The organism is Parvularcula sp. IMCC14364 (genome assembly GCF_030758415.1).
Classification (GTDB): domain Bacteria; phylum Pseudomonadota; class Alphaproteobacteria; order Caulobacterales; family Parvularculaceae; genus Aquisalinus.
The window spans coordinates 1810001-1925343 of sequence record NZ_CP132334.1 but is presented as its reverse complement, the minus strand read 5'-3'; the positions used below and the strand labels follow the sequence as shown (position 1 = coordinate 1925343).

Below are 115343 nucleotides of genomic sequence, written 5' to 3'. Positions count from 1 at the left end.
AGCAGGGATAAACGGGTCATGGGGTTGCATCTGTTGTTTCAGCAGGGTCTATCAATGTCTTGATATGGGCCTGGCGCCGCAAGCGGTTGATATAATCCGTAAAGGCCTGTTCTTCCTGCCGGCGGCGCCATTCAGCCTCCACCTGACTGCTGACCATATCGAAGGGCAGGGCCGTGCCGCCAGTACGCGCTTGCAGCCAGATATAAATATTGCGCCCCGCATAGGTGAATGGCCCGGCAATCTCGCCTGCTTCCATGGTGCTGACAGCTTCAAGACCGGCCCTGCCTGTGTAATCCGAGAGTTTGCCAAGCGGCAGATCAGGCGGTGGTGAGAAATCTTCGAGCCCTGCTGCGCTCACGGCATCTTCAAATCGGTTGCCTGCCTGCATTAACGCCCGAAACTGCGCCAGTGACTCGGGGGAGGTTGTGCCGGCAATGCGCACAGTGACAAAGTCCGGTGATGAAAAAAGCCCCTGTTCATCCTCATAGAGTTTGCGCAGCGCGTCCTGCGTCGGGTCGATCGGGCCATCAAGAGCAAGTGAGGAGCGGATGACCGCCTGTATAAGTGTCTTGCGTGTCTGGCGGTCCGTGCGCGCCATATCCAGAGCGAGGGCGCGCTGTACGATTAACTCCTCATTGATGAGTATATCGAGGGCTCTGGCTTTATCCTCCGCGGTTAATGGCCGGGCAAGCCCTGCTTGCATGGCCGTGAGAGCCCGCTCATATTCCGTTCGGAGAATAATGTCCTCATTCACGATGGCAACAGCACCGCGCTGACCCGTGGCAGGCGCAATACCAAGGGCTGTCATCAGGGCGACAGCAAGCGCAATCAACGCACCGACCGCATACCAGGTTGCTTCCGGCAGTTGCCGCAGAATTTTCAGGGGCATTGTCAGTGCTCTTTATTCAAGGGAAGGGGCGGTCGTGCCAGATGCAACCTGTGATGTGTAAGTCAGATAAATGGGAGATGACCAGGCGCGCACATCCATCGGTGCCGTGCAGTCCTCATCCCCTGTGCGCCAGTCGCCATAGCAGATATTCGGCTTGATGCAGTTGCCTTCTTCATCCCGCTCACAGCGCAGCGCATCCGCATTGATGGTCGGGCGTGGTTCCTGAATGGCACGGGCATAATAAAGCGCGTCACGCCCACCAGCCGAGAAAGCAGCATCGGTAAAGGTGAACGAGCAGCCGGCCTGATCTGCCGGGCAGTTATGCACCAGAAACGGGTCATCGATGAGGTCTCCCACATCTTCATCAGGTGAGATTTGCGGGCGGATACGGATGATTTCGATTCGCTGAATCAGATTGCGTTCATCAGAAGGATTGTAGCATTCTCCCGAGCAGATGGAGCTGATGCGATCTTCCCCCAGCGCGTCCATGGCATAGTCCGGGCAGCCGGGCTTCTGCTTGAAGGAGCCTGTCGCCTTGACGGTGAACGTGCCAGCTTCTGATGTTTCGACGGTTGCGCCCATCGGGGCGGAAGCGCCATCCGGGTCCACCCTGTCAAACCAGAGCAACATGCGCGGACCCGAGGTTGCATATGTTTCCCGGCGTTGTAATGCATCCCATATCTCGGCGCGGGAGCGGCCTTCGCTGTGCACAGCGGCCAGGCCCCCGGTCTGCCAGAAAGTTGACTGACGTTCGATCTCCGTTAACTGGAAACCGGCAATCGCCTGGAGTTCTTCACGCGTCCGGCGATAAATCTGAGCGTCTCGCGGTGTGTCATCCTGCAGGAAAAGGCTCCTGTATTCCGGTTTGATGACGCCACCTGCTTCCGTATTCATCCGGCGCGCTACTTCCTTGTAGCCCGTGCCAGGGCGTGCGCGGTGGTTGTCTGATGAGGCAATAAAGCCCCAGTTGAAGCGGTTGACCGGCTCCCCCGCATCATCAAAGCGCGAGATAGCGAGGCCATATTGCGCACTTGTTTTGGGGCGATAGTTAAAGGCAGGCAGATAACAGTCTGTACACTGGCCTGACTCAAGCCAGTCCTCAACGCTTTCGCCGCCAATGGCCAGATGATAGGCAATCGCCATATTGGCGGTAGCATCGCGCGCTTCGGCGGCGCGGGCTGAGCAGTCATCTGCGCTGTCACCTTCGGCAAGGCAGCGTTCTTCAATGATTTCGCCGGCACGGACACACGCTGGTGTGTATGTCGGCGTCTTTTCCGGGCAAATGCCTGTCAACCCGTCTTCCGAGGCAATAACGTCAATGTAATCACGATATTCTTCTGAATTGCCGTGCCCGGAGTAAATCTCAAGAAGAGAGAATGCTTCTGGTCGTTGTGCCGGTTCCAGTTGCTTGTCCCAAGTGGTGCCCGGCGGTGTGTAGAAGCCCCAGGTGGAGCCATGCGGAATAATCAGCGGATCAAGTCCCTGGTCTTCAAGTCGTGCAACGAGATCGCCGGGCGTTGCTGCGGCTTCATAACAATCAGCGGGCAGTTCACTTGAGGGCAGGTCAGCATCGCATAAGGGCGTAGCCTGAACATTTTTGATATAGGTATTGAAGTCCCAGTAAACGTCGCGGTTTCCCCAGTCGAGAAGGGAGAGACCTGCGGGCATGCCGAAGGCATTTGTGCGCAATGCATCCATGGCACCGCCAATAGCGGCGATGGGCCGCGCGGACACATTGTCATCATCCAGCCCCTCGAAGATGACATTTTTATGCCCGAAATGCTCCGTTGGTATGGCGCCCACTTGCGTCCATTCAAAGCCGAGGAACGAGACGAGATCAGGATTGTCCTGGTCGAGTGCTTTCGCCTGACACTGGCGCAGGCTCTTTTTGGCTTCAGCCCAGCGCGCAGGCGTCGCGGCCTCTGCGTGATCCGTGATGGCCCAGAAGTCCATCGCTGAGCAGTAGCGTGCAAAATCGCAGGCATCTGCCAGGGGGTGCACCCCCTTGCCATGGTTCAGTGGCAGGGCCCAGAGGAAAGCGTCTGTAGAGTAGGTGGTATGCACATGTAGATCACCAAACAGGATCTGTTTTTCGCTGCTTGCCGGTGCAACCGCCGCGTCTGCCTGTTGGCGGGCAATCACGACAGGCGTCGGTACCGCATCTCCGACGATCGTGCCGGCAGTGCGCTCCTCTCCCAGCTTGCCTGACATGACAGCCCGGTCAAAAAGATGCCAGCCGCCCAGCAGCATGGCCAGTACAATGACAAGCCCGATGATAATACGCATGACCGTTCCCTCCATTATCTCGACGAGAACAGGGTACAGTGTGTTTTTTTTTTGAACAGGGGGAAGGTGAGTCTGTAACCGGGAAATCTGCTACTTATGAGCAGATCACCTCAAAAATGTGGTATTAGCCGACTGATGTTGCGCCGCAACAATCAGCAGGCGGCCCAATCAGGCAATCAGGCGCAAGGCAAATGACAGGGCCAGAAGCAGTGATCCGCTGGTGGCGATCCACGCGCTGAGTGAAGCTGAAGCAGGTCTCTCGCCGAAATATGTCCGTTGTTTACTCATAATTGCAGTCCCTATCTGTGTTATATAGCGACGCGTCCATTGACGTCCCGATACTTCATTCCCCCGAAAACGATCCGCAAGATGGCTGATCGGTGGTATTTTTCGGCACATCATGGCCAGAACAGGATTCCTCTCTGCCTGCCTTGCCATTGTGATAAAGCCTATCCTAGAAACCTTGCTGCGAATTGAATAAAATTACCCCTCAGGATTAAAGGAAATAAACCATGGCAGGCTTGTGGCTGGAAGAATTTGAAGAAGGCATGGTTTTCAACCATGATCTGTCACGTACGGTCACGGAATATGACAACATGCATTTTTCCCTGATGACGATGAATGTGCAGCCATTGCATATTGATGCCGAATTTGCGGCGGGTACAGAATGGGGCAAGCCACTCGTCAACAGCCTGTTCACGCTTGGCCTGATGATCGGCATGACCGTCGGGGATACAACACTGGGCACCACTATCGGCAATCTGGGCATGACGGATGTGGTGTTTCCCAAGCCGGTTTTCCATGGAGACACAATACGTGCACGGACAAAAGTAAAGGGTGTGAGAGCCAGTAAATCCCGGCCGGGACAGGGGATTGTCACGTTCTTTCACGAGGCGATCAATCAGCGCGGAGAGGTGGTGGCAAGTTGTGAGCGTGCCGCCCTGATGCGTGCCAGACCAACTGAGACGGGAAAGGGAGGCGCGGCATGAACTTTACCACACTTCTTTTTGTGCCCGGTGACAGTGAAAAGAAACAGGCAAAATGTGCTGCCGTCGGCGCTGATATCACTATCCTCGACCTTGAAGATTCTGTCGCCCTTGCACGCAAGCAGGAAGCACGACAGATCTCAGCCACAGCACTGCGCGACGTACTGCCGCAGGATATTCAGTGCTTTGTCAGGGTTAATGCGCTCGACACGGAGATGACCCGCGATGACCTTGCGGCCATTCTGCCTGCTGCGCCTGACGGTATCATTCTGCCCAAGTGCAATGGCCCGGAAGATGTGCAGGCGCTGGCCAACATGATGGCCGGGCTGGAAGTGCCGGAACGGGCGGGCAAAACCTCTATTATCGCGATCGTTACCGAGACAGCCCAGGGCGTCCTGTCCCTGGCAAGGGGCGATGCCTGGGCTCATCCGCGCCTTGTGGGCATGATGTGGGGGGCAGAAGACCTGGCGGCGGATATCGGTGCGGCACGCAACTTCGAAAACGGCACTTACACGGAGCCGTTCCGGCTGGCGCGCAATCTCTGCCTGCTGGCAGCGCGTGCCGCGGGTGTTACGCCCATTGACACGGTCTATGCAGACTTCCGCGACCTTGAAGGCCTTAAAGGCCAGACAGAAACTGCCCTGCGGGACGGTTTTGATGCAAAGGCAGCAATACACCCTGCGCAGGTCGATGTGATCGCGCAGGCGTTTCAACCGGATGAGCAGAGTATTGTCTGGGCGCGGGCAGTGGAAGCAGCATTTGCTGATGCCTCTGCGGGCGTGGCAAGTCTGGATGGCAAGATGCTCGACATGCCGCATCTGCGAACAGCGCGAAAAATCCTTTCACGCGCCCCTAAAGGTTAATTTCTGCCGTGAAAGACAGGCCAGAATAGCCTAAATGGTTAACAAACCACTAATTTTGTTGGCATATTTCCCTCAGTGTAGTATGGTAAATGAGATTGACGGTGTGGGTGCATCGTCTTTCGTGGAGGGGGAGACTACGCTGATGAAGACGAGAGTGGTCAATAATGCAACCAGTAAAGCACTATCAGGAGCTTAAAGGCGCTGAAAATACGGACATGCGGGTTTCATTTGAACCCCATAATGCCGATGCGTTTTTCAAGAATAACCCGCCTTGCGTGCATTTGCTCGGCATTCAGTTCGAGATCAGCAGCATCTGTTTGACAGGGTTGACCCTGAAGCTGCCGGAAGGCCTGTCACTGGCACAGGTGCCGGATGCGCAAACACTATCCTTTATCCAGAGCGGTACCTGCTTCTATGAATGTCCGGTTATCCTGCAACCGCTGAAAACCGGCGTGGCAGAAGTTGATGTTCTCTACGATCAGCGCGGCGTGGATATTGAGGTTATTGCCCGCAAGAATGCAGCTGCTCTGGCCCGCCGCAAGGCTGGCGCCAGTCATCCGTCAATCACTCATGCCGTGCCTTCTGATTATCGCGTCTTCTGCACACAGGTGCTCGACTATCTCTCTGACCGGCGCAGTTTTATCGAAAACAACATTGCGCCGCATGAAGATTATTTCACCCTGGAGGAAGCGGATACTGTCGCTTATGGCCTCGAGGAGGCATCCGAAACAGACTGGGCGGAACTGTGTTTTGCCGGAAATGAGCTCGTGTTGCCGCACATGAATGATGATGCGTTGCGCCCGGCACTCAAGACCTTTACGGAAAAGCTGATCACTTATGAGCTCGTCAAAGGCACGAACTGGCATCGCAGTTTCTTCAAGCCCATGGGCTACCCCGGTGATTTCCAGATTATGAACTACATGTATGATCACCAGCCGGAAGGTACGACAACCTACAGCCGCTACCTGCACATGCTGGGCTTGATCTCCGGCCGGCCGATTGTCTCGCGCATGGATTATATCAGCCGCTATCTTGAGGGGCTGAGTGACGGGTCTGACAATGTTTATCACGTGATGAGCATCGGCAGCGGCCCGGCGCGCGAGGTGCAGCGTTTTCTGGAGCGGACAAACGCCAAGGATGAGGGCTACAGCTTCACCCTGGTGGATCAGGAAATAGAGGCCCTGAATTACGGCATCAATGCTGCCTATCGCAGTCTTGCCCCTAGCCGTTCCAATGTTATTGTCAGTGGTATGCATACGTCCTTTACGGAGATGCTCCGTCCCATGAGCACATTCCGGCATTTGCCGAAACAGCACCTGATTTATTCAGCGGGGCTTCTGGACTATCTCAATGCCGGCTTGTGCCGTAAGCTGACCAGCAAGCTCTATGACCATTTACGTCCCGGCGGCACACTGCTTGTGGGCAATGTAAATGATGCCAGTATCGGCACTTACTGGCCCATGGAATACATCCTGGACTGGACATTGTTCTTCCGGAACGAGCAGGAAATGTATGACATGGCAACTGGCTGCAAGGGCGCAGATGTCAGCGTCGAGACAGATGAAAACGGCGCCGTCTACATGCTGAAAGTGACCAAGCCTTACTGATCCGCTCAAGCGGAAACGCGTTGTGGTTCTTCGGGTTCAGACGGCTCTTCGGAGCGGTCTTCCTGGTCCGTGCCGCTCTGTTTCAGGGGCAGGCGTATCTCAACGATTGTACCGGTGTCACCAGTGCGGCGCATATCAAGTTCCCCCTTATGCAGGGCTATGATTTTTTCTGCCAGGGTTACACCCAGACTCAGTTTTTCGCTGACACTGAGGAATTCTTCTGTCATTTCCATGGAATTCCGGATCTGCTCAAGCTGTTCATTGTCAATGCCGGGGCCTTCATCCTCCACATAAAACATGACGTGGCTGTTCGTTTTCTCGACACGGATATTGACCGAGCTGCCTTCAGGTGTTGCCTCGACAGCGTTTTCGATAATCTCAAAAAGAGCGTCTTCAATCAGGGAAGCGTCGGCCTGAACAGAGATGTTGCTGCGCTCATAGGCAATATGTACCTTTTTGTCAGTCGCCTTCTGGCTGACGCCTGACATGGCGCACTCCACCAGCTCGTTGGCTGAAACCCGTTCAGGGGTGAACCGGATGGTGCCAGCCTCCAGCCGACCATGCTTCATCAGGCGCTGTACCAGTCGAAGCAGGTTCTGCCCGGCTGAGTGAATATGCTCACTATACTCCACATATTCAGGGTGCTGTTGTTTGCCGAGTGATTCCTGCTCCAGAATCTGGGCATAGCCGATAATCTGGTGAAGCGGTGTTCTGAACACGTGAGTCAGAATGTTGAGAATGGCACTCTTGCGTTTGAGGGAGCTCTTGGCATCTGCAACCATCTGTTCAAGCTGTTCATGCAACCTGAGACGCTCTTCGTGTTTGATAAATTCATGACGTCGCGACATCTCCAGCAGATAGTTGGAAACACCAGCCAGCATGAATGAACTGAAAATGAAAAACGTGGCTGCAATCCTGCCAACGTCAACCGGCATTTGCCAGGTTGCGAGACAGAAAGCAGTAAAGACAGTCAGTAAAACGAACAATGTGCGCGGGACGGTTAGTCGGATCAGCCCGGTAGATACCATCGCAACGACGATAAGGCCGACATAATAGGGCGGCGTATCAATGTTCCCTTCCATCCAGATCATCAGCGCAATCGACAGGCCGGCAACCAGCATAAGCATCCCGGCCAGTTCTTGAAAATATTGCCGGCCCATTTTTGTCATGGAAAAGCGTATGATCAGGAAAGCACCAAGCGCACAGAAAATCCTGACGGTCAGAATCATGAATGTAGCATTGGTCAGTGTCAGGAGGTCCAGGAAACCATACAGGATATAGACAGCCACAGCAGCATAGAGCATGTACCTGTCTTTCCGGGAGTAGAAGGACAGGGCATACTCGTGATATCTGCGCTCCCTCAGCGGATCGCTGAAGCGCGCCGTGAGTTTGCTGATCTCTTTCGAAGCTGCGGCCATGAACATGCTTAAGTTGCTTTAACCATGTCTAGCGCATACAGATTGCCTTTTTATTAACCGCATCCTTTCTTTGTGCACTGATGTTTTTAAGTTTGATACTTTTCGCTATCTGATGGCCGGTCTGTGGAAGGAATTATTTACCTCTTTATCCTATGGTGACCACTGGTATCTCTTGGGAAATAACATGTTGCTGCAACGTAAGAAGGTCAGCCCGGCACTCAGTGAAGAGGCTCAGCTTCTTTACAAGTCTCTGAAACGCCTGCCGCAGCTTGATTCTTTTCGCAATCCTGTCACTCGTGATATTGCGCGTAAAATCCAGAACGGTGAGTGGGCGGAAACACAGAAACAGCTGGATTTTTCATATGACCTGACGGCCCACCCCATGGGCGGTGTCGATGGTGTTCGTATGCTGACCAAAGGGTTCAAGGCTGACGGACCGATTATCCTGTATCTTCATGCAGGCGGATTTGTTTGCGGGTCACCTGAGTCAAATGCAGGGGCGGTTCTGCCGTTATGTGATATGACCGGTGGCCAGGCCTATGGCGTGCGGTATGCGCTTGCGCCAGAAAATCCGTTCCCGGCAGCATGGAACGATGCAACTGCATATTATAAGGCGCTGTTGCAGGAAATTCCCGACAACAAGCGCATCATTGCCGTAGGTGACTCAGCTGGTGGCAATCTGCTGCTGTCCAGCCTGGTGCGCTGGCGCGATGAAGGTCTTCGCCTGCCTGACAAGGCGGTACTTATTTCTCCGGTACTGGATGGCAGTGCCTCAAGTGATACAATGCTGACCGTCCAGAGGCATGATCCATTGATCCAGAACAAGGGTGGCACCAGTATAAGCAGCCTGTTCCGTCATTATGCGAATGGTCTTGATGTGACGGATCCGAGGGTTTCCCCGATCAATGCTGACCTTTCCGGTCTGCCACCCCTGATGATTCAGGTCGGCTCCAGAGAAGTCCTGCTTGGGGACAGTGCACGTCTATCACAACGCGCCTTGCGCGCTGGCAATGACGTGCGTCTCAGGGTTCTCGATGGCATGTTCCACATGTTCCATCTTTACTGGAACCTGCCAGAGACTAAAGCAGTCTATGAAGACATGAGCAATTTTGCCCTGTACTGATTGACCGCCTAGCAGGCTTCCGCCGCTAATTCTCCAGCAGCGCTGTTCACACCACTTTCCTGTAAGGCGAATAATTCCCGTGCCATGCTGGCATAATGATGGCTGGGCACACGCGGGAAGGCATGATGCAACAGGTGATAATTATGGCCTGCATGGAGAAAAGTTGAAATCGCTTGTGCGGCCCCGGGCAGGATCAGGATATGCATGATCTGCTCCTGCGGTGCATCGGGAGATTGCCGGTGCGGGATCACCGCTACGGCCATGAACACCAGTGAGAAGCTCAAATAGGCCGGGATGAGCCAGAGCAGGAAGACGTTCTGCCAGCCAAAGAAGCTGGCCAGAAGGGTGGCCAGAGCGAGGACCGCAACCCAGAACCCTGCGAAGAACAACAATATATCTGTGCGCCGCTTTTCAATGCCATAGCGCACCATTGCTGCATGATCGTAAAACATGCCGAAAACGAGCTTGAACACAACATGCAGAATGTGCCCGCGCAACACCCAGTAATTGGGGTCTTCCTTCGGATCATTGACATTCTGGTGATGCGCAAGATGCGTGATGCGAAACCCGTGATAGGGGGTGAGCGTTACCAGCCCGATCAGGGAACCAATAGTATGGTTTAGAAACCGATAGCTGCGCTGTCCTTTGAAGACGATCCCGTGGGCCAGCTCGTGCGTGATATTGAAGCAGACGAACCCCAGCCAGGTTTGCAGAACGATGCCAAGGCAGAGTTTCAGCCACAGCGCGTCTGAACTTGCTCCCCAGAAAAAAATACCGGCAAAGGCCAAAAAGGCGGCGCCCCCATTCACCAGGGATGTCCAGTCGATGCCGCCACGTGTCATATAGCGCGCGGCAATCAAGTTTGCCTGCCGTTTCGCGTCACCCTGTTCAAACAGGTTCAGGTCGAGTGTTTTGATACCAAGCATGAATTTGCCTACACGTCTTTCATGATCAGAGTATAAGTGCCCAAATCATTGAAAACAATGAATAAAGGGTTAACGCCGTAGGGTGGCGCAACTATATGTTGTGCGAAAGCCTAAAACGCCCCCTATATGAGCGTTCCGGGAAGGACAGACATTATGCCATTACCAGACAAACCGCAGCTGGGAGACTCACTGCCGTCCGCGCACCCCTCCGATGAGACATTGCGCCTTCTAGCCCTGCGGCGCTCCACCACGGTTAAAACAATGAACGGGCCCGGACCTGATGCAGAGCAGCTGGCGCAGATCATGGAGATCGGTGCCCGTGTGCCCGATCACCGCCGTGTCTGCCCGTATCGCTTCATTGTCTTTGATGGTGAAGCGCGCGCTGAAATTGGTCCGGTATTCAGGGAAGGCTTCCTGCAGGACAATCCGGATGCATCTGAAGAGGCAGCCAATCAGGAGGCGCATCGCTTCATGCGGGCGCCGACGATCGTTGCGGTCGTATTTTCTCCGCAAACAGAACACAGAACCCCTTTATGGGAACAGTCACTGACGGCTGGCGCCGTATGTCAGAATATGCTGATCGCAGCCAGTGCCATGGGTTTTGCTGTTCAGTGGCTCACCGAATGGTATGCCTATAATCGCCATGTCCTCGCGGCGATGGGGCTGGAAACCCACGAGCAAATTGCCGGGTTCCTTTATTTCGGTACTGCCGAGGAAGATCCGAAAGAGCGCCCGCGCGTCGATGCGGCAAGCCTCATCACGCATTGGCAGAAGACGGCATAGCCGTGGCAGGATTTTCTCAGCTGTAACTGCCACAATCTTTTGACAGCCAGTATGGTCGCTCTAGTCTTTGTCGCCAAAGGAGTAAGCTCATGGATTTGTCATTTTCAGAAATAGACGAAGCATTCCGCCAGGAGGTGATCAGTTTTCTCGCTGAAAACTGGCCCGATGAAAAGCGCGGCGGCAAGGTAGACTTCAACAAGGAGACCTATCTCGACTGGCACAGAAAACTACACGGTAAGGGCTGGGCTGCGCCGGCCTGGCCAGAAGAATATGGCGGTACAAGCTGGACTCCGACGCAGCGCTATATTTTCGATCAGGAAATGGCCAAAGCAGAAACGTTCCCGTCGCTGGCATTCAACACGTCCATGGTCGGGCCGGTGATATATACTTTCGGCTCGCCAGAACAGAAAGAGCGGTTCCTGCCACCAACCCTGTCCGCAGATATATGGTGGTGTCAGGGCTATTCCGAGCCGGGGTCGGGATCTGACCTTGCATCCCTGCGCACCAAAGCCGTGCGCGATGGTGATCATTACATCGTCAACGGATCAAAAACCTGGACCACATATGCGCAATATGCGGACTGGATTTTCTGTCTTGTGCGCACTGACCCGGATGTGAAAAAGCAGCAGGGTATTTCCTTTCTGTTGATTGATATGAAGACCCCCGGCGTGACAGTGCGTCCCATCATCACGCTGGGCGGTGACCATGAGGTCAATGAAGTATTTCTGGAGGATGTCAAAGTTCCGGCCGAAAACCTCATCGGCGAGGAAAACATGGGTTGGACCTATGCCAAGTTCCTGCTCATGCATGAACGCTCCAATATTGCTGCTGTGCATCAGTCCAAGCGCTATCTCGACCGCCTGAAAGAGGTTGCGGCCAATGACGAGGTTGCCGGACACGGACCGAAGATGAGCGAAGACCCGGACTTTATCCGTAAGGTCTCCGAGATCGAGATTGATCTGACGGCGCTGGAATTCACAGAATTGCGCTCTCTGGCGAATGAAGAAGCCGGGAAGGGGCCAGGAGCTGAATCCTCTATCCTGAAAATTCGTGGTACGGAACTTCAGCAGCGTATTTCCCATCTGGCGGTCGAGTTGGCGGGCTATTACGCCCTGCCATATCAGCGCAATCTGGGGCATAATGAGCATCCATCGGGACCGGAACATACCGTCCATGCTGCCGCGCATTATTTCAACGGGCGCAAGACCAGCATTTACGGTGGTACCAACGAGATCCAGCGTAACATCATCGCCAAGGCCGTCCTCGGCCTGTAGAAATCAAGACCGTGCTCGGCTTGTAGGAAACAGGGCCGCAATCGGGCTGTCGGCCAGGCGACTGAACAAAGAACAAGGCAATCAGTATATGAATTTTGAATTTACAGAAGAGCAGCAGATGCTGCGCGAGTCTCTCGCCCGCTTTCTGCGTGAAAAATATGATTTCGAAACCCGCCAGAAGATCATCGCTTCCGATGAGGGCTGGAGCCAGGAGGTCTGGGCACAATTTTCCGAGATTGGCCTGATGGCCGCGGCCTTCCCGGAGGAATATGACGGGTTTGGCGGTACGGCAGTAGACTTGTCGGTCATCATGGAAGAATTTGGTCGCGGTCTGGTTGTTGAGCCATACCTGCCCACGGTTGTTCTGGCAGGCGGCACCCTGCTGGAAGTTGGCGGCGCGCATGCCAAGGAGTTGATCCCGCAAATCTCCGCCGGTGAGATTATAATGGGCCTTGCCTATGCAGAGCCGCACAGCCGCTTCGATTTATGCCATGTGGAAACCAAAGCTGAGAAGCAGGGTGGAGACTATGTGCTGACCGGGCGCAAGGCTGTGGTGCTTGCCGCCAATATTGCTGACAAGCTGATTGTGGCAGCGCGGACCAGTGGTGACATCCGGGACGAGGATGGAATCAGCCTCTTTCTTATTGATAAGAACACAGATGGCTTGACCATTGAAGGCTACCCGACCATGGACGGCCTGCAGGCCGGCGATGTCATTCTTGAGAATGTCTGCGTGCCTGCGGCCAACCTGATTGGAGAAGAGGGCAAGGCCTTTCCGGTTATTGAAAAGGTCATCGACAGAGCCATTATCGGTCTTTCTGCTGAGGCGATGGGCGTCTGTCAGAAAATCTGTGATCTGACAGGTGAATATACCCGAAGCCGCGAACAGTTCGGCACACCTATAGCCCAGTTCCAGGTTCTGCAGCATCGCATGGTTGATATGTTCATCTTCAAGGAGGAGATGACGTCGATGGCTTATATGGCTGCCATGAAGGCAGATACTGACGGCCACGATACGCGCATTGCCGCTTCCATGGTCAAGGTGCAGCTTGGCAAGTCGTGCAAGTTCATCGGTGAAAGCGCCGTTCAGTTGCATGGCGGCATGGGCATTACCGAAGAAATGGCTGTCGGGCACTATTTCATGCATGCAACCATGATGGACACATTGTTTGGCAATGGCGATCATCATCAAAAGCGTTATGAGCGACTGACTGGCCTGCGCGCTGCCTGACGCGAGTAATATCAATTACTTAACCTGACTTATGGGTCCCCCTATGGGGTGGCCCTATGATGCTTTCTGTCGATGAATAACAGGAGGCAATATGACCAGCGCGATGCATATCTTTGGCCACAGTCGGCCAGTATCCGGACCACAGGCGACTCAGTCGCTTTGGTGGTTTTTCTCGCTCAGGGTCAGGAATTCTGTTCTCAGAACCGTGGCAGATTCTGCTAAACCCATACGTGATATAGCGCCTGAAGCGCCAGATGCGCTGACCTCGTGCCAGATATGCGCAACGGCCGCGAAGCCTGTCAAAGGGCTGGCCCTTCGCCGGGCAACCGCTTATGTACGGGGCCAAATAACCAACCACGAACAGCCTTCAGGAGCGACAAGATGATCGACCACAAAGTCCATGCTTCCCCGTCAAAAGACGAACTGCCACGCGAGGAACAGCTCGCCTGGAAAATGGCCGAGATGGCCGTTGATCCGGTTGAGGTGGATGCCGAAAGCACGGCCATGATTATCAACCGCATCATCGACAATGCGTCTGTGGCGATTGCCTCTCTCAATCGCGGACCGATCAAGTCTGCCAGGGCGATGGCCAAAACCCATGGCCGCTCAGGTGGTGCGACCCTGTTCGGGGCACCGGCGGACCTGACTGTTCATGCGGAATGGGCGGCTTGGGCGAACGGTACGGCCGTGCGCGAACTTGATTTCCATGATACTTTCCTCGCGGCGGATTATTCTCACCCCGGTGATAACATTCCGCCAATCCTCGCGGTGGCGCAGCAATGCGGGCGCGATGGCCGTGACCTGATCCGTGGCATCGCCACGGGCTATGAAATTCAGGTCAACCTTGTCAAAGGCATCTGCCTGCATGAGCACAAGATTGACCATATCGCCCATATCGGCCCGTCAGCGTCGGCTGGTGTCGGCACCTTGCTGGGCCTCGACAAGGAAGTGATTTATCAGGCGATCCAGCAGGGTCTGCACTGCACCGTCACCACACGTCAGTCCCGCAAAGGCGAGATCAGTACATGGAAGGCTTTTGCCCCTGCTTATGCCGGCAAAACGGCGATTGAAGCAGTAGACCGCTGTATGCGCGGTGAGGGTGCGCCAAGCCCGATCTATGAGGGCGAAGACAGCGTGATTTCCTTTATTCTTAATGGCCGCACAGCGCGCGATCAGGGCAAGTCTCCCTATGAGCCATCCTATATCGTTCCGCTGCCGGGGGGCGGGGAGCCAAAGCGTGCCATTCTCGAAACCTATACCAAGGAACATTCAGCTGAGTACCAGTCACAGGCGCTGATCGACCTTGCCTTCCGTATGGGCAAGGAAATTGAAGGGAAAGGCGGCTTTGATGCGGTCAAATCTATCGTTCTGCATACCTCTCACCATACCCATTATGTGATTGGCACAGGGGCCGGTGACCCACAGAAAATGGACCCGAATGCCTCGCGTGAAACACTGGATCATTCGATCATGTATATTTTTGCCGTGGCCCTGCAGGATGGTGAGTGGCATCACGTTCGCTCTTATGCGCCAGAACGTGCGAAGCGTGAGGATACTGTCCGCCTGTGGCACAAGATTTCCACGATTGAAGATCCGGAATGGACGCGCCGTTACCACAGCCCTGACCCGAATGAAAAAGCCTTTGGTGCCCGCGTTGTTGTCACGATGGAAGACGGCAGTGTTATTGAAGACGAGCTTGGCATCGCCAATGCCCACCCGTTCGGGGCCCGTCCGTTTGGTCGTGAGCAATATATCAACAAGTTCAAGACGCTGACGGACGAAATTCTGGATGCGTCAGAAAGTGATCGCTTTCTGGAACTGGTGCAGAAGCTGCCAGATCTATCAGCAGACGAAGTGCGCGCACTGAACCCGGTCGCGCCAGCAAACTATCTTGTAGAAAATGAACTGAAGGGGATCTTTTAGGCCAACGCCGCAGAGCATGACCGATAAGCCAGACATAAATGCCCCCGAGGGGTTCAGGCCGCATACACGCAAAAGTCGTGTCACGGACCCCTGGGAGCCGTTGTTCTCGCGTGTTCAGAATGATGTCCTGCAAATCGGCCTGCGCCTGGATGATGCCCATTGCAACTCTCGTGGTCTGGTGCATGGCGGTGTGATCGCAGCGCTGGCAGACAATGCCATGGGCTATAGTTATGTCATGGCGATGATGAAAGCTGCAGGCAGCGACAACAAAATCGGCGCGGTCACAATCAGTTTGCAGATTGATTATGCGTCGTCAGCGAAGCTCGGCCAATGGCTCCAGATTGAGCCACGGATTGTGAAAGCGGGCCGGTCCATTGGGTTTGTGGATGCCTTGGTCACAGCAGATGGCGATACCGTTGCGCGGGCGTCAGCCAGTTTCAAATTGCTGGCTTAGGAAAAGGAGAACAAACACATGAATGGACAAGGTCTGGCAATCGGCATTGCCATCGGTGTCATGTTCAGCATGTCATACGGTTTGCTCTTTGATAATTTTGCTCTCGGCATTGCTATGGGTATGGGGATGGGCATTGCACTGTCTCCCGCTTTCAGCATGGCCTTTGACAAGCTGAAGCAGGACGCTGAGGAAAAAGAGGACAATCAGGAAAAAGAGGACAATCAGGAAAAAGAGGAACAGGAGGAGAAGGATAAATGACCCGCATCTTCAAAAATGCTGTATCTGTCGCCCTCCTTCTCGCGGTTTCGTTGACACTGGCGGCATGTAGCCAGCAACAAGCAGAGCCTCAGACGCAAGTAGAGGCAGTTTCCAAAGCCTCGCCAGAGCTGAGCGTGACGAGTGCCGATGGTATTATTGTGCATGGCACAAAATCTTTTGCCGGTCTTGGTCCGGACACGCCGCTTATTCATCTGTTTCATCAGGGGGGCAGTAATGGCCGTGCTGAATATGGTCCGATTGTCCCCTGGTTGAATGAAGCTGGTTTCCGCACGATCGTGTGGGATCAGCGCAAAGGCGGCGACATCCATGGCGGCGAAAATCGCACTGCGGCGGCGCTCAATCAGGATGAAGTCAGCTTCTGTGACGCCTATCCGGACCTGGAAGCGGCGGTGCTGAACACAACTGATCTATCAGAAGGGGCACCGGTTATCATCTGGGGCTCCAGCTATTCGGCGGCTCTGGTCTTCCAGATCGCCGCTGAAAATGCTGGCGCTGTTGATGGCGTCCTTTCTTTTTCGCCGGCGTCGGGCGGCCCGATGGTTGACTGCCGTGCAAGGGATTATGTGGATGCCATAGACGTGCCTGTTTTTGTTCTGCGTCCGGCATCTGAAATGGAGCGCGAAAGTGCGGTTGAGCAACGGGACATCCTCGTTGCCAGCGATGTCTCATTTGAGGTTATAGAAAACGGTGTGCACGGCTCATCCATGCTGGTTGATGAACGCACAGGCGCTGACATGGCGTCGGCAAGAGCGCTGATACTTGCCTGGCTCAACGGCATCGCAAACAAATAAAGGGAGTGAGTGGTGAAGGAAGCGGGATTACCCATAGGGATCGGGGTTGGCATTTCGATTGGCGTCGCGTTGGGCGTTGCGTTGGACAATATCGGTCTTGGCATCGCTCTTGGTGTGGCCATCGGGGCTGGCCTTGGCACGGCACTCAGTCAGGCTGATACGAAAGACGGCGGAGATAAATCCGAGCCAACAGATAAAAAGGACTGAATATGCTCTTTACAAAGAAAACTGCCGCGCAAAAGCGTCTAGATTTTCGTGATATGCTGGATGATGGAAAATTGCACCAGTTTCCCGGCGCGTTTAATCCGCTTTGTGCGCAACTGATTGAGCGAAAGGGATTTGACGGTATTTACATCTCCGGCGCGGTGATGGCAGCAGATCTCTGTCTGCCTGATATCGGGATTGCCAATCAGCAGGAGTTTGTCACGCGCGGCCAGCAGATTGCCCGCGTCACCGACCTGCCTGCTTTTATTGATATAGACACCGGCTTTGGTGAGCCTATGTCTGCGGCACGGACCATCCGTTTGATGGAAGAAGCAGGGCTTGCCGGGTGCCATATCGAAGATCAGGTCATGCCAAAGCGCTGCGGTCACCTTGATGGCAAGGAAATTGTGGATACACAGACCATGGTGCAGCGTGTGCGCGCGGCAGCGGATGCCAAACTGGACGAAAATTTTGTGTTGATTGCGCGCTCTGACGCGCGGGCGGTTGAGGGGCTCGACAAGGCGATCGACCGGATGAAAGCCTATGTTGATGCCGGCGCTGACATGATCTTCCCCGAAGCAATGAAATCCGAGCAGGAGTTTGAAGCTGTTCGTGAAGCGCTGGATGTGCCGATCCTCGCTAATATGACAGAATTCGGTAAAAGCCGTCTGCTGAATAAAAAAGAGCTGGAAGAGCTTGGTTTCAACGTGGTCATTTACCCGGTCACCACATTGCGCCTTGCCATGGGGGAGGCGGATCGTGGTCTTGAGGCAATCCTGCGCGATGGTGACCAGAACGGTATCCTTGACCAGATGCAGCACCGCCGTGATCTGTATGACCTCTTGCGGTATGAGGAATATAATCAGTTCGATCAGGGCCTGTTCAATTTTGAAGTCACTGATACGCCGATGGAGTAGGGTAGTTGGAATAGATCCAAAGGGAGCAGAAGAGCATGTTCATCTCGTCATTGCTGGTAGCCGTAGCGTTGTCGCAGGTCAGCGTACCTGAACAAGACCCGCGTATTGACCGCAGTGAATACACGCAGGAAGAAAGCGCCGCCATCATCGCGGCCTTTAATGAGGCGCGTGGTGAAGACAACGCCTGCCTTTTCGGGTTCGTCAATGACTACAAGCGGGACGTATATAACTATTGCATTGCCAATGACCTTGCTGACGGAGAAAAATTCGGCTGTGAACGGATGATGGGCTATGGCTTGCACGAAGGTGTACTCGAAGCGGGCCTTAAAAAATGTGAAGTTGATCTGCCGGAAAGTGACACAGAGTGACAGGTCGTTTTAGCGAGAATCTGACCCCGCCTTATTATGCGGTCATCTTCGCCAATCAGCGCACTGCGCAGGGGGAATCTGCATATGAGCAGGCAGCAGAGCAACTGGCTGAGATTGCACAGGACATGCCCGGCTATCTGGGCCTTGAAAGCACGCGGGATGATACCGGTTTCGGGATTACTGTTTCCTACTGGGAGACGGAAGAAGCCATCAGAAACTGGAAAATGCACGCTGACCATGCGGCGGCGCAGGAAAGCGGCAAAACCGACTGGTACGCCCATTATGAATTACGTGTAGCAAAAGTTGAAAGGGCCTATTCAGGCCCGCAAGGACGGAACTGAACCCTTTGCACGGCGCTGAGATGCCTGCTCAGGGTAGGGATAAAATTTGAGGCAAGTCCTCATGAAATAAGCCTTTGTCCTGAGCGTTTGCGAAGGACAGGGTTAGAGAAACATAAAGAGGAGAAAAGCGATGAGTGACGATGTAAAATACGGCCTGGCAGGCGTGATGACTGATGACACAGCGGTTTCCAAGGTCATGCCTGAAACGAATTCATTGACCTATCGTGGTTATGCTGTCCAGGATCTGGCGACACAATGCCGGTTTGAGGAAACGGCCTATCTGATCTGGAACAAGGAATTACCGAACCAGAGCCAGCTCGATGAATTCAACGCCAAAGAAAAATCCCTGCGCGGTCTGTCAGATGACCTTATCAGTGTCATGCGGAAGTTTCCCAAGGACGCGCACCCGATGGCAACCTTGCGCACGGCCGTCAGTTTTCTGGGCCTTGAAGATCGCGATATTGAGGATCATGCCACAGAAGATCTCTATGAGCGTGCGATGCTGATGTATGCGAAAATACCGCAGATCGTCGCGACGGATTTCCGTTTGCGCAACGGCAAGGAGCCGATCGCACCCGATTCTTCCCTCGGCTTTTCGGAGAACTTTTTCCATATGTGTTTTGGCGAAGTGCCCGCCGAAGAGACCGTCAAGTGTTTTGATATTTCAATGACGCTGTATGCGGAACATTCCTTCAACGCTTCCACATTCACATCGCGCGTTATTGCCTCGTCCCTGTCCGGCATCTATTCAGCCGTCACCGGCGCCATCGGTTCCCTCAAAGGCCCGCTTCATGGCGGTGCGAACGAGGCTGTCATGTATATGCTTCAGGAAGTTGGAACGGCGGAAAATGCCAGAGCCTGGATGCTGGATGCGCTGGCCACCAAGAAAAAGATCATGGGGTTCGGCCACCGCGTCTATCGCTCTGGTGACAGCCGTGTGCCAACCATGACAGATGCCTACAAGAAAATGGTCGATATTATCGACACGGACGAAGCCAGAAAATACTGGGAAATGTCGCGCATTCTTGACGAGACCATGGTTTCCGAAAAAGGCATCTACCCGAATCTCGATTTCCCGGCGGGTCCGGCCTATTATCTGATGGGCTTTGAAATCCCCATGTTCACGCCTATTTTCGTCATGTCACGGATCACCGGCTGGACGGCGCATATCATGGAGCAGCTTGGCGACAACAAGCTGATTCGCCCATTGTCCAACTACACCGGCGAAGACCAGCGCGATGTTCCGCCAATGAGCGCGCGGTAAATTACTGACTGAATGCCAGCGTACACTGAACAGCCTTGTGCCAGCCCTGTAAAAGCTGCTGGCGCTCGGCATCTGCCATCGTCGGGGTGAAACTTGCATCCTCCTGCCAGACACCAGCAAAATCCTGCAGGGAGCCGTAAAGCCCCGCCTGCAGGCCGGCCAGCGCCGCCGCGCCCAGTGCTGTTGTCTCCATCACTTTCGGGCGTTGCACCGGCAAGGTCAGCACATCCGACAGGAACTGCACCATCCAGTCATTCATGACCATGCCGCCATCGACCTTCACGGATGTCGGCGAGATGCCATCCTGTGCCAGTGCAGTGAAAAGATCCGCTGTCTGATAAGCGACCGACTCAAGCGTCGCACGGATCAGCTCTGCCTTGCCCGTGGACCGCATCAGGCCGAAGATTGCCCCTCTGGCATCGGGGGACCAGTGAGGTGCCCCAAGGCCGGTAAAGGCCGGCACAATGTAAACCCCTTGTGTGCCGCCAATGCCCCGGGCCATACCTTCTGTTTCAGCAGCGTGTTTGATGATCTGCATTTCATCACGCAGCCATTGCACCGCAGCGCCAGCCATGAAAATGGACCCTTCCAGCGCATAGGTCGGCTTGCCCTCAAGGCGATAGGCGATGGTTGATAGCAGCCGGTTTTGCGACAGCAGCATTTCTTCACCCGTCTGCACCAGGACGAAACAGCCTGTGCCATAGGTGCTTTTGGTTTCCCCGGTGGTGAAGCAGCACTGACCAATCGCGGCAGCCTGCTGGTCCCCCGCAATCCCCAGGATCGGGATTTCCCGGCCGAAAACAGCAGGTGCCGTCATGCCGAAATCTGCCGCGCAGTCTTTCACTTCGGGCATCATCGCGCGCGGCACCTTGAACAGCCGCAGCAATTCATCGTCCCATTCATTGGTTTTGATGTTGAACAGGGAGGTGCGGCTGGCATTGGTGGCGTCGGTGGCATGCACCTTGCCATCGGTCAGGTGCCAGAGCAGGAATGAGTCTACGGTGCCAAAGGCGAGCTTGCCGGCATCCGCCTTGGCCCGGGCGCCTTCCACATGATCCAGCAGCCAGGCAATTTTGGTGGCCGAGAAATAAGGGTCGAGCAACAGGCCCGTTTTCTCGCGCACCATATCTTCGACATTATCGGCGCGTAAATCCCGACAGACATTGGCCGTGCGCCGGTCCTGCCAGACAATGGCATTGCCAATAGGCATCCCCGTCGTCCGGTCCCAGACGATTGTTGTCTCCCGCTGGTTGGTAATACCAATCGCCTTCACGGTGCCGCCTTTGGCCTCAGCCATGCTGACAGCTTCGCGTGCCGTTGCGAGCGTTGTTTCCCAGATCGCCTCCGGGTCATGCTCCACCCAGCCTTCCGCCGGATATATTTGCGGAAATTCCTGCTGGCTCACCGCGACAATATCACCTTGCAGGGAGAACACGATTGCGCGGGAGGATGTGGTGCCCTGGTCAATGGCGAGGAGAAGCGGCTGGCTCATGTTCTGGCATTCCCTTGTCTTGTTTGAGGCCAGTGTAAAAGCGCCGGCGGTGTGAGTGCAATCGGGAATAGCGGTCGCGCAAATAGGGGCTGAAAAAACTTATGTGCCCCCACTGCTACGCTCCGTATAGTCTGCGCACTGGCTGGACGCTTCGGGCGGTTCAGCCTATAGCCAGCGCCAGAGAAAAACAGGATTTTCCCATGCATGATATCAAGGCCATTCGCGACAATCCGGCAGCGTTCGATGCTGGCATGGCCCGGCGTAATAATGACACCAAAGCCGCAGACCTTATGAGCCTGTATGAGAACGTGGCGGCGGAAACGCAGGCCATGAATGACCTGCAGCAACAGCGCAACGCGGCCTCAAAGCAAATCGGCGCTGCCATGGGGCGCGACGAAAAGGAAGAAGCCGAGCGCCTGAAGCAGGAAGTGGCATCCCTTAAAGATCAGGTGCAGGCCGCGGAAGAAAACCAGAAGCGGCTTGCCGCCGAGCTGGATGATATTCTGATGACCCTGCCGAATATCCCGGTCGATGATGTGCCGGATGGGGCTGATGAAGAGGATAATGTCGAAGTGCGCACCCATGGCGCGCCGAAAAAAATTACCGGGGCCAAAGAGCATTTCGAGCTGGGGGAAGGGCTGACCTCAAGTCTTGGCCCGCAGATGGACTTTGAAATTGCCGCAAAACTTTCCGGCTCCCGCTTTGTCGTGCTGAAAAAAGACCTTGCCCGGTTGGAGCGGGCACTGGCCAGTTTCATGCTTGATCTGCACACGGGCGAGTTTGGGTATGAGGAAATGGCGCCTCCCGTTCTGGTCCGGCCGGACGCCATGCTTGGCACCGGGCAGTTGCCAAAATTTGAGGAAGATTTGTTCAAAACAATTCAGTCAAAGGCAGCTTCCGACGCCGAGTTAATCGAACTTCACCTTGAAATCCAGGACTTAACAAAAAAGATTCAAGTAATTAATGAGGAGCTCTATACTGTTGGTTATAGTAATGCTTTTGATGAACAGCAGTCATTCGCATGGGCGGAGTCTCTTGAACAAAAAGACCAAATATCAGTTTTAGATTTACTTACAAGTAGCTCGAAAATATTGGAGAGGAAAGTTTTTCTCTATTCGCAAATGCATCAAGACTCAGAATTAAGAAATGATGTTGGGGAAAAGCGGCTGTATCTCACGCCTACTGCCGAAGTTACGCTGACAAACCTTGTGCGCGAGAGCATTCTGTCAGAAGAAGAACTGCCCAAGCGCCTGACGGCCTGGACCCAGTGCTTCCGCTCTGAGGCCGGCTCTGCCGGGCGGGATACAACCGGCATGATCCGTATGCACCAGTTTTCAAAGGTTGAGCTGGTCTCCATCACCACGCCCGAAGCCTCGCAGGATGAGCATGAGCGCATGACGCAATGCGCTGAGGAAGTGCTGAAACGTCTTGGCCTTGCCTATCGCACGGTTGTGCTCTGTACGGGGGATATTGGCTTTGGCGCGCAGAAAACCTACGACATTGAGGTTTGGCTGCCGGGGCAGGAACGCTTCCGCGAGATTTCTTCCTGCTCAAATTGCGGGGACTTCCAGGCCCGCCGCATGAAAGCGCGCTTCCGCCGGGATGGCGAGAAGCAGCCCCGTTTCGTGCACACCCTGAATGGCTCTGGCCTGGCGGTGGGGCGCACAATGGTGGCTGTGCTGGAAAATTATCAGCAGGCCGATGGCTCGATCCTGATCCCGGAGGTGCTGCAGTCCTATATGGGTGGCAAGACGGTGATCGGCGGGGAGGGGTAAGGTCATGCGTATTCTCTGCACCAATGATGACGGCATCCATGCCGACGGGTTGAGCGTTCTTGAAGACATCGCCCGCACCCTGTCAGATGATGTCTGGGTCGTCGCGCCGGAAGAGGACCAGTCCGGCGCTGCCCGGGCGTTGACCTTGCGCGACCCTGTGCGCATCCGTGTGGCGGGGGAAAAAAAATTCGCCGTCGCGGGCACGCCCACAGACTGTGCGCAGATGGGGGCCAGCCACATTCTGCCAAAAGATGGCAAGGCCCCGGACCTGATCCTGTCGGGGGTCAATAATGGCCAGAACATTGCCGAAGATGTGACGCTGTCGGGCACCATTGCGGCTGCCTTTCAGGGGATGCAGATGGGTATTCCGTCTGTTGCGTTGTCGCTGTCGCGGTTTTCGCGAGATAACTGCCGCTGGGACACACCGCGGGCACATGCGCCGGGCATTTTGAAAAAAATAATTGCTGCAGGCTGGCCGGAAGATGTGGTGATGAATCTCAATTTTCCGGACTGCGCACCGGAGGATTGCGGGCCGGTGGAGGTCACCGAGCAGGGGCATCGTGATCAGGTCAATCTGTACGCCGAGGAGCGGATGGACCTGCGTGGCCGCACCTATTACTGGTACGGCTTTCAGGGCAAACTTTCCAATCCACCGGCAGGCACGGACCTCAAGGCAATCTATGAGGGGCGTATTTCCCTGACGCCGCTGCATCTGTCATTAACCCATCAGGATGCCCGCGTTGCCTTGGCTGATATTTTCTCATAGTTTCAAGGGATTGCGGACTTAAACCTTTATTAACCAAGTGTCAGCACTCTCTCAACTGAGGTTAACCGAGTGTGACCCGGAGGATAATAATGCGTGCAAAAATTTTCCTGCTGGCAGGCAGTGTTTCATTTCTGGGCTTGACCGCCTTCGCTGAGGAGCAGGGCGCCCCTGTGGAATTTGCGACAGATCCCGGCAAGGCACATCCCAAATATATCGAACAGGCGCTGGCAACAGGGTCTGACGCGCGCATTGTCGCGGCCAGTGCAGACCAGTCGATTGAGGCCATGATGGCGTCGGAGCCGATTTACGACACAGTCGATCAATCCCAGATCATGCAGGGTCAGACAGCCGATCGCGGTGGTTTTGACTATGGTTATGCCTCCAATGAACTGGATATGGCTGTGCAGACGAGTGTGCAGGCTTCCGGCAGACCAACGCCGCTGGTGCAGGGCAGGCCGGCAAGCGCAACAGCGATGCAGCAAGTGGCCATGCAGGCCCCGGTGACGCAGCGTCCATATCAGAAAGATCCGATTTATCAGGTTGCAGAAAATTCGCAGGGGGCGTCCTCTGCCACGGCAACCGCAGGGTTGAGCCAAGGCTATATTCGCGTGCAGCCGGGTGATACTGTCTATGCGCTGTCGCGCCGCTGTGGCATCAAGGCAAATTCAATCATCGCAGCCAACCAGCTGCCAGCGCCGTATGCGTTGCAGGTTGGTCAAGTTCTGCTGATCCCTGGTCTTGGTCAGCCTGAAATTCAGCAGGCACAATATACGCCGCCGCCTCAACCACAGCCAGCGGCCCCGATACCGCAGCCAGTTTCACAGCCGCGGCAGCAGGCCGCTGCGCAAAGCTATGTCGTGCGGCCGGGGAACACGCTCTATTCGATCTCCCGCGCGTATGGTCTTGATGTGGCAACCGTTGCCATCGCCAACGGCCTGACGCCGCCTTACACCCTTTCTGTCGGGCAGCGCCTGACCATTCCATCTGCGGGCCAACCCACAGCGGCGATGACGCAATCTGCGCCAACGCAGCCGGTCAGTAATGCGAACCGCAACACATATGTTGATCCGCAGGCAGGCAGTTCGTACCGGCGCGAAGCCGCTGCTCCTGTGCCGGATGCGCCAAAATCAGTTTCCTATGCGGTGCCGGAGAAGTCCAACAGTGTTCGTTTCGACTGGCCAATTCAAGGCATGGTCGTGATGGGATATGGCCTCGCACCGGATGGTCGGCGTAATGATGGTATCAATATCGCAGCGCCTGTGGGCACGCCGATCCGCGCGACAGCCGATGGTGAAGTCGTATATCGCGGCTCGGATCTGGAAGGATATGGCAATCTCTTGCTGGTCAAACATGCTGGTGGCTGGGTGAGTGCCTATGCCCACACAGATGCAATGCTTGTGCGTAAAGGCGAAAATGTCCGTAAAGGTCAGGTGATTGCCAAAGTAGGCACAACCGGCACTGTGGACCAGCCACAGTTGCATTTCGAATTAAGGCATGACCTGAAGCCAAAGGATCCGCTTGCCGCCCTGGAGGGCAAGCTGGACACACTGGCACAATAGGTCTGTCAGTAAGCAGAGTTTTGTAGCGTGAAACGGTTGAACTTCAAGGGACCCCTTCGGGTCCCTTTTTTTCAGGCGATGCTGGCGCCAATCCGTGCCGGGTCTTTCATCAGCAGGCGGTGTGCCAGATAGGCCGGGTTCGCATCAATCAGGCCATCAGCAATGAACGGCGCTTCAGAAAAATGGGCGAGGGCAAGGTTGCTCTCAAAAGCGGCGCTCACAGCGGCCCCGATACGGCGTGATGTATCAAACTTGGTAATAATGCAGCGCCGCACACCAATATCCCGGAAGGCATTTGCCCAGTCGATATGCTCGTGCATGTCACCGCTCGCTGGCAGCACCAGCAGTGGTTCTGCCTGAAGAGAGTCCCGGAAGGCTTCCATGGCGATGATATCAGCCGGAGCAAAGGGGCTGACGCCGGGCGTGTCGAGGATGAGAATATCCTCGGGCTTTTCATTGCGCATGATATCAGAGACATCCTGCGGGTCTTCAATCGGCCAGAAGCGCGTATCCAGCGCCTCGGCATAAGTTGTCATCTGGTCGAGCGCCCCTGCGCGGCCAATATCAGCGCACAGGAACGCAGCTCTTGCTCCCATACCGGCTGCACGCGCTGCCAGTTTTGCCGCTGAAGATGTCTTGCCTGCACCTGTCTGGCCCATCAGCATGATTGGCACATCTTTGGATAGGGTTAGCGGTGCGAACCTCAGGACGCGCGAGAAAGCATATTCCAGCATCGCCGGCAGGTCCTTGCCGGGGGCGTTGCGCGCCTCCACGGCCAGCGCCTTGATAAGCTGTGGGCTTATGCCTTGCGGCTGCAGTTTCTCGGTCAGCTCTTTTTGTACAGGATCAGCCGTGTCGGCGCGGTTGCCCTGCAGTTTGTTGCTGAAATCACCTTTGAGCCGGCTGAGGGCAGAGCTTGACGCAGAACGCTCCACACGGGCGTGCAGACCAGAGCCTTCCACACTTCTACTGCGCTGCGGGGCTTCCTTGCCGGCGCGTGTCCGGCTCGCCAGAGACGAGGCTGGTTTTGCTGCTATTGCTGGTTTGGCAAAATTGGCAGGGCCTTCGCCTTCAAAAAGAGGTACGCCTTTCTTGATGGCACGGATTTCCACCTTGCCATCCGGGCGCTTCTTGCTCGCCAGAATCACAGCATCAGCGCCAAGCGCGGCGCGCATGACCTGTTTGGCTTCTTCCAGCGAAGAGGCAGTAAACGTCTGAAAACTCATAAAGGACCCAGAATCCCGGTTAGCCCAATATGGTGTGATAACGCCTGGGCGCGCCTTTGTGAAGTTGCGACGCGCGTTTAAGCACGGGAAATTTCCATAAAGCCGGTACACCTGCGGTGAAGCAGGTGCTTAAAGCCCGGCAATCAGGCGGAATCAGGAGCGATATTGCTGAATACGCGTGGCGCGCAAACCTTGCATACCATGCTTTTCAATACCCTTTTCCCAGGCGGCATATTCTTCCTCGGTCAGGGAATATCGCTCACAGGCCTGTTCAAGGCTCAGCAAACCACCACGTACTGCGGCAACGACTTCAGCCTTGCGCCGGATCACCCAGCGTTTCGTGCTTGTCGGCGGCAGATCCTTTAACGTCAGGGCCGTCCCATCCGGCCCGATGACATAAGGCTCTCGCTTGACGAGACCCATTGATTTATTGTTACCCACGTTCACCATACTCTACTTCTCCCTTACACAACTCCGGGAAGTGTCTTCTACAGAACACAATCTACACTTGGGCTGTAAAAAAACGGCTAAGTGACAGGGTAAATCTTTTCATAACCCATTGAATAAACTTGTTTTTTCAAGGGCTTTTCTGTGCCGTGCTGGTACGCATTGCCGCTATGGCACAGGCACAGGCCCGATTTGCCCGACAAAACTGGCACGGTAAAAACCAGGCCCGGTAACGCTGTGACAGTTCTTTGCTTGACCTTTTGGGCCTGAAATCCGACATGCCTAATGGTCAGATGGCCGGATGGTCGCGGCGGCAACGTCGAGGAAAGTCCGGGCTCCATGGAAACAAGGTGCCGGGTAACGCCCGGCCGGCGTGAGCCGAGGGATAGCGCCACAGAGAGCGAACCGCCCGTTTCGACGGGTAAGGGTGAAAAGGTGCGGTAAGAGCGCACCGCGTCAGCAGCAATGTTGATGGCATGGCAAGCCCCGCCTGGAGCAAAACCGAATAGGGACAGGGGCCGCCTCGCGCGGGGGCCGGTTTTCAGGCCTGCCTGTCCGGGTTGGTTGCTGGAGGTAATGCGTAAGCATTGTCCCAGATGAATGATCATCTTCCAACAGGAAACAGAACCCGGCTTACAGGCCATCTGACACCGCTTTTTCCGACGTTTTGAGCATGGCGGTCTCCAGGCAAAGGGCCGTGTCATCAGGTCATTTATCGTTGACGAGACATAAATTCCCATGGTATCCCAAATTTATCCAATCAGCTTGTGCGAAACGATTTCGCCTGTTTCGCTGTTCTGATCGGGAGAGGGATGGCACAGGCCATGGAAATAGAGGACATCCAGCGATCAAGTTTCAGCACCCGCTTTTTGGGGGCGCATGATAACAAGATCGACGGTAAGGGACGGCTTTCCATACCGGCCCAATTCAGATCTGCGCTGCAAAATGGCCAGAAGGATGCGCTGTTATACTGCTTCCCGGCTTTCAATCGTCAGGTCATCGAGTGTGGCGGGCCTGACCTTCTCAACATCCTGATGAAGTCCATTGCCAATCATGACGTGCTGGACGAGGCCCGTGAGGCGCTGGAAGTCGCGGTTCTCTCGCGCATCCAGACGCTCGCCTTTGATGAAACAGGGCGTATCAGCCTGCCCAAAACCTTGCGCGACTATGCCGGGCTTACCGCCGCCGCCGCCGTCGTGGGCATCGGCGCGCGTTTTCAGATCATGACGCCGGACAAGCACCAGCATGTGCTGTCTCTGGCCGATGCAGCAGCTGCGGCCAATCCTGACATTATGCGCGGGCGCAGCTTGCCGAGCTTCTCAGGCTGGGGAGGTCATAATGACTGACCGGCATTCGCGAGAGTTTGGCCATTTACCCGTGCTTGCGCAGGAGGCTGTGGAGGCACTGGCCCTCAAGGCAGGCGAAACCTATGTCGACGCCACAATGGGCGGCGGCGGTTATACCAGAATGATGCTTGACCATACCGACTGTCAGGTCATCGCCTTTGACAGAGACCCCGCTGCGACAAAAGCGGCGGAGGTGTGGTCTCATGAATATGCCGACAGGTTGCATATTGTGCAGCGGCCATTTGCCGAGATGGCGACAGCGCTTGCCGCTCTTGATGTGGCGCAAGTGCATGGTGTTGTCATGGACCTTGGTGTCTCATCGCTACAGCTGGATGAAGGTGCGCGCGGTTTTTCCTTTCGCCATGACGGCCCGCTGAACATGCGCATGGATCAGCAAAGCACGCTTGATGCTACAGAGTTGCTGAACAAGGCGGACGAAAAAGATCTGGCTGACATTTTCTACATCTATGGTGAAGAAAAGAAGTCACGGATTGCTGCCAGGGAGATCGTGCGTGTGCGCCAGGATAACCCGATCAGTACCACCGGCCAGTTGAGAGATATTCTCGAGCATGTCCTTGGTCCGCAGGGGCGGGAGAAAATTCATCCTGCTACGCGCATTTTTCAGGCGATCCGCATTTTTGTGAATGATGAACTCGGGCAACTGGCAAAAGGCCTGCTCGCTGCCGAACGTGTTCTTGTGGATGCTGGCAGACTTGCCGTGGTGACCTTTCATTCTCTGGAAGACCGGGTTGTCAAACGCTTTCTGGCGCAACGAAGTGCACTTCAACAGCCGGGATCGAGGCATATGCCTGATATTTCCCTGAATAGCCCGAAGCCTACTTTTTCGCTTTTGTCACGTCGGCCAGTCACGGCTTCCGATCAGGAAGTGCAGACAAACCCGCGTGCTCGGTCTGCCAAGCTGCGCGCTGCGTTGCGAACCGATGCTGTTGCAGGGGATGCGGGGCCAGACTTTCTGCGCAGCATTGGCCTGCCTCAACCTGTCTTTTCCACTGCCCTGAGAAACTGGAGTTGATCCGCTATGATACGTTTTGCCACGATTTTCTTTTGTCTTCTTCTTGCAGCTGCAGCTGCCGGGCGATACCAGGCGGAAGCCGGGGTGCGAGCTCAGAAAGCCGAAATACAAAGTGTTGAACAACGCATTGCTGAAGAAGAGGCTGCCATCAGTCAGCTTGACCTGCAGGTTGAAGTGCTGGAGTCAGCTGAAAGGCTGGCGCGTTTATCTGCACAAAGACTGGTTCTTGCGCCTGTTCATTCTGACCAGTTACACACGGCAGAGGAATTCGCGTCTTTACTGAGGCTGGACCTGCCTGATGCTGGAACGCTGGCGCCAGCACGCAAGAATGACTTTATCGTTGATGCCATCGCGATGGCGGATTTTCAGAAGTTGAGATAGGTAAGACGTGACAATGAAGCTGCCATTTATCGGCCAGAAGAAAAAGCCTAGCGCGCGCATTCTGCACGAAACTCAGTTTTCAGGATTGGGTGAAGCAGGCGCTGCTGCGTCTTTGCCGGTTCATTGTCGTGCGAGCGTCAGAAGTCGGGAGCAGGTTCAGGTGAGCCGGATGCGCGGCCGAATCTGGTTATGCATGGCGGCGTTTCTGGCTGTGTTTTTCGGTCTGTCTTTACGGCTGGCAGACCTGACCGTACTCGGAACAGCAGAAGCAAGACATGCGCGCACTCAGTCTGCACCAGTTGCTGCGACTGAACGCCCCCTGATCGTTGATCGAAACCTCAACCGTCTTGCGATGAATCAGGAAGTGGTGGGCGCAGGGGTGACGACACGCGATGTGTGGGATCTGGAAGAAACCGCCCGAAAGCTGACAGCCGTTTTTCCGAAACTTAATGAGGACAGTTTGCGCGAGCGACTGGAGCAAAAAAAATATATACCGCTTACCGAGAATTTGTCTGAAGACCAGTATCAGAAACTTGCTGCGTTCGGTCTGCCTGGCGTCGAATTCGTGACCAGCGTGAAAAGGGTTTACCCACAGGGCGCGCAGGCCGCGCATGTGCTGGGATACACGGTGCCCGGTCGTGGCGGCGCTGCCGGGCTTGAAAAGGTTGTCGATTTGCATACGGCGGAAGGACCGCTCGTTTCGTCACTGGACATCAGAGTGCAGCAAATTCTTGAAGAAGAATTATGGCGCACGTCTACCACATTCTCCGCCAAGGCGGCGTGGGGTATTGTCATGGATGTGACCTCCGGCGAAATTATCGCGCTGGCCAGCCTGCCTGAATATAATCCCAATGAGCCGGGCGAGAGCCATGTCTCGAGTTGGCGCAACCGCGCCATGTATGATGTCTATGAGCTTGGGTCTGCCTTCAAGATTTTGACTGCTGCGAGCGCGCTCGAAGCAGGGGTGACTGACACAACCAGACTATATGACGTTCGCCACCCCCTGAAAGTGCGTAACCGAACCATATCTGATTATCACCCGAAGGGTGGTTTCATGACGCTGACAGAGGTGATGCAGCACTCATCCAATATCGGTATGGCGCGCATTGCCCTTGATCTGGGAGCGGACACGCTGGCTATCTATCTCAAGGCCCTTGGTATGACCTCACCGCTCGTGACGGAATTACCAGAACAGCGTGCACCATTGCTGCCTGCCCAGTGGGGGGAGGTTGAAATGGCGACTATTTCATACGGCCATGGCATTGCCGTTACACCATTACAGCTGACGGCGGCAGTCGGGGCTGTGATTAACGGCGGTGACTATATCCAGCCAACTTTTCTGAAGCGTGACCCGTCTGCGCCGCAGAGCAGGACAGCTCTGTTTTCTGCTGATACAAGCGCCACAATGCGGTTAATGCTGCGCCGGGTCATAACTGACGGCACAGGGCGTAACGCAGATGTGCCCGGCTATTATGTTATCGGCAAGACAGCTACGGCGGATAAACCCTCTCCTTATGGTGGCTACAAAAAGGATGAGCGCCTTTCAAGCTTCATTGGTGCCTTTCCGGGCTATGATCCAAGATACGTCGTGCTCGTCTCTTTTGATGAGCCACAGCCAACAGCGGAAACATACGGGTATGCGACCGCCGGCGTTGTGGCTGCCCCGGCATTTCAAAGAATAGTCTCCAGGTCTGCACCTTTGCTGGGCCTGCAACCCGTTGCAGATGATCTTGCCTTCGCCCAATTTATGTCTGCTTTTCGCGAAAAACAGGAAATGCGACTGGCATTGGCACCAAGAGAGGCAATGGCGCAGGGGGCTGATGTGCATCCCGATCAGGTGGCAAAGTTATTGGCGGAGTTGGGCCCGTGAAGCTAAGTGATCTTGTTAACTTACCGGTCGGGGCAGGGGATGCCGAGATTGCAGGCATTAGCGCAGATTCGCGTCAGATAAAGCCGGGTTTTATTTTCGCAGCTTTAGCCGGAACAGTAGTTGATGGCAGGGAATATATTCCTCAGGCGGAGAACAACGGTGCGGTTGCGATTATCGCAGAGCCTGACACGCAGGCATCAATCCCGCTCCTGAGCACTGCGGAGCCAAGACTGTTACTGGCGCAACTGGCAGCGCGGTTTCACGCTGGCCAGCCCGAGATGACAGTCGGGATTACAGGTACGAACGGCAAGACATCAATCGCACGCTTCTGTCAGCAATTATGGTCAATGCTGGGACATAAGGCGGGCAGTCTCGGGACTCTTGGGGCATTTGCTGACGGATATGAATATACACTGCGCCATACGACGCCAGACCCTGTGGAAATTCATCAGGTGCTTTCCACCATGGCAACCCTGGGGACAACGCACCTGGCCATGGAAGTGTCCAGCCATGGCCTGTCACAATATCGCGCTGATGGCGTTAAATTCTCGGTTGCGGCCTTTACAAATATTACGCGGGATCATCTCGATTATCACCCGGACTTTGAAGACTATTTTGCCGCAAAGGCTCGTCTGTTCACAGAGCTTCTGCCAGAAGGGCATACGGCTGTTATCAATATGGATGGTGCCGAAAGTCCGCGCGTTGCCGAGCTTGTCAGGCAAGCAGGCCGCAGGTTGATGAGTGTGGGGCGTCAGGGGCAGGATATACGTCTGCTTGATACCTCACCATTGCCGGACGGCCAGCAGGTCAGCCTTGTGGCAGAGGGCAAAGAATATACTCTGAAACTGCCGCTGGTCGGATATTTTCAGGCCGAAAACGCGCTTGTTGCTGCTGGCGTCGCTGTTGCCAGTGGCCATGACATCAGTCAGGTCATGCCTTTGTTGGAACGCCTTAACGGCGCCCCTGGGCGCATGGAACATATTGCCGATAAAAAGATCGGACATGATACAGCCGGTGTTTATGTGGACTATGCGCATACACCTGATGCAATCGAGACAGCGCTGAAAGCTATTCGTCCCCACACGACTGGAAAAGTGATCATCATTATCGGCGCAGGCGGTGACCGGGACAAGGTCAAGCGGCCGCAGATGGGGACTGCGGCAGCCGCGCTCGCAGATGAAGTGATCGTGACCGATGACAATCCCCGAACGGAAGACCCCGCCACGATCAGGGCGGAGGTCATGCAAGGTTGCCCGCAGGCGATAGAAGTTGCTGATCGCCGGGAAGCAATCGCATCAGGTCTGGAGAGGCTGGCACCGGGAGACATTTTGCTGATCGCGGGTAAGGGGCATGAAACGGGTCAGACTGTCGGGACAATAACAATGCCGTTTAACGATGCTGACGTGGCGCGGGATCTTACGGGGTAATACATGCTTGGGAGAAAGATTTATGAATCACAACTTATGGACAGCCTATGAGGCTGCCGCTGCAACAGGCGGTATGCTGTGCGTTCGTGGCGGCGGTGACGGCGCAGAACTTCCCGAGGAATCATGGAGTGCCCGCGGCATTTCCATAGATACACGGACTATCCGTCCCGGTGAAATTTTTGTCGCCCTGAAAGATGCCCGCGACGGGCACGATTTCATTCGCAATGCTTTCAAGGCGGGTGCGTCTGCCGCGCTTGTCTCCAAGGCCCCACAGGATACGCCCGATGGCGCACCGCTTTTGCTGGTGAATGACACCCTGACCGGCCTTGAGGCTCTCGCGGCAGCCGCCCGGGATCGTTGCTTTGGGCAGATGATTGCTGTCACCGGCAGCGCCGGTAAAACCAGTACAAAGGAAATGCTCCGGGCAGCGCTTGTTCCGTCTGGCAAGGTTCACGCAGCAGAGCGCAGTTTCAATAATCATCTTGGCGTGCCGCTGACCCTTGCAGAATTGCCGAATGATACAGCCTTTGGTGTGTTTGAAATCGGCATGAACCACGCAGGCGAGATCACACCGTTGACCCGCCTTGTTCGACCACACATTGCCATCGTCACGACCGTAGCTGCAGCGCATCTAGAATTTTTTGACAATATGACTGGCATCGCTGAGGCAAAAGCCGAGATATTTGCCGGATTGCGCAAAAGCGGTGTCGCGATATTGCCGCGCGACAATGAGTTCTATGATCTGCTCAAGGCCAGGGTCAGGGACAATAACCCCGCCGGGGCCACGCAAAAAATTGTCTCATTCGGCAGTCATCCGGAAGCTGACTACCGCCTCCTCGACATAAATAGTCGGGGTGATGAAGGTATGGACATTTCTGTCAGCATATCAGGTGAGACGCATCATTTCAGACTGGGCCTTCAGGGAGAACATCAGGCCATGAATGCCATGGCCGTTCTTGCTGCTGTAGATCATGCCGGTGGTGACCGGTCTGCGGCCATGGAGGCACTCGCCGGGCTTGCCCCGGTTGAAGGGCGCGGCTTGCCGCAGGTGTTGTCCTTGCAGGCGCGCACTTTCACTCTGATTGACGAGAGTTATAATGCCAACCCGGCGTCAATGGCCGCGGCCATCCGGTCTCTGGCTCAACAGGATGTGCCGGGCCGAAAAATTGTTGTGTTGGGGGAGATGAAGGAGCTGGGCAGCCAGAGCGCGGCCTTTCATCTGGAACTGGCGCCGGTTCTGGAAGATGCCGGCATTGATAAGGTCTATGCTGCTGGTAATGAGATGCGACCTGTGCTTAACGCTTTACCTTCGACCATGCGCGGCGATTGGGCAGAGCAGGCTATTGGCCTTGCCGATGCTGTTTCTCGGGACATCCAGGCGGGGGATGTCGTGATGGCCAAGGGCTCCAACGCGTCAAAAGTCTCTGCTTTGGTCAAGGAATTGCAGAACAGGGCAACGGCCTCAGGATAAAGATTTATGTTATACGAAATATTTGTGCCACTCGCGGATCAGCTGCAGATATTCAACGTCTTCCGTTACCTGACCTTCCGAACAGGCGGCGCTGTCATGACAGCCCTGCTGATCTGCTTTGTGATAGGGCCATCCCTGATTAACTGGATGCGCAAGAAGCAGGGCAAGGGACAGCCGATCCGGGAAGATGGCCCCAAGAGCCATATTATTGAAAAAAAGGGGACGCCGACAATGGGCGGCGTGATGATCCTGATCAGCCTGATCGTCTCCGTGTTGCTCTGGGCGCGGCTCGATAATCCTTATGTCTGGGTCGTGCTGGGTGTAACCGCTGCGTTTGGCCTGCTTGGGTTTATGGATGACTATCTCAAGGTGACAAAGCAGAACACTGCAGGCGTTGTCGGGCGTGGCAAGTTGATTTTCCAATTTGCTGTCGCCCTGTTTGCAGCCTGGATCTGTGTGCGCGTGCTGGGTTCGGCGGCAGAAACTGTTGATCTGCCGAGTAATATCGAAACCTCTGTGCCACTGCCATTCTTCAAGGACTGGTTCCTGCCACTGGGTATTTTCTTCATTCCGTTTGCGGCTTTCGTTATTGTGGGGGCTTCCAATACCGTGAACCTGACAGATGGTCTTGATGGTCTGGCAATCGTCCCGGTGATGATTGCGGCTGCCAGCTATCTGTTGATTTCCTATCTGACGGGGAATGCCATTTACGCTGATTATCTCCAGATTGTGTTCGTACCGGGTGCCGGAGAGCTGGCAATCATCTGCGGGGCGATTATCGGGGCGGGCCTTGGTTTCCTCTGGTTCAACGCACCACCAGCCATGATTTTTATGGGTGACACAGGGTCGCTTTCACTGGGCGGGGCCATCGGCTCTGTCGCTGTAGCGGCCAAGCATGAGATTGTCCTGGCAATCATCGGTGGACTTTTCGTGCTGGAAGGGCTGTCAGTCATGATGCAGGTTGCTTCCTTCAAGCTGACAGGAAAGCGCGTATTCCGGATGGCGCCCATCCATCACCATTTTGAACAGATGGGCTGGAAAGAGCCGACGATCGTCATTCGCTTCTGGATCATCGCGGTTATCCTCGCCCTGATTGGCCTGAGTACGTTGAAACTGCGCTGATAAGGTGTTCGCCGCGTCGCGGCTCGTCAGACATCATTAACCAATCACTAATAAATTCCCTGCCTATGAGGGGCTTTCTGTTGCGATTGTGCAAAGGGCTGCACTTTTGTGGCGAATAGGGCAGTGTTGGTCTGCCAGTCGCCTCATTTGAGGAGCATGAAACGGCATGGATAGTTTGTACAGGCGCGTATTCACACTGGATGAGAGTGATTTTTCCGTGCGACGATTTGTCAGGGACTGGTGGTGGTCCGTAGATCGCAGCCTGATTTACTGTACGGGTGCGTTGATCCTGATCGGCATTGTGCTCTGTTTTGCTGCCAGCCCGGCGACCGCCATGCGCCTTGGCATCTCGAACAGCTATCATTTTATTGAGCGCCAGCTCATCTTTCTCGGGCCTTCTATGGTGCTGTTACTGGGCATCTCCATATTGTCTCCGCTTTATGCCCGAAGGCTCGGCGTTCTGTTGTTTGGTGGGGCGGTATTTTTTGTCTTGATGGCGCTGCTTTTCGGTCCGGAGATAAACGGCGCGCACAGGTGGCTGACGTTTGGTTCTTTCAGCTTGCAGCCCTCGGAGTTTGCCAAGACCGGTTTTGTGGTCACTGCAGCCTGGCTGGTCGCCGAAGGGGCGAGGGACAGGTCTTTTCATGGCGGACTTATTGCCATGGGCTGTTATGGCGTTCTGGCCATGCTGTTGTTGTTGCAACCGGATTACGGCCAGTGGCTGCTGATTACAGCCGTCTGGGCCATGATGTTTTTTATCGCGGGCTGGAGCTGGCTGTGGATGGCGGTTCTGGGTTGTGTGGCGGTTTCGGCGGCCTCTCTTGGCTATCTCTACGCCCCGCATGTTTCCCGGCGCATAGACCATTTTCTGAGACCCGAGACGGGAGACACCTATCAGGTTGATACGGCGGTGCAGGCATTGTCCAGCGGCGGGCTGCTAGGCAACCCGGATACGGAGATAAAATATCAGCTGCCTGATGCGCATACGGATTTCATTTTTGCTGTTGCCGGGGAGGAGTTTGGCTTCTTCCTGTGTATTGTCATACTGGCGATTTACGCCTGCTTCGTGTTTCGTGCTTTTCAACTGGCGGCACTGAAAAGCAGTATTTTCATGCAATGTGCCATTTGCGGCCTTGCTGCCCAGATTGGATTTCAGGCGATTGTCAATATTGGGGTCAGTTTGCGCGTCCTGCCAGCAAAGGGTATGACGCTGCCGTTTATTTCCTATGGTGGGTCATCATTATTGGCGACGGCAATCACGGTGGGCCTGATACTGGCATTAACGCGCAAACAGTCCCCCGCGCTCAGACGAAAAGAGGTTATGCCGTGAGTGAAGGCAAATTGATCGGGCTGGCTGCCGGAGGTACGGGAGGGCATATGTTCCCGGCTGAGGCGCTGGCGCAGGAAATGAAGCGCCGTGACTGGCGTGTCCTTCTGTTCACGGACAACCGCGGAATGCGATATGGTGAGACATTCCCTGCCGATATTCTGCATGAGCTGCCAGCTGCAAACCCCAGCGCAAGCGGCCTGAAGGCAAAAACGGCTGCCGGGTTTTCCCTGATGCGGGCTGTCAGTCAGGCTGTGAAAGTAATTGGCGTACACAAGCCTGATATCATGGTCGGCTTTGGGGGGTATCCTTCTGCCCCGGCCATGTTGGCAGCAAGACTGCGCAAAATACCCCATGGCGTACACGAACAAAATGCAGTGCTTGGGCGCGTCAATCGTCTGGTCGCGCCAAAAGCCGATTTCGTGGCACATGCCTTTCCGCAGTTGACGCGCTTGCCGGAGAACCGAACCGGCAGTCTTCTGCAACTGGGAAACCCGGTGCGCGATGCTGTGATGCAATGTGCCGCCGCGGCCTATGTGGCCCCGGCAGAATACAGCCAGATTGATCTGTTCATCTTTGGCGGCTCTCAAGGCGCGGCACTGTTCAGCCGTGTTGTGCCTGAAGCCATACGCCAGTTACCGCAGGCATTGCGCGCCCGCCTCAGGGTCACCCAACAAGTGCGCGATGACGAGCTAGATACAGTCAAAGCGATATATGACGAGATCGGGGTAGCGGCTGACTTGCAGTCCTTCTTCTCTGATATGCCCGAGCGTCTGGCGCGGGCGCACCTCATTATAAGCCGTGCAGGGGCATCTTCTGTTACTGAAATTGCGACGGTGGGCAGGCCTGCCATATTGGTGCCACTTGCCATTGCGATGGATGATCATCAAAGCGGCAATGCCAGTGTTCTGGAAGAATGCGGTGCAGCCAGGGTGCTGCAGGAAGCAAACTTCACGCCTGACAGCCTGCAAGTCTACCTGTCGGAACTCTTGACCCGTCCGGCTATGCTGGCTCAAATGGCACAGAAGGCGCTGACGGTTGCCCCTGATAATGCAACGGCACGACTGGCTGACCACATCGTGTCTCTTGTAAACCCCGCGGTTACGTAAAGTATGAGTAAAGGTCCGTATCATGAGTGATGCTGCAAAAATCAATATCCGGATGCCATTCGACATGCGCGGCATTCACTTTGTCGGTATTGGCGGTATCGGGATGAGTGGCATTGCTGAAGTCATGCATAACCTTGGCTACAGGGTGCAGGGCAGCGATCTGGCGGAAAGCCCGAATGTGCAGCGCCTGCGGGCCAAGGGGATCCAGATTTCCATTGGTCATTCTGAGGATAATGTTCAGGGCGTTGATGCGGTCGTAATTTCCACGGCGATCGGCCGCGACAACCCGGAAGTTGCTGTGGCGCGAGCCAAGCACATTCCTGTGGTCAAGCGTGCCGACATGCTTGCAGAGCTGATGCGCCTCAAATGGAACGTCTGTATTGCCGGTACGCATGGCAAGACCACAACCACCTCCATGATCGCGGCCCTGATGGATGCAGCCGGCCTGGACCCAACCGTTATCAACGGGGGCGTTATCAACGCCTGGGATACCAATGCCAGGGTCGGAGAAGGCGACTGGATGGTGGTAGAGGCTGATGAAAGCGACGGTACCTTCATCCGCCTGCCCATCACAGTTGGGGTCATCACGAATATCGACCCGGAACATCTCGACCATTATGGCGACTTTGATACGCTCAGGCAGGCATTCGATCAGTTTATCGAGAATACGCCCTTTTACGGTTTTGGTGTGGTCTGTTTGGACCATCCTGAAGTGCAGGCGCTGGTCGGGCGCGTCACGGACAGACGTCTTGTCACCTACGGTACAAACCCGCAGGCAGATGTTAGAGCCGAGAATATCACGTATGCTGATGGCCAGTCTCATTTCAGTATTATCTTCCGGAAACGTGGGCAGGAAGAACTGCGCATTGATGATGTCAAGCTGCCCATGCCTGGAATTCACAATGTGCTGAATGCCCTGGCCGCCAGTATTGTCGCGCGGGAGCTTGGCGCATCTGCCGAGCAGATCAAAACAGGGTTTGCCAATTTTGATGGCGTGAAGCGTCGTTTCACCAAAACAGGTGATTATAACGGCGTCACGATCATTGATGATTATGGCCACCACCCGGTTGAGATTGAAGCCGTTCTCAAGGCAGCGCGCAGTGTTTGCAGCGGGCGCGTGATCGCGATCGCACAACCGCACCGATATACAAGACTGCGCGACCTCTTTGATGATTTCTGCACGTGCTTCAATGATGCAGACAGTGTGCTGATTACCGACGTGTTCAAGGCAGGCGAGGCACCGATAGAGAATGTCAACAAGCAGACACTTGTTGCGGGCATTGCCAGCCATGGCCACAAGGATGTTGTCGGCCTTGAAGACTGGGCAGACCTGCCCGCCTTGATCAAAGCCAAGGCTTCTCCCGGTGATTATGTCGTTTTTCTCGGGGCAGGTGACATCACCAGATATGCCGGGAAACTGGCGGGCCAACTGGCATCAGTATAGAGACAGAAATGCGGATACAGGATCAACTCCCCGAAATACGTGGCAAATATATTTACGATGCCCACCTCGCAGACATCACCTGGTTCCGGGTTGGTGGCCCGGCGGAGGTCATTGTCATGCCGGCAGATGTGGATGATCTTACCGTGTTTCTGGCGAAGCTGCCGGCGGATATACCCATCTATCCGCTTGGTGTCGGCTCCAATCTCCTGGTCCGGGACGGCGGATTGCCCGGCGTTGTGCTGCGCCTTGGGGCGCCGTTTGCAAAAGTTGAAACCGATGGCCTTGAGGTGCAGGCCGGTGCAGCTGCGCTAGATGCAACTGTTGCCAAGCGGGCAGCGGCAGCTGGTATTGCCGGCCTTGAATTTTATCGCGGCATACCGGGATCAATCGGCGGTGCCCTGCGCATGAACGCTGGTGCCTATGGGGCGGAGACGAAAGATATTCTGATCGAGGCAACGGCTCTCGACCGGCGCGGAAAAAAGCACGTCTTCAACAACCATGATATGGGTTTCACCTATCGGCGCTCTGCCGTACCGGATGAGTTGATTTTCATTGAGGCGACCTATCGCGGTCATGAAGGCGCGCCGGAGGAAATCAACCAGCGCATGAAAGAAATCATGCAGAAACGCGAAGACTCCCAGCCCATTCGTGAGCGTACTGGAGGCTCCACCTTTAAGAACCCTGATCCTGATGTGTCCGGTAGCAAGTCGTCCTGGCAATTGATTGACAGTGTGGGCGCGCGCGGGCGGATTATCGGGGATGCACAGGTCTCGCCGCAGCATTGTAATTTTCTCATCAACAGAGGGCAGGCAACCGCCGCTGATCTGGAAAACCTCGGGGAGTCCGTGCGGGCAGACGTGCTGCGCGAAACGGGCGTTGATCTTCAGTGGGAGATAAAGCGCATCGGGCAAGCGGTCTCTGCCTGAAACGCGAGATATTTACCTGTTGTTCAGGTATTACGACGGAAGAACAGTCGCATGAAGAAGTCGCAGAAAATTGCTGTTTTGAAAGGCGGCTGGTCACCCGAAAGAGAGGTCAGTCTCGTCTCCGGCAAGGCCGCGGCGGACGCCTTGCGTGAACTGGGGCATGAGGTCGAGGAAATTGACGCCACGCGCGACCTTGCCGCACAGCTCCTTGCGGTGAAGCCCGATCTTGTCTTTAACGGGTTGCACGGTGAGTGGGGGGAAGATGGCTGCGTGCAGGGCCTGCTCGAAGTTCTTGGTATGCCCTACACCCATTCGGGTGTGCTCGCTTCTTCTCTGGCAATGGACAAGGAGCGCACGAAGCAACTCCTGAAATCTGATGGACTGCCCGTCCCGGATGGCGCGCTCATTCGATCCCGTGCTGAGTTTGACCGTCTCAACCTGATGCCCCCCCTGGTGATAAAGCCGAACGCTTCTGGCTCCTCAGTGAATATTCACATCCTGCGTGATGGCGATAATCGCCCGCTCCACAGCCTAATCGGCTCCGATGAAGACCTTGCTGCCGGCGTGCTCATCGAGGCGTATATTCCGGGGCGCGAGTTAACCGTCGCAGTTATGGGCGACAGGGCGCTGGAGGTGACGGAAATCGTCCCTCACAAGGATTTTTACGATTATGAAGCCAAATATGCAGATGGCGGATCATCCCATGTAGTGCCTGCGCAGCTGTCTGCAGATATTGCTGAGGCTTGCAGGGAAATGGCCCTGCGCACGCACCAGCTGGTCGGCTGCCGGGGACTGACCAGAACGGATTTTCGTTATGATGAATCACGCGGTGTTAACGGACTGTTCATCTTGGAGATCAACACTCAGCCGGGCCTGACACCCACGTCACTGGCTCCGGAACAGGCCCTCGCCAGGGGGATCAGTTTCACTGAGCTTGTCGACTGGATGATTGGAGATGCGTCATGCCGAAGGTGAGCGGCAAAAAGAACAGTAAAAACAGCCGTGTATCGCGAGGTTCTAAAAAAGACCGCGGGATGCTGGAGACGACAGGTGCCATGTTGGACAATTTTGCCCAGCGTGCCTTGCGTGTGCTGCTGACTTATACGGCAGTGAGCATTACCGGCTGTGTTATCATTCTGGTGCTGATGCTCTTTGCCGGGGGATATTTTTTTAACATTGGCACACGCCTGAACAACCTTTCTGTTGAAACAGCGCGCCTGGCCGGGTTTGAAGTGACGCGCATATCTCTTAAGGGGGGCGTCCAGACCCGTGATCAGGATATTATTTCTGCTCTCTATGACCGGGAAGAAGGTCAGGCACTGGGGCGTTCCCTGTTGCATGTAAATTTACGTGATACACGTCAGCGTATTGAGGATATTGGCTGGGTGAAGCACGCTTCCATTACCCGGCTGTGGCCAGACACGTTGCATGTATCCATCAGTGAACGTATTCCCTCTGCGCTGTGGCAGCCTGACGGGCAGGGAGAGTTATTATTGATTGACCGCGAGGGCGCGGTCATTACAAGAGTTGGCAGTCATCAATATACCGGCTTACCGCTGGTGATAAATACTGATGATCCAACACGGGCAAGTAAGATATTGGCTCACCTTGCCCTATATCCGGGTTTGTCGGCAAGAATTGCTGCTCTGAAGGAACAGGGTAACCGCCGATGGGATCTGGTTTTTCGGGATAATTTCGTTGTGAAGTTACCTGAAGATGACTTTGAGAAAGCTCTGAAAGAGCTTTACGAGCTTGATGCGCAGTCAGAGGATTTGTCTGCCGCTCTCGAATATCTCGATTTGCGGAATAAAGACACGGTCTATTACGACCCAAAATCCTGAGACGGAAGACATCATGAAATACGGATCATTCCCTTCATTCAGAAGGTATGCAGCATCAGAGCATTCTACCATTGGTGTACTGGATATAGGCGCATCGAAAGTGTCCTGCTTCATCGCTGAACTGGTAGATGATGCTATTGACGGACAGGATGCGGAGGTTATTGGCGTCGGGCATCAGGGTAGCGTCCCGGCTGGCGATGGCGGATTGACAGGGCTTGATAGAGCCAGAATGGTCAAAGAGACTGTCGCCAAGGCACAGAGCATGGCTGGCAGGGTGCCCTCGGCTTGGCACGTGGCCGTATCTGGCCGGCATATCGTCAGCAAGCGCATTGCTGTTGATCTGTGCCTGGAGGGGCAGGCTGTGCTGGATGAAGACCTTCAGGACTGCCACAGGCAGGGTGCGCGCCTTGCCGCATCTGAAAAAAGCCACGCTTTGCATCTCTCACCCTCCGGCTACATGATTGACGGGCATGAGGGGATTGCAAACCCGCTCGGCCTCTCTGGCGATAATCTGACGGCATACATGCTCAGTATTGCTGCTTCACAGACGGCGATTGCCAATCTGGAGAATTGTCTTGAGCATTGTCGCATCAAGCCTGACAGTTTCATTGCTGCGCCTTATGCGGCGTCTATGGCTGTCCTGCAGGAGGAAGAGAAATCTCTCGGGTCGATCTGTCTTGATATTGGGGCAAAGCTGACTGGCTTTACATTGTATAATGATAATTCTCTGGTGCTGACTGGTGCAGTTGCCCTTGGCAGCGATCATATCACGCGGGACATTGCGAAAGTTTGCGGCTTTGATCTGGCATCGGCGGAAAGAGCAAAAACACTTTATGGAACAAGTTTCTGTTCGCCCGGTGATGAAACGCGGTCTGTCGGGGTCTCGCCTGGCATGGCTGATCGCCCGTTGTCAGTGGCAGAACTTGCAGAAGTTATCGGGCCGCGAGTCGAAGAAATTCTGCGTCTTGTCGCTGGCAAGGTGCGTGCTGCCGGTCTTGACCCCGATCAGTTCAGTCGTGTTGTTCTTACAGGCGGTGGCAGTCAGCTACAGGGCCTATCTGAACTGATTGAAGCAACCCGGGGAGGGAAGGTTCGAGTGGGGCGCCCGCTGAATTTGTTTGGAGCGCCGGAGGCTGTGAGCGGGGCCGCATTTTCCGTATGCGCCGGTATGATACGCCATGTGGCTAACCTGCGTAATAATACGCAGCCCACATTCCGGCGCTTTGCCGCGTCCAGCTTCTCGGATGTTTCCAGAACGCCGCATCCGGCAACACATCAAAGCAGTAATCCCCTGTTCAAGGCGGCTGGCTGGCTGCGTGACCATTTCTGATAAAAAAGCCGCTCCCTGATAGAAGCGGCTTTTCTGTTCTTCAGGTTGATCCCTTACCAGATTTGAACCCTGTCCTCGGGAGGCAGATAGAGATCGTCCTCCGGGCTGATGCCAAATGCGTCATACCAGGCGTCCATATTCCGGACGACACCGTTAGTCCGATACTCTGATGGCGAATGAGAATCTGTAGACAGACGGTTCCGCAACTCATCTTCGCGATATTTGCGTTTCCAGACTTGTGCCCAGGCCATGAAGAAGCGCTGATCGCCAGTATATCCGTCAAGTACAGGCGCTTCATCTCCCTCAAGCGATAGCTTGTAGGCGTCATAGGCCATGGTGACACCACCAAGATCGCCGATATTTTCACCCATGGTCAGTATTGGATTCACGAACATGCCCTCAACAGGTGAGAACTGCGCGTATTGTGCACCGAGTTTGTCTGCCCGCTCTTGGAAGCGTGCGGCATCCTCTGCGGTCCACCAGTCACGCAACATGCCCGTGCCGTCTGATTTGCGACCCTGGTCGTCAAATCCGTGGCCGATTTCATGCCCAATCACGGCACCAATACCGCCATAATTAACAGCATCATCCGCATTGGGATCAAAGAATGGCGCTTGCAGTATGGCTGCCGGGAAAACGATTTCGTTCATTGGCGGGTTGTAATACGCTTTCACGGTCTGTGGGTTCATGAACCATTCGCTCTTGTCGATCGGTCCACCAAGTTTGGAAATCATGTCTTTCCAGCCCCAGACGGTCGCACGCTTGTTGTTGCCAAAAGCATCACCGGCAACGACCTCAAGCTCTGAATAGTCAGTCCACTTGTCCGGATAGCCGATCTTGGTATTGAAGGCATCAAGCTTGTCGTAAGCTTCCAGCTTGGTTTCTTCGCTCATCCAGTCGAGATTTTCCAGGCGAATTCGGAAGGCTTTTTTGAGATTATCAACCAGCTCTTCCATCTTGGCTTTGGATTCAGGCGGGAAATATTCATCCACATAGACCTGACCAACAGCTTCACCCAGCGTGCCGTTAACCGCAGCAACACCGCGCTTCCAGCGCTCACGTTGCTCTGGCACACCGCGCAGCTCCTTGCCGAAGAAAGCGAATGTGCGCTCGTCAATCTCTGCCGGCAGAACGCTGGCGTTACTGAAGAGATAGTGAACCTTGAAATAATCCTGCCACACATTCACGGGAGTGTTACGGAATACGTCGCCTGCTCCCTTCACGGCGTCATTTTCGCGCAGCACGAATTCTGTTTCGTCAGCAAGGCCGACAACTGTCATCATCTGCTTCCACGGGAAGCCGCCTGCATACTCCTGTAACTCATCAATGGTGTACAGATTATATGTTAGGTCACGGTTGCGGCGTTTCGCTGGTTCCCAGTGTACTTCCGCCAGAGCTTCTTCAAGCGCATAGACTGCGGCGGCACGTTCTTCAGTATTTTCTTCACCAGCGAGAGCCATGAGGTCTGACAGGAAAACCTCATAGGCAGCACGCTTGTCGGCAAAATTATCGTCGAAATAATAATTTTTGTTCGGCAGGCCGAGACCGGACTGGCCGATATAAGTGATGTAGCGGTCAGGCTGTTTGGAATCGACATTGACGAAGGCGGAGAAAGGCGCGCTGACGCCCAGTTCTACATCCGCGAAAGCGCGCGCCACGTCTTCATGTGTTTCCAGCGCGTCGATTTTCGCAAAATCAGCCTCGACAACGGAGAGACCTCTTTCATTGATCGCATCGGTGTCGAGGAAGCTTGCATAGAAATCCCCGATCTGCTGTTTCACAGTGCCTTTGGCAGCGTTCTCTGCAGCGGAATCTTCGATAATCTGTTTAACGCGAGCTTCCGAGCGTTCAAACAGCACGGTGAATGAACCGTAGTTCGAGAACTCGGCAGGGATTTCAAAAGTGTCCAACCACTTGCCGTTCACATGCCGGAAGAAGTCATCGCCAGGGGCGACATCCTGCTTCATATCAGCCAGCTTGATGCCCCAGTCGCCAAGCTCTGCACTCGCTGGTGCCGCTTCTGCGCTTTGGGTTGGTGAGGATTGATCCTGTTCGTAGGATGTATCGGTTGCGTTTTCTGCGCCACAAGCAGCCAGCGCGAGTGCGGCAGCACCGCACAGCAATAGATTTTTCATGAGTAAACTCCCTTGGTTTTTCCCTCGACGGGCATTAGCCCGAATCGGTTAACATATAGAAAGAATCCAGTAATTTCCGCAAGTTAAGCGCTGTTAACACTTTTATGTGTCCTTGAAGGAGCTGGCAGGGTGACCGGATATAGTCTCGGGCCCGGCCCGGCGGGAAGCAGTGCTGACGAGGAGTGCGCCATGACAGACCAGATCACGTTTGATGATTTTCTGAAAGTTGACATCCGCGTCGGGACCATTGTCGCCGCCGAGCCTTTTCCTGAGGCGCGCAAGCCCGCCATCAAGCTGCGGATTGATTTTGGCGAAGTGATCGGGGTGAAGAAATCTTCTGCGCAGATTACCGCGCATTACACGCCAGAGGTGCTGCTCGGCAAACAGGTCTGCGCCGTGGTTAATTTTCCGCCACGCCAGATCGGTCCGTTCATGTCAGAAGTGCTCGTCATCGGGATGCCGGATCAGGCCGGGGAAGTGGTCCTCATCACCCCTGACCAGGCCATCCCCGATGGGGGCAGGCTTTATTGAGAATTACCCAAGCCAGCGCCGTGTGATCTTGCTTTCCGCCTCGCTCAAGCCCGCGATGACATCGAAATGATGGAAGCCGTCTTGTATCGTCAGTTCAGGTGCCGGGCTTGAGGCGTCCCACGCCTCCACCAGCAGTTGGCTCTGGCGGATAAACTCCGGGCGCTCATCACTGCCGACCCATGAGACTACATCGATCCCGTCAACGGGCGGCAACAGGGCAGGGCTTTCGGTCAGAGCTTCGCTGTCGTTAATCCCCAGTTCGGTATTCATGGATGTTTTCATCAGGGGGCGGAGGTCATAAAGTCCCGAGATACCAAGCACCGTCTCGACGCGCTGCGTAAGCTCGCCAAGCGGTTTGTCACCACAGGCCATGCGCATGGCAAGGTGCCCGCCAGCCGAATGGCCACTCAGCCGGATCGGGCCCGGGACTTTCTCCGCAGCGATTTGGGTTGCGGCAGCAATCTCTTTTGTCATGTCAAAAAGACGCGCTTCCGGTGCCAGCGTGTAGGACGGCACAAGCCCGGCCCAGCCAGCCTTCACGGCACCACGCACAAGATGCGACCACATGCTCTTGTCCGTTTGCAGCCAGTAGCCGCCATGCACGAAAACGGCGAGGCCTTTTGGCGTAGCATCCGGTAGAAACAGGTCCATCGTGTTGCGCGCGCCCGGTCCGTAGGAGATGTCCAACGATGCCCGCGCGCCAGCCTCTTTGCGAAAGTTAGCGGCATCCTCGACCCATTGCGTATAGAAGCGCGCCGCATCGGGGATGTAGGCACCATTCGAATAGGCATCATCCCAGTATGCTGTGCTGCGGTCTGCTTTCGGCATGGTCTTGCCCTCCTGAAACTGGGCGACAGCTGGCTGGCTCATCAGGGCGGTGGCGGCTGTGCCGAGGATCATCTGGCGCCGTGTTGTGGCTTTTATATGGGTCATGGGCGTTAGCATAAGCTGACCGGCTGACCTGGCAATAAGCATCTTGCTTGGGCAAGATGGAGCCTCACGCTTTCGTGAGTAAAAGTGTGCTACTAGCACACAATCAGCACGGACCGAACACAAAGCAGCCCCATTTGAAGGCCAAATTCTACCCATCGCAGGAGGCAACTTCTGCCTAGCGGCGGCCCGGCTCCCTCTCTCTCCCCTATATGCCGGGCTGCTGCGAAATCTCTCTCTGTTTCAACTAAAAACCGGGCTCAAGGGCCCGGTTCTTTTTGTCCTGAAATTCATGCGCGATGGTTTAGCCCATTGCTTTTTGCATATTCTCATCGACCTTGTCGAGGAAGCCGGTTGTGGTCAGCCAGCTTTGCTCAGCACCGATCAGCAGGGCGAGGTCTTTTGTCATGTGACCGCTTTCAACGGTGCCAATGACGGTTCTCTCCAGCTTTTCGGCAAAAGCGGTCACTTCTGGCGTATCGTCCAACTCGCCGCGTTTTTTCAGTCCACGTGTCCAGGCAAAGATGGACGCAACTGAGTTTGTGGATGTTTCCTCGCCGCGCTGATGTGCCCGGTAGTGGCGGGTGACTGTGCCATGGGCCGCTTCTGCTTCCGCCGTCTTCCCGTCGGGCGTGAGCAGAACGGATGTCATCAGGCCAAGCGAGCCATACCCTTGAGCAACCGTATCTGACTGCACATCGCCATCATAGTTCTTGCAGGCCCAGACATATCCGCCAGACCACTTCAGGCAGCAGGCAACCATGTCGTCAATCAGGCGGTGTTCATAAGTCAGGTTCTGTTTGTCGAAGGCTGCCTGGAATTCATTTTTGAAGACTTCCTCGAACAGGTCCTTGAAGCGTCCGTCATATTTTTTCATGATCGTGTTCTTGGTCGACATATAGACGGGATATTTGCGCTCCAGGCCATAATTGAAACAGGCGCGGGCAAAATCCCGGATCGAGTCATCGAGGTTATACATCGCCATGGTGATACCGGCTGACGGTGCCTCGAACACAGGCTCCTCAATAATCTCGCCGGTTTCGCCTTCCCATTTCAGGGACAGTTTGCCTTTACCCGGGAACAGGAAGTCCGTGGCGCGATATTGGTCACCAAAAGCGTGACGGCCAATGATGATCGGCTGCGTCCAGCCCGGCACAAGGCGAGGCACATTCTTCATAATAATTGGCTCACGGAAGACAACACCGCCAAGAATGTTGCGGATCGTACCGTTTGGCGAGCGCCACATTTTCTTCAGGCCAAATTCCTCGACGCGCGCTTCGTCTGGTGTGATGGTGGCGCATTTCACGCCAACGCCATGTTCCTTGATCGCCATGGCGGCATCAATGGTGATCTGGTCATCGGTCTCATCGCGATATTCCATGCCAAGGTCATGATAGAGCAGGTCCACATCAAGATATGGATGGATCAGTTTGTCCTTGATCATCTGCCAGATGATACGTGTCATCTCATCGCCATCCATCTCGACGATGGGATTTTTCACTTTGATTTTTGCCATGGAAGTTTCTACCCCGTTGGTAAGGTTAATGATTCTCTCAAGATATGGGCGGGCTATAGCACCCGCATCGCACGTAATAAAGGGTTGCGAGTAGATTATGTCTGAGCGCATGAAAAGCGGCCTGGGGCCAGCCCCGCTCATTATTCTCGTAGAGCCGCAAATGGGCGAAAACATTGGCGCTGCGGCCCGTGCGATGTTGAATTTCGGACTCACCAGCCTGCGCATCGTCAATCCGCGCGATGGCTGGCCGAATGCGGCGGCGGGGGCCATGGCTGCGGGAGCATCAACTGTCGTGGACAATGCTCGTATCTTTGACAGCGTGCCAGAAGCCATCGCCGATTGCACATATGTGCTTGCCACCACAGCCCGAAAACGTGAACTGCACCTGCCGGTTTATGAACCAAAGGCGGCTGCACAGGCTCTTCAGCCACGTGTGGCGGCGGGGGAGACATGCGCCATTCTCTTTGGTGGCGAGCGTTCCGGCCTTGCCACAGAGCATGTGGCTCTTGCCCAGGGTATTTTCACGATCCCGGTGAATCCGGCTTTTTCCTCTCTTAATCTGGGTGCGGCAGTCCTTGTCGCTGCCTATGAATGGGGCAATGTGCAGGGCGAAACCCGGCGTTTTGACAGTCGCCTGGATGCAGCCACGCCTGCTGCACAGGCCGATGTGGAAGGCTTGGTGGGGCATCTGTTCAACACACTGGAGCCAACCGGCTATTTCCACCCACCTGAAAAACGCGAAACCATGGAGCGTAACCTGCGCACGGTGCTCACGCGTGTCGAGTTCACACAGAATGAGATTCATTTGTTAAGGGGTGTGCTGAAGGCATTGGGGCGGAGAGCTTAATCTTTGATCGGCCGTCTGGTATCTCAGGTGCAAATAAATCTTTACAGTGACGATTAGTTTTTTCTTTTCAATCAATGCCCATGTCATTCCGCAATGCACTGAGGCCTGAAATGATGCTGCGTCAATGCAGGATCCATCAATACGCTATTATGATCGTCACCCTGGATCTGCGCGCCCTCTGGTGCATGTTCAGGATGACGCGTCTCCGGCTTTTTGAAAAGCTAAAGAAAATCCCGGAAAAACTTATGTGCCCGCCTCTGGCATGGCCTATTGTCTTTCGCAGACTCGCTCACGAGAGATATAACTTGCTTACCGATAGAATTATAATGCCCGTGTGGGTGTCAGGCAGTGATTGCCGCAGGGTCGGTTTTTTCGGCTGTATCCATCGCTTCTGTCGCGATGTCGTCGCCCAAAACACGGGCCAGGGCTTCGGTCAGTTTATCCGGGTTGAGCGGCTTTGCCATATAATCTGTCATGCCGGCTTCCAGATAACGCTCACGATCGCCTTCCATGGCATTCGCCGTCAGCGCGATAATCGGAATTTTGCCGCGCGCACCCTTGAATGTCCTGATACGCCGTGTTGCGTCAAGGCCGTCCATAACTGGCATCTGCACATCCATCAGGATGACATCAAAATCTTTCAGATGTGCGGCTTCGACAGCTTCCGAGCCATTATCTACAACAGTAATGTCATGTCCTGCGGCCGTTACAAAAGCAGTGACAATCTGCTGGTTCACCGCATTATCTTCTGCCGCGAGTATGTTCAGGCGAGTCTTTTTCTCCGGCTGAATTGTCTCAGTCTCGGGCTCGGTTTTGAATTCAAGCGGTTTTGGGTCAACTTTTGCCGGGCGTACTGGCAGGGCAAACCAGAACGTGCTGCCAAAACCTTCCGTACTTTTCACACCGATCTGCCCGCCCATCAGTTCGACCAGTTGGCGGCAGATGGACAAGCCGAGACCTGTGCCACCGAACTTGCGGGTTATGGAATCGTTTGCTTGCGCAAAGCGTTCAAAAATACGGGTCTGCGCAGACCTCGGAATGCCAACGCCTGTATCTGTCACACTCACTTTGAGAATTCCGGACTTGTCGTTACCGCGATAGCGGACTTTCATTTCGACGCTGCCTTGCGGTGTAAACTTGATTGCATTGCCGACGAGATTTATCATTACCTGCCGGATGCGCGTCGGATCACTGGCTATATGCTTTGGAACACGCGCATGTACGGAACATTTAAGGTCTATGCCTTTGCTCTCTGCCTGGTTCGAGAGAAGGCGCATCACATCGCGGGACAATTTGGTGGGGCTGAAGGCCACTTTCTCCAGCTTCATCTGGCCACCTTCCAGCTTGGTAAAGTCCAGAATGTCATTCAGGATAACAAGCAGGTCGTTGCCGGAATTGAGCGCTGTTTCTGCCTGATCGCGGTGTTTGTCGCTCAGGCCGCTGTCAATCATCAGGCGCAACATACCAAGCATCCCGTTCATGGGGGTGCGCAGTTCGTGGCTCATGGTTGCGAGGAAATTCTCTTTCGCGACCATGGCGGCTTCTGCTTCGCGGCGGCGATATTCAAGGCCGTAGCGTTGTGCCTTGACCAGCCTCAGCAGCGGCCAGATCAGGCCAAAAGTCAAACCGAAAAAGATGAACGGGCTGAGGACAATCTTGAGAAAACCACCAAGCTGTTGGTCAGCCGCCAGTTTTGCTTCCTGCTCTTTCAGCAAGGTGGAGACGTTACTGAGGGTCGATTGATAGAGAAGAATGTTTTCCTGCAATCCATCTATCAGTGTCTGGCGTTGTCCGCTGTCAGTTGTCTCGCGCAGGGCTGTGAAACCTTGCAAGGTATTTTGTGCTTCAGCTTCGACAGCAGGCATACCCAGTGTTTGAGCTGCAACTGGAAGACCGTGACGCACGGCGTAGTCATCGATGAGCGTATTCAGCGACGCGTTTTGGCTGGCAAAGAGGGAAGCTGTTTCATTCAGTTTTTCAGGGTCATCCTGTTCAAGACCCGCCTTGAAAGTGGCAGTTTCAAGTTGCAGTTGTTCCGTAAGCGCATAGATGTTTGTGACAACATTATTTTTCTGCGTGGAAAGCTGAAGGTTGACAGTCGCCAGAACAGGAACCATCGCCAGACAAATGCTGGCAAAGACAACCCCGACAAGCAGCTTGTGATCGGCTTTTTCGAGTTTTGTCGAGAGTGTGTCACTGAAGGTCATGGTTCGGTTATCGAGGGACACCAGCCAGTAGGAGACTAGAATGATCAGGACTGAAAGAACGCCGGCGCCACCCAGGAATTGCGCCCAGGTGCCATACAGACGACCAAACTCGATAGCGAGAGGGAAGAGGACTGCCTCAAAAGAAAAAATCACATGGGCAATGATCAGGGCCAGGGTCTTGTGCGCCTGCGGGATTTCCTTGCTGCTGGATTTCTGTTCATAGCGGCTGATGGCGACAAAAAAAGTGCATCCACCAAGCAGCGCGACGCAAAAGGCATAGATGATATTCAAAACTGGTAGAGGCGTCTCAGCGGGCAGGGCACTGACAAAAGTCGGTACCAGCAGGGCATCAGCCAGTACCACTACAAGGGCCGTTGAAACACTGATCGTCGCGATAGATCTCATTGCGAAGGCGAACCTGTAAAGAACTTTTACAGGCTCAGCATAAGTACAAGGAATTACGAAACCGTATGTGAATGGTTATCAAACACTTAAATCAGGCATTTTATGCGGGGTCATCAGAGAGCCAGGCCTTGAAACCCGTATATTGTGCGACCTTCCGGAACAGGAGGAGATTCATTGCCAGCGCAAAGCTGATACTGAGGACAAGCGTCAGCAGCATCTGATGGATGTAATGCCAGGAGGAGACAACCGGTAATTCTACAAAACCAAAGGAGAGCGCGCCGTAAAAGCTGGTGCCGAAGATCACGCCGAGAATGGCTGACATCGGTGCCACATTCCGGAATAAAAGGCTGACAATAAAGGCTGACAGAATAGGCATGGAGAGCAATCCGTTCAGCTGTTGCACCAGATTGATGATGCTGTCAGCGCCTGAATATACAGGCACAAGGATGAGGGCCGAGACCACAAACATGCTGGTGATAATACCGGAGAGGCGGCGTACATTCGGCGTCTTGTTCACATAGGCCTCATGCAGGTCTACCACGTAAAGCGTCGTCGAGGAATTCAGGACGCTGTTGAAACTGGTGAGAACGGCAGCTGCCATGAAGGCCGCAAACGCGCCGGACATCCAGGTTGGCAGAACCTCGCCAACAATACGGCCGTAGGCGGCATCGCCGATGTCGCCATAGAGCTTGTAGGACACAATACCGGGGATCACCACGATCGCCGGAACGATAAGGAGACGAATACCAGCCGCAGCAAAGACACCCTTTTGCGCTTCTTTCAAGGTGGGCGAAGCCATGGCCCGTTGGGTGATTGTCTGATTGGTGCTCCAATAGAAAATCTGGATAAAGATCATACCAGTCAGCAAAGTATGCCAGGGGATGGGGGAGTCATTATCACCGATCATGGTCAGGCGCTCTGCCGGGATGCCGGAAAAGTCATAATTTATCGCTTGCAGGGAGAGCAATACAACGGCCACCGCCATAACGAGAAGGCCGACACCGCTATAGGTGTCTGAAACAGCCACGGCGCGTAACCCGCCAAGAATAGCGTAGGCAGCACCAATGACAGCAAAACACAGTGAGATAACAATGATGGGCGCTTCTATCCCGAACATGGACTGCATGAAGAGAGAGCCGGTATAGAGCATGATTGGCAGATAGATGAAGACGTTGCCAAGCAGGAACAGGACGGCAATGGTGGCGCGAATGTTCTTGTCACCATAGCGCTTTTCGAGAAGTTCTGTCGTCGTCGTACACTGATATTTGTAGTAAACCGGCAGGAATACAAGTGCCAGAACAAGCAGCCCGGCAACGGCGGCCAGTTCCCACCAGGCAAGCAGCGCCATCTGGTTGCCGTTCATGCCCACAAGCTGATCGGTTGAGAGATTGGTCAGGGTGATCGACCCGGCAACAAAAATCCAGGAGAGGCCCCCGCCAGCAAGAAACTGCTCCTTGTTCGGGTCATCCGAGCGTACCGTGTCCGGTGCCCGGCATTTCAGCCAGGTGAAAAAGCCGATCAGGCCGGTGATTGTAACAAAGATACCAATCTGGAGTGCCTCTGGCGACATGATACGTTCCCTCTTTTATTTTATACGCCAGCAAGCAGTACCAGCAGGCGGCAGTTCCCAGCTGCCAAATACCAGCGCCCCATCTGCGGACCTTATATTTTTCGGGATTGTTGCACCATCCGGCCCATAATTGAAAGCAAACACAACATCGCCTCTACGACGGATGCGCACATGCTCAGGCAGGATATCCGCCGGGATGCGTTTGTCTGTGCAGAGCTGTATCAGGGTTTTGAGAATGAAACTGCCATCCGGTACCGTCGTGAAGAAAGACATGTTGGCGTGATGGAACAGAAGTCCCGTGCCATCCTCCATAACTGCGGCGGGCACGATCTCAGTCTGCACATGATCAAGCCACTTGCCAGCCTTTACTTCACGTCCATCCAGTTGGCCCCTGATAGAAATATCTTCTCGCAGGGATTCAGAGTGAAGGATTTTCAAGGGCAGCACGGTCTGCAAATCTCCAGGTGCCAGAGAAGGGGGGACCTGAACATTTCTTGTTTTACTGCCCGTGCGCGGGCCAAGGACAATATGGGCGTCCGTTGATTGGAGACGTTTGATGAAACCATCGGGCAGGATCGGTAATGAGGGTACCAGCACAATGCTGTAGGCGGACAGGTCAGCGTCCGGCGGAATAATGTCCACGTCCAGTCCCAAACGCCGCGCCGCACCATACCATGTCAGGACCAGTTCCCAGTAGCTCCATGATGCACCCTGTGGCTGAATATCAAAAAGCCACTTTGCTTCGTAGCTAAAAACCAGCGCGATTGACGCTGTTGCTGTAACCGGCGTTTGGCCGAGCTTGGCGATTTCAGCGGATACTTCACGCGCTTCCAGTGTTGCTGGTGCCGGTTCATTATTGACAAGATTGAGCCCTGCGTGAAATTGTTCCTGCGCGAATGGCGCCTGTCTCCAGCGAAAGTAGCTGACGGTTTCAGCGCCGTGGGCGAAAGCTTCCCAGCTCCAGGTACGCACCATGCCGGGCAGCGGAGCCGGGTTATGATGCGCCCAGTTTACTGGACCCGGCTGTTGCTCCATCACCCACCAGCGTCCGTTTTTGCCACAGGCACGGTAAAGGTCGTGATGAAAGCTGGTAAAATCTGGATGCCCTTGCCGCAGGTAAGTGTGTTTGTCTTCAACAGGAAAAGGTGCAACGTCCAGAAAGCCCAGCGGATAGCTGTCCCAGGAGGCAATATCCAGATCCCTGGAAACCTTGAAGTGATCAAAGCCGGTATAGATACCCATGAAATTATGGATGATCGCTTTACCGGGAGAAGCAGCCCGCAAAATGTCACATTGCAGTTTGTTGAAGCTGACCACCTGATCCGAGGAGAAGCGATAAAAGTCCAGCATGTGGGCTGGTGTCGCTTCTGTTACTGTCATATTCGGCAGGTCTATTTGCGAAAAATCAGTGTACTCCTGACTCCAGAAAACAGTACCCCAGGCCTTGTTGAGAGCAGCAATATCATTCCGGAATTTTTCTTTCAGCCAGAGGCGAAAGGCTTTTGTTGCCTCGGGTGACCAGCTACGAGTGGTATCATGGCAGCCATACTCATTGTCGGTCTGCCATGCGAATAGGGCAGGATGGGCTGCATAGCGTTCTGCCATAAGCTTGCAGATCCGAGTTGTTTCCCGGCGGTAGGTGAGAGACGAGAAGCAGTAATGTCGACGTGAGCCAAATTTACGCGGTTGGCCTTGCTCGTCATAAGCCAATATATCCGGGTGCGCATCAACGAGCCATTTGGGCGGCGTCGCAGTGGGCGTGCCAAGGATGACCTGCAGATTCTCACTGCCGAGAGTATCCATGGCCCGATCCAGCCATTCCCATTGCAGATTTCCCTGTTCTGGCTCAATCCGGCTCCATGCGAATTCGCCAATGCGTACACGGGATATACCTATATCAGCCACGCGCTTGGCGTCATCTGCCCACATATGTTCAGGCCAGTGTTCCGGGTAATAGCAAACACCAAGTGTAAGTTCATTTGCCATGAGAAGTTCTTTCAATAAAATACAGGCAACCGGAAGGGCCGCACGGTAGGGTAATAGTGCCTGCCGGGTATGACGTATCTTCTTTTGTTGAAAGCAGGTGCGTAGCCGTGGCGGAAGACCACCCGGTGAGTTCTTCAAAAGAGACAGGCAGATAAAAGTCCTGAGGGTTTGTGTTGAGGAGACGCAATAAAGCGGTGCCGTTCTTTTCGTACGTTATAATCTGAGCATCAATATTTTCACCAATATAAATGCAGGCTAATTGTCCAGTATGAATGAGGGGACGATATTTCTTATACAGCTCTGCATATTGCAGGAATGTCGCGGCATCCGTTTGGGAGAGTTTGCGCGGATCAAGCTCTGCCCCAAAATGTCCGAATAATGCCACCAGACATCTGAAGCTCATCGGCAGGTCGCGTCCCGTCATGCCATATGGCGCTGGTCCCGCATGACAGCCCATAATTTCTGGCGGGAGGAAGAGGCTCAGATTGCGCTGGATACGCACACGTTCAAGGGCGTCAGTATTATCACTGGGCCAGACCCTATCGGTATATTCCAATATGCCGAAGTCGATACGTCCGCCGCCGCTGGAACAGCTCTCAATTGTGACTGCCGGATGGTTGGCCTTCAACTGCGCCAGTATGCGGTAAAGCGCCAGCGTTTGCCTGTGATAGACAGGCCCGTCATTCGTTGAGCCGGGATAAAGCGCGCGATTATAATCCCACTTCAAGTACTCTATATTCAACGTATCAAGCAGACCAGATAAGAAAGTAAGAATGAACTGCTCAACATCCGGGTTGGTCAGGTCGAGCACCAACTGGTTGCGACCCGTCACCTGTTCATATCCTGTCGCCTGAATGGCCCAATCAGGGTGTTCCCGATAAAGCTTACTATCAGGGTTTATCATTTCAGGCTCAACCCAAAGGCCAAATGACATGCCAGCGTCGTTCACAGCCTCAACCACAGGCGCAAGTCCGTTCGGAAAGCGAACCGGGTCTGGTTGCCAGTCACCCAAACTGGTTTCGTCATTCTCGCGCCCGGTAAACCAGCCATCATCCAATATAAAGCGCTCGACGCCTATTTTTGCTGCGGCCTGTGCAAGCTCAATCACGGAATGTTCATCAACATCAAAATAAACACCTTCCCATGTATTAAGATGAACAGGACGTGGTATTTGATTATTCACCTTGCGGAGGAATTTGTGATATCGTTTTCTAATTTCATTCAGGCCGCGATATGAGCAGGCAGTATAGGCAGTCGGACTTTTGTAACTGTCACCGGGTCTGAGTCCGACTTCACCGGGAGCCAGCCATTCAGATAATTGTAGTTGTGCCTCGCCATGTCCGTTTTGTTCGATCGAGAGTTGATGGTTGCCACTCCAGCCTAAATGCACGGCCAGTGCTTTGCCTGACTGGTCGGTCGTTTCTGCCTCTGAAAGAATCGCGAATTGCGGCCAGTCGAAGCCGGGTCGGCCCTGTCTACTTGTGCGTTCTATTTTACCGCAAAATAATGGTACGCGGTCAAGATGACCTTCATCTGCCCAGTTGCCACGGAAAAGATGCGCTTCGCTCGCCCATACCGGCAGTGGTAGACAAAGCGCTGCCATGTTAGACAAAGTGTAGTCATGATCGCTGTCATTCAACAATATGGTTTCACTGCTCAGTACACCACTTTCCGGGCAAAGGCTGAAAGTCAAATTCAGTGAAAGCTTTTTCAGAGCGTCCTGACAGTAGAAAGTCACGGATGTTTCGGTTGCTTCGAATTTACTGACCTGAAATTTTGTTTCCCAGGGACCTTTGCCAAACATCCCTGAAATGGCTGGTTCGCCAGCAAAGCCACGACCATGTTGCGGAAAGACGGAATGAGGCACCGGAATGTCCGGGGAGGCGGGCCGGACGGGCACGTCAGGCAAAATACGTTTCGGGCAGGTGTCAGCAGGACCCAAATAGACCAGCTCGGGAAGGTTGTCGCCGCGCTGGACCAGAAGGCAACGAATATCACTGCCACTTATTTCGTGCCAGATAGCTTCCTGAGATGATCTGGGGTGCTGCATTATTGCATCCTTCCTGCGGCGATACGCTCGGGCACATTGCCTGGTCTGTCAATCTGGTAGCGCTATTCAGATGCAGCCGGGCCCTTGTCAGTGCCGATAAATCCGGCTTTATCATGCAGGCATGAGTATGGAAATTATTGAGCTTGATTCTGCTTTGCCTGAGACGGTCTATCGGCGTCGCCATTTGAAGGCTGATGGTCGGGAGCTGTTTTTATATGGATATGAGCAGCCATGCCTTGAAGCCCTTCCGGAGATGGCGGATGAGCGCCGTTTTGGGGGAGAGTTACGCCATCATCCTTTGCGGCAGGACTGGTCAATTTATGCAGCTGCGCGGCAAAACCGAACCTACAAGCCATCAGCCGCAAATGATCCGCTTGCACCGTCCGTTTCAGGCAATCCGTCCACGGAGATACCGTTTGAGCATTTTGAGCTGGCTGTCTTTGATAATCGCTTTCCGGGTATGCACCCGGAGACAGACCATCCTGTAGACAATATCAGCGGGGTACACAAAGAACAGGCAAATGGAAAATGTGAGGTCATTGTTTATGCACCGGATCAGACAGGCAGCATTGCAACATTGACGCAAGCGCAGCGTTTACTGCTGCTTCGTGCCTGGATTGACCGCTACGAGGCCCTGTTTGCTGCGGGCCACAAGTTTATACTGCCGTTCGAGAACCGTGGAGATGAGGTGGGCGTTACGCTACACCATCCGCATGGACAGATTTACGCATTTCCGTTTGTGCCGGCTGTTCAGCAAAAAGCCGTGGAGGCTTTCGAGTCAGGATATGAACTCGCCTCTGAAATGCAGGCTTGGACGCAAGGCTATAACATTTGTAGTGCAGGCGGACTATCTGCTTTTGCTCCGCCATTCGCGCGCTATCCATACGAAGTCTGGCTTGCGCCACACACACGGCGCGCAGGACCCTGGGCGTTCAATGCAGAAGAGCTTGAGGGATTTGCTTTTTTGCTGGGGGAGATTACGCGTCGGTATGACACTTTCTTTGGCAGGACCTGCCCGTATATGTTGTCATTGCAAGCAGCACCCGCAGAGCATCAAGACACATTTCACTTTACTGCGCAGTTTTACCCGATCCTGCGTGGGCCCGAGCGGCTTAAATATTTTGCCTGCGTCGAACATGCGACGAATGTTTATACGGTCGATGTGATGCCAGAAGAAACAGCCAGGGTGCTGAGAGATATATGAGCATCCAGGAGAGTTATGAGCGCATTTACGGCGCTTCGCCAGTCGCAATCCAGCAGGTGCCAGGTCGCGTTAATCTGATAGGGGAGCATACAGACTATAATGGCGGTCTGGTATTACCAACGGCTATCAATAAATCGGTCTCGGTTGCGATCGGTGAGGCAGCAGATGACTATTATTATTTTACATCTGCCATATTCCCTGACCCGGTTCGACGTGATCTGAGTAAAATCCGCACGGGTCACTGGTCTGACTATCCTCTCGCAGCCTTTGCCTGGCTTAAGGCGCAAGGTGGCTGGCAAAAGGGGGCTGAAGTCTACATTGATAGTGATTTGCCCCACGGGTCCGGTCTATCCTCTTCTGCGGCCCTGATCGTGGCCATCCTGAAAGCTGTGACAGAGTTAACAGGCCCGTATATGACGGATACTGAAGTCGCCAAAGCTGCACAGAGGGTTGAGAATGAGTATCTTGCTGTGCCATGCGGGATCATGGACCAGATGGCTGTTGCCGTGGCTCGGCCAGGGCAGGCGTTATTGCTGAATACCGAGACGCTTGCCTTTGAGTTGATTGAATTACCGCATGCGCATTCCTTTGTGGTGGCTCATTCTGGTGTATATCGACGACTGGATGAAGGGCGTTATGCTTTGCGTCGCAGGGAATGCGACGCGGCGGCGGCGGCGTTGGGTGTCAAATTGCTGTGCCACCTGACAGAAGAGTCCGCGAAAGGGTTGATACCCAAACTTGAGCAGCCGATGCGCCAACGTGCGCGACATGTCTGGACGGAACATTGCCGTGTTCAACAAGCTGCGTCAGCATTACGTGCACATGAGTTGGAAGAGCTTGGCCAGTTGATGACAGAGAGCCATCATTCAATGCGGGATGATTTTGAAATTTCCTTACCCGTTATTGATGAGATGGTTGACTGCTCCAGACGCTTCGGCGCGCTTGGGGCGCGTCTTACAGGTGGCGGGTTTGGGGGATGTTTTGTGTCATTGGTTGAAACAGCCAAAGTTGATGACTGGCAGCAACGTATGTTGCAGGCTTTCCCGGAAATAACTTTTGTTTGAGTAATCCGTCAGGCGGGGGCGGCCTCTGCCATGGATGGTGTGCTATAAATCAGCTTTGCCGGCCCGGCTGGAACGAATGGTGCCCATTCACCTTCTACCTGTGCCAGACGATCTGCAACCGCATAGATGACGGCAGGGTTGAACCCGAGGCCAAAGTGGCTAGCGGGTACTTCTATATTTTCAGTCTGTTCACCTGGCATCTGTATCGAGCCTTGCCATGAAACAATGCCGTCAGATTTGCTGTAAATCGACGTAGTGGGGACAGGCGGTGCTTCCCCTGAGCGCTCATATCGCTCTACGTAATCGCCTTCCGGTTTGCCATTGATCGCCTCAAAAAGGGTTTTGGCATTGGAATAGTCTGTATTGCCAATGATAGGACTGCCGAGTGATATGACGGAGCGAGTTTTGTCAGGCATGAATTTCGCAATTTCCCTGGCGAACACACCACCAAGGCTCCAGCCAATGATGGAAATCTGACGCCCTTCGCGGCGGTGAATATCCAGTACACGGTCATGCATTTGCTGTTCGCGTTCTGGGTTGAATGTCAGATTTCGGCCAAGTTTCCAGCCATAAGTATTATAGCCAAGATCTTTCAGAACTTTCCGTAAGGGGAGCGTAGATGTATCGCTCGCAAGAAACCCTGGCAAAACCAGAACTGGGTGGCCGTCTCCTTTGGGGAATTTTTTCATCAGCATACGCAATGCGTAAAATGACTGAAGTTCAAATACGGCGCGGCATTCGGCCATAGTGAGAAGGAGAGACGGTGCTTTGGCGCAACCTAGACGACCCATACTAAACTTTCCTGTGTTGCCCCCTACATTTTATATGTAGTTGACGCCATAGTCATATGTAACGGGCAAATATGCAAGAGTGCATCGCCGATAAATACGACGACTTATTGTGCAGTGCACAAATGGTTAACCGCTTATTGTGCGCTGCACAACGGAGCCGTTTCCTAGCCTGCGGGGGCACTCTTGCCGTTCAGGCGATCTTTTTGTCTTGACTTTTCTGAAACGCGCGTAATCCGGCTAGTCTTTTTCTTTTTGACTTCACTCTCTTGGGGTGGTTCTTCCGTGCGCGCTGTTTTTAGTTCCTTATTCGCAGCGCTGAGCATTTCTTCAAATGCTTCCTGGATACAGCTGGCGTAAAAGGCCGGATCCGGAATTGCTTTGCGACATGCGGTGAAGCATACCGTAACCTTGTCAACATAACTGTGAACAACATGCCCAAGGCCCAGTCCGTCCAGCAGGCACAGATTGCCGAACATGTTAACCATTTGTGCGCCAGCGGAGTAAATTGGAATGGGTGGTCCGGGTACGTTTGTCACAACTGTATTGATGACTGGTTTCATTCTGTTGGCTAACCCGAGCTGTGTATAGAGGCGGGCACCGAGACCAAGATACAGGGCAGGTGTTGATTTGCTGACTTCTGTCATCTGTCGTGCGCCCAAGGCATTCGTCATTTTCTTGGATTTCAGTGTTTCGCCATGCACATATTGTATGCGTTCTTTAGGGTTGCTTATATGCGAACCCAGCGGAGCAAACATTGCCGAAACCTGGTTGCCCATGGACCCCTTCTCGCCTTCCTCGCGCACAGAAATTGGTGCCATCGCGACAAGTGAAGAGGAGGGCAGTTCCTCCTTGGCTTTCAGATATTTGTTCAGGCCGCCCCCGACAATTGCCAGCATGACATCGTTTACTTTCGACCCCTCTGACAGGGCGCGCAGTTTTTTTATGTCGCTTAACGGAAATGTGCAGGCATCAATCGTGCGGTGGGCTGTGACCTTTTCGTTAAAGCGTGTGCGGGGCACGTGTCTGACAGCGTCGAGATCAAATTCGCCCTTCGCAAAGCTGCGCGTTGCCTTGTACATGCCGGGGACGGATCGGCGCAGATGATTGAGTTGGCGCACAGGATTGGTCCAGGCTCTGACATATCCCTTGGCAAACAGGCCCATTTTATTTGGCATTTCATCCGGCTTCCATTCATCCGCGATGTCTGGCGCTGTCACATCCGGGGACAGTGAGTTAAGGGCGTGCATCATGTCGATGCCGGAAAGGCCATCTATGCCGGCATGATGAACTTTTGACAGCATCGCGTATGAGCCTTCCGGGGCGCCATCAACATTGTCCAGTCCTTCAACGATGGTGATTTCCCATGGGGGGCGCGTCAGATCCAGTGGTCGCGAAAAAACGCGTGCGGCCTGAATGCAGAGCTGTCGCCAGTCTCCCGGCTTTGGCAGGGCGACATGCCTGACATGATATTCAAGGTCAAAATCAGGGTCTTCGATCCAGTAAGGGTGATCAATCCCAAGCGGTACACGCACCATCCGTTGGCGCATGGATTTGGCCAGGTGCAAACGCCCTTCAATGAACCTCAGAATGTCCTTGAAGCGCACAAATCCTTCAGGTGCCGTAGACGGATCATATATCACTATAGAGCCAATATGAAGCGGTGCATGCGTGCGCTCCAGTGCAACGAAGCTGGCATCAAGGCCCTGCATCTGCTTCATAATGTCCTCCAGTTTATATTTTTTCGAATGTTACACCGGGAAAGCGTGAAAGTACAATCCTGCCGGGGGGTGACCCAAGCGTCAGTTGAAGGCCTTACACAAGTAATGGTTTCAAAGAGCGTCCGTGTGGTCGCTCCTGTGGCTGAACCTCAAAGTGCTCAAGGACGGTCGGAAACCAGTCAAGGATGGAGACTTTCTCCGGGTACACTTTATGGTTGCCAGTTTTCACCCAAAGCACGCCATCAGGGTGATGACAGCCACTCTTGGTCTCTTCGATTTGGTAGAACGTCTTGAAAAATGGTTGCTGTTCTCCATTCACGACCATTTGCGCATTTTCTGGCACAGTTGTGTTGATGCGGCAGCCTATTCTCAACCCGTTTTCTTCCTGCTCAAGGTCAAATACTTTTTGCCCGTCCAGCGCCATATCTGAAAGAACCTGTCTTGCGTGCGACAAGTCTTCAGCATTTTCAAAATCTACCCGAAATTGATGGGTCATTACTGGTCGCACATCCCTGCATTTCAGTTCCAGATCCTGAAGAAAAGACAAAACATTTCGTATACGATAGAATTTTTGTCCCCCTGTTTCCTCGTATTTGAGGAACGGCTGCTGGCTCAAAGCTGTCATCAGGGCAAGTTGCGCCCCGTGTTTTTCGAATTCCAGAAACTGCCCGATAATGCGGTCCATATTCTGGTAGCCCGACAGGATCGCATTGGCATAAATATCAGCCTCATGTTCGGGCGGGGCATTCACAAAGGCCGCTGGTTCCATATGGCGCCAATAGGCGTGTTGATAATGTGCCGTCGAGTTCAGAAAAAAAGTGGCATAAGCCGGGCGCGCCTTGAGCCAGTGATGACGGAAAATATCTGCGAGGATATTGTCGAGTTCCATGGCGCGACGCCAGCCAGACTTGCCGCCACTCACTTTCTCAGAGCCGATCTGCCGCGCGAGGCGTATAGCAGTCTTGGGCTGCAGACCATTACGAACCAGGCTGGCCGCAAAGGAAACCATTTTGCCCAAGTTAGATTTGTTATCCGCATTGGTGTATTCCTGAACTTGTGACTGAATATAAGTCTGGAGCGGATAGAGAGTTGCAGGTCTTGATGTCTCGGTCGTGCACCATGGATCAGGCATGGCAAAGCTTCCGCCAGAAACTTCTGTTGAGGCGTTCATGCTTGATATGTTGCCTGTATCAAATCCCGCTTGGTTCAAAACCTGCCATATATTCGTGTGCCCTGCGCCCGGCCCATCAGTCAGATGAAAGACCCCGTGTTCATGAAAGGGGAGGCCTGTGTGAATGGAGTACCATTGGATCCAGGGCTCCAGTTCATGCGGCTTGGTCGTGTCCGGCTCCGTAACAAATACTGCGGCGGCGTCATGAAACTTGCGAAAATTGGGCAAGTCTCCTGACGTCATCCACTTTTCCAGAAGCGGGGGGCACAGTTCGTTGAATTCGAGAACAATCAGGGGCTGCATGGTATTTTTGCTCCGGCTCATTGGGCTGAGCGTAATATCAGTGATTATATTTGCAAAAAGGTAAAGCTGCGAAAGCGCCTTATCTACTGCGGTGTAACTTACAGCAGGAAATCTTCTGCCAGTGACAGGTCGCTGGCATTTGTATCCCTGAAAATGATCAGGGCATCATCAAGATCATATGTCTGTATCTTCCCGCTCTTGCGATAGGCGAGAATGGTGTCATCGCCAACCTGTTGAAGACTGATGATTTCATCAAATATTTTCATCACGCCAGAGCGTCCATCCGAGACGAGCACTTCTTCTGGCATACTTGATAGGTCGACGACATCAATGCCCGCCTCAAAGTCGGTGATGGTGTCAGTGCCATGCAGGTTTTCAATCACGAAAGTATCAGCACCATCGCCGCCAGTCATAAGGTCAGCTCCAGGCCCGCTGATGAGAAGGTCATCACCAGCACCGCCAGTAAGTGTGTAGCCCAGATAACCGTCAATCACGACATTCGGGGCCAGTTCCAGAGAGATATGCAGATTGTAGGAGGCGCCGTTGTCCACACCTTGCCCAAAGCCATCAGCACTCCATGTATTTACCAGTATGAAATACTGCCCGGCTTCAAGGAAGGTATATTCCAGATATGAGTCCTGCCGTTTGTTGCTGCCGGGATCTACCGGGCTGTCATCATTGAAAGAGATAAGTTTGAAATTCTCATCATACAGATAAAGGTAGGGATCATAACTGGATGAGGTTGCATCCATATCAAAGTAACCCTTGGTTACTTCCTCGATGATAAAGCTATAAATATCAACATTACCGCCGCCGGTTCCCTGCACCGTTGCGTGCGGAATGGTAGTGCTGTTCGCAATCTGGCTATTTGCCTGAAGGCTGAAAAATCCATCAACGCTCAGGGCGTTGGCCTGGGTCGAAATATTATCGAATTGTGATTTGATGATTGTGTTTGCAGAGGAGGGCAGATGGTCATAGCTGCGGGCAAATTCTCTGGCGATGGGTGTATCACCGGCGGAGATAACATCATTACCTGTGCCTCCAATGGCTTCTTCGATAATAACATCTTGCGCGATTGATACATTGCCGACCAACCCACCTACATCAGAGAAGCTCCCTTCAGTGAGGTCAATGCGCTGATCGTCTGCGAAACCGGAAAAGTCCAGTATGTCAAAACCGCCAGCATCCCAAACCGCAAACACCACATCCTGAAAGGGCGAGGTGATATTGAAGAAATCTCGACCCGTGTTGGAGTTGAAACCGTAGATTGTATCACCGGTCCGGGTGGAAAGGTTGGCGCCATAGAGTTCTTGCGCAGCGGCTATATCATCAATCAGGGGGGCGGCAGCATATGTGTTGAAGAACTGCGCGCCGGTATGGGTTTCACTCCAGTAACTCATGACAGAATATTGTGAGCTGTCCTCATAATACTCTGCATGTTGTCCGTAGCTGAGGTTGATGTCCGGATCGGCATTGTAGTCACCGGGATGCCCCAACCCGATCGCGTGCCCTATTTCGTGTACTATTGTCAGGCGTCCGTAGTTACCCAACGCTGGATTGGCATTATTCTGTTGACTCATATTATACCAGCTGTCGCCAGCATTGGCTGTATTGCCTGTTGAGCCGGGAAAATATGCAAAAGCAGCGGCGCCGTTTTGTCCGTCCGTGTACCCACCGAACAGCATGGTCGCCGTATCCGTGTAGGCCGCTGGACCTGAAGTGCCACTGCCGACACGTTGAAAGGTGATATTCGCGACATCCGCCCAGGTCTGCAGGGAGAGTTCAGCCTGAGTAATCTGTAGGGCATTGAAACGAGTGAAGCCGGTAGTGTCACTCGGCATTGATGTTGGTTCTGTAGACCGAAAACCATATGTCACAGATACGCCACTGCTGCCCCATGAAGCACCAGCACGGATCAATTGCAGTGCAGCGCCATTAACGTCGAGTGATGGTTTGCCATTGGGGCTATCCTGGCCGCGCTCATCGGCATTCAGAAAGCTCACGGGCGCATTATCAACATAATCAGGGGCGAATACGCCTGGGTCGTCAACAATGATTTCGTTATCAGGCTGAAAGTCATTCAGTGCGAAAGTGTCGGTTTGACCGGAACCTTCGGCAGCTACCGTCTCATGATCTACTCGTCCGTTCAACCCATCCCTGTAAAGATCGTATTGTGTTACAGAGGACTTGGTACCGCAGATCATGCACATGACTTTTCCTCCCGCGAAAGGTGATATGTTTTTTTTGAAACTTTATCCCGGTTTATGTGAGATCACAAACCACTTCTTGCAGGATTATTGAAGGCCCAGGGTCTGATTGAGTGCAGCCAGTAGCTCTTCATCCTCGAATGGTTTGTATAAAATGCGTACAGCGCCATAGGCGTCAGCTCTCGCAGTAACATTTTCAAGGGTACGTCCTGGCCCGCCCCCTGAGATCACGACGAAAGGCGTTGAGCTAAACAGGTCCAGATGTTCAGAGAGAAATTCCAGACCATCTTCTTCCCCAAGCCAGACATCAATAAAAGCACAGTCGAAAGAGCCTGTTTCAAGTTTCTGTCTGGCGATCCGCGTATTGTGCGCATGACTCACTTCATGCCCCTTGCGGGTCAGGACAAAGCTGATCGCATCTGCGACAGTATGATCATCTTCAATAAGCAGGATACTGGCCATCTTGTCATTCATTCTCTTTGGCTGTTTCTGACTGATGCTGCGAAAGCGGAATCCATACTCTGAATGTGGAGCCTTTTCCCGGGCTTGTGTCAACTGTCACTATACCGCCCCAACCTGTGACGATGCCCTGTACAACAGGCAAGCCAAGGCCTGTTCCTTCACCTTTGTCTTTGGTCGTAAAGAAAGGGTCAAAAATTTGTGCGCGGATGTTATCTTCCATGCCCTCACCATTATCAGTGATGTCAATCCAAGCAAAGGGGCCGATGCTGGTTGGTGTCATGCCTGTTGTGCCCGGAGGAGTACCACCTTTTCCCAGGGTGATAATGATGTTTCCGCTCCCGCCCTGGGCATCAGCAGCGTTATTCATGAGATTCATCATTACTTGTCGTAACCCTGTATCATCAGCCAACACACATAAAGCCGTATCTGGGAGCAGCAATTCGTAAATTATACCCTTGGCCGCGATGTCATTGGCATAGGCAATGAGATCTTTCATCAAGATCGCAAGGTCAACAGGTTGTGGGGTGTCCTGATCAGAACGGGAGATGGACAGGGTGCGCCGTAGAATCTCACCTGCCTTGAGAACAGCTGTATTGATCAAATCAAGATATTTGTGTCTGTCCGGCAAGTCCGGTTCTTCTTTCAATGCACGTGCATAGACACCAGCAGGGTGCAAAAGGTTGGAAAGTTCATGTGCGAGCCCGCCGGCAAACTTGTTCACAGCTTCTACTTTCTGTGTCTCAAAAAGCTTGCGTGAAAATTCTTCTTTTTCGCGTGCCAGGCGAACGCGCTCGGTGCGGTCAAGGCTGACCACAAGAGTTTGTTCTATCTTGCCTTTGGAAAATACGGGGTACATGAACAAAAGCCATTCTGTTCCGGCCATGCGCCCGCCAGTTATGGACAGTGTGCGCCCTTCGACAGGCTCTTTTGTCCTGAGCATCTGGGCATACATGTCTGACATGACCTGGACTGTTGAAGGATGCAGTACTTGTGATGGGTCCTTGCCTATGGTCTGATTGATGGACTGGCCAAGCCGGTCGGGGATGTAATTATTGGAATAAATGATCCTGCGGTTGGTATCATGCAGCGTTATGCTGACAGGTATGTTGTTGAGGATATAATTGTTAAGTTTCTCGCGTTCCTGCAAATCATGCGACGCTTGGATTCTGTCTGTGCGATCTATCGCGACAAGGATGATGCGGTCACCTGATATTGGGCAAATGGTGCAGTCAAAATATTTTTTTACGCCCTCGGCGCCAACCCAGCGGATAATACCACTCCAGGGCTTCTGGTTTGTGATAATTTCGCTCCAAATCTGCCGACGTGCGTCTTTATGTGCCTTTGCTTCATGGTCCATCTCGAACCATATCTGACCCGTTATATTCCTCTCTTCCGGGAGATCGAGTAATGAGTTCACGCTACCCGGTGCATAAAGAATCTCGCCTGCCGAATTCAGTATGGTATATCCAATGCCAGCGCCGCTTATTGCCGACAGGAGTTCTGCCTGCGTCACATCATTCAAGCCACGTATTTCAGGAAGCTGATTTTTTCTGTAATACAGGACCGTCAGGCCGACCCCTAAGAGTAGAATCGAGGTCGCAATAAGCCACGAAATCAGGCTGTCTGGTGCAAGAATGATAGTCAACACGCTTATAATTACAGCCTGCACGGCCAATAACGGGATGGCATATTTCTGGATGAGCCGTTCTGGAATCATGGCCGTCACTTTCGTCAGGTCAGGCGCCTTGGGGAAGGTCAGGTATCAAGACCGGCGTAAATTTTGTCCAGCGCTTTGGCGAGAACACCCAAATCTTCATCCGGCATTTCCGTCAGGAGGCTGGCGACGCGCTGGATGGGGTCTTCAGAGAGAATATCTTTCCCGGCAGAGGTCAGCTCATAAACCCTTGAGCGCGAATCGCTGGGACTCGGCTTCACGCTGACAAGTTCGCGTTTGAGTAATGAGGAGGTGGTGCGGGATGCTGGTCCGCTTGTTACGCCCAGATATTTGGCGAGACCAGCAACCGTTCTTGTCTGTTCCCCGGCACGATCGAAAAAGCGCAGAGCTGACCACTGGACGGCATGTAATGCCTGCGGGTGTTTTTCATCATAGATCAGGCGCGCAGTCTGCTCGAGCAGAAGCGCCAGGCCTCGTGTCCGGCGATCGGCCGGTATTGAGGGTGGGGCACCGTTTTTTTTCATATATTCATCGATGGCCTGCAGCACTATCTTTGTTCCTTTCGGATACCGTGCGTCTGGCGCAAGCCATCCCTTTCTCTCTCCACCGTCAATGTTACAAAAAAACAATGCCGGTAGCAATTATAAATGTTGACGAATAAGATGTTATAAAATATATAAGTGCTAGTAGCAGTTAAAGAATGCCGTATCAATCAGTCAGTAAGCGATACGGACCGCCTCATGCATTGGGTAGTGTAGTGTAGCGTGGGTGGCAACAGCTGCGGGACCTGGTGGCGTATTTGCCGGGTCCTGCCGCGTAGCAGGGAAATAAAAGGTTTTTTCGTCGGTTCTCTCTCTCCCCCTGATGGCCGACGAATGAAGAGGACGTTGCCTGCGTATCGGCAACGTCCTCATATTTTTTGCTTCAGCCTTGTTTCAGGAAAGTCCTGTCAGCTCTTTCTCCCCCCGCTGATAGGATCAGGGGGCTGGTTATAATGACTGGCCCCCGCTGAAGCCCTTTTTATTTGCCTCGTTTCAGATCGCGTATCAAAAACCGCGCAGGATGCAGCAGTTCCATCTGGTCTGTAGGCGCAGGGGAGGGGCTGCTGCTTATCAGGGAAGCTATCATGGCCCCGCAATAGGGGGCGGTTGTGAGGCCACGTGAGCCAAGTCCGCTCAGGATGAATACGCCAGAGTGATATTTCATTGTTGGGTAAGCCTGCCGCTTGCCCTGCTTCAGACCGTCATAGCTCTGAGCGGCATAACGCCAGTCTGGAAGAGCACCGACGATAGGATGTCGATCCGGTGTGACCGCGCGAATTGCCGTGCGGCTTTCACAGTGCTTTTCAGCGCTGATAGTGCTGTCAAAAACCTCTGTCAGGGCTTCCAGATTTTGGTTCATTCGCTGTTGCATAGGCGTGATGTCCGTCTCTGGCGTGACATTCTCATATGTCGCACCGGTCACTGTCCTGTTGCCCAGAGGTGCGACATAATGCCCAAATGATGTGGCAAGCATGGGGGGGGCGGCATCAAAAACATCAATCTGCCCAAGGGATTTCGTAATATGAGGACGGTCCAGATCGTTGCTGGATGCAGCCGCTGTGGCGATAACCATGTAGTCCGTTCGCAGAGTGCGGATACTGTCCGCCTCAAGAAGGTCTACAAGCAACTCTGTCGTGTCCGGGGATGTTTTGTAGTGAACGGCTTTGCCAGCAAGCACGGGTATTTCATCAAATAGTGCTTTCGTGAAGGCGGTCGGATTTATCGTGCCGCCTTTGGTGAGATGGAGGTGATATTTCCCGCCGAAGCTTAGTGTCTTGATACCTGTCAAGTCACGCAAATCATCCGTGTGGAGGCTACCCAACATCTCTTTTGGAAGAAGATCGTCCTTAATCAGTTTCTTATGGCGCAAGTCATCTTCGTCCCCTGTGGAAGCGATAATTCCTCCTTCCGCCAGGAGTATAGAGTTGTCATGATCGAGCGATGCCATCAGCCTTACTGTGTACAGCCAGGCATCACGATAAAATCGTGCGGCAGGGGTCTCGCCGAGATCAAGTCGGGGCAAAACGAGTCCTGCCGGGTTCCCGGAAGCGCCAGAGGCAGGTCCGGTTTCATCCACCACGGTCACGTCGAAACCAGCGCGCTTCAGGTGCCAGGCAGCAGCAGCGCCAGCGATGCCTGCCCCGACAATCAGTACACGCCTGCCTGACTTGCGCGATAGATTTTCGTAAGACAACCACGGCCGTTCTGGAGAATTCTCCTTGGGAGTGTTGGTAGAGGACTTCATAAAAGTACCCTTCAACATTTCCCTTTTTCGACCAAAGCCGGGCGTTTTTTCTACTGAAAAACCTGCGGCAATAAGATGACGGCGAACGGCGCCCGCAACCGTGAATGTGGCAACCGTTGCATCCGGTTTTGACAATCGCGCTATATGCGCCATTACCTTTTCAGACCACATGTCAGGGTTTTGGGCAGGAGAAAATCCGTCCAGAAACCATGCATCAGCTTTGAGGTATGCGTTTTCAAGACAATGCTCCGCCTGACCCAGAGCAAGCGTCAGCGTGAAGTTTTCTCCCAGGCGGACAGAATGAACCCCCGGAGTGAGGGGCGGGTATTGTTGCTCCAGAAGTGCTCCGGGGGGCGCAAGCGCAGGCCAGCGCGCGTGAATGCGCGATTGAGCAAGGCTGAAGGCTGTATGATCCAGGGGGAAACCTTCAATCGAGAAGGCATGAAGGTGCCCTCGATTGTGGCCACGCTGGTGCCAGGCCTGCCACAGGGCAAGTATATTCAGCCCTGTGCCAAACCCGAGTTCACCAACTGTGAACACATGATCAGGCGTCGCCGTGGTCAGTTCACGGAAGCGCTCAGGGATATTGTTGCCTGCAATAAAAACGTGCTGTGTTTCCGCCAGCCCGTCCATGTCGGAAAAATATATGTCATTAAATTGATCAGACCGCAGAATGCCACTGTCCTGCCAGGACAGTATGGCCGTCTCAAGCTTGTTCGACACTCAGGATTGCAACAATCTGGTCAGGAGTGTTGATGATGCATAGCCGTCGGCAGGCAGTCCCTGGTCACGTTGCCATTTACGAAGGGCTGATTTTGTGCCTGCGCCGATGATGCCATCCACGGGGCCCGGATTATAGCCTCGCTGCGCCAGTGCTTCCTGCAAGGATTTGCGCTCACTGAGGGAAAGCGGTCTGTCGCCGCGCGGCCAGGACTGAACAATAGGCTCGGCATTTCCGGCAATATGATCGCTTAAAAGGCCAATCCCCAGCGCGTAGCTTGTCGAATTGTTATATCGCAGTATTGCACGAAAATTATTGAAAACGAGAAAGGCAGGGCCTTGTGCGCCCGCCGGGATAATCAGGTATCCTGTCGCATTCAGGTCAATGTCATCTGTCAGGGGCACACCATCTGCCCGGTTGATGCCCAGGCTCGCCCAGGTTGCAACCATTTGTCGGTTGGATCTGTCTGCGAGAGCATAGTCAAATCCTTCTGGCAGGGTGACTTCAAAACCCCAGGGTTCATTAGCTACATACCCTGATCTTGAGAGATAATTGGCCGTAGAGGCAAACACGTCACCAAGATTTGACCAGAGATCGCGGCGACCGTCGCCATCATAATCGACGGCACTTTCTAGATACGTCGTGGGGATGAACTGTGTTTGTCCCATGGCACCTGCCCAAGACCCTTTCAGTTGACTGCGGTTGGCATATTCACGGTCAAGAATTTTCAGGGCACCAATCAACTGGCTGCGGCCAAAACTGGTGCGGCGGCCTTCATAGCCAAGTGTTGCGAGCGCTGAGAGCACATCATAGTCGCCCATGATCGCGCCATAAGAGGACTCCAGTCCCCAGATCGCCACAATGATTTCCTTGTCGACGCCATAGGCTTCTTCAATGCGGTCCAGAAGGGCGCTGTTTGCAGCAGCATTGTTCAACCCATTGCTGATACGCGAGTCCGATACGGCGGTGTCGAGATATTCCCACACGCCTTTTACAAATTCCGGCTGGCTGTCGTTCAACTCCAGAACCCGTTGCACGGGTATTACGGATTGCATTTCTCGATCATATGTCTCGGCAGAGATGCCCTTGGCGACGGCTTCTTCCTTGAAACTCTCTATCCAGCTTTCAAATTCCTGTGCCGTTGCGGGTTGCGACGCGAAAAGACTGCAGGCCAGTAGGGCTGGGATGACTGATTTTGGCATGGGAACATCACCTGTTTCGTAGGGCTCTATTTTCACTCTTACGTTAAGTCGATGCGCTAGGGCCGTCCAGTAACAAGCCCGCAAGGTGATGCGGGTATTTCCCTTGACATGGCCTGCATCACTCTGTAGTTCCTCGCGCTCTGTTGCCGGTAAAGGCACGTCAGAATTGAATGAGGCAAGAAGTCGATGAAAGTCAAAAGTTCACTCAAATCACTCAAAAGCCGTCACCGCGATTGTCGTGTTGTGCGCCGTAAAGGCCGTGTCTACGTCATTAACAAGACGCAACGACGCTTCAAGGCGCGCCAGGGCTAATTACGTGAAGCCGATTTTGCGTTTATCATGACGCAATCGCTATTTGAAAACAGACGCATGTATCTTTAGAGAGGATATATGCGTTTTTTTCTGCTTATAACTGCCCTCATTTCCCTGTTTCTCGCGCCCACGGCGTTTGCAGATCAGAATGATCCTGGTCTCGATGCTCTGTTTCAGGAGTTGAGGGATGGAACAGCCCTTGATGCCGAGGAGACTAGCCAGCGAATCCTGGAAATCTGGTCGACAGCACCAAGCCCCACGGTGACACTTCTTTATAGCCGCGCTTATGAAGCTGCCATGGCTAATGACATGGATGTGGCGCGTGAGTTGACCTCCCATGTTACGGGTCTTGCGCCGAATTTTGCTCAAGGATGGGTTTTGCAAGCCACGGTTTATCTCAATCTCGAACAATATGAGCTGGCGTATGACGGCTACAGGAAAGCGCTGGAGCTTGAGCCGAGGCACTTTATTGCCACGACTGACCTCGCTGATATTTTGAAGGCGAATGGCGAAGATCGCGCTGCGTTTGATCTTTATCAGGAAGCTCTGAAATGGAATCCCCATTATGCGCACGCGCGTCGGCAGGCGGCTGAATTGCGCGAATCGCTCTCCGGCTCTGAAATCTGATGAAAGACATTGTGGCGGCGATATCACAGTCTCACGGCCTCGTGAGGCTGCTGTTTCGTAATCTGTGATAGCTTTCTGACCTGTCATCAGGAGACTTATCATGCGCCATGCTGTCGCTATTATTGCCTTATCATTCCTTGCCGCCTGTTCCGGTGAGACGGCTGATACAACGAAAACCGCTTCCGCAGAGCCAGCCAGCAGCTCCGCTGGCCAAGAGGATGCAAAGGTTATCGCTGTCCTGATGTATGCCGACTGGTGCGGCAGCTGTAAGGTTCTGGATCCTAAAATACAATCCGTACGGAATATGAACGCCATTGATGGCATAGAGTTCACCCGGCTTGATTACACGGCCAGAGACGCAGAGGTTCTTTTTCTGCAGGCAGATGCCGCGGGGATCGGGAATACGGTGCGGTCTCGTTTTGCAGATGAAGTCAAAACAGGCCTTTTGCTTCTAGTCGATGCGGATTCGGGCGAGATCCTCAGCGAGATCAACAAGTCCATGACTGAAGTTGATATTATCGCAGTAATGACAGCAGCCGTTGAAAAAGTATAAGCTGACGCTTAAAATCCAGTGTCAGCAGATTGAAGCGCTATTCATATCTCAGCGCTTCAATCGGGTTTAATTGCGCTGCCTGTCGGGCAGGGAAGAACCCGAAAACGACCCCAACAGTTAGAGATGTGGCGATAGCAATCACAACTAATGATGGCTCGATGAGCACTTCCCAGTCTGCCATGCTCGTGACAGCCCAGGCACCGCCCAGCCCCAATGCGAGCCCGATAATTCCCCCGATTGTACACAGAACTACCGCTTCAATCAGAAACTGCGTCATGATATCGCCGCGTCTGGCACCGATCGCCATACGCAACCCAATTTCTCTTGTGCGTTCTGTCACTGACACCAGCATGATATTCATGATGCCGATCCCGCCGACGATCAGGGAAATGCCGGCCGCTGCTGCCAGAAGATAGCTGAAAGTCTGCGATGTTTCGTTACGTGCCTGAACGAAACTTGCAAAACTCAAGACGCGGAAGTTGTCGCTCTGGCCTGGTTTGATCTCTCGTTCGTACCTAAGAACTTCTTCGAGATCAGACTGTGCTATCTCGATATCCGCGTCTTTCCGGAAAAGGATGTACATGCTGTCGATGCGGTCCGGCACTGGTCGCCAGTTGCCGGCAAGCCTGTCACGCACAGTCTTCAATGGCGCAAGTATAACATCGTCCGAGTCACGACCACGAAAGGACTCGCCTGTTGCTTCCATCACGCCGATCACCTCGAAAGGCACGTTGTTGATCCTGATGGATGCTCCAACAGCAGAAATTTCTCCAAACACTTCCCGCTGTATCGTTGAGCCGATCACGGCATATCGTTTGCCGGAAGCGACATCCTCTGGTGTAAAAAAGTCACCATCCGCAACGTCGTGATTCCGGACCAGTGGATAGGTTGCGTTGACACCGCGTGCCGTTGTTGCCCAGTCCGTGTCGGCACTCACAAGCGTGACTTGTGAGGAAATATCGCCCGTCACACCCACAACATCGGGCAACTGTTCCGCAACGCTGTTCATGATGCGCTCGGAGAAGGGCATGTACCTGCCGGTACTCTGGCCCCGGCTTGACCGGGTGCTTGGGAATACAGTCAACATTGAAGAGCCGAGGCGTTCTATCTGTTCCTCCACGGATTGCCTCGCGCCGTTTCCTATGGCGACCATGACAATCACCGAAGCAATGCCGATAATAATACCAAGCGCAGTCAGCAGGCTGCGCATACCGTTTAGGCGCAATGCCTGCAACGCCGTCAAAAAAGCGTTTCCAAAACTCATGCAGCAATCTCCCGTCGCTCATCTGCGACAATTTTGCCATCGCGCAAACGCAGAATACGCCGCGTCTGATCGGCAACTTCCTGTTCGTGTGTGACAATAATGACTGTAACACCCTGCTGATTGAGCTCGGCGAAGAGTGTCATGATTTCTTCTGAAGTCTGACTGTCCAGCGCACCGGTAGGTTCATCAGCCAGAATGAGGTCAGGATCGTTGACGAGCGCGCGTGCAATCGCGACTCTTTGCTGCTGGCCTCCTGAGAGCTGGGAAGGGTGATGATCCATACGCTCGCCCAATCCCACACGCTTCAGGGCGATGGCAGCTTTCTCGCGCGCATCATCGTCGCTGCTGCCGGCTCGATAGAGCAGGGGCAGTTTTGCGTTGTCGAGGGCGGTGGTACGTCGCAGCAGGTTGAATTGCTGAAATACAAAGCCGATCGTCCGATTGCGCAATACGGCCAGTTCATCTGGTGTCATGTGCGCAATATCTTCGCCGGCTATTTTCAGGGACCCACTCGTTGGCACATCAAGTGCACCAATCATGTTCATCAGCGTGGATTTGCCGGAGCCGGATGGCCCCATGATTGAGACAAACTCTCCTCGAGCTATATGGAAATCAACTCCATCAAGGGCACGTACTTCCTGCATACCAAGGGCATAGATTTTCGTCAGGGCGGCACATTCAATGACAGGCTGCATCGGTTTAACCGCGTCCCTGACGCTGTATCACAACACTGCCGTCGTCTAAATCTTCAGACACCACTTCCGTGTGCGTAGCATCTGCTATCCCAAGCCGAACAGGCACAGCGGCAGGCTTGCCAGACGGATCAAGTGTCCAGAGCGTGCCACGTGTGTATTGTTGACGTTCATTTTGCAAAGCCTGATAGTTTTCCCATTGATCTTCATCCAGTACAGAGCGGAAAATCTTGGCCATTGCCTCCCGTGGGTTACCGCCGCCAGGGGCACCGCCCTCACCACGGTTTGCAAAAAGGCTGCGCATCCTGTCGCTGATTTCCTTGCTCTGTTGATCTGTTAAATTTAACTGCGCCTGTAATTCTGCCATCCTGTCGCCGCCGCCTCGTGCGCCGGACTGCCCGCGCGTATCTGCCGCTTCGGCATTATCCGGTTTGAACCGCAGCACACTGTTTGCAACACGCAGGACATCCTCTCGCTGCCCGGTAATAATCTCGACACTCGCGGTCATGCCGGGGTAAAGAATTTTCTGGGGATTGTCTACATTAACAATTACCGTATACGAAATAATATTGGACTCTTCCTTTGGTGCCAGCCGCACCTGACGCACAACACCAGTGAACTCCCGGTCAGGATAGGCATCGACTGAAAAAGTGACATCGTTACCTTCCTTGACGGAGCCAATATCAGCTTCATTCACGTCAGCTTCGATCTGAATTTTCGACAAGTCCTGAGCGATCTCGAACAGAACTGGTGCCTGCAGGCTGGCAGCAACCGTTTGTCCCACGTCCACATTGCGCAGGATGACCACGCCGTTGATGGGCGCGCGTATATCTGTACGCTGTAAATCAACTTGTGACTGTCGCAAGGAAGCTTCGCGCTGTGAGACCAGGGCAAGAGCGTTATCAACCTGTGCCTCTGCTGACTGATACTCTGCGACCGCTGCGTCAAACTGTGCCTGCGCTGCGTCAACCTCGATTTCCGAGATTGCATCAAATTCGAGCAACGGCTCAAACCGGGCAAGGTCACTGCGTCTCTGAGTGAGGTTAGCTTGCGCGCGACGCTGATTTGCTCTGGCAACTGCCAGCCCGGCGCGGGATATTTTCAGTTGAGCTTCTGCTTCTTCCACGCGGGATCGAAACGTGTCGGGATCAATTCGGGCGAGCAGGTCGCCCTGACTGACTTCTGTATTGAAATCCGCCAGCACCTCAATTAGCTGGCCTGAAAGCTGCGAGCCAACTTCCACACGCACCAGCGGCTGCACAGTGCCCGATGTAGAAACAGAGCGTTTGATGCTGCCACGGTCGAGGGCCACAGTAATGTAATCTGGTTCGCTTGCCGTTGTCTGTGAGGGGGACGCCAGAGTAAAATAGGCAAAAACAATCGCAGCTAGTGTGGCCGCTCCCCAGAACAGTCGTGATTTGAAAATAGTACCCATAGCCCTGTCTTTACCTTACTGGTCGTAATCTTATTGTAAAACGGTTCAGAACTGGATACCTGTCCGGCATTATGGTTAATTTCCCGTCACAACAATCATTGATTTAGGTCGATAATGGCAAACAAACCAGCTTTCTCACTCATAGAAATCGAGCCGGGACGCAGGATACATTACCTGCTCGAAGGGCCGGAAGAAGCATCTGTCGTGTTATATGATGCAGGCTCCTTTGGCATTTATGCAGATGGCTGGTGGATTAAGGAAGCATTGAAAAAAGATTTTCGGGTCTGCTTGTATGATCGTGTGGGAATGGGGGCAAGTGACCCTGCGCCAGACGGGATCGTTCCGTCACCTGAATACCATGTCAGTGATATGCGCCGACTGATGGCAGCATTGAAGATCAAGGATCCGTTCATGCTTATAGGGCATTCCATGGCGGGGTTGCGTCTTCATACATACGCCAATCTTTATCCTGAGAACCTGTCCGGCCTGATACTGATTGACGCAGTCTCGCCCCGGCGCCTGAAAGACGTCACGGGCGGCTTTTTCGGTCCTTTCGGGCAGATGCTGAGAGTTGGCGCCTATGGGGCCAGACTCGGCCTGGCAGAACCGCTTTCGCGGGTCTTTGCCCCCAATAATTTCAGGCTCGACGGGCAATTGCGCGAAGACAAGGTTTGGGGATATGGTGCAGCCAGTCACCATGCGGCATCACGCGATGAAGTGCTTGGGGTAGACCCCAATGCGCCGTATCTGCATGGCAACGGCATCGAGAATTTGCCCCTGGCAATCCTGACAGCGACCATTATCAACAGCATGACGGAACAGGATGCGAAAACGGCGGAAGAAAATACCGGCTATGGCTGGTATGGCAATTTCCCGAAGGAAGACCACGTCAGCATTCTGATCGGTGACAATGCAACCATCATTGCGGACAGGGTGCGTGAGATTCACCACCATGTCAGTCATGTCAGAGCAGCCTGACAGTCTGTTGTCAGATCAATTCTTCCAGAGCTCGACTTTCGTACCATCTGGCAAGATCATGGTTGGGGCTTTCGCCTCTAAAGTTGCACTCAAGATGCCTGTTTTCCCTTCCAGGAATACGGGCATATAAGTGAAATTCTTTGAAGCAACACTCTCAGGCATCGGAGCAAGGTAAACGAAACCATCTCCGTCAAATTCATCTTCCAGATTTTTTTGATTGTACCCGGCAACCTTGTTCATGAAGACACGACACTTGTAAGTGAAGCCGCTATATCGCTTGCTCCCGCGCCGACTCAAATTGGCCGTGCCGGCTGGTTCCATCCGCATATCAAAGCGTCGTCTGCCATCATACACGGCCACATTGCGCGTGCAGGGTTCCTGGCCTTCCGGCACCTCTATAAACCCTAATTGAGCAAGGGCGGCGAGGGGGTCAACAGTCTGTAGTCCTATATCCGGCATCACAGGATGAACGAGTTCCGTGTAGGGATCAGTCCAGTAACGGAATCGCGCGCCGGGCGCAGGCCGCGTCAATTCGATCAGTTTGGTGTCATCACCCTCGCGTTCGTCGCGTTCATAAAAAAGGGCGGTCATTTCCGAACCATCCAGAAGGCCGTAGGAAATGACATCCTGTTCAGTCTGGTCCAGCCAGCGCACGACACCATCGGTCTGGACTTTGTATGTCATCCGATATGTCGTGTCTGTCAGATCTGCTGTGATGAATACACGGCCAATATCGAGGCCAAGTGCCTTGCCCTTGTACGTGACTGAGAGTTTTTTGGCGCCTTCGGTACTAATGCGCGGCGGATAAGGGTCACGGGTGTCAAACTGATCAACAGAAAACGCTGCCTGCCATTCATCAGAGCCCGGCGCGAGCGAGCCAGGCTCAACATAGGTATCTATTGTATATGGACCTTGCGTAGCTGCCATCATGGCAGAGGCAGCAGCCACAACACCTGTCATTGACAGGATTGCAACAACACTGGTTGTAACTGCCAGACAGGCACGCTTTGGGGAAATAAACACCAGAATCACACTCCGTACTTGTTAACTAAGTCTCTTACGAGCCAGGGTTCTTTACAACTTATCATTTTGACACTCAGCGGTGTTATTTCCGGCAGGAATAAGGCCGGTCATCACATTTCAGAGGGCAGAGGCAGACAGGGCAGTGACCATGAAAATGCCGCTATACGGCCTTGACGCCCTTTGATGCACCCCTTATGAGACGCGGCTCTGTGGAAATTATAGCGTTATCACGCACCGACTTAAATTGAAGGATGACAGCAATGTCCCGTGTTTGTGAATTTACTGGCAAGCGCCCTATGGCAGGCAACAACGTGTCCCACGCGCATAACAAGACACGGCGTATCTTCCGCCCTAATCTTTGTAATGTGACGCTGATGAGCGACGCGCTCGGCCGCTCATACAAGTTTCGGATTTCTGCTCATGCTCTGCGATCTGTGGACCATGTTGGCGGGCTTGACGCTTTCCTGGGCAAAGCCAAGGAACAGGACTTGTCTCCTGCAGCGCTCAAGGTGAAGCGGGAACTGGCCAGAGCTTCTTAACGCCTTTGCCTTAATAGTGGTCGTGTCCCGTCGAATCCAGTCAGGCACGGTTGCAATGGATATGGCAGAAGAAGATCCGGTTATTCATGAAAACCTGAGAATGCAGGATGAAACGGCTGCGCAGAAATTGCGCAAGCGTTTCGACAGATTGACCTATCTTGCGCTTCTTGTTCTGCGATTATCATTTATCCTTCTGCCTATATTTTTGCTTTCCCTCATCTGCCTGGACCTGCCGTTCCGAACGTTTGACAGATTTGTCGGCATGTCTTCCGACCTTGCGATCAGTAACTGGTTTAGTCGAGGGGACGCGATCATGGCCCTCTCGATCTTTTACCTGATGCTGGTTACACGGTCTTATGGCAGCATCTTTACAGGGCGGTTGCTGACCTTGTGCTGGCTTATGACGGCGGGATTCGTCGGTGCCATGATTATTTTCCTCGCTCCGCAGCTTGTGCCAGGCGACCTGCCGTCCACCCGCTTTGTGATTGGCTTTCTGTCGAGCTGGTATGTTGGTCAACTCGTCGCCATCTACGTTTATGACTATACGCGGGGGGGCAACTGGTGGCGAGCGCCGTTTTATGGCGGCGTCTTTGGCTTTGCTGTACAGAGCGCAATTTATTTCCCGGTCATTTATGGTGAAGCAGGAACGCTCTGGATCAGCTGGATGATCATAGATACCGCAATGAAATGCGTGTTCTGCCTTGCTTTTCTGCCAGCATATTCAGCGATGCGGCGTCTGTTCAGACCGTATCTGGGGCAAATCAGCGCACTCGAAACGTGAACGGAAGCGTGGTTATCTGTCCGTTACTTCCCAGCTCATCAGAACTGTGCGTTGGGCAATATTGAAATTATCATCTGACATCAGATACATCATCAACCTGCCATCCTCTGTCCTGCGCAAATCCATTGCTTCGAGGTTATCAATACCATGCAGCATATTCAGGCGGGCTATTTCTTCACCTTTCAGGACTGTCCCTGGCTTGATGTCTTCCAGCGCCAGGCGCGTTACGCGACAGCGTACCCCTGTTGCGCGTGAGAAGAAGCGCTCAAGAATATAGACATCCCCTGTCTGGCGATCCTGAGCAATATCCGTGACCGAGAAACCTTCTGCAGGTTGATAGGCCAGAGGAGCCCAGTCGTCTCCGCCCTCATACCAGATGGCCGGGGGGGAAACCCAACCAGGCACAGCCCCATCCTGTACAAGACCACTCTCTTGGTCTGTCCAGGCGTTGGGTAGTGCCGGGGACTCGGCCAGTGTGAGCACCCGGCTGTCTTTCAGCAGGACAACACTCTCAAGAGCACCATTGGACTCAAGTCCCCTGACGATCTCATTGTGGAGAAGGCGCTGCCGGTATCGAAAGCGATCAGATCTGTCGGGCAGGTAATGGTCAACCCGGTGATAGCGCTCGAAACTGAGAATGACACCACCATCGGGCGTCAGTTCCAGACCTTCAGCATCACCAGCTGCACCACTGAGGATCTCGCCATTGTAACGCTCCAGCGTTGCCATACGCACCTGCCTCAGGTCGGTGATCGCCCCGAAAGCGTCGAATACAGGTACCGCACTCAGCCATTGTGCGCGGTCGGAAATAGCCAGAAAATGCTCATCTGTCGTAGATATGCGTAATCCGGAAAATCCGCCGAAACGCCGATCAGGTGAGGTGAGGACAAGATTGCCGCGATATTTCAGCTGGCCAATCTGAAAAGGGGCAACAGGCTGATTGTCGCTATCTTCCGTGGTGCCGGCCTGAATCGCTTTCACGTCTACAGGCCGCCAGGCACCAACCGGCAGGTTTTCCGGATTTCGCAAGGCCGGTGAATCGGTATTGTGTCCGATCCAGGCAGAAGCGATCAGCGGCATAGCCACAAAAAAGCTCAGGGCAGCAAGAAGAGCAGGGGACAACATTCAGGCAATTTCCTTATGCCGACCTTTTCAGACCGCCAAAACGACCAGGATCATCTTCAAAAAGCTCGGCCAGTTTGTCGACCATGGCGCCGCCGAGCTGCTCTGCATCTGCGATAGTCAGGGCACGTGAATAGAACCTGGTCACGTCATGACCGATGCCGATAGCCAGTAGCTCGACTGGAGATGCGCGCTCTATCCAGCCAATAACTTCGCGCAAATGCTTTTCAAGATAGGCGCCCCCATTGGTGGATGAGGTCGTGTCGTCAACAGGCGCCCCATCTGAAATAACCATCAGAATGCGTCTGGCTTCCGGCCTGCCAAGAAGGCGCTCATGCGCCCAAAGCAGCGCTTCGCCATCAATATTTTCTTTCAACAACCCTTCTTTCAACATCAGACCCAGGTTGGTCCGTACCCGGCGCCATGGCGCATCGGCTGATTTGTAGACGATATGTCGCAGGTCATTGAGCCTACCAGGCCGTTCCGGTCTTCCTTCCTGTGCCCATTTTTCTCGTGCCTGGCCGCCTTTCCAGGCGCGTGTCGTAAAGCCGAGTATTTCAACTTTCACCGCACAGCGCTCAAGAGTGCGGGCCAGAATATCTGCGCAGATCGCGGCAATGGAAATTGGCCTGCCGCGCATGGAGCCTGAATTGTCAATCAGCAGCGTGACGGTTGTATCCCGAAAATCCTGATCCAGTTCCTGCTTGAAAGACAATGGCTGAGTAGGGTCAGCGATGACGCGCGCAAGGCGGGCCGCATCCAGAACACCTTCATCCAGATCAAACTGCCAGGCACGGTTCTGCTGCGCCATCAACTTGCGTTGAAGTTTGTTTGCCAGTCTGGAAACAACTGTGTGCAGACTGTCAAGCTGCTGATCCAGAAGCCGTCTGAGGCGTGCCAGTTCTTCCGGGTCGCATAATTCATCAGCCAGGCCAATTTCGTCGAAGTCGCGCGTGAATATCTTGTAGTCTGCAGCAGGGTCACCATCCCATTTCGGGCGCACGACCATGCCCTGCATTTCCTCTGCAGAGTCATCACTCAGGTCGGTATCACTTTCCTCGAAATCCCCCAGGTCTGCATCACCTTCCGGGGTGTCGCCTGTTTCCGGCGTGTGGTTGTCCGGTGCGTCCTCTCCGCTTTCGCCATCATCTTCGGGCTCATCCTCTTCCGTATCCTCCGGTGGCTCCTGGTCTTCCTCCTCTGACCTCGACTCATCATCCTGATCTTCGCCAGTTTCATCTGCGAGGCCAAGGTCGGCAATAATTGTCTGGGCTAGTTGCGCAAAAAGTGCCTGATCGTCGCAGGCTTGCGCATCTTCCAGCATGTCCAGGGATTTGCCCGCCTGCTGTTCAATTTCTGTTCGCCATTGAGCGACAATAGCTGCTGCTGACGGGGGCACTGACCGGCCGGTCATCCGTTCGCGGGCAATTAAAGCTACGGCTTCTGCCAAAGGCATATCCTCACGGCTTTCCAACCGTGCATACCCGCGCTCATGCGCCGTCTTTTCAAGGTGGGAATCGATGTTGTCCCCAACACCCTGCAATGCGTTGCTGCCGACGGCTTCAACCCGGGCTTCTTCGAGGGCCCTGAAAAGGGCGCGTCCATCCGTGTTGACTGGCTCCAGACGTGAATGAGTCGTCTCGTCATGATGGGCCAGACGCAGGGCGGCAATGTCAGCCTGCCCACGCGCTATCGCAGCCGCTTCCGGTGACAGTTTTCGCGCGGGAAGCGGAATACGTGCTTTATTGCCATTGACCACTGGCCGGTCGCCACCAAAGCCGACTTCGGATTCAGGATCAGCAGACAGGGCTCGTGTTGTCTGTGTCAGGGCACGTTTGAACGCTTCTTTGGGTGTTTCGCCATTACTCATGGCACCTGTTTAGAGCCTGTTTGCACTGCCGCAAAGCCTTGAGATGCTGCTCGCCTGCTATTCCTGAGCATGTTATCATCGGGACGGGTTGGGGTTTCGGGGCGCGGATATGCCAGAAGTACTATATTATTTTCTTGCGGCAGCCATTGTGTATGCCCTGATACTCTGGCTGATCTGGTCCTATCAGCGATCCATCCTGTTTCGCCCCTGGAAGTTCCTTATTGATCCTCGCCTTTGCGCTGTTGATGGTGTGGATCTGGTTGATCTTCATCCGTCTGATGAAGAAAAGCTCTATGCATGGCACCGAGCCCCAAAGGTGGCGGGCGCCCCTGTGATCGTCTACTTTGATGGAAATCGAGGCAATATTTCCATCTGGAACCGCCGTTGGCGCCGCATAGCCGCTGCCGGGGCGGGCTTTATCGCTGTTTCCTATCGGGGCTATGGAGGCTCGACGCAGCAGCCCAGCGAACAGGGACTGCACGAAGATGCACATTTCGCATGGCAATGGGCGTTGCAATACTATCCTGAAAGTCAGTTGGCCATTCACGGTTTCTCTTTGGGGACAGGCGTTGCGGCCAAACTCGGCAGTATCGTGAAAACCTCCCCGGTAATTCTGGAGGCGCCTTACACATCAACTGTGGGGCGCGCCCGCGAGATGATGCCTGTTCTGCCCGTAAGCTGGCTCATGCGTGATACATTTCGCAATCGTGATTGGGTTGGGAACATTGAGGCACCACTGCTGATTGCGCATGGTGATCGTGACAGAATTGTTCCCATACGGCACGGGAAGAAGCTTTATCGCCTCGCGAGGCAGCCGAAAAAATTCGTGAAATTCAAAGGCAGTAATCACCTGACCATGCCATCGAATGGCTTGTATCCGGTAATCTGGGATTTTCTCGACTATGTGCCGCCCGGCGAATATGCTGAGCGTGCGTATGCCGAAGAACAAGAGTGGACAGCCGAGGGCTGGGTGCAGCCGCTGGCTGCGGCATTGCCTGAAAGTGCTGTTGCATCAGAGAAAAATCTTTTTACAGAGCAAAAAAATGAAGTTGGTGTCATGCGCAGGCGTGCACGCCCCTTGCACCGGCGCTTTATCCCCTGATATTATGTATGCTCAGGCGGGCTTTCCACCTGATCCATTGGATTTTTTATGACAGAAACACCGAAAATTGGCCTTGTGCTGGGCTCTGGCGCAGCGCGGGGTTGGGTACACAAAGGCGCCCTTATTGCACTTGATGAAATGGGCATCAGACCAGATGTCATCACAGGTTGTTCAGCAGGCGCGCTGGTCGCAAGTGCGCGGCTGTTGGGTATCCTTCCGGCATTTGAAAAATGGGCACGCGAACTTGGCCCGCTTGGCGCCCTGAAGGATTTCGCGTTTGGTTTTGGCAAAGCCGGAATATTTGATCCAGGCCGTGCCTTCGAGAGCTTTCGCGAGTATGATAGAAATATCGAGGATCTGCCGATCCCGTTTGGTATGACTGCGACCGATCTGGTTTCAGGGGAGGAAGTCCGGCTGACATCTGGCTCCGTACTTGATGCGGCGCGCGCCTCTAGTTCAATTCCAATGCTTTTTCATGCGGCCAAAATGCCGACAGAAAATGGTAGTCGCTGGCTTGTTGACGGGGCATTGACCAATCCTGTGCCCGTTGATCTGGCGCTGGAGCTTGGTGCAACGAAAACCATTGCGATTGACCTGCAGGCACATAGCCGCACCCTGGAGCGTTTTGTCGGTCCCCGTACGCGCGATCTGGTGGTTGTGGAAGAGCCAGAAGTGCCCGCACATAATGTTATTCCCCATCAAGCCATGGAATTGATCCACCGCACACAAATCTTTGTCGAAAGGCAGATGGCGCTTGCCAAGTCTCGCATGGATGCAGAGCCGCATTTCATGGAAACCGTCATTGCGACCTCTGACATTTATCAGACACATCTTGCCCGCGCAAAACTGGCTCTCTGTCCCCCGGATGTGCTGATCGCGCCGGACACGCGTGACTTCCCGCCGACTGCATTCGATCAGCCAGACGAGATGACAGCCCTTGGTTATGAAGCTGCGATGAATCTGAAAGACCGGATTGTGGCTTTGAAGCCCGAGGAATAGGGACTTCAGTGATGAAACGCTGTTGATTACAGCAAGGGCTTATTTCTTGCGGCCCCGCTTGATTGTGCCGGAAAAGTTCATGCATGGCCGACCATCGGACGTGATCAGCCCGCGCACAAAGATGAGTGAGCCGCCCGCGCGCAACACTTCGCCGCGTGTTTCCACATATTCGCCAACCTTCGGCCCATCCAGAAATTCTGAGGTGAAAGCCACGGTCAGCCCATAGGCATCATCTTTCATATGTTCATGGGCAATGCCGAACAGGCTGAAATCAGCAAAAGCCATCAGGCAACCACCATGCATGACGCCGCCAGAATTCATATGCCTGTGCTCGGCACGAAAGGCGCAGACCGGGCCTTTTTCATCAATGCGAAAATGAAGCGGTCCCATCACATCATGCTCAAACGGTTCAGATGGCCATGTCATCCAGCCCTTGAACTCACCGCTTTCGATTGTTGCCGGTTTTATCATCCTTATACGCTCCTGATATACTTTTGCATCTCCTAAGCAGCTTGGCCCCGAACCGGCAAGGGCAGGGCGCAGCAGCTTCCACCTGAACTTGCTCTCGCCCCTTTCCCCAAATGCGAAAAGCCCCTATACCGCGCCGCTTGAAGGAGAATTTCAAGCGTTATGACCGAATTACACACTTATCGCAGCCATACCTGCGCAGATTTGAGAAAAGATCATGTTGGCCAGACAGTGCGTCTTTGTGGCTGGGCCCATCGGGTGCGAGACCATGGCGGGGTACTTTTCATTGACCTGCGCGACCATTATGGCGTGACGCAAGTGCTTGCGGATCCTGATTCACCAGCCTTCAAGGCCGTTGAAGCCGTGCGCGGCGAATGGTGCATTCGCATTGAGGGAGACGTAAAAGCGCGCGATGCCGGTTTGGTCAACGAGAACATCCCGACTGGCGAGATTGAGGTCTTTATTCGGAAACTGGACGTACTGGGGGAGGCTGAAGAATTGCCGCTGCCGGTTTTTGGCGAGCCGGAATACCCGGAAGATATTCGCATGACGTATCGCTATCTCGATCTGCGACGCGAGACACTGCACAAGAATATCCTTTTGCGCTCAAAAGTTGTCCGTGAGATTCGCAACCATATGGAAGAAGTGGGGTTTACGGACTATCAGACGCCGATCCTGACAGCGTCTTCACCGGAAGGGGCCAGGGACTTTCTCGTCCCGTCGCGTCTGCATCCGGGCAAGTTCTATGCGCTGCCGCAGGCACCGCAGATTTTCAAGCAGCTCATCATGGTTTCCGGTTTTGACCGCTATTACCAGATTGCCCCCTGCTTCCGCGACGAAGATGCTCGTGCAGACCGTTCTGCCGGTGACTTCTATCAGCTCGACCTTGAAATGAGCTTTGTTGAGCAGCAGGACGTGTTCGATGCTGTCGGGCCGGTTATACGCGATACGTTCGAAAAGTTCGCTGATGGCAAACCGGTTTCAACATATCCCTTCCGGGAAATTCCGTATGCCGAGTCAATGCTGAAATACGGAACGGATAAGCCGGATTTGCGTAACACGTTGGAAATGCAGGTTGTCACAGAACACTTCAAAGGGTCTGGCTTCAAGATCTTTGCGAAGATCGCAGAGGAACCATCTAACGAGATACGTGCGATCCCGGCACCAACCGGGGGCAGCCGCGCTTTCTGTGACAGGATGAACTCATGGGCACAGCGTGAAGGTCTGCCCGGTATGGGCTATATTATGTTCGATGATGGTGACGGAAAAGGGCCACTGGCCAAGAATATCGGTCCCGAACGCACTCGAGCGATTGGTGAACAACTTGGCCTTAAAGCCGGAGACGCTGCTTTCTTCCTGGCGGGCAAGCCAAAAGAATTCGAAGCGGTGGCGGGCCGGGCGCGCGATGTTGTCGCTGACGAACTTGGCCTTGCCAACAAGGACTCTTACGAGTTTGCCTGGATCGTCGATTTCCCGATGTATGAGTGGGATGAAGAGAACAAGAAAGTTGAGTTTGGACACAACCCGTTTTCCATGCCCCAAGGTGGCCTGGATACATTGAACGCGGCCGGCACTGACGACGAAATACTTGCAATCAAGGCGCATCAGTATGACCTGGTCTGTAATGGCTATGAACTGGGCTCCGGTGGCATCCGTAACCATAAGCAGGACGTGATGGTTAAAGCCTTCGCATTGGCGGGCTATGGCGAAGATGTTGTACAGGAAAAATTTGGTGGTATGCTGAATGCTTTCAAATTCGGTGCACCGCCTCATGGTGGCGTGGCATTCGGAGTAGACCGGATCGTCATGTTACTGGCGGGAACAGAGAATATCCGTGAGGTAACCATGTTCCCCTTAAACCAGCAGGGCGAGGACCTGTTGCTTGGTGCGCCGCGGGAGGCTGATGAGAAGCAGCTGAAAGAGCTGCACCTGCGCACAGTCAAGCCGATTGAGGAAAAAAAGGACTGAAATGTCCAGCGGGCCTGAATATAGTGAAATCCGGATACGTGAAGGGTGGGGTCGCGCCCATTCTGCGGCCATAATAGACCTTCATCGCCGTGGTTATGTTGATCAGGATAGCAAATTTCACAATCATTTCTCAGACTTCGTTGCCGTTTCGATTGACAAGTCTCGACTTGATGAACCGGACAAGGGGCGCATATGGTTTGCAGAGCGTGACGGTAAAGATGTTGGTTGCGTGGCCATCATAGATCGTGATGCGTGCTGTCAGTTTCGATGGTTTGTGGTTGTACCGGAAGTGCGCGGCCTGGGTGTCGGTAAGCAGTTGTTCCAATCAGCGATCGAATACGCCCGCATGGGCAACTGGTCAGAAGTTTACCTGGAAACAGTCGATGGCCTTGAGGCTTCGGCTGATTTTTATCGCCGCGAAGGCTTCGTTGAGACGGCCCGGGACGAAATTGATCTTTGGTACGGCAAGGGCGAACACCTCACCATGACCCTCAAACTGGTCTGATCGTTCTGAACTTGAGTTAGCTTGGGGCTTTTCCTGATCAGACAACAGTCGTAGTATTGCATTGCAACAAAGGAGGTGATGCATGACAGAGTTCGTCCAGTCCGAAACCCTGAGCAGGGTCAAACCATCTCCTACTCTTGCTGTTTCACAAAAGGCACGTGAGCTAAAAGACCGGGGTGTCGATGTCATCGGTCTGGGAGCAGGTGAGCCGGATTTCGATACGCCCGATCACATCAAGGAAGCCGCGATTGAGGCAATCCGCCGCGGCGAAACCAAATATACCGCGGCTGATGGCATACCCGAGTTAAAGCAGGCGATCGTTGACAAGTTACGACGGGATAATGGCCTCAGCTATGATACGAACCAGATATCTGTCACTACAGGTGGCAAATACACGATCTTTGCAGCGCTGATGGCAAGCGTGAACCCGGGTGATGAAGTGATCATCCCGGCGCCTTACTGGGTCTCTTATCCTGACATGGTGAAGATGGCTGGAGGTACACCTGTACCACTGGAAGCGCGGGCCGAGGATGGTTTCCGCATAACACCTGAAGCGCTCGATGCCGCCATCACCCCCAAGACGAAGTGGCTCATCTTCAATTCTCCATCAAACCCCAGCGGGGCTGCCTATGACGCGGCGCAACTGAAAGCGCTAACAGATGTGTTGATGAAGCATCCACAGGTCTTTGTGCTGACAGATGATATGTATGAGCATATTGTTTATGATGATTTTGAGTTTGTAACGCCTGCGCAGATAGAACCAGAATTATATGGGCGCACTTTGACGATGAACGGGGTATCGAAAGCCTATGCGATGACTGGCTGGCGGATTGGCTATGCGGCAGGGCCCGTGCCGCTTATCAATGCCATGCGCAAGGTCATTTCCCAGTCGACATCAAATCCGTGTTCCGTGAGTCAATGGGCTTCTGTTGCAGCTCTTAATGGGGATCACAGCTTCCTGCAGCAGAGGAATGACGCCTTCAAGGCGCGCCGTGACATGGTTGTCCGGATGCTGAACGAGGCGGATGGTCTTGAGTGTCTAACGCCGGATGGTGCGTTCTACGTTTATCCGTCATGCGCCGGGTGCATCGGTAAAATCAGCAAGAGCGGAACCATCCTGAACACGGATGAGGATTTTGCCTCAGCCCTGCTGGAAGAGGAAGCCGTGGCCGTGGTCTTTGGCGCCGCTTTCGGTCTCTCGCCCTTTTTCCGGATTTCCTATGCAACAGATATGGAAAGTCTGAAAGAAGCCTGCATACGGATTCAGCGGTTCTGTTCAGGTCTTTCCTGATTATTCAAATCTGTTCCGGTCTCTGAACGTCACAATCTGCAACTTATCCTCGCCCACATGGTCAGCGATAGTCCTGTCTAGTGATATCTGGTTGAATCGGGACCATTCGCTGGCGTGCATAACGCTCATGATTTCGGGCATTGCCTGGCCCATCACCAGTGAATAGGCAAGCGCAATAAAGGAAACGGACAACAGGCTACAGAGGCCAAGCAGCAATGGCAGTGTTGCGCCAGCAATCCCGGACCATATAGCCCCGGCGGTGCACAGAACCAGAAACAGGGAGCAGGCGATGATGCCGCCGACACCGTAAAGCGTCGTGTTTCTCCTGATCTGATATATCTTGTTGCGGACCAGTTGCTCACACAACAAGAGGCGCGTGGCAAACCAGTTATAGGCAAGTGTCCAGATGCCGGCCTCTTCTCTCAGTTCATCAGCCTGTGTCATGCGTTTATTGCGCTCTACATTCAGAGCACGGCGCTTGGAGACCAGAAAATTCTGGTTCACACGGGAAAATTTGCTGGTGATATAATTATCAAGTCCCAACAGGTTGCGTTGCTGTGTGACCTTGTAAGGCCAATGATAGAGCACCAATAAAATGACCAGACCAATGCCATAGATACCGGTTGCTATCAGGCCAGTGAGTATAAGGCTGGCTTGTTCCGGGCTTGCGCCAAGCTGTTCGAACCGTGGCGCTGTTATCTGCCACCAGGGCAAACCAAGCGACAGGCTTGCTGTCAGGCAAAGGGCGAAGATCAATGGTGTGTAATAGAGAAAAAGCCTTCTGGAATTATCATTCAGAACACGTCTGAATTGAGTCATTATTCGAATGAAGCGCGCATCCGTCGATTCGTGCGGCAGGCCCATGGCGGTGTGGAGATACTCTTGCTCCACTTCTTCATAGAAAAAGTCGCCGCGTGGAAAAAGCGAGAAATTGTAGGCGTAGAAACGCTCGGCATGGGCTACTTCAAAACGAGCTTCATCAAGACTCATGTCGGGCGCGGTGCGTTCCTGAAGGCGTGGACGCTCAAGTTGTCGAAACAGCAGAGACTCAAGGCCTGCAGGTTTGGTGCGTACGGGTTCCTCACTGGCGGTAGATTCTGCTTCCCGGAACTGATCATCATGCGTGCTGGCGAGATAATTACCGGACGAGTTACGCAATGTCCTGCTGGTGCTTTTGCCGATCAGCTTCAAGAACATCATTCGCAAGAAGCGGAATGGCCATAAAAGTAATCTGATGGGTGATAATAAAATCCGTACCAGCAATGCGCCCATAATTTCTCCTCTTTTGTTATGTTACATATTGGTAATGGGCGTTCACAATTCAAGGAGTGTCACAAAAACTTATCATCGAAAAAATAGATGTGTCGCGTGATGATTATCTGTTTGAGAAAACCCTCACGCAATCCTATCTCGGTCTCATAGCAACCAAGGAGCCGTTCTATGACAATCGATATTGGCATCAGTGAAGAAAACCGCATCGCGGTGGCCGAGGCACTGAAAAAAACCCTTGCGGATACATATGCCGTCTACATGAAAACCCATGGTTATCACTGGAATGTACAGGGTCCTGACTTTCGTACACTTCACCTGATGTTTGAAGAGCAATACACTGAAATGTGGCAAGCGCTCGATGAACTGGCTGAGCGCATACGTGCGCTTGGTGTCTTTGCACCCGGCTCCGGGCGTGAGTTGGCTGAACTCACAGCAATTGAGGAGACCAATGACCGTGTGCCAGAGGCACGACAGATGGTTGTAAATCTGTTGAAAGATCAGGAAACGCTCATTCGCCGTGCACGGGAGGCTATGGAAGTGGCTGATGATGCTGACGATGATGCATCGGAAGATCTGTTGACGCAGCGTATCCAGATCCACGAAAAGACGGCATGGATGCTGCGAAGCTATCTGGCTTGAGCGCTCATAATACGAACTAGAACCAGTCTTTCAGATATTGTGCGATTGAACCCGGTTGGCGCTTGGCCGGCCGGGATCCCCGCCGCAAAAATCTGCCAGAGTTTTCAGGGGCGTCATGTGTCTCAGAGAAAACTTTTTCCTGCGACGGCTCAATACGACAATAAGGTGCCTTGTCGCTGCTGGTGAAAGAAACAGCTCTGTCTTTCGTAGGCCTTTTCAGCGAAACGCCTTTCTCCGAGTCGTGACGTGCATCATGCTCCTTGGGGTCAAACGGCCAGGTGATGCCAAATTCATCCCGGTACACATCATCATCAAATGAGCTATAGCTGCCATTGGTGCTTGAGAGGTCAAAACTGGTCTGCTCGGACATACGGAAACCATAATACCCCCGCAGCCACCAGTCTTGCGGGTAGCCGGTGATGGCCTGTTTGCGATCAAGGGGGCGGGTAATCAGACATCTCAGATTGTCAATGAACAACGTGTCTCCGCGCTCCAGCACGATGGGGGTTGCTTTCCTGCCAGCTCTTTCAATGGCTTCATAAAGCACAGCAAATGACTGGCTTGTGTCGGATTCTGCATCATCCTGAATTTCCGGCCAGGCAATGAAGTTCGGGTCCCAGCGCAAGGCCCAGTCATGAACATGCTCTTCATCGTGCAGAACATCTTCTATGTCAGCATTACTTGCGCGGGAGAGGGCAAGATCACGCAGGATAGGCTGAGGCTCAATCCCCGTTTCTGAAGTGGTCAGCAATGTCTTGCGGCTGTATTTGCCGAACATTTTTACATTGATATCAGCCAGCTTGGAGATGATCGCTTCATATCTGTCCTGACGTATCTCAAGGGAGGCTTCATCCTCGCCTTGTGCATCTTCGTAGAAGTCACGGATGACACCTTGGAATTCGTTCATCACATCTTTCACGGGCAGTACGAAAAGCGGCAACCCGCTCGGGTTCTCGATACAGGAGATGGCGCGAAGTGTAGCTGTCTCGCCAACGGATTTTTTACGTCCGTTATCAGGCCAGCGATAATGCGGGGCGGATGTGCGGAACCTGTTATGAAGATCAATCTCGTCAAAAAGGGCTGTGATCTGTCTGTTGCGCTCGGTCTTGTACTCACGCACCCAGCGATCACCAGCTGGCACCTCGTCGCGCAGCTCCGTATTCATGATGTGATAGGCCAGTGCAATCTTGATGGCATTTCGCAACGCACGGGAGCGGAGAAAATAGATTTTGCGTTCTTCATTGCGGGGAGAAAAAAACCAGTATTTCGCATACTCGGTCCACGGCTTTATTTCTGTAAAGCGCTCAATCAACAGATAGGGTTTGTCGTTGGCGGCAGTCAGTGTTTCCAGTTTCTCACGCAACTCCGGGGGGAACAGGTCTTTCGGATTCTGCTTGTAGAGCTGCTCGTAAATACGGGTTGCTTGCTCGGGTCGTGTCCGCATCCAGTTGCTGACCGCATCAAGCACGGCGGTTTTTTTCTGCCTGTTCTGGCCAAACTTGCGCGTGGTAATGATCCAGCGTCCGACCCATTCCAGTATATTGTCTGACATGGCCTGTAACGGGCGCCAGATAATAAAGAAAAAGACCGGCAATGTCACAACACCGCTGATCATCAGATGCGCGGATTCTGTGGTGAAGCGTTCAGGCACACCCGACATGAACGGCATACCGAGAATCTGGCCTATGCCGTACCATATGCCACCGAACAGGCTGACGAGCCCGGTTATCATGACAAATCCGGTAACAGCATTTTCGGCAGAATTGATGAGGTTGACGAAATTGTCGTCGATCGACACCAGACGATCAAAGATGCGTTGGGAGACCGCGTTCAGGCGTTTGCGGTCCTTGTGCTTGAACTGAAAATCGTAATCCCCACTCATGATGCGTCCATGATACTCCCCAACAAAAGGCTTATAACACGTTTGTTGCCGGGAGATACAGGGGGCAAGGCTGTGATAGCCTGAATAACCTCTGACACCGGGGGCTTGCGAGGCAGCGTGGCATGTGGTCCTTTCCTCACCAATGAGCAGGAGGGAAATCATGAAGATTGTCAAAAAAATCGGGAGTATGCTGTGCGCGCTGGGTTTTGTCGGGGCGGCGCAGGCAGAGAATATCACGGTTATTCATGCCGGGCAGTTGCTGGATGAGCCAGGAAAGCCTCCAAAAGAAGCGCACTCTATTATCATTCGAGATGGACTTATTGATCAGGTTCTGCCCACTGCCTCATTCAGTGAACAGTCTCTGGGAGTTGCCGATGGTGACATACTTGAAATCCACAACCTTGAAGACAAATTTGTCCTGCCTGGCCTTATTGATGGTCATGTCCACCTGACCAGTGAGTTAAACCCGCAGGGCCGGTTGCAGACTGTACAGATGTCTGACGCTGATCGCGCCATGATGGGCGCGCTCCACGCGAAACGGACACTCATGGCCGGTTTCACCACAGTGCGTGATGTCGGCGCGGGGACCGGTGACGCGATCTTTGCATTGCGCGATGCAACGGCCAATGGCTGGGTGTCAGGCCCGCGCATATTTGCCTCAGGCGCGACGATTTCTGTCACGGGCGGTCATGGGGATGGTACCCAGGGCTATCGGGATGACATTGCTCATATGTTCAAGGCGTCAGGCAATTCCGGCACCTGCGATGGGGTGGAAAGCTGTCGCCGTGCTGTTCGAGAACAGGTGCGTCGCGGGGCAGACCATATCAAACTCACTGCCACTGGCGGGGTACTCAGCAATACCGCTGCTGGCACAGAGGTGCAGTTTTTTGAAGATGAACTGAAAGCCATCATGGATACTGCCCACTCCATGGGGCGAAAAGTCACAGCCCACGCCCATGGCAAGAATGGCATTGATGCGGCGCTTGAAGCCGGGGTCGATTCTATTGAGCATGGTACCTATCTTGATCCGGAAAGTGTGCGTCTTTTCCGCCGTTCCGGCGCTTATCTTGTGCCAACATTATTGGCCGGGCAGACAGTCGTTGAAATAGCCGAAAGCCCGAATTCCTTCCTGACGCCACCACAGCGCAAGAAATCTCTACAGGTCGGGCCGCAAATGATCGAGATGGCCCGCACCGCCCATGATGGTGGTGTGAAGATTGCTTTTGGTACGGATAGTGGCGTTTCCAGGCATGGAGACAACGCACGAGAATTCGAACTGCTGGTCAAAGCGGGCATGACACCGGCAGAAGCCGTTTATTCGGCAACGGTAGCCGGGGCGGACAATCTCGGCATGTCGGACAGCCTTGGCACATTGCGGCCCGGTAAACTAGGAGATTTGATCGCGGTTGACGGAAATCCGCTTCAGGACATTTCAGTCCTGCTGGATGTCGAGTTCGTGATGAAAGAAGGCGTGCTGTACAAGGAATAAAACCGGAAACGTACACCCGGCCTAATAGTCAGCGATTACGGTAGGTAGCCCTGAAGCCTTCAGGTTCTCAATGATCCGGTCCAGATGTGGCCGGTCATTTGTCTCCACGGAGATGTCCAGATAAGTCGCTTTTGCAGGCAGATCATTGAAGATGCGATGATAGGAGACATCAATCACATTACCACCGCCGGACGCAATCATGTCCGCCACCTTGGTCAACTGGCCCGGCACGTCCAGAAGTTCGATCCGCAAACGCGCCACGCGGCCCTGCCGCGCCAGATCGCGCATCAGGATTGAGGACAGCAGGCGGGTATCAATATTGCCGCCGCACAGCACGGTTCCAACGCGCTTACCCTGAAATCGGCCAGGGTTTGCCAGAACAGCGGCAAGGCCAACCGCGCCTGCGCCCTCTGACAACGTCTTCTGTACCGTGAGATAAAGACTGAGCGCCCGCTCAAGGGCCCGTTCATCGACAGTCAGAAAATCGTCCACATACTCAGCGATCACCCGCCGTGTGATTTTCCCCGGCTCGCGCACGGCGATACCTTCTGCCAGTGTGTTGCCACCAATGGGCGCGTTTTGCCCCTGAATTGCATTCAGCATGGACGGATACAGCGCCGCCTGCACGCCGATAATCTCGATTGACGGTTTCAGCCGGCGCGCGGCCACTGCCATCCCTGAAAGAAGGCCACCGCCACCGATGGGCACAATCAGTACATCCAGTTCCGGCTGCTCCTCCAGCATTTCAATGGCCACGGTTCCCTGACCTGCCATCACCAGAGGGTCATCAAACGGATGCACATAGACGCTACCGTCCTCGTCACATTTGCGGTGGGCAAAGCCATCAGCCGTGTCGAAATCCTCCCCATGCAGGATGACATCTGCACCAAGTTGCTCTGTCTGCTGAACTTTGACGTAAGGCGTGTGCTGGGGCATCACGATGGTCGCCTTAATGCCTAACAGGCTTGCATGGCGTGCGAGGCCCTGCGCGTGGTTACCCGCAGATGCAGCAATGACGCCGCGGGCGCGCTCCTGTGATGTCAAATGGAGCAGGCGGGCGAGGGCGCCTCGTTCCTTGAAGGCACCAGTATATTGCATGTTTTCGTATTTCACGAAAAGGTCACAGCCTGAGAGCAGGCTCAGTTTTTCTGCTTTGAGGCAGGGCGTGCGGGCCACATTCGACCACGCGGCATCCTTCCGGTTCAAAATGGCTGCAAGCGTGTCTTCTTCAACATCCGGAAGAGATGGCAAGGCGCCCTGTTCGGCAGAATTGACCAATTTTGCTGTCATTTTTGACCTGATCTATAATTTCAGAAACTGTTCTCATCATGAAATTGCGAACATGGCAAGTAGCCAGAATAGACAGGGGAAATGAAAAAATGGTGCCGCGAGGGAGAATTGAACTCCCGGCCTCACCCTTACCAAGGGTGCGCTCTACCACTGAGCTACCGCGGCCAACGAGGCAGAACCACTAGGATTATTGTACGGTTTCGTCAAACTGAAAGTGACAGAGACTAACATAACATATCAAAAACAAGCAAAGGTATAGTCCCAAATCTGTCCCAAACCACCCCTGTTTCGTTCCAAGGAGGGGGGCAAGGGAGGAGGAAAAAACAGCCTCGTCCGTCTGCGTTTGAGCCGGCGTCTAAGGTCCCAATGATAAAAGCCGTCCCGACTCAGGCAACCTCAAGTCCTGCTGAGGTTTCCAAGCTGCGCAGAGTATCTTCTTCTCACCTTGGGGAGTTGGAAGTAACTCATGACATTTCTCGCTATTTGCCGGCGGAAGAAAACCATGAATTGCTTTCTGATTTGTGCAGTAAATAAACCGAGTACACTCCCAGAGTTGTCAAAAGAATTTCGTATAGAGTTCCAAAGGCTACTACTCTTTCTGGAATTGAGCTTGACCAAATCATCAATTGAAAAACCGTTCCTAAGAGCCTGATCCAAAAGTATCTGGGTGATTTCAACGACTTATGATTCTCTTTGTTTGCTTAAGACACGGAGGATCAGATGAGTTGGAATGAAACCACCCGCACATATTATGACCGCAGTTTCCTGCGCTATGCAAGTGATCTGACGGACGACGAATGGGCTTTGATTGAACCTGAAATACCTCTTCCAAATCGGATGGGGCGTCCTCGCAAGTGGCCGATGCGGGAGATCATGAACGCCTTGTTGTATATCGCGTCTACTGGCTGCCAATGGCGCATGTTACCAAGGGATTTCCCGCCTTTTTCGACGGTTCAGAAATATTTTTATTGGTGGCGTGATGACAGATTGCTGGAAAAGATCAATCACCGCCTGCTGTTTGAATGCCGCGAAGCACACGGCAGAAGCCCACACCCCAGCGCAGGTGTGATCGATAGCCAGTCGGTTAAAACCACAGAAAGTGGCGGTATTACTGGCTTTGACGCGGGCAAAAATATAAAAGGCCGCAAGCGGCATATTCTGACGGATACGGAAGGCTTTCTGGTGACAGCACTTGTGCATGCCGCGGATGTACAGGATCGCGACGGCGCACCAGCGGTGTTGATGGAAGCGCGAGACAAATTTCCATGGCTTCGCCATATCTTTGCCGATGGTGGCTATGCGGGAGATAAGCTAAAGCGCAAACTTAAAAAAGTCGGTCCATTCCGGATGGAAATCATCAAGCGATCCGATAAAATGAAAGGCTTTAAAGTCCTGCCCCGGCGATGGGTCGTAGAACGCACATTCGCATGGTTAGGGCGATCACGCCGTCTCGCCAAGGATTGGGAACGATGCTGGACCTCAGCTATCGCATGGCTATTCATGGCTCACATCCGTATCGCAACAAGACGACTGGCAAGAGCATGTTTCATATGAAAGACTTTTGATTCAGACTCTAAAGCTGTGATGAGTGTAATCACCCATTTAGCGATACGACTTCGCTTCTCTATGACCCATAACAAAAGCCATGCCTGAATGAAGATACTGAACGATAAAAAAATCAATACAAAAAAACCAAATCCGAAGAGGCCAAGTTGCAAAATCATAAAGATCCCGCGTATTGCTATCAGTGAGATGATTAAAATTGTGACTTGTTCAAATCGTTGTATGCTTTGAGGCATATTCAGACGATCTATCTCACTCATAAAGCGAGCTCCCGGTTCTTCAATTTTTGCCCATTGCGAACCCAAATCCGATTAGGGCACCTGCAAAAGCGGCAGCGAATACAATTAATAAAGATCCGTCCGCATATTTCTCGGCAAAGATGAAACCTACGAATGTCATTGAAATCATTGTTGCGGTAACACGTATGATCGTTCTGACCATCCTTGGCTGTGATCGAAACATGCGCAGTATCCACTTGATTATAATCATCTTGGACGGCCCTGTTTAGGTGCTCCAGTTGCCGAGTTAAGCCTGGCTATATGATGTAGCGGCCTCATGCCGCTACGCCTTCAACGTAAGGCGGCATGAGAGGCTTTGGCAAGATTGATATTGGGGCCGGTGAGCGATAGCCCAGCGAAGAGTGAGGACGCAATGTGTTGTAGTGTCGTCGCCACCATTCGATCAGAGTTTGGGCTTCTTTCAGTGTATAGAGTATCTCCCTATTCAAGAACTCATCTCTAGGTTTTGAGTTAAAGCTTTCACAATAGCCATACTCCGGATTTGGCTAAATTTAAGAACACGTTATGGATACTGGAAAAACATCTCGCAGTAATCATATGAATTAGGATTGACGCGATAGTCACCATACGACAATGGTGCTAACTGCAACCTGGACAGGACACCGAAAGTCAATTCTATTTTAATGGATTCATAAGCGTCAAGACTGACTTCTGCAAAATTTTCGACCTTCCGTTCAGAGAGTGATTGCACTTTTTCAGGTTCTTGCTGGATGATAGCAGAAATACATTCCTGGGGGCGCAACGCCATGTAGGTCACCTTCTTCTGATCATTTGGTTGAACCACGGCCAGCATATAATATGGCCTTTCACTTTTGTAATAGATAGCCCAGCCTGACGGGAGTTCGGTCGCTTGATTTAGAGGCAGAGCGTCTTCAGTAAGATGAAAGTAAATGCCCGCTCGGGATATAGAGCCATCAGACCATTGTTCTGTACAGACATATTGGTTGGGCTGTTCCGTTTCTTTACAGGTTCGCCAATGCCCACTACCACCCCAATTGCCGCCGGTAAAAACTGCATCCTGATCAACGGCATTTGGCCGATCTGGAGTGCAAGCCATGCACAGAGCCATCAGCAGTGCAAAAATAATGTGAATGAGTTTCATGTGTTTTTCCAGTAGTTATCGCTCTCATCGCCTGCATTGGTGCCGTGAACCGTTACAATCGTCGTCATCTGAAGACCCCCTCAGTCATATCCCAGAAGGCGATGCTATCACATATGGGCGATGGGCTCTAGGAGGCCCTCAGGCGTCTGTTTGTTCGCTTTATATACCTCGAGCGCTGCTGGTACTGCAGCTTTTTCTTCAGACTGGGTAAGGAACATTTATTTGAGCGGAACCTCGCTGCCTGAAATCAGGCTGTAGCCCTCGACACGCCCTTGAGTAAGGCAGGCAATGGGCGTATCTGCATTGCCTTGACCAATCGAGCACCGTGATGCCTGAAACCCCTCACTCAAAAAAGCCCCCGGAAAGCCCTGACAAAGCCGTAAAAAAACCTGCTGCTGAATCGAAGTCGAAGCCAGAGCAAAACCGGGAAGAAAAACTGGCAGAGGCTTTGCGTGCCAATCTGCGGCGTCGCAAAAAAGCGTCCCGATCAAGGAAAGAAGACTGAATGGACAAGCTTGCCATTATCGGCGGTCGCCCCCTTTACGGGCGTCTCAAAATCTCTGGTGCGAAAAATTCAGCCCTGAAAGTCATGGTTGCCAGTTTGTTGACTGACAAGCCATTGCGCCTGACCAATGTGCCTGATCTTGCCGACATTCGGCAACTCTCCACGCTATTGCAGCAGCACGGCGTGGACTTGCGCCGCGATGGAGACGATATGACGCTCCATGCGGATACGATCACCTCCACATTGGCGCCCTATGACCTTGTGCGGAAAATGCGTGCCAGTTTCAATGTGTTAGGGCCACTTCTTGCGAGGGAAGGTGAGGCAAAAGTCTCTCTCCCGGGGGGCTGCGCCATCGGGGCAAGACCGGTCGATCTGCATCTCAAGGCTTTGGAAGCAATGGGGGCTGAGATCGAACTGGATGAGGGCTATGTTCTGGCCAAGGCGAAGAACGGCCTGAAAGGGGCGCATATTACGTTCCCGTTCGTGTCTGTCGGGGCCACCGAACATGCCATGATGGCAGCAACGCTCGCGGATGGTGAGACAATCCTGGATAATGCCGCGCGGGAGCCTGAGATCATTGATCTGGCAACTTGCCTGATTGCCATGGGGGCAGACATAACCGGTGCGGGCACGCCAACCATTACCATTCGGGGTAAGGACCGGCTTGAAGAAGCAGAGCACGCGGTTCTGCCAGACAGGATTGAGACCGGCTCTTATGCCATGGCTGTTGGCGTCACGGCCGGCGAGTTGACGCTCGAGAATGCCCGGGCGGACCTGTTGGGGGCGGCAATCAGCACGCTTATCGAATGTGGTATTGAGATAACCGAAGTCGAAAATGGCTTGCGGGTTAAAAAAAATGGTGGCCGCATTAAAGGCGTCGATGTTGTGACTCAGCCATTTCCCGGGTTCCCCACAGATTTGCAGGCGCAGTTCATGGCCCTGATGGCGACCGCTGACGGCGCGAGCACCATCAAGGAAACTATTTTTGAAAACCGCTTCATGCATGTACCTGAACTTGGCCGTATGGGCGCTGACATTCATGTGGACGGTCAGGTCGCATCGGTGCGTGGCAAACCTAAACTGAAAGGCGCACAGGTGATGGCAACAGACTTGCGCGCGTCAATGTCCCTCGTGCTGGCAGGCCTGGGAGCAGAGGGGCAGACCATGATTTCGAGGCTGTATCATCTTGATCGTGGTTTTGAGCGTCTTGAGGAAAAGCTGCAAAATGTCGGCGCGCTGGTTGAGCGCGTGCGCGATGACACTTAAGTAGCAATCCATGAACATAAAAAATTACAAGCCTTTGCGCCTCATGGCCGCAGACAGCGAAGATGTGGAAGTGGTTTCTGCCTGCCTTCAGGATGCCGTCATGAAGGTCGGTGACATGGCTTTTCTGCCGAAAGAACATCGCTTTGCCTTTGTCGCGAACCGCTTCGTCTGGGAAGAGGGGGCGAACCGCAAGCGAGGGCCCTTTATCCGTGTGCGCACAGGTGTTCACTTTGACGATGTAACGGGCGTGAAGGCACGCAATATCCGGCAGGATGCGAAGTCCGCTGTTGTGTCTTTGCTGGCTGTGCGTTTTGAGCAGGCTGCAAATGATGATTGTCGATTGCTGCTGGAATTTGCGGGCGGCGGTGAAATTTCTCTTGAGGCAAGTGCGGTGAACATCGCCCTCAGTGATATTTCAGACCCTTGGCGCACCCAGAGCAAGCCGGAACACGACGCATAAAGCTCGCTGGGATAAAGCTATCCCGGGACAACCACTCTGACTTCTGTGCTGGCGAAGCACTTTGCGCCCTGATAGAACGCCCATGAGAAGAGAGCAGCTGACACCTTATGAGCACGGATATGCCTTCCCCTTCCTACAGACTGGTCAGGGTCGAACTTGACGAGCGCTCGCTCGCCCCTGCCAATGCCGACATCGAGCATGAACGGAAGGTGGCAGTCTATGACCTCCTGCAGGAGAACATGTTTCAGCCGTTGGGTGACAGCGAGATGATCGGCGAGGGGCCTTTCGTTCTGTACCTGTCGAGCTCCGAAGGGCGACTGGTTATGGATGTCCGAAAGGAGGACGAGACACCGGTTGGGCAACTTCACCTGTCGATGGCCCCGCTGCGCAAGATCATCAAGGACTACTTCCTGTTATGCGAGAGCTATTACGACGCGATCCGTAATGCGGCCCCGCAACAGATTGAGACCATCGATATGGCGCGTCGCGGGATGCATAATGAAGGGTCGGAAATTCTTGAGGAACGCCTGAAAGACAAGATCGCTCTGGACTTTGATACCGCCCGCCGACTTTTCACCCTGATTTGCAGTTTCTACATGAAATGAGGGTGGCATGAGTGAGGCAGCAAAGACTTCCAGAGATCAGGCATTGCCAAGGGGCATCCTGTTTGCCTGTAACATGAATTCGGTGCGCTCACCCATGGCAGAGGCGCTGGCGCGCCAGCTGCTGGGGCCGTCAGTCTATATTGCGTCTGCCGGTGTTTACGAGGGGGGGCTTGATCCCTTTGTTGAAGCCATCATGCAGGAAATCGATCATTCGGTGGACGGACATGAACCGCAGGAGTTTGCCGCAGTGGACCCGCTGGACTTCGATCTTGTTGTCGCCCTCACGCCGAAGGCGGCAGAAGAAGCCCTGAAATTCTTCGATCAGAAACAGATCGAATTATGGGAAACACCCAACCCGACGGACGTGCGCGGCAGCCGTGACCAGATCATGCAGGCCTATCGCGAGGCCCGGGACAGTCTCCAATCGCGCATCGTATCGCGTTTTTCTCTGCAAGCAGTCTCTTAATACCTTGCTTTTTCGGTCAGTCGCCCCCATTTTCCCGTCTCACGAATTGAGCCAGACCCGAGGAGGATTATGGCGAAGGAAGAGTTACTTGAGTTTTCTGGAACGGTAGAAGAACTTCTACCGAACGCGACATTTCGCGTGAAACTGGAAAATGATCATGAAATCATCGCGCATACTGCCGGCAAGATGCGCAAAAACAGAATCCGCGTACTCGCGGGGGACAAGGTTCTTGTAGAAATGTCTCCCTATGACCTTACCAAAGGCCGGATCACCTATCGTTTCAAATAAATTGCGCTCACCCCGCTTTGTCCTTGCCAGTGCCTCTCCTCGCAGGAGGGACCTTCTGGAACAAATTGGCTTTGTGCCGGACGAAATATTACCTGCTGATATTGACGAGACTCCCGGTGCGGACGAATTACCCCGTCTCCATGCGGCAAGGCTGGCGCGTGAAAAGGCTGTGCATGTCAGTGCGGCTTCGCCTGAAGCAGCTGTACTGGGCTCAGATACGGTGGTGGCTTGCGGAAGGCGTATTCTGCCAAAGGCTGAAACAGAAGAGCAGGCGCTAAAATGCCTGTCGCTTCTTTCCGGGCGATCTCACCGTGTTTATACAGGTATCTGTCTGGCTGGTCCTGGCGAGAGCGTGCGTGAGCGCGTCGTTGAAACACGGGTCAAGGTCAAGAGACTGTCAACGCGCGAACTGGAGCATTATCTCGCTGGTGGTGAGTGGCAGGGCAAGGCAGGCGGCTATGCCATTCAGGGATTTTTCTCTGCCTATATTATATCAATAACAGGTTCTTATTCATCCGTGGTCGGTTTGCCACTTTATGAAACAGCAAACCTTCTAAAAGGAGCAGGGCTGAAGCCCACATTATGACAGCAACACTACTCATTGAAGAAAGCCCGGCGGAAACGCGCGCGGCGCTGTTGCTGGACGGGCAGGTGCGCGGCCTCTGGTATTCAGATGATGCCGCACATAGTGGACTTTTTCTGGGCAAGGTCAAAACCGTTGACCGCAAATTGCAGGCGGCGTTCGTTGACATAGGCTTTTCTGAGGCAGGTTTTCTACCCATTACGGAAAGTCTTAAGATCAGTGAAGGGCAATCGCTCCCAGTGCGGATCAAGCGTCCTGCTGTTCCTGGTAAAGGGCCGTTGCTGACGACTCAGACAGGCGTAAAAGCGCCGACTCTTGAGGCATTGCAGGCGAAAGCCGGTGAAGCGCCCGCACGGCTGGAGCCTGTCAAAGCGGACGCAGTACTGGCTTACATGCATTTTCAAAAAGCAATGCCAACAGAAATAATCGTTGCCGGTTCTAATTCTTTTCTGGCGCTACAGGCCTATCTGCGCACTGACGCTCCCACCACGCCGCCGGAATTATCAACATTTCCGGAAGCGGCGCTGTTTGAGAGGGAGGGCATTGAGGAGGAGATAGAGCAGGCTTTAGCGCGCGTTGTGACCTTGCCGGGTGGCGGCAGGCTTGTTTTTGATGAGGCTGAGGCCCTGACGGTAATCGACGTTGATGTTGCCGCCACCGAGGGCCAGTCAAAACGCGGTTCAATGATCCGCGCCTGCGCCGAAGCGATCCCGGAAATTTTCCGGCAACTTTCACTGCGCCGTATCGGGGGGCAGGTCGTGATAGATTTTCCGGCCCTTGCTCTGAAAGGGGGCGGTCAGATCCGCAGCGTTCTGAAAGAATCAGCCAGAGCGCTGCATGGCGCACGATTGATCCGCCTTGATGACACTGGCCTGGCGATTTACACACTGCCCCGGCAGCAGGCGAGCCTGCTTGATCTTCAAACGGTGTATCACGGGGGCGGTCCGGTGCGGGGGCGCCAACTTTCACCGAAGGCACTAGCCGCAAGATTATTGCGCAAAGCGGCAGTGCAGCTACAGCAGCATACCGCCGCGCGGCTCGAAGTGCTTGGCACAAGCGAGGTGATTGATCTTATAAAGGTAACACCTGATTGGGTGCAAAAACTGACAGCGCAATATGGTGCGCGCCTTACATTTTCTGCCCGTGATGACAAGGAGAGGGAGTGGTCTGATGTCCGCGAAATCAACTAGCAACAGATGCGCAATCTGCGAGAAGGAAGTCGTGGAAATCTATCGCCCGTTTTGCTCAAAGCGCTGCGCTGATGTCGACCTGAACCGCTGGCTGAAGGGTTCCTATGCGATTCCCGGCGAAGAGGATGAAAGCGGCGCAGATTTTGACACAGAAGAGCCAACGCAACATCTGCATTAGTCTGTTTTGTTCTGGCAGGCGCTAAACAGGTGAAGAAATATAATATACAAAACAATCAGTCTTGGGTTTGCAAACAGGCCAGAAGCACATTGAACGTCAGGTAGTATCAGGAGACGGACCTCATGACAAAAAACCTTACAAACCGCCGCGCAGTTATTGCCTCCATCGCCGCCTTGCCGCTGGCCGCTGCCTGCGAGCGTAATTATCTTACTCCTCGGTTGATGCCCAAGACCACAGGGGACGCATCCGCCATGCGTGTTCAACCAAAGCCATTGATCATCGCTCATCGCGGGGCCTCCGGTTACAGGCCAGAGCATACGCTGGAAAGCTATAAACTGGCGATTGAGATGGGGGCTGACTATATCGAGCCCGATCTTGTCTTCACCAAGGACGGTGCGCTGATTGCCCGTCATGATATTTATCTCTCCGGCACGACGGATGTGGCGGACCGGCCAGAATTTGCCGATCGAAAGAAAACCGTGAACGGTCGTGCAGACTGGTTCAGTGAGGATTTCACGCTGGAAGAAATAAAGACGTTGCGCGCCCGTCAGGCATTTCCCGGTCGCTCGAAAGATTTTGATGATCAATTCAGCATACCGACACTTGAAGAAGTCATCGATCTTGCAAAGGCAGAAAGTGTCCGCGCTGGCCGCGTCATCGGCCTCTACCCGGAGACCAAGGCACCCGGTTATTTCAAACAACGCGGCTATAATTATGCGCGCATCCTCATTGAGAAACTTTCCGCTGCTGGCATGAATCAGCCAGCCTCCCCTGTGTTCATCCAGTCTTTCGAAAAGCCGGTTCTTCAGGAGATGCGTGATCGCACGCCATTACCGCTGGTTTATCTCACCTCTGTTGGTACAGGGTTTTCGGCTGAGGAAATTGCTGAGTATTGTAATGGCCTTGGCCCAAATAAGGGCTTGCTCATCAATCAGGACAAGACAACAACGGGCCTGTTGGAGCGTGCGCATCAACAAGGCTTGCAGGTCCACCCGTGGACTTTCAGAAACGATCAGCTGCCGGATATTTTTGATACACCGGAAGAGGAATATCAGTTCTATTTCTCAATGGGGGTTGATGGTCTTTTCACTGATTTCCCGGATACAGGGATATCTGCCCGCAACGGGTAATGCGCCCATACCCGCAGGTGGCAATCAGTTGCCATTCTGTCGCTCTTGCAGTTTGTGCAAAAGTCATTTGCTGGCCAGCTTCTGGATCAGGGTGCAAGATGTCGCTATTATGGTTTCTACAGGAGAGATCATATGACCCAGCTGACTGTGACATCAGATCATCATCAGGACCCGGCCAGCCTTGATATCGTCATTGCGCCCCGTGCCAGAGATATCGGCGGCTTTGAAGTGCGCCGCGCGCTGCCATATGCCAAACGCCGCATGGTCGGCCCGTTCATCTTTTTCGACCAGATGGGACCTGCGTCTTTTGCCGCTGGTAAAGGTATTGATGTTCGACCACACCCGCATATTGGTTTGGGTACGGTGACATATCTTTTTGAAGGTAAAATCCATCATAAGGACTCGCTTGGGTCTGCGCTGGATATTGAACCGGGGGCGGTCAACTGGATGATTGCCGGCAAGGGGATTACCCATTCAGAGCGCTCCCCGGATGATTTTCGCGCGGCAGACTCTGCGCCACTTTCCGGTATTCAAACCTGGTTGGCCTTGCCCCAGGACAGAGAGGACATGGCACCCGCCTTCTATCATCACAGTAAGGATGAATTGCCAACACTCGAAGCTGAGGGCAAGAAGCTGCGCCTCATTCTTGGTGACGCATATGGTGAGAAGGCGCCAGTTAATACACAGTCTGATGTTTTTTATCTGGACGCCTGTCTTGAAGCTGGCGCGCAGTTGCCCCTGCCGGACAACCATGAAGAGCGGGGCGTTTATGTTGTTGAAGGTGAGGTGCAATCTGCCGGTGATATATTTGGTGAAGGCAAGATGTTGATTTATCGCCCCGGGGACCGGCTCAGTATCAAAGCCGGGGCGCACGGTGCACGGGTCATGCTGTTTGGTGGTGCAGCGCTGGAGGGGCCACGGTTTATCTGGTGGAATCTGGTTTCGTCTTCACAGGAGAAAATCGAGCAGGCCAAAGAGGAATGGAAGCAGGGTAAATGGGGGGAGGGGCTGTTCTCACTGCCCCCAGGTGATGATCAGGAGTTCATCCCATTACCGGATGCCTGATTTTTGAGAGAGTTTCAGTGACCTGCATGATGGCCATGTCCACCATCCGTTTTACGCGCCACCGCTTCAACTGAAACCTCGCCCGCATTTTCAAAAGTCAGTAACAGGGGAACGGTTGAGTCTTCCGGGATATCGCCTTTCACATTGATCAGCATCACGTGATAGCTACCCGGCTCCAGCGAGACCATGCCACCAGCCGGAATTTCAAGCCCCCGGACGCGCCGCATCATGGCCACGCCATCTTCTTCGAGCGACTGGTGAACCTCACTGACTTCAGCTACGTCAGAGCTGACGGAAAGCAGTTTATCGGCTGTCGCACCATCGTTGCTGATCTTCATATAAACGGCGCTGGTTTTGGCGGGGGCCTCGACAGCACGTGCCCAACCGCTGCTGATCTTCAGGTCACCGGAGATGACTTCCGCCCCTGTCTGCATCTGGTGACCGGCATGATTTCCGCACGCAGTCAGGAATAGCGTTGCAGCAATTGCAGTGAACAGCTTGGCAAATCCTCTTGGGCTCGTCATATCAGGCCTATCCTTTTCACAAATCGATCAGCTAAACGTCGCGAATCCGGATAACGACTAGATCAAAGCTGGTCCAGAGATATCTCAGGAGAACTTCATGAATCTCATAGAAATTGCCCGCCTGCAACTTTACCTTCGTGACCGCTTCAATGATCAGGCCCTCGAAGTGCGCCCGCGCACGAACAAAGACGACTCAGCCGAGGTTTATATTGCTGATGAATTCATTGGGGTTCTGTTTCGCGATGAAGATGAGGGAGAAGTCTCTTACGATTTCAATATGGCGATCCTGGAATTCGATCTGCCTGAAGCTGGCAGCGCCTGAGTAGGGAGAATATGGCAATCCACGCCCATATAGGTCAGCCGGGCCTTTTCGTGGTCAGGAGACCGCTTCTGACATTGCTGATACTGTTAGGGGCCCTGGCGCTTGTTGGATTCAATAATGGCTCACTGCTGTCACCGCAGGTCAAGGAACAGGCGATTGCCCAGTTGTCTTTACTGGGGGCGGCCTCTTTAATTGTTTCGATACTGTGTATCGTGCCAGCCGTCGCGCCAAATGGCGCGTGGCCGCGCGCCATGCTGTCATTTGGCCTCCTTATCGCAGCATCGATTCTGGCCGTTTTTGGATCCGGCGGCGAGGGGCAGGGCCTGACGCAGGCGCAAGTCGGGCTCTTGCTCTTTATGGGTGTGGCTGTTGCAGTGCTCATACAGATAAGTCCGTTGACCGGACGGGTTTTTCCTGTGGCAGGTCTATTGGCGGTGCCATGCAGCCTTATCGGTGTATTGACGGTCACCGCTTGGGTTACGCGAACGGGGGCGGGTGTGAATGACGACCTGCTCCTGCTTCTTTCTCTTGCCATTGCAGTGTCCGTCATTGCGGGCATGGGGTTCACGGCCGGGCTTGTCAGTCGTGAAAGCGAATATGGCATTGGAAGCCGTCTTGCTGTTGCGCTGTCATTCAACAACCTGACTCGAGACCTTGTGTTCGGTGTGCTGGTTATCGGGCTTTTTGCGGCTGTTTATCTCTCCTCTGACACATCCGACAGCCTCTTCGATAAAATGTGGCTCATCGTCAGTGTGATGCTGCTGATCTGTCTGCCTGCGCTGACATTTGTCGCCACAGCTTTTTCTCTGAAAGGTCAGGCAGACTGGAAATTGCGGGGCTGGCAAGGTGTACAGGATAGAGCGAGAAACCTGTTTCGGGAGTTGCTGAGGCCCGCCAAACCCTCCGTACTGGCAGCGGGCCTTGCCATTGCGTTGATCCTGAGTGCAGCCGTGCTGGTCGAGACACCCGCCGAGCGCCTGATAGGAACAGCTATGGGGCTCCAATTGTCTGCTGTCATGGTGCTCGCCGTTTTCTACAGTCTCATTTTCCTGTTATCCGCCATATCCTATGCATCCTTGCGTATGGGGGTCGTCGTTGCACTCACTTTCATGCTGGGAGATTTCATGACCGCTGGTATGATGACGGTGATGAGCTCTTCTGACGGTCAGGCCAGTGCGCTTCAGGATATCGTGCCGCGCTTTCTGGTCTTGCTGTTGCTGGTCAGTGTGGCGCGGCAATGGGCCGATATTCTGCACAACCGGCATATTCAAAGGTACCAGATCACCAGCACTTTTGCGCGCGCAGCGGCACCGGTCATGCTCGGCGCACTGGGGTGCCTGCTGTTTTTCGTCTCACTGGGATTACTGTCTGAAAGCCTCGCGACGGACATGCTGTATGTCAGCCAGCGTTTCAGCTTTCAGTTATTGCTTTCAGTGTTGCTGTTACCAGCCGCTATGAGTGTGATAGCGGGACTGAAAGCCAGGTTCTGAACGCGTGTACTTTTAAGAAGTACCAGCCGCGTCCGTCAGGGTCATGATAAAACGGCGCACCTGCGTATCGATTTCGCGCCAATCCGGCAGGTATGCCCGATCAAAAGCATAGCGTATGGAAACGTTTTCACTAAAATCCAGGCGTCGATAACATTGAGTCGGGATCGTTCGGTCGGGCTGATCCTTGTAACAGAACAAAACCAGCAACTCACTGTCTGCAGCTTCACCAATATACATGTCCTTGCCGGCATAGCCATTGGTTGGCGCATTGGCGCGTGCTTCCTTGAAGGTGAACTGGGTCAGTTGATAATCGCCTGGCTGCCCTGACTTATCCACGACATGAGGCAGATAGAGCTGCTCCAAGCGTTGCTGCTCGGAAAAGACAGAGTCGCGCCGTCTGATCTGCACATCAATACGCCGACTGCCTGGCTTATCTTCGGTAAAATCCTGACGCCGCGCCGGCGTATAGCCATTCATCGTTGGCCAGATGGCGTATAGGTGAAGGTCTTCGGTGACTTTTTCCCGCCTGTCTTTTGGGTAGATCGTATGATTGGCGGGCACAAAGAAAATCCTGTCGCCTACGGTAATCCTGACCCGCTCTTCGCTGATTGTCGGATTAGGGGTCGACCCTTGCAGGTCATCAACACTGGGACCGACATAATGGTACAGGAAAACCGCACAGAGCAGCAGCGTGGCCACAAAAATCCCAAGCGGATAGCGCCAGCTTGATTCTTCGCGAATCTCTTCGCCGCCAAAGCCATAGCCGTTGCTCATGCCGTCACTCCTCTAAGGGGCAGGATAGGTGATGTGCATCTTTATCATACCCGGCAGAGCAGGTGAAAGGCCAAATGTGTCAACCTTCCGGTCAGCAGGTCACGCCCGCTGACCGTACTATGGTGGTGCCTAGAGCACGCCAAGCATTTCGGCCACCAGTGGATGCCTGACAACATCCTTATCCTTGAAATTAATGACTTTTACATTGTCAAGCTGGTCGAGCTTGGTGGCAATATCATCAAGTCCGGAGATGCCGGGTAAGAGATCGGATTGCTGTGGGTCACCTGTAATCACCATTGTGGAATGCCAGCCAAGTCTGGTGAGCAACATCTTCAACTGGACATATGTGCAGTTTTGGGCCTCATCAATCACAACATAGGCATTATTCAGTGTACGCCCGCGCATATAGGCGATGGGGGCAATCTCGATAATGTTTTCGGCCATCAAAGTCTTCAGCCGTTTTGTGGAGAGGCGGTCACTCAGCGCATCAAAAAGTGGCCGCAGATAAGGGGAGAGTTTTTCTTCCATATCTCCGGGCAGAAAACCCAGGCTCTCTCCGGCCTCAACGGCTGGTCGCGAGAGAACGATTCGGCTTACATGTCCTTGTTCAAGGGCTTCAACGGCCTTTGCGACCGCAACATATGTCTTGCCGGTGCCCGCTGGTCCGGAGGCGATGACCAGAGAGTGATCATCGAGCGCATCCATGAATTGCTGTTGTGATTCATTCTGTGCCTTGATGTTTTTGCGATATTTCTGGTCGCGTTGTTCGTGCTTTTCCGGTCCACGCTTTTTCCCGTAACTTTCTTCGACAGGAGACCACTCATCAGCGTTAAAAAGCGGATGTATGTTACCGCCATTATAATCGCCAGACTCAAATGTCTCGCGTGCGAGACGTTTTGCTGATTTCCGGGTTGCGCGTTTTGCCATGACAGGACTCCTTTGTGGCTATGCGGGGAAAGCTGAATGCATAATGACGCAGGCAGAACGACTGCGTCATTTCATCGTTACAATGATGAAAATATGCGTTTGAAAATTGGAGTGTCGATGCTGGTGGAAGCAATTTTGCTTCCTGAATTAGAGTGTAAGTTTTTTCGCAGGTGATCAAATCAAATCCTGAAAACGAATCACTTTCTATATTCAATGATAGACTCGATCGCCATGGTTGGCGACAGAATTCTGTGCCGTCATAAAAGTTTCTTGCTTGCTAACGAATGCTTAATCGCCAGACTTTGGGCCTGGATCAGGCAACTTTATTGATCCATGACTTTGTCAGCTTACTGTGCATTTCTGGAGTAAAATTCTGCCAGTCACTGCGGCCTCGCTTGGTATCAATCACAAATACAGGTTCGCGAACCTGCAGGTGAGGGGCCAGCGTATTTTTGATGCCGACTATGCTCTGTTCAGACATCACCGCCCAGACATTATCAGTCAGGCGAAAGGCAGGGCCCAGATTTCTGATAATATGCTCAAGGCGTGTTGCTGCACCACTCAATACGTCAAAGATGACGATGAAATTGGAAATGGCCCCGTCTGGTAAAGAAGATTGTTGGGTGCGTAGGTTGCTGCGTCCGAAGTTTTTTTGAGACTTTGATTTTTCGCCTGAAAGTAACTCAGCAATCGTTGGGTATTGATGGGCGGCACGCCAGACTTTCCCGCCAGCCGGTGCAATCTGGGATTGCGGGCTTAAGCGCCCTTCGCTTGCAAAGGTTTCAAGTTGCTTCGTTGTATAAGGACCATAGATCCGTTCTTCGACTTTTAGGCACCAGTTATCTGTTGAGAGCATGATTTCCTACCGATTTTTGTGAGTGGATTTTTGAATGAATTCGACCCCGACACCTTCCGGGTGATGGCGCACGACGCGTCCCAGCATTTTGCCGATGCCGATCTGTGTACCGATTTCTGGCAGTGGGGAAACTTTGATGGAAGCGCCGGTAATGGAAATATCCAGGACCAGGCAGGGAGCTTCCTGACCATTGTCGAACCTTGCTAGTGCTGGCTTATCCCGCTGTATGCGTTGGGCCTGACGGCGGTTAAGATTTTGCCCCGTATTGTTGTGCAGCCACACAAGTGTATCTGCTACCCGGCGCAAGCGTTGACGTTTCGCATCAAAAGCGACGGCAAAACGCGCCTCATCAACCCGAATGACCTTACCTTCTATGCGCCCCAGTTGCCCGATATACATCAGGAGAGGACTGCCTTCTCGGGCCGGTACGCCGCCTGTTTCAATCAAGGCGCCGCCCGCTGAGATGTTTATGGTTCGCCCTTGGTGCTCTGCGCCGTCAGGCAGCATGAAGCGTACCGGCAAAGGCAGGTCTATGCGGCGATGACGACGTTTGTCATGTCCATCACTGGGCGTCTCAACAGTGTCAGCAATCTCGCTGTACATGTTCTTTCCTGGCTATTGCACGAACCTGTCCAGTCTTGTTACAATTAGTTGGTGAATAAATGTTTGCTGCAGCGTCATTTTGACGCAGTTCGGGGAAAATAATTCATGGCTGGCAATATAGTCCCTGAATGGAACAGGTTTCACATTTCGTGCCAAAGATTTTGCCTGCATAAGTGTTCCGGACAGGGACAGAATTTATGACGCCAGACCGCCCATCAGAACGCGCAGGGTTGCAAATTGATCAGGCAGCCCCGAATTTATGGCGACCGGCCTCTGCTGTGGTCATGATACCTATGCTGCTTTTCGTGGCTGTATATGCATTTCTGGCTTTTCTGCCTGAGGCTGTGTCCGTGTCGATCCTGGACAGGTTTGCCTTGTCGCCCCTTAAGGTGACGGGCGTGCAGGCAGTTCAGCTCAGCAGTGAGGAAATTCTTCTTACTTTCCTTACGCATGTTTTTCTGCATGCCGATGTGGTGCATCTTCTGGTTAACTGTTTCTGGTTTTATATCTTTGCCCAGCCATTGGCAGTCCGGTTTCGAGCGGCAAGGCATTTTTCGCTCAGTGAACGCATCACAGGGTCATTTGTATTCATGGCACTTTTTCTGTCTGCGTCTGTTTTTTCAGGCCTGTGCTATATACTCATGAATACGCAGGAGGCAGTTATTCTGATTGGTGCATCGGGAGCAATTTCTGCTGTCATGGGCGCCTCCATTCGTCTGGGTCTGAGGCGCTATCAGCCAGGGGGCATAAGCAGGGGAAGACCACTTTCGATCATTGACCCCAAAGTGTTGCTGGCCAGTTCCTTGTATATTGGATCAAACCTCCTCCTGCTCACGCCCTATGGAGATTACCTGTTATTTGGAGCGCCTGCGGGGCAGGTTGCCTGGGAGGCGCATATTTCTGGATTTTTGTTTGGCTTGGTAATGTTGTCATATTTCGACCGGTTAACCCTGCCGCGCAGATGATCTTGCCAAAAATGAAATTATGACGCATAATAATGTTATAAAGTGGTCGCGTATGTGCGATCCTGTAGCTTTCGCACATGCGCGCGCACTTACAATTATAAGAGCGAGAGAAACGCATGAAAATACACCAGATGCTGGATCAAAAGGGTTACGACGTGCAGGCGATAGACCGTCATGCAACGATGGAGCAGGCCGTAGGTGTTCTCGGTGAGAAAAATATCGGGGCTGTCGTTGTGACAGACGGCGATGGTAGTGTCTGTGGTATTTTGTCGGAGAGGGATGTGGTTCGGCATATGTCGCGCTCAGGCCCGGGTATCCTTACAGCAGCTGTTGATGATTATATGACCAAGAATGTCGTCACATGCACCCGCGACGCGGATCTGCAGGATGTCATGGAGATCATGTCAAAACGGCGCATCCGTCACTTGCCTGTCGTCGAAGACGGCAAGCTGGTCGGCATTGTTTCCATCGGTGATGTTGTTAAGCGCAAAATTGAACTGGCTGAAGAGGAGGCCGAGTCTCTCAAGCAATATATAGCCGCAGGCTGAATATGTTTCAGGATGAGGGGCTGTTGCTCACATCCTGATCATCATTTTTGCCGAGTACGGATAAAGCATTCCTGATGAAGGGAAGTTGATGGTCAACGCATTGCGCGCCAAGCTCAATCAGCTCATCCGCTTTGTCAAAATCAAGTAACGCGATATGGCCTATGCTGGGTAGTAGGCTTACATCTGCCGGGTCACCCGCCAACCGCGAACGTGTCAGCCGGTCCATCACGATATTCAGTGAGGCAAGCATTACGGTGCCCATGCTTGGTGTTTTTTCACCGCCGCCAAAGAGCTGCCGCAGCATTGCGGACTTACCAACTTCATCCTGCCCCGTTTCGCGCAACCCATGCCCCTCGACAAACTCAAAATCGTCATAGCGTTCGGCCCGAGAAACAGCAGCTCTGCCAAAAGCATCAGCATGCAGACCAACGGCGACGACCAGGCGCGCGCCCATCGCGCGGCAAACAGAGACGGGGAGTGGGTTAACCAGCGCGCCGTCAATCAGCCACCGGCCCATGATCTTGCGCGGCGGGAAAACACCGGGCAGGGCATAGGCCGCCTGTATCGCTTCCACCAGTGAGCCTGAGCGAAGCCAGGCTTCGTGGCCGGTTGCCAGCTCCGAGGTTACTGCGGTGAAAGGTCTTGGCAGGTCCTCAATCATTACATCGCCCAAATGGCGCTGCAGAACCTTCTCGAGTTTTTTGCCGCCAATGATTCCCGTGCCATTGATGAG

General features: G+C 53.6%; 107 protein-coding genes, 1 tRNA gene, 1 other RNA gene and 1 pseudogene (2 of these 110 running past the window's edge). 66 read left to right on the top strand and 44 right to left on the bottom strand.

Annotated elements, in window-relative coordinates; genetic code table 11:
- The 3 genes in view from RAL90_RS09260 to RAL90_RS09250 are tightly spaced (at most 12 nt apart) and all read right to left on the bottom strand, a layout consistent with a single transcriptional unit that may run on beyond the window.
- Positions 1-20, bottom strand: the 5' end (the start) of a protein-coding gene (locus tag RAL90_RS09260) for a HupE/UreJ family protein (RefSeq protein ID WP_306249873.1). Its footprint begins 1153 nt before the window's first position; the window shows 20 of its 1173 coding nt (coding positions 1-20); its start codon is at positions 18-20; its stop codon lies beyond the left edge, outside the window.
- Complete coding sequence (locus RAL90_RS09255) at positions 17-889, bottom strand: peptidylprolyl isomerase (protein ID WP_306249871.1); 873 nt, start codon at positions 887-889, stop codon at positions 17-19. Before RAL90_RS09255 ends, RAL90_RS09260 begins: the two co-directional genes overlap by 4 nt.
- A 12-nt stretch (positions 890-901) precedes the next feature.
- Positions 902-3175: a DUF3604 domain-containing protein gene (locus RAL90_RS09250; RefSeq protein ID WP_306249869.1), complete on the bottom strand. Its 2274-nt coding sequence runs from the start codon at positions 3173-3175 to the stop codon at positions 902-904.
- Between the two features lie 512 nt (positions 3176-3687).
- On the opposite strand from RAL90_RS09250, the gene RAL90_RS09245 reads away from it, so the two are divergent.
- From RAL90_RS09245 to RAL90_RS09235, 3 genes are all read left to right on the top strand, one after another.
- Positions 3688-4164: a MaoC family dehydratase gene (locus tag RAL90_RS09245; RefSeq protein WP_306249866.1), complete on the top strand. Its 477-nt coding sequence runs from the start codon at positions 3688-3690 to the stop codon at positions 4162-4164.
- Complete coding sequence (locus tag RAL90_RS09240) at positions 4161-5024, top strand: CoA ester lyase (protein WP_306249864.1); 864 nt, start codon at positions 4161-4163, stop codon at positions 5022-5024. Before RAL90_RS09245 ends, RAL90_RS09240 begins: the two co-directional genes overlap by 4 nt.
- Positions 5025-5188: 164 nt before the next feature.
- Positions 5189-6631: a hypothetical protein gene (locus tag RAL90_RS09235; RefSeq protein ID WP_306249862.1), complete on the top strand. Its 1443-nt coding sequence runs from the start codon at positions 5189-5191 to the stop codon at positions 6629-6631.
- A gap of 5 nt (positions 6632-6636) precedes the next feature.
- On the opposite strand, the gene RAL90_RS09230 is transcribed toward RAL90_RS09235, so the two are convergent.
- Positions 6637-8055 carry a sensor histidine kinase KdpD gene (locus RAL90_RS09230; protein ID WP_306249860.1) on the bottom strand — a complete coding sequence of 473 codons (1419 nt, stop codon included), beginning with the start codon at positions 8053-8055 and terminating at the stop codon, positions 6637-6639.
- 178 nt (positions 8056-8233) lie between these two features.
- Here RAL90_RS09230 and RAL90_RS09225 point away from each other — a divergent pair, with 178 nt between their 5' ends.
- On the top strand, positions 8234-9172 hold the full coding sequence (locus tag RAL90_RS09225) for an alpha/beta hydrolase (RefSeq protein WP_306249858.1): 939 nt from the start codon (positions 8234-8236) through the stop codon (positions 9170-9172).
- An 8-nt stretch (positions 9173-9180) separates the two neighbouring features.
- On the opposite strand, the gene RAL90_RS09220 is transcribed toward RAL90_RS09225, so the two are convergent.
- Positions 9181-10098, bottom strand: a complete 918-nt coding sequence (locus RAL90_RS09220; RefSeq protein ID WP_306249856.1) for a fatty acid desaturase — start codon at positions 10096-10098, stop codon at positions 9181-9183.
- A 153-nt stretch (positions 10099-10251) separates the two neighbouring features.
- Between RAL90_RS09220 and RAL90_RS09215 the strand changes: the two genes are divergently transcribed.
- The 12 genes from RAL90_RS09215 (at position 10252) to RAL90_RS09160 (ending at position 19927) form a co-directional block, all read left to right on the top strand.
- Positions 10252-10881 (top strand): nitroreductase, encoded by a 630-nt coding sequence (locus RAL90_RS09215; RefSeq protein WP_306249854.1) that lies wholly within the window; start codon positions 10252-10254, stop codon positions 10879-10881.
- A gap of 89 nt (positions 10882-10970) precedes the next feature.
- On the top strand, positions 10971-12155 hold the full coding sequence (locus RAL90_RS09210) for an acyl-CoA dehydrogenase family protein (RefSeq protein ID WP_306249852.1): 1185 nt from the start codon (positions 10971-10973) through the stop codon (positions 12153-12155).
- Between the two features lie 88 nt (positions 12156-12243).
- A complete protein-coding gene (locus tag RAL90_RS09205; protein WP_306249850.1) occupies positions 12244-13386 on the top strand; it encodes an acyl-CoA dehydrogenase family protein in 1143 nt (380 codons plus the stop codon).
- 381 nt (positions 13387-13767) lie between these two features.
- Positions 13768-15309 (top strand): MmgE/PrpD family protein, encoded by a 1542-nt coding sequence (locus tag RAL90_RS09200; RefSeq protein WP_306249848.1) that lies wholly within the window; start codon positions 13768-13770, stop codon positions 15307-15309.
- Positions 15310-15325: 16 nt separating this feature from the next.
- Positions 15326-15763 (top strand): PaaI family thioesterase, encoded by a 438-nt coding sequence (locus RAL90_RS09195; RefSeq protein WP_306249846.1) that lies wholly within the window; start codon positions 15326-15328, stop codon positions 15761-15763.
- Positions 15764-15781: 18 nt separating this feature from the next.
- Complete coding sequence (locus RAL90_RS09190; RefSeq protein WP_306249844.1) at positions 15782-16021, top strand: hypothetical protein; 240 nt, start codon at positions 15782-15784, stop codon at positions 16019-16021.
- Complete coding sequence (locus RAL90_RS09185) at positions 16018-16833, top strand: alpha/beta hydrolase (RefSeq protein WP_306249843.1); 816 nt, start codon at positions 16018-16020, stop codon at positions 16831-16833. Before RAL90_RS09190 ends, RAL90_RS09185 begins: the two co-directional genes overlap by 4 nt.
- 12 nt (positions 16834-16845) lie before the next feature.
- Positions 16846-17040, top strand: a complete 195-nt coding sequence (locus tag RAL90_RS09180; RefSeq protein ID WP_306249841.1) for a hypothetical protein — start codon at positions 16846-16848, stop codon at positions 17038-17040.
- Between the two features lie 2 nt (positions 17041-17042).
- Positions 17043-17954 (top strand): methylisocitrate lyase, encoded by a 912-nt coding sequence (prpB, locus tag RAL90_RS09175; RefSeq protein ID WP_306249838.1) that lies wholly within the window; start codon positions 17043-17045, stop codon positions 17952-17954.
- 35 nt (positions 17955-17989) lie between these two features.
- A complete protein-coding gene (locus tag RAL90_RS09170; RefSeq protein ID WP_306249836.1) occupies positions 17990-18322 on the top strand; it encodes a hypothetical protein in 333 nt (110 codons plus the stop codon).
- A complete protein-coding gene (locus tag RAL90_RS09165; RefSeq protein WP_306249835.1) occupies positions 18319-18663 on the top strand; it encodes an antibiotic biosynthesis monooxygenase in 345 nt (114 codons plus the stop codon). Before RAL90_RS09170 ends, RAL90_RS09165 begins: the two co-directional genes overlap by 4 nt.
- 130 nt (positions 18664-18793) lie before the next feature.
- Positions 18794-19927: a bifunctional 2-methylcitrate synthase/citrate synthase gene (locus RAL90_RS09160; RefSeq protein ID WP_306249833.1), complete on the top strand. Its 1134-nt coding sequence runs from the start codon at positions 18794-18796 to the stop codon at positions 19925-19927.
- Position 19928: 1 nt separating this feature from the next.
- Here the strand turns inward: RAL90_RS09160 and glpK are convergent, their stop codons facing one another.
- Positions 19929-21419, bottom strand: coding sequence for a glycerol kinase GlpK (gene glpK / locus RAL90_RS09155; RefSeq protein ID WP_306249831.1), 1491 nt, complete (start codon positions 21417-21419; stop codon positions 19929-19931).
- 200 nt (positions 21420-21619) lie between these two features.
- On the opposite strand from glpK, the gene serS reads away from it, so the two are divergent.
- The 3 genes from serS (at position 21620) to RAL90_RS09140 (ending at position 25519) form a co-directional block, all read left to right on the top strand.
- Positions 21620-23194, top strand: a complete 1575-nt coding sequence (gene serS / locus RAL90_RS09150) for a serine--tRNA ligase (protein ID WP_306249829.1) — start codon at positions 21620-21622, stop codon at positions 23192-23194.
- 4 nt (positions 23195-23198) lie between these two features.
- Positions 23199-23960, top strand: a complete 762-nt coding sequence (gene surE / locus RAL90_RS09145; protein WP_306249827.1) for a 5'/3'-nucleotidase SurE — start codon at positions 23199-23201, stop codon at positions 23958-23960.
- Between the two features lie 89 nt (positions 23961-24049).
- Entirely contained in the window at positions 24050-25519 is a 1470-nt protein-coding gene (locus tag RAL90_RS09140; protein WP_306249825.1) for a LysM peptidoglycan-binding domain-containing M23 family metallopeptidase, read from the top strand.
- A 71-nt stretch (positions 25520-25590) separates the two neighbouring features.
- Here RAL90_RS09140 and RAL90_RS09135 read toward each other — a convergent pair whose 3' ends face one another.
- Positions 25591-26745, bottom strand: a complete 1155-nt coding sequence (locus RAL90_RS09135; protein ID WP_306249824.1) for a hypothetical protein — start codon at positions 26743-26745, stop codon at positions 25591-25593.
- Positions 26746-26898: 153 nt separating this feature from the next.
- The gene (locus tag RAL90_RS09130) at positions 26899-27195 is read right to left on the bottom strand and encodes a DUF1153 domain-containing protein (RefSeq protein ID WP_372340379.1); all 297 of its coding nucleotides are present in this window, start codon (positions 27193-27195) and stop codon (positions 26899-26901) included.
- Positions 27196-27481: 286 nt separating this feature from the next.
- Between RAL90_RS09130 and rnpB the strand changes: the two genes are divergently transcribed.
- The 15 genes from rnpB (at position 27482) to ftsA (ending at position 43819) form a co-directional block, all read left to right on the top strand.
- Positions 27482-27844, top strand: an RNA gene (rnpB, locus tag RAL90_RS09125) — RNase P RNA component class A.
- 160 nt (positions 27845-28004) lie between these two features.
- Positions 28005-28538 (top strand): division/cell wall cluster transcriptional repressor MraZ, encoded by a 534-nt coding sequence (locus RAL90_RS09120; protein WP_306249822.1) that lies wholly within the window; start codon positions 28005-28007, stop codon positions 28536-28538.
- The gene (rsmH, locus tag RAL90_RS09115) at positions 28531-29571 is read left to right on the top strand and encodes a 16S rRNA (cytosine(1402)-N(4))-methyltransferase RsmH (protein WP_306249820.1); all 1041 of its coding nucleotides are present in this window, start codon (positions 28531-28533) and stop codon (positions 29569-29571) included. Before RAL90_RS09120 ends, rsmH begins: the two co-directional genes overlap by 8 nt.
- A 6-nt stretch (positions 29572-29577) precedes the next feature.
- Complete coding sequence (locus RAL90_RS09110; protein ID WP_306249818.1) at positions 29578-29952, top strand: hypothetical protein; 375 nt, start codon at positions 29578-29580, stop codon at positions 29950-29952.
- Positions 29953-29965: 13 nt separating this feature from the next.
- Positions 29966-31822, top strand: a complete 1857-nt coding sequence (locus RAL90_RS09105; RefSeq protein WP_306249816.1) for a penicillin-binding protein 2 — start codon at positions 29966-29968, stop codon at positions 31820-31822.
- Entirely contained in the window at positions 31819-33249 is a 1431-nt protein-coding gene (locus RAL90_RS09100; RefSeq protein WP_306249814.1) for a UDP-N-acetylmuramoyl-L-alanyl-D-glutamate--2,6-diaminopimelate ligase, read from the top strand. Before RAL90_RS09105 ends, RAL90_RS09100 begins: the two co-directional genes overlap by 4 nt.
- A gap of 22 nt (positions 33250-33271) precedes the next feature.
- Positions 33272-34720 carry a UDP-N-acetylmuramoyl-tripeptide--D-alanyl-D-alanine ligase gene (murF, locus tag RAL90_RS09095; RefSeq protein WP_306249812.1) on the top strand — a complete coding sequence of 483 codons (1449 nt, stop codon included), beginning with the start codon at positions 33272-33274 and terminating at the stop codon, positions 34718-34720.
- Positions 34721-34726: 6 nt separating this feature from the next.
- The gene (mraY, locus tag RAL90_RS09090) at positions 34727-35842 is read left to right on the top strand and encodes a phospho-N-acetylmuramoyl-pentapeptide-transferase (RefSeq protein ID WP_306249810.1); all 1116 of its coding nucleotides are present in this window, start codon (positions 34727-34729) and stop codon (positions 35840-35842) included.
- A 166-nt stretch (positions 35843-36008) separates the two neighbouring features.
- Positions 36009-37172 (top strand): FtsW/RodA/SpoVE family cell cycle protein, encoded by a 1164-nt coding sequence (locus RAL90_RS09085; RefSeq protein ID WP_306249808.1) that lies wholly within the window; start codon positions 36009-36011, stop codon positions 37170-37172.
- Positions 37169-38278 (top strand): undecaprenyldiphospho-muramoylpentapeptide beta-N-acetylglucosaminyltransferase, encoded by a 1110-nt coding sequence (gene murG, locus RAL90_RS09080; protein ID WP_306249806.1) that lies wholly within the window; start codon positions 37169-37171, stop codon positions 38276-38278. The genes RAL90_RS09085 and murG overlap by 4 nt, the downstream gene beginning before the upstream one ends.
- 46 nt (positions 38279-38324) lie before the next feature.
- The gene (gene murC, locus RAL90_RS09075; protein ID WP_372340460.1) at positions 38325-39722 is read left to right on the top strand and encodes a UDP-N-acetylmuramate--L-alanine ligase; all 1398 of its coding nucleotides are present in this window, start codon (positions 38325-38327) and stop codon (positions 39720-39722) included.
- An 8-nt stretch (positions 39723-39730) separates the two neighbouring features.
- Entirely contained in the window at positions 39731-40648 is a 918-nt protein-coding gene (murB, locus tag RAL90_RS09070; RefSeq protein WP_306249802.1) for a UDP-N-acetylmuramate dehydrogenase, read from the top strand.
- 51 nt (positions 40649-40699) lie between these two features.
- A complete protein-coding gene (locus RAL90_RS09065; protein ID WP_306249800.1) occupies positions 40700-41623 on the top strand; it encodes a D-alanine--D-alanine ligase in 924 nt (307 codons plus the stop codon).
- 59 nt (positions 41624-41682) lie between these two features.
- Entirely contained in the window at positions 41683-42489 is an 807-nt protein-coding gene (locus tag RAL90_RS09060; protein ID WP_306249798.1) for a cell division protein FtsQ/DivIB, read from the top strand.
- A 13-nt stretch (positions 42490-42502) separates the two neighbouring features.
- Positions 42503-43819: a cell division protein FtsA gene (ftsA, locus tag RAL90_RS09055; protein ID WP_306249796.1), complete on the top strand. Its 1317-nt coding sequence runs from the start codon at positions 42503-42505 to the stop codon at positions 43817-43819.
- Between the two features lie 53 nt (positions 43820-43872).
- Here the strand turns inward: ftsA and RAL90_RS09050 are convergent, their stop codons facing one another.
- A complete protein-coding gene (locus RAL90_RS09050) occupies positions 43873-45954 on the bottom strand; it encodes a M13 family metallopeptidase (RefSeq protein WP_306249794.1) in 2082 nt (693 codons plus the stop codon).
- A 189-nt stretch (positions 45955-46143) separates the two neighbouring features.
- Here RAL90_RS09050 and RAL90_RS09045 point away from each other — a divergent pair, with 189 nt between their 5' ends.
- Positions 46144-46485: a tRNA-binding protein gene (locus tag RAL90_RS09045; protein WP_306249792.1), complete on the top strand. Its 342-nt coding sequence runs from the start codon at positions 46144-46146 to the stop codon at positions 46483-46485.
- A 3-nt stretch (positions 46486-46488) separates the two neighbouring features.
- Here the strand turns inward: RAL90_RS09045 and RAL90_RS09040 are convergent, their stop codons facing one another.
- Together RAL90_RS09040 and RAL90_RS09035 are read right to left on the bottom strand one after the other, a co-directional pair.
- Positions 46489-47418, bottom strand: a complete 930-nt coding sequence (locus tag RAL90_RS09040) for an alpha/beta hydrolase (protein ID WP_306249790.1) — start codon at positions 47416-47418, stop codon at positions 46489-46491.
- 301 nt (positions 47419-47719) lie between these two features.
- On the bottom strand, positions 47720-48931 hold the full coding sequence (locus RAL90_RS09035) for an NADP-dependent isocitrate dehydrogenase (protein ID WP_306249788.1): 1212 nt from the start codon (positions 48929-48931) through the stop codon (positions 47720-47722).
- 97 nt (positions 48932-49028) lie between these two features.
- Here RAL90_RS09035 and RAL90_RS09030 point away from each other — a divergent pair, with 97 nt between their 5' ends.
- On the top strand, positions 49029-49778 hold the full coding sequence (locus RAL90_RS09030; RefSeq protein WP_306249786.1) for an RNA methyltransferase: 750 nt from the start codon (positions 49029-49031) through the stop codon (positions 49776-49778).
- 341 nt (positions 49779-50119) lie between these two features.
- On the opposite strand, the gene RAL90_RS09025 is transcribed toward RAL90_RS09030, so the two are convergent.
- The 4 genes from RAL90_RS09025 to RAL90_RS09010 all read right to left on the bottom strand — a co-directional run bounded on the left by RAL90_RS09025 (position 50120) and on the right by RAL90_RS09010 (position 57996).
- Entirely contained in the window at positions 50120-52390 is a 2271-nt protein-coding gene (locus RAL90_RS09025) for an ATP-binding protein (RefSeq protein ID WP_306249783.1), read from the bottom strand.
- 100 nt (positions 52391-52490) lie between these two features.
- Positions 52491-53960 carry an SLC5 family protein gene (locus RAL90_RS09020; RefSeq protein ID WP_306249781.1) on the bottom strand — a complete coding sequence of 490 codons (1470 nt, stop codon included), beginning with the start codon at positions 53958-53960 and terminating at the stop codon, positions 52491-52493.
- 15 nt (positions 53961-53975) lie between these two features.
- Entirely contained in the window at positions 53976-55946 is a 1971-nt protein-coding gene (locus RAL90_RS09015; protein ID WP_306249779.1) for a beta-galactosidase, read from the bottom strand.
- Positions 55936-57996 (bottom strand): alpha-galactosidase, encoded by a 2061-nt coding sequence (locus RAL90_RS09010; protein WP_306249777.1) that lies wholly within the window; start codon positions 57994-57996, stop codon positions 55936-55938. Before RAL90_RS09010 ends, RAL90_RS09015 begins: the two co-directional genes overlap by 11 nt.
- A gap of 121 nt (positions 57997-58117) precedes the next feature.
- Here RAL90_RS09010 and RAL90_RS09005 point away from each other — a divergent pair, with 121 nt between their 5' ends.
- Positions 58118-59200, top strand: coding sequence for a hypothetical protein (locus tag RAL90_RS09005; protein ID WP_306249775.1), 1083 nt, complete (start codon positions 58118-58120; stop codon positions 59198-59200).
- Positions 59197-60264, top strand: coding sequence for a galactokinase (gene galK, locus RAL90_RS09000; RefSeq protein WP_306249773.1), 1068 nt, complete (start codon positions 59197-59199; stop codon positions 60262-60264). Before RAL90_RS09005 ends, galK begins: the two co-directional genes overlap by 4 nt.
- Positions 60265-60272: 8 nt before the next feature.
- Here galK and RAL90_RS08995 read toward each other — a convergent pair whose 3' ends face one another.
- The 9 genes from RAL90_RS08995 to RAL90_RS08955 all read right to left on the bottom strand — a co-directional run bounded on the left by RAL90_RS08995 (position 60273) and on the right by RAL90_RS08955 (position 72800).
- Entirely contained in the window at positions 60273-61055 is a 783-nt protein-coding gene (locus RAL90_RS08995) for a triacylglycerol lipase (protein ID WP_306249771.1), read from the bottom strand.
- 164 nt (positions 61056-61219) lie between these two features.
- Positions 61220-62773 (bottom strand): wax ester/triacylglycerol synthase family O-acyltransferase, encoded by a 1554-nt coding sequence (locus RAL90_RS08990; protein ID WP_306249769.1) that lies wholly within the window; start codon positions 62771-62773, stop codon positions 61220-61222.
- A 94-nt stretch (positions 62774-62867) separates the two neighbouring features.
- Entirely contained in the window at positions 62868-64247 is a 1380-nt protein-coding gene (locus RAL90_RS08985) for a hypothetical protein (RefSeq protein ID WP_306249767.1), read from the bottom strand.
- A gap of 98 nt (positions 64248-64345) precedes the next feature.
- A complete protein-coding gene (locus tag RAL90_RS08980) occupies positions 64346-66457 on the bottom strand; it encodes a M10 family metallopeptidase C-terminal domain-containing protein (protein WP_306249765.1) in 2112 nt (703 codons plus the stop codon).
- Between the two features lie 84 nt (positions 66458-66541).
- Positions 66542-66916 carry a response regulator gene (locus RAL90_RS08975; protein ID WP_306249763.1) on the bottom strand — a complete coding sequence of 125 codons (375 nt, stop codon included), beginning with the start codon at positions 66914-66916 and terminating at the stop codon, positions 66542-66544.
- 4 nt (positions 66917-66920) lie between these two features.
- Positions 66921-68633 (bottom strand): nitrogen regulation protein NR(II), encoded by a 1713-nt coding sequence (locus tag RAL90_RS08970; RefSeq protein ID WP_306249761.1) that lies wholly within the window; start codon positions 68631-68633, stop codon positions 66921-66923.
- A 38-nt stretch (positions 68634-68671) separates the two neighbouring features.
- A complete protein-coding gene (locus tag RAL90_RS08965) occupies positions 68672-69139 on the bottom strand; it encodes a MarR family winged helix-turn-helix transcriptional regulator (RefSeq protein ID WP_306249759.1) in 468 nt (155 codons plus the stop codon).
- Positions 69140-69611: 472 nt separating this feature from the next.
- Positions 69612-71600 (bottom strand): bifunctional tRNA (5-methylaminomethyl-2-thiouridine)(34)-methyltransferase MnmD/FAD-dependent 5-carboxymethylaminomethyl-2-thiouridine(34) oxidoreductase MnmC, encoded by a 1989-nt coding sequence (gene mnmC, locus RAL90_RS08960; protein ID WP_306249757.1) that lies wholly within the window; start codon positions 71598-71600, stop codon positions 69612-69614.
- Positions 71601-72800: a lytic murein transglycosylase gene (locus RAL90_RS08955; RefSeq protein WP_306249755.1), complete on the bottom strand. Its 1200-nt coding sequence runs from the start codon at positions 72798-72800 to the stop codon at positions 71601-71603. It abuts the gene before it with no gap.
- 186 nt (positions 72801-72986) lie between these two features.
- On the opposite strand from RAL90_RS08955, the gene ykgO reads away from it, so the two are divergent.
- From ykgO to RAL90_RS08940, 3 genes are all read left to right on the top strand, one after another.
- Entirely contained in the window at positions 72987-73112 is a 126-nt protein-coding gene (gene ykgO, locus RAL90_RS08950; RefSeq protein WP_306249753.1) for a type B 50S ribosomal protein L36, read from the top strand.
- Positions 73113-73190: 78 nt separating this feature from the next.
- Complete coding sequence (locus tag RAL90_RS08945) at positions 73191-73739, top strand: hypothetical protein (RefSeq protein WP_306249751.1); 549 nt, start codon at positions 73191-73193, stop codon at positions 73737-73739.
- A 100-nt stretch (positions 73740-73839) separates the two neighbouring features.
- Entirely contained in the window at positions 73840-74292 is a 453-nt protein-coding gene (locus RAL90_RS08940; protein WP_306249750.1) for a thioredoxin domain-containing protein, read from the top strand.
- Positions 74293-74329: 37 nt separating this feature from the next.
- Here RAL90_RS08940 and RAL90_RS08935 read toward each other — a convergent pair whose 3' ends face one another.
- Genes RAL90_RS08935 through RAL90_RS08925 form a run of 3 tightly spaced genes read right to left on the bottom strand, consistent with a single transcriptional unit; the run spans position 74330 to position 77683 of the window.
- Complete coding sequence (locus tag RAL90_RS08935; RefSeq protein ID WP_306249748.1) at positions 74330-75556, bottom strand: ABC transporter permease; 1227 nt, start codon at positions 75554-75556, stop codon at positions 74330-74332.
- The gene (locus tag RAL90_RS08930; protein WP_306249746.1) at positions 75553-76251 is read right to left on the bottom strand and encodes an ABC transporter ATP-binding protein; all 699 of its coding nucleotides are present in this window, start codon (positions 76249-76251) and stop codon (positions 75553-75555) included. Before RAL90_RS08930 ends, RAL90_RS08935 begins: the two co-directional genes overlap by 4 nt.
- A gap of 4 nt (positions 76252-76255) precedes the next feature.
- Positions 76256-77683: an efflux RND transporter periplasmic adaptor subunit gene (locus RAL90_RS08925; protein ID WP_306249745.1), complete on the bottom strand. Its 1428-nt coding sequence runs from the start codon at positions 77681-77683 to the stop codon at positions 76256-76258.
- A 114-nt stretch (positions 77684-77797) separates the two neighbouring features.
- Here RAL90_RS08925 and RAL90_RS08920 point away from each other — a divergent pair, with 114 nt between their 5' ends.
- Positions 77798-78661: an alpha/beta fold hydrolase gene (locus RAL90_RS08920; RefSeq protein WP_306249743.1), complete on the top strand. Its 864-nt coding sequence runs from the start codon at positions 77798-77800 to the stop codon at positions 78659-78661.
- 15 nt (positions 78662-78676) lie between these two features.
- Here RAL90_RS08920 and RAL90_RS08915 read toward each other — a convergent pair whose 3' ends face one another.
- The gene (locus RAL90_RS08915) at positions 78677-79684 is read right to left on the bottom strand and encodes a DUF3108 domain-containing protein (protein ID WP_306249742.1); all 1008 of its coding nucleotides are present in this window, start codon (positions 79682-79684) and stop codon (positions 78677-78679) included.
- A 260-nt stretch (positions 79685-79944) separates the two neighbouring features.
- On the opposite strand from RAL90_RS08915, the gene rpmB reads away from it, so the two are divergent.
- Entirely contained in the window at positions 79945-80223 is a 279-nt protein-coding gene (rpmB, locus tag RAL90_RS08910) for a 50S ribosomal protein L28 (protein ID WP_306249740.1), read from the top strand.
- Between the two features lie 55 nt (positions 80224-80278).
- Positions 80279-81004, top strand: coding sequence for a hypothetical protein (locus RAL90_RS08905; protein ID WP_306249738.1), 726 nt, complete (start codon positions 80279-80281; stop codon positions 81002-81004).
- 12 nt (positions 81005-81016) lie between these two features.
- Here the strand turns inward: RAL90_RS08905 and RAL90_RS08900 are convergent, their stop codons facing one another.
- Together RAL90_RS08900 and cobT are read right to left on the bottom strand one after the other, a co-directional pair.
- Entirely contained in the window at positions 81017-82129 is a 1113-nt protein-coding gene (locus tag RAL90_RS08900) for an esterase-like activity of phytase family protein (RefSeq protein WP_306249736.1), read from the bottom strand.
- A gap of 13 nt (positions 82130-82142) precedes the next feature.
- Positions 82143-83996: a cobaltochelatase subunit CobT gene (gene cobT, locus RAL90_RS08895; RefSeq protein WP_306249733.1), complete on the bottom strand. Its 1854-nt coding sequence runs from the start codon at positions 83994-83996 to the stop codon at positions 82143-82145.
- Positions 83997-84105: 109 nt separating this feature from the next.
- Here cobT and RAL90_RS08890 point away from each other — a divergent pair, with 109 nt between their 5' ends.
- Both RAL90_RS08890 and RAL90_RS08885 read left to right on the top strand, forming a co-directional pair.
- Positions 84106-85098, top strand: a complete 993-nt coding sequence (locus RAL90_RS08890; RefSeq protein WP_306249731.1) for an alpha/beta hydrolase — start codon at positions 84106-84108, stop codon at positions 85096-85098.
- A 48-nt stretch (positions 85099-85146) separates the two neighbouring features.
- A complete protein-coding gene (locus RAL90_RS08885) occupies positions 85147-86097 on the top strand; it encodes a patatin-like phospholipase family protein (protein ID WP_306249729.1) in 951 nt (316 codons plus the stop codon).
- Between the two features lie 39 nt (positions 86098-86136).
- Here the strand turns inward: RAL90_RS08885 and RAL90_RS08880 are convergent, their stop codons facing one another.
- Positions 86137-86568, bottom strand: coding sequence for a PaaI family thioesterase (locus RAL90_RS08880; RefSeq protein ID WP_306249727.1), 432 nt, complete (start codon positions 86566-86568; stop codon positions 86137-86139).
- A gap of 159 nt (positions 86569-86727) precedes the next feature.
- On the opposite strand from RAL90_RS08880, the gene aspS reads away from it, so the two are divergent.
- The 3 genes from aspS to RAL90_RS08865 all read left to right on the top strand — a co-directional run bounded on the left by aspS (position 86728) and on the right by RAL90_RS08865 (position 90329).
- Positions 86728-88533: an aspartate--tRNA ligase gene (aspS, locus tag RAL90_RS08875; RefSeq protein WP_306249725.1), complete on the top strand. Its 1806-nt coding sequence runs from the start codon at positions 86728-86730 to the stop codon at positions 88531-88533.
- A 1-nt stretch (position 88534) separates the two neighbouring features.
- Entirely contained in the window at positions 88535-89038 is a 504-nt protein-coding gene (locus tag RAL90_RS08870; RefSeq protein WP_306249723.1) for a GNAT family N-acetyltransferase, read from the top strand.
- An 82-nt stretch (positions 89039-89120) separates the two neighbouring features.
- Complete coding sequence (locus RAL90_RS08865; protein ID WP_306249722.1) at positions 89121-90329, top strand: pyridoxal phosphate-dependent aminotransferase; 1209 nt, start codon at positions 89121-89123, stop codon at positions 90327-90329.
- On the opposite strand, the gene RAL90_RS08860 is transcribed toward RAL90_RS08865, so the two are convergent.
- Positions 90330-91529: a hypothetical protein gene (locus RAL90_RS08860; protein WP_306249720.1), complete on the bottom strand. Its 1200-nt coding sequence runs from the start codon at positions 91527-91529 to the stop codon at positions 90330-90332. It abuts the gene before it with no gap.
- Between the two features lie 240 nt (positions 91530-91769).
- Here RAL90_RS08860 and RAL90_RS08855 point away from each other — a divergent pair, with 240 nt between their 5' ends.
- On the top strand, positions 91770-92240 hold the full coding sequence (locus RAL90_RS08855) for a Dps family protein (protein ID WP_306249716.1): 471 nt from the start codon (positions 91770-91772) through the stop codon (positions 92238-92240).
- A 16-nt stretch (positions 92241-92256) separates the two neighbouring features.
- Here RAL90_RS08855 and RAL90_RS08850 read toward each other — a convergent pair whose 3' ends face one another.
- Entirely contained in the window at positions 92257-94122 is a 1866-nt protein-coding gene (locus tag RAL90_RS08850; RefSeq protein ID WP_306249715.1) for a hypothetical protein, read from the bottom strand.
- Between the two features lie 160 nt (positions 94123-94282).
- Between RAL90_RS08850 and RAL90_RS08845 the strand changes: the two genes are divergently transcribed.
- Positions 94283-95611: an amidohydrolase family protein gene (locus RAL90_RS08845; RefSeq protein ID WP_306249713.1), complete on the top strand. Its 1329-nt coding sequence runs from the start codon at positions 94283-94285 to the stop codon at positions 95609-95611.
- Positions 95612-95632: 21 nt separating this feature from the next.
- Here the strand turns inward: RAL90_RS08845 and RAL90_RS08840 are convergent, their stop codons facing one another.
- Positions 95633-96901 carry a threonine ammonia-lyase gene (locus tag RAL90_RS08840; RefSeq protein WP_306249711.1) on the bottom strand — a complete coding sequence of 423 codons (1269 nt, stop codon included), beginning with the start codon at positions 96899-96901 and terminating at the stop codon, positions 95633-95635.
- Between the two features lie 90 nt (positions 96902-96991).
- Positions 96992-97066: transfer RNA gene (locus RAL90_RS08835), tRNA-Thr, on the bottom strand.
- A 555-nt stretch (positions 97067-97621) separates the two neighbouring features.
- On the opposite strand from RAL90_RS08835, the gene RAL90_RS08830 reads away from it, so the two are divergent.
- The gene (locus tag RAL90_RS08830; RefSeq protein WP_306249540.1) at positions 97622-98455 is read left to right on the top strand and encodes an IS5 family transposase; all 834 of its coding nucleotides are present in this window, start codon (positions 97622-97624) and stop codon (positions 98453-98455) included.
- On the opposite strand, the gene RAL90_RS08825 is transcribed toward RAL90_RS08830, so the two are convergent.
- The 3 genes and pseudogenes from RAL90_RS08825 to RAL90_RS08815 form a co-directional block, all read right to left on the bottom strand.
- Entirely contained in the window at positions 98407-98724 is a 318-nt protein-coding gene (locus tag RAL90_RS08825; protein WP_306249709.1) for a hypothetical protein, read from the bottom strand. The genes RAL90_RS08830 and RAL90_RS08825 overlap by 49 nt on opposite strands.
- A gap of 293 nt (positions 98725-99017) precedes the next feature.
- Positions 99018-99239 (bottom strand): annotated as a pseudogene (locus RAL90_RS08820) (transposase); the annotation flags it as partial.
- 26 nt (positions 99240-99265) lie between these two features.
- Entirely contained in the window at positions 99266-99865 is a 600-nt protein-coding gene (locus RAL90_RS08815) for a hypothetical protein (RefSeq protein WP_306249707.1), read from the bottom strand.
- Positions 99866-100370: 505 nt separating this feature from the next.
- Between RAL90_RS08815 and murA the strand changes: the two genes are divergently transcribed.
- From murA to RAL90_RS08765, 10 genes are all read left to right on the top strand, one after another.
- Positions 100371-101636 carry a UDP-N-acetylglucosamine 1-carboxyvinyltransferase gene (murA, locus tag RAL90_RS08810; protein WP_306249705.1) on the top strand — a complete coding sequence of 422 codons (1266 nt, stop codon included), beginning with the start codon at positions 100371-100373 and terminating at the stop codon, positions 101634-101636.
- Between the two features lie 10 nt (positions 101637-101646).
- A complete protein-coding gene (locus tag RAL90_RS08805) occupies positions 101647-102096 on the top strand; it encodes a DUF2948 family protein (protein ID WP_306249702.1) in 450 nt (149 codons plus the stop codon).
- 107 nt (positions 102097-102203) lie between these two features.
- On the top strand, positions 102204-102701 hold the full coding sequence (locus RAL90_RS08800; protein WP_306249700.1) for a UPF0262 family protein: 498 nt from the start codon (positions 102204-102206) through the stop codon (positions 102699-102701).
- A gap of 7 nt (positions 102702-102708) precedes the next feature.
- Positions 102709-103167, top strand: a complete 459-nt coding sequence (locus RAL90_RS08795; protein ID WP_306249698.1) for a low molecular weight phosphatase family protein — start codon at positions 102709-102711, stop codon at positions 103165-103167.
- Positions 103168-103236: 69 nt separating this feature from the next.
- Positions 103237-103455: a translation initiation factor IF-1 gene (gene infA, locus RAL90_RS08790; protein WP_306249696.1), complete on the top strand. Its 219-nt coding sequence runs from the start codon at positions 103237-103239 to the stop codon at positions 103453-103455.
- Positions 103415-104041 (top strand): nucleoside triphosphate pyrophosphatase, encoded by a 627-nt coding sequence (locus RAL90_RS08785; RefSeq protein WP_306249694.1) that lies wholly within the window; start codon positions 103415-103417, stop codon positions 104039-104041. The genes infA and RAL90_RS08785 overlap by 41 nt, the downstream gene beginning before the upstream one ends.
- Positions 104038-105228: a ribonuclease E/G gene (locus tag RAL90_RS08780; protein ID WP_306249692.1), complete on the top strand. Its 1191-nt coding sequence runs from the start codon at positions 104038-104040 to the stop codon at positions 105226-105228. The genes RAL90_RS08785 and RAL90_RS08780 overlap by 4 nt, the downstream gene beginning before the upstream one ends.
- Positions 105209-105406 (top strand): DNA gyrase inhibitor YacG, encoded by a 198-nt coding sequence (locus RAL90_RS08775; protein ID WP_306249690.1) that lies wholly within the window; start codon positions 105209-105211, stop codon positions 105404-105406. Before RAL90_RS08780 ends, RAL90_RS08775 begins: the two co-directional genes overlap by 20 nt.
- A gap of 122 nt (positions 105407-105528) precedes the next feature.
- A complete protein-coding gene (locus RAL90_RS08770) occupies positions 105529-106536 on the top strand; it encodes a glycerophosphodiester phosphodiesterase family protein (RefSeq protein WP_306249689.1) in 1008 nt (335 codons plus the stop codon).
- Between the two features lie 132 nt (positions 106537-106668).
- Positions 106669-107601: a pirin family protein gene (locus RAL90_RS08765; protein ID WP_306249687.1), complete on the top strand. Its 933-nt coding sequence runs from the start codon at positions 106669-106671 to the stop codon at positions 107599-107601.
- A gap of 14 nt (positions 107602-107615) precedes the next feature.
- Here RAL90_RS08765 and RAL90_RS08760 read toward each other — a convergent pair whose 3' ends face one another.
- Positions 107616-108125: a copper chaperone PCu(A)C gene (locus RAL90_RS08760; RefSeq protein ID WP_306249685.1), complete on the bottom strand. Its 510-nt coding sequence runs from the start codon at positions 108123-108125 to the stop codon at positions 107616-107618.
- Between the two features lie 97 nt (positions 108126-108222).
- Between RAL90_RS08760 and RAL90_RS08755 the strand changes: the two genes are divergently transcribed.
- Together RAL90_RS08755 and RAL90_RS08750 are read left to right on the top strand one after the other, a co-directional pair.
- Positions 108223-108447: a DUF3126 family protein gene (locus RAL90_RS08755; protein WP_306249684.1), complete on the top strand. Its 225-nt coding sequence runs from the start codon at positions 108223-108225 to the stop codon at positions 108445-108447.
- A gap of 11 nt (positions 108448-108458) precedes the next feature.
- On the top strand, positions 108459-109937 hold the full coding sequence (locus RAL90_RS08750) for a hypothetical protein (RefSeq protein WP_306249682.1): 1479 nt from the start codon (positions 108459-108461) through the stop codon (positions 109935-109937).
- Positions 109938-109949: 12 nt separating this feature from the next.
- Here the strand turns inward: RAL90_RS08750 and RAL90_RS08745 are convergent, their stop codons facing one another.
- The 4 genes from RAL90_RS08745 to RAL90_RS08730 all read right to left on the bottom strand — a co-directional run bounded on the left by RAL90_RS08745 (position 109950) and on the right by RAL90_RS08730 (position 113097).
- Complete coding sequence (locus RAL90_RS08745) at positions 109950-110711, bottom strand: hypothetical protein (protein ID WP_306249680.1); 762 nt, start codon at positions 110709-110711, stop codon at positions 109950-109952.
- A gap of 129 nt (positions 110712-110840) precedes the next feature.
- Complete coding sequence (locus RAL90_RS08740) at positions 110841-111638, bottom strand: PhoH family protein (RefSeq protein WP_306249678.1); 798 nt, start codon at positions 111636-111638, stop codon at positions 110841-110843.
- Positions 111639-111951: 313 nt separating this feature from the next.
- Complete coding sequence (locus tag RAL90_RS08735) at positions 111952-112494, bottom strand: GYF domain-containing protein (protein WP_306249676.1); 543 nt, start codon at positions 112492-112494, stop codon at positions 111952-111954.
- 6 nt (positions 112495-112500) lie between these two features.
- Positions 112501-113097 (bottom strand): PilZ domain-containing protein, encoded by a 597-nt coding sequence (locus RAL90_RS08730; protein ID WP_306249675.1) that lies wholly within the window; start codon positions 113095-113097, stop codon positions 112501-112503.
- A gap of 197 nt (positions 113098-113294) precedes the next feature.
- Between RAL90_RS08730 and RAL90_RS08725 the strand changes: the two genes are divergently transcribed.
- Complete coding sequence (locus RAL90_RS08725; protein WP_306249673.1) at positions 113295-114062, top strand: rhomboid family intramembrane serine protease; 768 nt, start codon at positions 113295-113297, stop codon at positions 114060-114062.
- 116 nt (positions 114063-114178) lie between these two features.
- A complete protein-coding gene (locus tag RAL90_RS08720) occupies positions 114179-114610 on the top strand; it encodes a CBS domain-containing protein (RefSeq protein WP_306249671.1) in 432 nt (143 codons plus the stop codon).
- A 7-nt stretch (positions 114611-114617) separates the two neighbouring features.
- On the opposite strand, the gene RAL90_RS08715 is transcribed toward RAL90_RS08720, so the two are convergent.
- On the bottom strand, positions 114618-115343 hold the 3' portion of the coding sequence (locus tag RAL90_RS08715) for a patatin-like phospholipase family protein (RefSeq protein ID WP_306249669.1). It continues 288 nt past the right edge of the window; the window shows 726 of its 1014 coding nt (coding positions 289-1014); its start codon lies off the right edge, out of view; its stop codon occupies positions 114618-114620.

Bases quoted from the DNA above. Each gene is read 5' to 3' on its own strand.
- RAL90_RS09255 (WP_306249871.1), bottom strand. From the start codon at position 889: ATGCCCCTGAAAATTCTGCGGCAACTGCCGGAAGCAACCTGGTATGCG.
- RAL90_RS09250 (WP_306249869.1), bottom strand. From the start codon at position 3,175: ATGCGTATTATCATCGGGCTTGTCATTGTACTGGCCATGCTGCTGGGC.
- RAL90_RS09245 (WP_306249866.1), top strand. From the start codon at position 3,688: ATGGCAGGCTTGTGGCTGGAAGAATTTGAAGAAGGCATGGTTTTCAAC.
- RAL90_RS09240 (WP_306249864.1), top strand. From the start codon at position 4,161: ATGAACTTTACCACACTTCTTTTTGTGCCCGGTGACAGTGAAAAGAAA.
- RAL90_RS09235 (WP_306249862.1), top strand. From the start codon at position 5,189: ATGCAACCAGTAAAGCACTATCAGGAGCTTAAAGGCGCTGAAAATACG.
- RAL90_RS09230 (WP_306249860.1), bottom strand. From the start codon at position 8,055: ATGTTCATGGCCGCAGCTTCGAAAGAGATCAGCAAACTCACGGCGCGC.
- RAL90_RS09225 (WP_306249858.1), top strand. From the start codon at position 8,234: ATGTTGCTGCAACGTAAGAAGGTCAGCCCGGCACTCAGTGAAGAGGCT.
- RAL90_RS09220 (WP_306249856.1), bottom strand. From the start codon at position 10,098: ATGCTTGGTATCAAAACACTCGACCTGAACCTGTTTGAACAGGGTGAC.
- RAL90_RS09215 (WP_306249854.1), top strand. From the start codon at position 10,252: ATGCCATTACCAGACAAACCGCAGCTGGGAGACTCACTGCCGTCCGCG.
- RAL90_RS09210 (WP_306249852.1), top strand. From the start codon at position 10,971: ATGGATTTGTCATTTTCAGAAATAGACGAAGCATTCCGCCAGGAGGTG.
- RAL90_RS09205 (WP_306249850.1), top strand. From the start codon at position 12,244: ATGAATTTTGAATTTACAGAAGAGCAGCAGATGCTGCGCGAGTCTCTC.
- RAL90_RS09200 (WP_306249848.1), top strand. From the start codon at position 13,768: ATGATCGACCACAAAGTCCATGCTTCCCCGTCAAAAGACGAACTGCCA.
- RAL90_RS09195 (WP_306249846.1), top strand. From the start codon at position 15,326: ATGACCGATAAGCCAGACATAAATGCCCCCGAGGGGTTCAGGCCGCAT.
- RAL90_RS09190 (WP_306249844.1), top strand. From the start codon at position 15,782: ATGAATGGACAAGGTCTGGCAATCGGCATTGCCATCGGTGTCATGTTC.
- RAL90_RS09185 (WP_306249843.1), top strand. From the start codon at position 16,018: ATGACCCGCATCTTCAAAAATGCTGTATCTGTCGCCCTCCTTCTCGCG.
- prpB (WP_306249838.1), top strand. From the start codon at position 17,043: ATGCTCTTTACAAAGAAAACTGCCGCGCAAAAGCGTCTAGATTTTCGT.
- RAL90_RS09170 (WP_306249836.1), top strand. From the start codon at position 17,990: ATGTTCATCTCGTCATTGCTGGTAGCCGTAGCGTTGTCGCAGGTCAGC.
- RAL90_RS09160 (WP_306249833.1), top strand. From the start codon at position 18,794: ATGAGTGACGATGTAAAATACGGCCTGGCAGGCGTGATGACTGATGAC.
- glpK (WP_306249831.1), bottom strand. From the start codon at position 21,419: ATGAGCCAGCCGCTTCTCCTCGCCATTGACCAGGGCACCACATCCTCC.
- serS (WP_306249829.1), top strand. From the start codon at position 21,620: ATGCATGATATCAAGGCCATTCGCGACAATCCGGCAGCGTTCGATGCT.
- surE (WP_306249827.1), top strand. From the start codon at position 23,199: ATGCGTATTCTCTGCACCAATGATGACGGCATCCATGCCGACGGGTTG.
- RAL90_RS09140 (WP_306249825.1), top strand. From the start codon at position 24,050: ATGCGTGCAAAAATTTTCCTGCTGGCAGGCAGTGTTTCATTTCTGGGC.
- RAL90_RS09135 (WP_306249824.1), bottom strand. From the start codon at position 26,745: ATGAGTTTTCAGACGTTTACTGCCTCTTCGCTGGAAGAAGCCAAACAG.
- RAL90_RS09130 (WP_372340379.1), bottom strand. From the start codon at position 27,195: ATGGTGAACGTGGGTAACAATAAATCAATGGGTCTCGTCAAGCGAGAG.
- RAL90_RS09120 (WP_306249822.1), top strand. From the start codon at position 28,005: ATGGCACAGGCCATGGAAATAGAGGACATCCAGCGATCAAGTTTCAGC.
- rsmH (WP_306249820.1), top strand. From the start codon at position 28,531: ATGACTGACCGGCATTCGCGAGAGTTTGGCCATTTACCCGTGCTTGCG.
- RAL90_RS09110 (WP_306249818.1), top strand. From the start codon at position 29,578: ATGATACGTTTTGCCACGATTTTCTTTTGTCTTCTTCTTGCAGCTGCA.
- RAL90_RS09105 (WP_306249816.1), top strand. From the start codon at position 29,966: ATGAAGCTGCCATTTATCGGCCAGAAGAAAAAGCCTAGCGCGCGCATT.
- murF (WP_306249812.1), top strand. From the start codon at position 33,272: ATGAATCACAACTTATGGACAGCCTATGAGGCTGCCGCTGCAACAGGC.
- mraY (WP_306249810.1), top strand. From the start codon at position 34,727: ATGTTATACGAAATATTTGTGCCACTCGCGGATCAGCTGCAGATATTC.
- RAL90_RS09085 (WP_306249808.1), top strand. From the start codon at position 36,009: ATGGATAGTTTGTACAGGCGCGTATTCACACTGGATGAGAGTGATTTT.
- murB (WP_306249802.1), top strand. From the start codon at position 39,731: ATGCGGATACAGGATCAACTCCCCGAAATACGTGGCAAATATATTTAC.
- RAL90_RS09065 (WP_306249800.1), top strand. From the start codon at position 40,700: ATGAAGAAGTCGCAGAAAATTGCTGTTTTGAAAGGCGGCTGGTCACCC.
- RAL90_RS09060 (WP_306249798.1), top strand. From the start codon at position 41,683: ATGCTGGAGACGACAGGTGCCATGTTGGACAATTTTGCCCAGCGTGCC.
- ftsA (WP_306249796.1), top strand. From the start codon at position 42,503: ATGAAATACGGATCATTCCCTTCATTCAGAAGGTATGCAGCATCAGAG.
- RAL90_RS09050 (WP_306249794.1), bottom strand. From the start codon at position 45,954: ATGAAAAATCTATTGCTGTGCGGTGCTGCCGCACTCGCGCTGGCTGCT.
- RAL90_RS09045 (WP_306249792.1), top strand. From the start codon at position 46,144: ATGACAGACCAGATCACGTTTGATGATTTTCTGAAAGTTGACATCCGC.
- RAL90_RS09040 (WP_306249790.1), bottom strand. From the start codon at position 47,418: ATGACCCATATAAAAGCCACAACACGGCGCCAGATGATCCTCGGCACA.
- RAL90_RS09035 (WP_306249788.1), bottom strand. From the start codon at position 48,931: ATGGCAAAAATCAAAGTGAAAAATCCCATCGTCGAGATGGATGGCGAT.
- RAL90_RS09030 (WP_306249786.1), top strand. From the start codon at position 49,029: ATGTCTGAGCGCATGAAAAGCGGCCTGGGGCCAGCCCCGCTCATTATT.
- RAL90_RS09025 (WP_306249783.1), bottom strand. From the start codon at position 52,390: ATGAGATCTATCGCGACGATCAGTGTTTCAACGGCCCTTGTAGTGGTA.
- RAL90_RS09020 (WP_306249781.1), bottom strand. From the start codon at position 53,960: ATGTCGCCAGAGGCACTCCAGATTGGTATCTTTGTTACAATCACCGGC.
- RAL90_RS09015 (WP_306249779.1), bottom strand. From the start codon at position 55,946: ATGGCAAATGAACTTACACTTGGTGTTTGCTATTACCCGGAACACTGG.
- RAL90_RS09010 (WP_306249777.1), bottom strand. From the start codon at position 57,996: ATGCAGCACCCCAGATCATCTCAGGAAGCTATCTGGCACGAAATAAGT.
- RAL90_RS09005 (WP_306249775.1), top strand. From the start codon at position 58,118: ATGAGTATGGAAATTATTGAGCTTGATTCTGCTTTGCCTGAGACGGTC.
- galK (WP_306249773.1), top strand. From the start codon at position 59,197: ATGAGCATCCAGGAGAGTTATGAGCGCATTTACGGCGCTTCGCCAGTC.
- RAL90_RS08995 (WP_306249771.1), bottom strand. From the start codon at position 61,055: ATGGGTCGTCTAGGTTGCGCCAAAGCACCGTCTCTCCTTCTCACTATG.
- RAL90_RS08990 (WP_306249769.1), bottom strand. From the start codon at position 62,773: ATGAAGCAGATGCAGGGCCTTGATGCCAGCTTCGTTGCACTGGAGCGC.
- RAL90_RS08985 (WP_306249767.1), bottom strand. From the start codon at position 64,247: ATGCAGCCCCTGATTGTTCTCGAATTCAACGAACTGTGCCCCCCGCTT.
- RAL90_RS08980 (WP_306249765.1), bottom strand. From the start codon at position 66,457: ATGTGCATGATCTGCGGTACCAAGTCCTCTGTAACACAATACGATCTT.
- RAL90_RS08975 (WP_306249763.1), bottom strand. From the start codon at position 66,916: ATGGCCAGTATCCTGCTTATTGAAGATGATCATACTGTCGCAGATGCG.
- RAL90_RS08970 (WP_306249761.1), bottom strand. From the start codon at position 68,633: ATGATTCCAGAACGGCTCATCCAGAAATATGCCATCCCGTTATTGGCC.
- RAL90_RS08955 (WP_306249755.1), bottom strand. From the start codon at position 72,800: ATGCCAAAATCAGTCATCCCAGCCCTACTGGCCTGCAGTCTTTTCGCG.
- ykgO (WP_306249753.1), top strand. From the start codon at position 72,987: ATGAAAGTCAAAAGTTCACTCAAATCACTCAAAAGCCGTCACCGCGAT.
- RAL90_RS08945 (WP_306249751.1), top strand. From the start codon at position 73,191: ATGCGTTTTTTTCTGCTTATAACTGCCCTCATTTCCCTGTTTCTCGCG.
- RAL90_RS08940 (WP_306249750.1), top strand. From the start codon at position 73,840: ATGCGCCATGCTGTCGCTATTATTGCCTTATCATTCCTTGCCGCCTGT.
- RAL90_RS08935 (WP_306249748.1), bottom strand. From the start codon at position 75,556: ATGAGTTTTGGAAACGCTTTTTTGACGGCGTTGCAGGCATTGCGCCTA.
- RAL90_RS08930 (WP_306249746.1), bottom strand. From the start codon at position 76,251: ATGCAGCCTGTCATTGAATGTGCCGCCCTGACGAAAATCTATGCCCTT.
- RAL90_RS08925 (WP_306249745.1), bottom strand. From the start codon at position 77,683: ATGGGTACTATTTTCAAATCACGACTGTTCTGGGGAGCGGCCACACTA.
- RAL90_RS08920 (WP_306249743.1), top strand. From the start codon at position 77,798: ATGGCAAACAAACCAGCTTTCTCACTCATAGAAATCGAGCCGGGACGC.
- rpmB (WP_306249740.1), top strand. From the start codon at position 79,945: ATGTCCCGTGTTTGTGAATTTACTGGCAAGCGCCCTATGGCAGGCAAC.
- RAL90_RS08905 (WP_306249738.1), top strand. From the start codon at position 80,279: ATGGATATGGCAGAAGAAGATCCGGTTATTCATGAAAACCTGAGAATG.
- RAL90_RS08900 (WP_306249736.1), bottom strand. From the start codon at position 82,129: ATGTTGTCCCCTGCTCTTCTTGCTGCCCTGAGCTTTTTTGTGGCTATG.
- cobT (WP_306249733.1), bottom strand. From the start codon at position 83,996: ATGAGTAATGGCGAAACACCCAAAGAAGCGTTCAAACGTGCCCTGACA.
- RAL90_RS08890 (WP_306249731.1), top strand. From the start codon at position 84,106: ATGCCAGAAGTACTATATTATTTTCTTGCGGCAGCCATTGTGTATGCC.
- RAL90_RS08885 (WP_306249729.1), top strand. From the start codon at position 85,147: ATGACAGAAACACCGAAAATTGGCCTTGTGCTGGGCTCTGGCGCAGCG.
- RAL90_RS08880 (WP_306249727.1), bottom strand. From the start codon at position 86,568: ATGATAAAACCGGCAACAATCGAAAGCGGTGAGTTCAAGGGCTGGATG.
- aspS (WP_306249725.1), top strand. From the start codon at position 86,728: ATGACCGAATTACACACTTATCGCAGCCATACCTGCGCAGATTTGAGA.
- RAL90_RS08870 (WP_306249723.1), top strand. From the start codon at position 88,535: ATGTCCAGCGGGCCTGAATATAGTGAAATCCGGATACGTGAAGGGTGG.
- RAL90_RS08865 (WP_306249722.1), top strand. From the start codon at position 89,121: ATGACAGAGTTCGTCCAGTCCGAAACCCTGAGCAGGGTCAAACCATCT.
- RAL90_RS08860 (WP_306249720.1), bottom strand. From the start codon at position 91,529: ATGATGTTCTTGAAGCTGATCGGCAAAAGCACCAGCAGGACATTGCGT.
- RAL90_RS08855 (WP_306249716.1), top strand. From the start codon at position 91,770: ATGACAATCGATATTGGCATCAGTGAAGAAAACCGCATCGCGGTGGCC.
- RAL90_RS08850 (WP_306249715.1), bottom strand. From the start codon at position 94,122: ATGAGTGGGGATTACGATTTTCAGTTCAAGCACAAGGACCGCAAACGC.
- RAL90_RS08845 (WP_306249713.1), top strand. From the start codon at position 94,283: ATGAAGATTGTCAAAAAAATCGGGAGTATGCTGTGCGCGCTGGGTTTT.
- RAL90_RS08840 (WP_306249711.1), bottom strand. From the start codon at position 96,901: ATGACAGCAAAATTGGTCAATTCTGCCGAACAGGGCGCCTTGCCATCT.
- RAL90_RS08830 (WP_306249540.1), top strand. From the start codon at position 97,622: ATGAGTTGGAATGAAACCACCCGCACATATTATGACCGCAGTTTCCTG.
- RAL90_RS08825 (WP_306249709.1), bottom strand. From the start codon at position 98,724: ATGAGTGAGATAGATCGTCTGAATATGCCTCAAAGCATACAACGATTT.
- RAL90_RS08815 (WP_306249707.1), bottom strand. From the start codon at position 99,865: ATGAAACTCATTCACATTATTTTTGCACTGCTGATGGCTCTGTGCATG.
- murA (WP_306249705.1), top strand. From the start codon at position 100,371: ATGGACAAGCTTGCCATTATCGGCGGTCGCCCCCTTTACGGGCGTCTC.
- RAL90_RS08805 (WP_306249702.1), top strand. From the start codon at position 101,647: ATGAACATAAAAAATTACAAGCCTTTGCGCCTCATGGCCGCAGACAGC.
- RAL90_RS08800 (WP_306249700.1), top strand. From the start codon at position 102,204: ATGAGCACGGATATGCCTTCCCCTTCCTACAGACTGGTCAGGGTCGAA.
- RAL90_RS08795 (WP_306249698.1), top strand. From the start codon at position 102,709: ATGAGTGAGGCAGCAAAGACTTCCAGAGATCAGGCATTGCCAAGGGGC.
- infA (WP_306249696.1), top strand. From the start codon at position 103,237: ATGGCGAAGGAAGAGTTACTTGAGTTTTCTGGAACGGTAGAAGAACTT.
- RAL90_RS08785 (WP_306249694.1), top strand. From the start codon at position 103,415: ATGACCTTACCAAAGGCCGGATCACCTATCGTTTCAAATAAATTGCGC.
- RAL90_RS08780 (WP_306249692.1), top strand. From the start codon at position 104,038: ATGACAGCAACACTACTCATTGAAGAAAGCCCGGCGGAAACGCGCGCG.
- RAL90_RS08775 (WP_306249690.1), top strand. From the start codon at position 105,209: ATGTCCGCGAAATCAACTAGCAACAGATGCGCAATCTGCGAGAAGGAA.
- RAL90_RS08770 (WP_306249689.1), top strand. From the start codon at position 105,529: ATGACAAAAAACCTTACAAACCGCCGCGCAGTTATTGCCTCCATCGCC.
- RAL90_RS08765 (WP_306249687.1), top strand. From the start codon at position 106,669: ATGACCCAGCTGACTGTGACATCAGATCATCATCAGGACCCGGCCAGC.
- RAL90_RS08760 (WP_306249685.1), bottom strand. From the start codon at position 108,125: ATGACGAGCCCAAGAGGATTTGCCAAGCTGTTCACTGCAATTGCTGCA.
- RAL90_RS08755 (WP_306249684.1), top strand. From the start codon at position 108,223: ATGAATCTCATAGAAATTGCCCGCCTGCAACTTTACCTTCGTGACCGC.
- RAL90_RS08750 (WP_306249682.1), top strand. From the start codon at position 108,459: ATGGCAATCCACGCCCATATAGGTCAGCCGGGCCTTTTCGTGGTCAGG.
- RAL90_RS08745 (WP_306249680.1), bottom strand. From the start codon at position 110,711: ATGAGCAACGGCTATGGCTTTGGCGGCGAAGAGATTCGCGAAGAATCA.
- RAL90_RS08740 (WP_306249678.1), bottom strand. From the start codon at position 111,638: ATGGCAAAACGCGCAACCCGGAAATCAGCAAAACGTCTCGCACGCGAG.
- RAL90_RS08735 (WP_306249676.1), bottom strand. From the start codon at position 112,494: ATGCTCTCAACAGATAACTGGTGCCTAAAAGTCGAAGAACGGATCTAT.
- RAL90_RS08730 (WP_306249675.1), bottom strand. From the start codon at position 113,097: ATGTACAGCGAGATTGCTGACACTGTTGAGACGCCCAGTGATGGACAT.
- RAL90_RS08725 (WP_306249673.1), top strand. From the start codon at position 113,295: ATGACGCCAGACCGCCCATCAGAACGCGCAGGGTTGCAAATTGATCAG.
- RAL90_RS08720 (WP_306249671.1), top strand. From the start codon at position 114,179: ATGAAAATACACCAGATGCTGGATCAAAAGGGTTACGACGTGCAGGCG.